Source organism: Pseudomonas sp. B6002 (assembly GCF_013385985.1).
Classification (GTDB): domain Bacteria; phylum Pseudomonadota; class Gammaproteobacteria; order Pseudomonadales; family Pseudomonadaceae; genus Aquipseudomonas.
Window position 1 is genome coordinate 526,198 of sequence record NZ_JACAOY010000006.1, and the last position, 111,741, is coordinate 637,938.

A 111,741-nucleotide genomic window follows, 5' to 3' on the forward strand; every position below is an offset into this window, starting at 1 on the left:
CGGGACAAGCCCGCTCGCCACAGCAAGCCCGCTCACTACAAGTTATGGGTCAGTTGATGCGGGGGTGCTGTTGCACCAGGTTCTGGCGCTTGGCTTCCAGCGCGGCAATCTCGGCATCGATGTCTTCGATCTTCTGCTCGATATTGTCGTGGTGTTCCTGCAGCAATTCCTTGGCTTCTTCCATGTCCGATGCCGCCGGCGCTGCACCGCGCAGGGGCTTGTTGGCGGTTTCTTTCATGGTCAGGCCGGTGATCAGGCCGACCACCGCAAACACCATCAGGTAGTAGGCCGGCATGTACAGGTCATTGGTGCTTTCCACCAGCCAGGCCACGGCCGTGGGCGTCAGGCCGGCGATCAGCACCGAGACGTTGAACGCACTGGCCAGCGCGCTGTAGCGGATGTGGGTAGGGAACATCGCCGGCAGCGTCGAGGCCATCACGCCGATGAAGAAGTTCAACACCACGGCCAGGATCAGCAAACCTGCGAAGATCAGGCCGATCTTGCCACTGGTAATCAACATGAACGCCGGAATGGACAGCACCAACAGGCCAATGCTGCCGCCGATGATGAAAGGTTTGCGACCGATTTTGTCGCTGACAAACCCAATGAACGGCTGCACGAACAGCATGCCCACCATGATCGCGATGATGATCAGCACGCCGCTGTTTTCTTTGTAGTGCAGGTTGTGCGACAGGTAGCTCGGCATGTAGGTGAGCAGCATGTAGTACGTCACGTTGGTGGCCGCGACGATCCCGATGCAGGTCAGCAGGCTGCGCCAGTGCTTGGTGGCGACTTCCTTGAAGGACACTTTGGGGCCGTGAGTCAGGCCTTGGCGGTCGCCTGTTTCGAGCTTGTCCATGTGTTGCTGGAACGCCGGGGTTTCCTCCAGCGCGTGACGCAGGTACAGGCCGATGATGCCCAGGGGCAGGGCGAGGAAGAACGGCAGGCGCCAGCCCCAGGCTTCGAACTGCTCGTCGCCCAGCACGCTGGAGATCAACACCACCACGCCCGCGCCAAGCACGAAACCGGCGATGGAGCCGAAGTCCAGCCAGCTGCCGAGGAACCCGCGCTTGCGGTCCGGGGCGTATTCGGCGACGAAGATCGACGCGCCGGTGTATTCGCCGCCCACCGAGAACCCCTGGGCCATTTTGCACAGCAGCAACAGGATCGGCGCCCAGATGCCGATGCTGTCATAGCCGGGGATCAGGCCGATGGCAAAGGTGCTCAGGGACATGATCACGATGGTGGCGGCGAGTACCTTTTGCCGCCCGTATTTGTCACCCAGGGCGCCGAAGAACAGGCCACCCAGCGGGCGGATCAGGAAGGGCACGGAGAAGGTCGCCAGTGCGGCGATCATCTGTACGCTGGGCGATGCGTCCGGGAAGAACACCTTGCCCAGTACGTAGGCGACGAAACCGTAGACGCCGAAGTCGAACCATTCCATGGCGTTACCCAGCGCGGCGGCGGTGATCGCCTTGCGCACTTTGGTATCGTCGACAATCGTGATGTCTTTCAATCCGATGGGTTTGACGCTTTTCTTACGTAATTTCATGCGGGACACTCTAAAACAGAACAGGGGAGGTGCCATCGTGGCGATGGCACCGCTCTGTCAGTTCAGATACAAGCCGACACGAAAAAATTCACCGCTAATTTGTTTTTTTGCTTTCGGGCGCAAGGTTTGCCGTGTCTGGGGTGGATGGCCTACGAAGGTTTGTAGTGAGCGGGCTTGCCCCGCGCCAGCGTCAACCCGGCCACCCAGGTTAAATTGTCAAATTGCGATCTCGGCGGCGCCGGCGCGGGGCAAGCCCGCTCACTACAGGAATATTCGTATGGCTACAGCTGTTGCACGACTGATCTACCGCCAGCCACAACCAAGTGACGTACAGCGATTGTTCGCGATCTTCGGCGATCCGCGCACCAACCAGTTCAACCCCGCTGGCCCGATGGCGAGCCTGGAAGTTGCACAACGCCTGCTCGATCACTGGCTCCAGCAGTGGGCCACCGAGGGCTATGGCTGGTGGGCGATTGCGCGTGGCGAAGCGCCGGATCACCTCATCGGCTTTGGGGGTGTGGCGCCACTCGATTACCTGACCGACCGACGTATCAACCTCGGGTACCGCTTTGCAGTGGAAGCCTGGGGGCAGGGCTACGCCACCGAGTTGGGCCGTGATGGGCTGGCGCTGGCATTCGAAACACTCGGCCTGCCCGAAGTCTTCGGCCTGGTGCGGCCAGACCACGCCGCGTCGATCCGCGTGCTGGAAAAGATCGGCATGCAGCCCTATGGCCTGCTCGACGACGTACCCGACAAGGCGCCCAGCCGGGTTTTCCACATTTGTCGTCCTACAACTGATTTTGCCTGACATTTCACATCGCCGCGTAATACCTGAATAACAGCGATCTTTCAGATTGACAGCCTGTAGGCGGCCCGATATAAAAGTCACAGTTGTACGACGACATATGACGTTATGTATGTCTTACCTAACAAAAATAAAAAAGTGATGCCATGAACTTGAACGAGCCCATCAACGCCCAGCGCGTTGGCCAAGCTGTAGGCAACTATCGCTGGACCATCTGCGCGATGTTGTTCTTCGCGACCACCGTCAACTACCTCGACCGGCAGGTGCTCAGCCTGCTGGCGCCGCAGTTGTCGACGCAATTTGGCTGGAGCAACACCGACTACGCCAACATCGCGGCGGTGTTCCAGTTTGTCTATGCCATCTCCATGCTGTTTGCCGGGCGCTTTGTCGACAAGATCGGCACCAAGGCGGCCTATATCGTGGCCATTGGTATCTGGTCCACGGGCGCCATCATGCATGCGTTCGCGGTGCCGATGGGCGAGGGCGTCGCGGCGATCAGCGGGGCCATCGGGCTGGCGGTGATTCCGGTGTCGATTGCCGGCTTCATGCTCTCCCGCGCGGTGCTGGCGATTGGCGAGGCGGGTAACTTCCCGATTGCGATCAAGGCCACCGCCGAATACTTCCCCAAGAAAGAACGCTCCCTGGCCACCGGCATTTTCAACTCCGGTGCCAACGTGGGCGCGATTCTGGCGCCCATCTGTGTGCCATTGATCGCCGGCCTGTGGGGCTGGGAAGCGGCATTTATCGTGATCGGCGCCCTGGGTTTTGTGTGGGTGGCGGTGTGGATCGGCCTTTACCAAAAGCCTGAAGAGCAAAAGCGCCTGTCGGCCGCCGAATTGGCCTACATCCGCAGCGATCAGACCGTACAGCCGTTCACCCCGGCACCGGCCGGCGCGGTCGAGAAGAAAGTCTCGTGGTTCAAGCTGCTGACCTACCGCCAGACCTGGGCGTTTGCCTTTGGCAAGTTCATGACCGACGGCGTGTGGTGGTTCTTCCTGTTCTGGCTGCCCACCTACCTGTCGGCGCAGTACGGCATGAAAGGCGCCGACATCGTGATGCCCCTGGCCGTGCTGTACAGCATGACCATGGTTGGCAGTATCGGCGGCGGCTGGTTCCCCAGCTACTTCATGGCACGTGGCGATGCCCCGTATGACGGCCGCATGAAAGCCATGCTGGTGATCGCGCTGTTCCCGCTGGTGGTGTTGCTGGCGCAGCCGTTCGGTTACCTCAGCTTCTGGGTGCCGGTATTGCTGATCGGCGTGGGCGCTTCAGCGCACCAGGCGTGGTCGTGCAACATCTTCACCACCGTGTCCGACATGTTCCCGCAAAAAACCGTGGCCTCGGTGGTGGGGATCGGCGGCATGGCCGGTGGGCTGGGCGGTGTGGTGATGACCAAGATCGGCGGTTGGGTTTTCGATTACTACAAGTCCATCAACGACATCCACACCGGCTACATGATCATGTTCGCGATCTGCGCACTGGCGTACCTGGTGGCCTGGAGCGTGATGAAAGCGCTGGTGCCACGCCACAAGGAAATCACCGACCTGTAAGGCGAGACGTCCCGCGCCGCAACGGCGCGGGATGGCTTCACAGGTCGCGGGCCCAGGTCTGGCTGACCAGGGATTTGCCGAAGGTGTCCAGCGTTTCTTCCTCGACCAACGCGAACCCGGCGTTCTGATAGAGCTTGCGGGCAGTGGCGAGGATGTCCACGGTCCACAACTGCATGCGCTGGTAACCCACCTGCTGGGCAAAACGCACACACTCATCCACCAGCCGTTGGCCGATCCCCATGCCTCGCGCACTGGCGTCCACGTAGAGCATGCGCAGCTGGGCGGTGTTGTCGTCGTGGCGAATCACAAACACCGACCCCACCACTTCACCGTCCTTCTCTGCGATCCAGCAGCGCTCGCACGTCGGATCAAACGCCCTCAAGTACTTGGCGACTGTCTCCGCCACCAGCGCTTCGAACTCCCAGTTCCAGCCATATTCACGGGCATACAGCGCGGTTTGTTGCTGCACCACTGTACCCATGTCGCCGGGTTGGGGATCGCGCAGCAGGTAGCCTGGCGCCGTGCCTTGCAGCAGGGCCTGGATGCGTTTCATGGCCTCGGTGAGTTGCCGCTGTTGTGTCTCGGGCAGGCTGTCGAGCAGGGCGATGACTTCGCTCTGGGTCTGCTGTTCCAGGGGCGCGAGCACTGCACGACCGTGATCGCTGAGGTGCAGTTGCAGTGCGCGGGCGTCGGTGGTGGAGCGGACTTTTTCGATCAGGCCTTTCTTTTCGAGGCCGCTGGTTAACCGGCTCAGGTAACCCGCGTCGAGGCTGAGCATCTGGCACAGGTCTGCACTGGTCAGGTCGCCCCGGGTCGACAGCTCGTACATCACGCGGATTTCAGTCAGGGAAAAGTCGCTTTGCAGCAGGTGTTCCTGCAGCACGCCGATCTGGTGGGTATAGAAGCGGTTGAAGCCGCGCACGATGCCGGCGCGTTCGACAAGCAGGGGGGTAGACATAGCGGGATGCTCGAATGGTTGCCTGAGGCAATTATATTGTTGCTTTAGGCAACCATGTCAAACACTTTGCTTATTGGATGCGGGTTACCCGCCAAAGGGTATTGGCCAGGTCATCGGCGATGATCAGCGCACCTTTCGGGTCTACCGTCACGCCAACCGGCCGCCCACGGGTCTTGCCGTCTTCACCGCGAAAACCGGTGGCAAAGTCAACCGGCTCACCGGACGGCTTGCCGTTGCTGAAGGGCACGAAAATCACTTTGTAGCCCACCGGGTTGTCGCGGTTCCAGCTGCCGTGCTCTCCGACGAACACGCCGTCGGCGAATTTCTCGCCCATTTGCGGGATGGAAAAGTCCACGCCCAGCGCTGCCACGTGGGAACCCAGGCTGTAATCCGGCTTGATCGCGGCGGCGACCTTGGCCGGGTTTTGTGGCTGGGCGCGCGGGTCGACGTTCTGGCCCCAGTAACTGTAGGGCCAGCCGTAGAACGCGCCTTCACGCACCGAGGTCAGGTAGTCCGGCACCAGGTCCGGGCCCAGCTCGTCGCGTTCGTTGACCACCGTCCACAGTTGTCCGGTGTCCGGTTGGATCGTCAGCGCCGTCGGGTTGCGCAGGCCAGTGGCGTAAGGCTTGTGCGCGCCGGTGGCGGCGTCGATCTGCCAGACCATTGCGCGGTCGATCTCCACCTCCATGCCACGCTCGGTGACGTTGCTGTTGGAGCCGATGCCCACATAAAGCTGGCTGCCGTCCGCGCTCACCGCCAGGGACTTGGTCCAGTGGTGGTTGATCTGCGCCGGCAGGTCAGTGACTGTCGTGGGCGGGCCTGCGGCTTTGGTCTGGCCGTCGGCGTAGTCGAAACTGACCAGGGCATCCTGGTTGGCCACGTAGAGTTTGCCGTTGGCATACGCCAGGCCATAAGGCGCGTTGAGGTTGTCGGCGAAGACGGTCCTGAGTTCGTACGTACCATCACCGTCGGCATCGCGCAGCAGGGTCAGGCGGTTGCCGCCCTTGACCTTGGTGTTGCCCTCGGCCTTGATCACGCTGGCGATCACATCCTTGGGCTTGAGCTTGGCCGCACTGCCGCCACGGCCTTCGGCGACGAGAATGTCGCCATTGGGCAACACCAGGGTCTGACGCGGGATGGCGAGGTCGGTGGCGATGGCGGTGACGCGGTAGCCTTCGGGCACGGTGGGTTTCTGCTCGCCCCAGGGCGTCGGTTGGGCAATCTTCATGCTGGGCAACAGGCTGCTTTGCTGTGCCGGCAACTTCGGGTCGGGGCCGCGAGCCTGGGTCTTGTCGCCTTCGCCGCCGCAGGCGCTCAACAACAGGGCGGCGCTCAACAGCGTCAGGGTGCTGGACGTCTTCATTTGACACCTCCCGAGCGCAAGCCGGTCCAGGTCGCTGCCAAGGCCAGCAACAAAACGATGGCCGACAGTATCAAGCCGCCCGGCATCGAGCCGTACGCGTCTTTGGCGTGCTGGAAGGCATTGACCAGCCCCAGTACCCAGGTGGCCAACAGCAGCAGGACGTAACGCGTGGGTTGCCCGGCCTTGGGCCGGGCACGAAGCAGGTTGACCAGCGCGAATAAAAACGCGAAGCCTGCGAACACCAACGCGCCGGCGATCAGCCAGGACGCGAAGTTGGCCCATTGAATCTGGTAGGTCTGGGTGTAGGCAATGTCGCTGAGCAGGGCGCCCAGAAACAACGGCACGGTGCCGGCGAGTAAGGTCGCATGCAGCGGCCCGGGTGCGTATCGGTAGGTGGGGAGGGTAGTCATGGTGATGGCGGCTCCTTGTTGTACAACGCCCCTGGACGGGGCAGCGCATAGGAAGTGAGCGCACCACGCGTGAGAAAGTTCAGCGTGAAACGTTTCGAAATAGTGTGAACCCTCTACGGTGGCCTGGGCCTAAGGCCGTATCATTGCGAACTTTTCTTCTGCCAGGCGCCTCCATGACCCATCCTCGCATCGGCTTTCCCTGCCAATACAAGCACCCCGAACGCCTGCTGTCGGCCAGTGCCTTGAAGCTGATTGAAGGGCCGTTCAACCCTCGCAGCACGACCTTGCGCTGGATAGACAGCGTCACGCCGCAAGTGGCCCGCGAAAAACTGGTCGAGGTGGTCACGCACAACCTGCAAGCCCAATTGCACCTGCTGGCTTACGTGGCCGGGTTGCCGCCGATGTTGCGCATGCTGCGCCTGAGCAGCGACCTGCTGCCGTTCTACAGCCACCCGAAAGTGGCGGATGTGTATAAAGACCCGGCGATCGAGCGGCAACTGGTCGAAGGGTTCGCCGCCATTGGCGACCTGGCGCGCGCTTCGGATATCCGCTTGTCGTTCCACCCCGGCCAATATTGCGTGCTGGGCTCGGAAAACCCCGGCGTGGTGGAAAACAGCCTGGCCGAATTCGAATACCACGCCGACATGATCCGCATGATGGGCTACGGCCGCCGGTTCCAGGACCTCAAGTGCAACGTGCACATTGCCGGCCGCCTGGGTGTGGAGGGCACCCGGGCGGTGTGGCCGCGTTTGTCCGAGGTGGCGCGCAACTGCATCACCTTCGAGAACGACGAGAAGACCTACGGCCTCGACCACTGCCTGCAAGTCGCCGACCTGGCGCCGGTGGTGCTGGACATCCACCATTGCTGGATCAATGAAAACGAGTACATCGACCCCCATTCGCCCCGGGTGGCCCAAGTGATCGACAGCTGGCGCGGCGTGCGCCCAACGATGCATTACTCCCAGCCCCAGGAGAGCCTGCAGGCACTGGGCTTTGATGCCGAGCACAAGCTGGAAATGGAGGCGCTGCTGAAGGTGGTGTCCAAGCGCGATCTATACGGCCACAGCGACCAGATGTGGAACCGCTGGACCAACGATTACGCACTGCAGTTTCTCGACCGCTTCGACATCATGCTGGAGGCCAAGGACAAGAACGTGGCGGCGCTGGCCTTCTACGAACACTGGCAGCGCCGCACCGCGTAGAACCATTTACTGCTTGCCGTTCAAGGGAATCACCAGCGACACCCACATGTTCCAGCCCTCGGGGCGGTTCTTGGCGTCGAACTCGTAATAGCCCTTGATGTTGGCGTACCACAGCCCTTCGCCCACCTTGAAGAAGTGCCCGGCCTGGGGGCCGATCCCGGCGACCCGCGACTTGAAGTCCCCCAGCACCGCGCCGCTGCCGCTGTCCCCGGTGACTTGTTCGAAGTAGTAGCCCACCAGCCCGACCAGGGTTTGCGAGGTGAGGAAGTGCGAGGCGCTCAGGTCGATATGGGCGTCAACGCCGTTCTGGTAGTCGGTGTCGTTGTTCTTCCAGTTGTAGGTCATGCCGGCGACCGCAGAAAACTCGTTGGTCTTGTCGAAATAGGTGTAGCCACCCCCGGCATCCAGGGCCGCGTGGCCCAGGCCGATGTTCACCAGGCGGTTGGGGTCGTAGGCGCCAATGGGGATATTGCCCATGGAGTAGGCCATGAAGTTGTGCACGCCGTGGTTCCACTTCAGGGTGCCGAGCAGGTAGAGGTCGCTGCCGCCCTTGAGGCTGTCATTCGTGCCACCGGAGAAGGATCGGCCACGCGGGCCGGTGATGGTCGCATCCACGCTGGCTTCGGAGCGTGCCACCGCCGCTATCGCAGAAATGGCGGCCTGGGCGCCGCCGAGCACCGGCGTGGCGAAGGTGTAGGTGGGGCTGGCGAACAGCAGATCGGCCTTGGCATCCAGCCCGACCACCGTGCGCCCGCCACGCGGCACCACGGCATTTTTGTTGTCACTGGCGTTCACGTGGTAGTAGATCAGCGGCAGGCTCCAGCCCGGGGTGACGGGGGCGGCAGCCAGTGCGCCGAACTGCCCTGGTACCCAGAAACTCAGGCCGCCATCGTCGGCGTGTGCCAGGGCGATGGGTAGCAGGGCGAGTACGCCCAATACGCTCGTCTTTGTGGTCATAGGACTTCCTATCCAAAAGGCCATGTTGTGCGTGCGGTTGGGGCTGTGCTCCCCACGGCTGCTTGAGCATAGTCCAAGGATCGAACGGCGTTGCGCCCGTGCGCGTTGGCGGGCATGCTCGCTGGCCAGATAGAAGGAGCCTCTCCATGCCCACCCTGCACCTGCTCTGCGGCAAGATCGCCTCGGGCAAATCCACCCTGGCCAAACACCTTGCCGCCGAGCACGCGGCGGTTGTGCTCAGCGAAGACCATTGGCTCACCAAACTCTACCCAGGCGAAATCCTGTCGATTGCCGACTATCTCAACCGCGCCCAACGCATTCGCGGGGTGTTGGGGCCGCTGGTGATCAACCTGTTGCAATCGGGCGTCAATGTGGTGCTGGATTTTCCCGCCAACACCCTGGCCAATCGCGAATGGCTGCTGGGCCTGGCGCAAGCGGCCCAGGCGCCGCACTGCCTGCACTACCTTGAACTGGACGACGCCACCTGCCGCGCCCGGCTGCATGCGCGCAATGCCGGCGGTGAGCACGACTTTGCCGCCACCGACGCCGAGTTTGACCTGATTACCCGTCACTTCTGCGTGCCCACTGAGGCGCAAGGGTTGGTGATCGAGGTGCATCACCCATGAGTGCCATGCACCCTGCAGGTGTCGACGCGGACGGTTTTATCCTCACTGTGGGCGATGGCCCGGTCCAGCCTGAATTCGAACCGTTGATGGCGGACGTCTGCCAGAGCCTTTCCCAGCCCGAAGTAGGGCTGCACAGCCTCTATCTTTACGGCAGCGTCGCACGGGGCGAGGCCAGCCCTGGGGTGTCCGACCTGGACCTGACGCTGGTATTGAACGAGCCACCCGACGCCCACGCGTTGGAGCTACTGGAACGCATTCGACAGACGCTGGAACAACGGCACCCGGAAGTCATCAAGATCGACTTCGATATTGGCCACCGCACCGAGGTGCTGGCACCCGAGCAGAACAACCGCTGGGGCTACTGGCTCAAGCACGGTTGCCGCTGTGTCTGGGGCGATGACCTTGCGCCGCACTTTGAACTGTTCCGACCGTCGCGGGACATTGCGCAGGCGCTCAACGGGGACTTCCAACAGATCTTGGCGGCGTATCGCGAGCGCATTGATCTGGCCAGTGACGCACCGGAGCGTCTGCGCCTGCAGCGTGAGGCGTCGCGCAAGCTGATCCGCTCGACGCAAACACTGCGCGAGCATGACGCGCCAGACTGGCCGCACACGCTGGAAGAGCACGTCGGTGGGTTCGTCCAGCAGTACCCCACGATGCGCGTTCAGGTGGCGTACTTTCTGTTCGAAGCCAGAAACCCCAGCGCCGAGCGCGACGCGTTCTTGAGTCGTCTGGATACCTTTGTAGCCTGGATGGTTTCACAACAGGGATAGATAGGTATATTGGCGTTCAACCCCGCGTTGCATACGCCAAGCCTATGGACATTCGATGATCAACTTCCGCCTGATTCGCCACCTCTGGCTGTTCCTCGCCGTTGCCGAAGAACAGAACTTCGGCCGCGCCGCCAAGCGCCTGGGCATGTCCCAACCACCGTTGAGCGAGCAGATCCAGGTGCTGGAGCAGGCGCTCAAGGTCACGCTGTTCGAGCGTTCGCGGCGTGGCGCCAAGCTCACACCGGTGGGCGCGGCGATCCTGCCCGCCGTGCGCAAATTCGCCGAACAGCTGGAGCGCCTGGAGCTGGCGGTGGAGGAGGCGGTGGCGGGGCAGTCGGGCATGTTGACCATCGGCGCGATCTCCACGGCGATGTTTGATGTGCTGCCGGGCCTGATCGATCGGCTCAAGCAGCAATATCCGCACCTCACCGTCTCTGTGCGCGAGATCGACAGCGTCGAGGCGGTGCCGGCCCTGGAAGCGGGGGACATTGACCTGGCGTTCGCCCGCCTGGACGGTGACCTGGGCCCGGCCGTGCAGTCGTTGCCCTTGCTGGAAGACCGCCTGATGGTGGCGCTGCCCAGCGATCATCCGTTGGCCGCCCGCACGCGCATCAGCCTGTCGAGCCTGGCCTCCGAGCCACTGGTGATGTTCTCGCGCAAGGTCAGCCCGGTGTACTTCGATAACCTGATCGCCACCTGCCGCGCCAGCGGGTTTTCGCCACGGGTGTTGCATGAAGTGCGTTCGGTGGCGTCGCAAATCGCGTTTGTCAGTTGCGGTCAGGGCATTGCGTTGGTGCCGGCGTCGTTGAAGAAGCTCGCACCGGACAACGTGGTGCTGCGGGCGTTGACGCAAAAACTCCATGTGGTGACCACCGCCGTGGCCTGGAACAGCGAGCGGCCCAACCCGTTGGTGGCGGAAGTGGTTGCGCAGTTTCAGGTTCATACGATTGGCGTATGAATACGTTCCGGAATCCGTTATTTACACGCCGCTCAAATCCCCTGACAGTGGCGGCTTTTCTGTTCCGGGAGCCCCTGTCATGTCGTTCGTCCACACCCACCTGCCGCTGACGGTAGACGGCGTCTCGCTGAACATTGCCGCGCTGCATCGCACCGGCGAACGTGCGCCCATCCTGTTTTTGCACGGATTCGGGTCCACCAAGGAAGACTACGCCGATATCGTCCTGCACCCGGCCTTCGACGGGCATCCCTTCATCGCTTACGACGCGCCCGGCTGTGGCGAAAGCGAATGTGCTGATCTGTCGAAGATCTGCATTCCTTTCTTGCTGGAAACGGCAGTGCAGGTGCTGGAGCATTTTGCGATCGAGCGCTTCCACCTGGTGGGCCACTCCATGGGCGGCTTGACCGCGTTGATGTTGGCGCACCGCTTCCCCGGCCGGGTGCTGAGCTTTACCGATATCGAAGGCAACATCGCCCCCGAAGACTGCTTTCTCAGCCGCCAGATCGTCGACTTTCCCGCAGACGATCCCGAGGTGTTTTTCAACGCCTTTATCGAACGCACCCGCCAGGCGCCGGCCTATGCCAGCGCCTTCTATTCGGCGAGCCTGCGCCACAAGGTGCGGGCGGGGGCGGTGCGCGGGATCTTCCAGTCGATGGTCGAGTTGTCTGACCATGGCGACCTGATGGGCAAGTTCCTCGGGCTGCCTTGCCCGAAGATGTTCATGTACGGCGAGCAAAACGCCTCGCTGTCCTACCTGCCGCACATCCAGGCCCATGGTGTGCGCCTGGCGCCGATTGCGCAGTGCGGGCATTTCCCGATGTATTCCAACCCGGTTGCGATGTGGCAGCAGATCGCGGATTTCCACCGCCACCGTGGCTGATTACGGCGGGCGCTACGACTTGAAGCGCCCCACCAATCCATTCAGCTCCGCCGACAGGTCAGCCAGCCGCCCCGAATCGTCCTGGGCCGAGTTGGCCAGGCTTTCCACCAAACGGGCTTCGTCGTAGATCTGCTGGATATGCCGATTGATCTCTTCGGCCACGCTGTGCTGTTCCTCGGCGGCGGCAGAGATCTGCAGGTTCTGGTCGCGGATCTCGTTGACCGACAGCTGGATGCCTTCAAAGCTGTCCCGTGCGTTTTCGATGGACGACACACTGGCGCGGGACAGGTCCAGGCAACTGCTCATCTTCTGGGTGACTTCCTCGGTTTTGCTGCCCAGGGTGCCGAGCAACTGCTCGATCTCGCCGGTGGAGTCGGAGGTGCGCTTGGCCAACGCACGCACCTCGTCGGCCACCACCGCAAACCCCCGGCCCTGGTCGCCGGCGCGCGCCGCTTCGATGGCGGCGTTGAGCGCCAACAGGTTGGTCTGTTCGGCGATGGCGCGGATGGTGCCGAGGATCTGGTTGATGCTGCGGCTGCCAGCTTCCAGCTCGACCATGGCCTGGGACGATTCGGTCAGGCGCCGGCCCAGGCGGTTGACGTTGTCGGTGGTCACTTCAATCTGCTGCTTGCCTTCGGCCACTCGGCGATGGCCGTTCTCGGCCGATTCCGCCGCGCCGCTGCATGAGCGCGCCACCTCGTTGGCCGTGGCCACCATTTCGTTGAACGCGGTGGACACCAGTTCCACCGCCTCACGCTGGCGCCCGGCCGCTTCGTTCATGTTGTGCGCCACTTCGCTGTTGACCTTGGACGCGTCCTGCAAGTTGGTCGACGCCGCGCCGATGTGCTGGATCAACTGGCGGATCGCCGCGAGGAACTTGTTGAACCAGCCCGCCAGCTCGGCGGTTTCGTCCTTGCCCTGCACGTGCAGTTCGTGGCGCAGATCGCCTTCGCCCTGGGCGATCGATTGCAAGCCGGTGCTCACCTGGCCGATGGGCTTGACGATCACCTTGGAAAACGCCGCCGCAATCAGCCCGAAGATCAGCACCAGCACCGCGACGATGACCGTGGTGATATAGGTCATGCGCGTGGCGGCGGCCATCACTTCGTTGTATTCGATCAGGCCCACATACCGCCAGCCCAGGCCCGGCGACGTCCAGACGTTGGCCATGTAGCGCACCCCGTCGATCACCACTTCGGTAGAGCCCTGGGGCGTTTCGGCCAGGTGCGCATAGGGCGCGCCGAGGTCTTTGAGCGGCTTGAAGTTGTGCGCGGCATTGCGCGGGTCCACCAGCACCACGCCGTCTTCGATCAGCATCACGTAACCGCTTTCGCCCAGCTTGATGCTCTTGAGCAACTCGGTGAGGTTTTTCAGCGACACGCTCACCACGAACACGCCCTTGGGTTTGCCGGCGTTATCTAGCAAGGCGCGGGCGGTACCCACCAGGGCCACGTCGTCCTTGTCGTAATAGTAAGCAGGGGTGCGCACGGTCTTGCCGGGGCTGGCCATGGCGGCCTTGTACCAGGGGCGGGTGCGCGGGTCGTACTTGGCCAGTTGTGGGTCATCCGGCCACTTGGCGTAGGTACCGTCCTCCAGGCCGATGGACAAAATGGCGGCTGACGGGTGGGTGGCACCAAACCGTGCGAACTGGTCGATGACCTGCTGTGCCTGGGCTGGCATTGGCTGGCTGGCCGCGTTGGCCGGCTGGTAATCCTTTAACGTGTTCACGGAAGTGTATACAGGATCGGCGGACATTTGATCGACGTTCTGCAGCGTGCCATCAAAGAACTGCCGGATGTTGCCATCGATCTGGCGTATTTCACGGGTGCTGCCATCAATGAATTGTTCGACCGCCTGGGTCCGTGTGTTCATGACGGAGATCACTGCGACCAGGCTGACCGGTATAAAAGCGACAGATACGAAAGCAAGTACCAGCTTATTTTTTATTTTCATCGAGACGACCATCAACGGGGAGGGCGGCCAAATCGTCGACTCCGGGCGAGGGGCGGCGATTTGCTATCACTGTCTGTTTCGGCTCGATGCAGGGAAATCTTTAGCGATATTTTGTGTACAACAACAATACGTTTTGTCCTGAATATTTTTCAGGTCGATAACCGCACGACAGGTTTGTCCGCACGCAACACATCATGCCCGCTGACCACCACAATGCCGACCAATACCAGGAGCGAGCCGAGCACAAACGTCGACTCCAGCGGCTCACTCAACAGCCATACACCGAACGCCACGCCAAACAACGGGGTGAGGAACGACAGCACGCCCAATCGCGACCCCAAGTAGCGGCCCAGCAGCCAGAACCACACGAGCAGGCTCAGGAACGAGAACACCACGGTCTGGAATGCCAGGCTGGCAAACGCGATGCCGGACAGGTGAAACCGAGTTTGCCCGGTGACCAGCGCCACCAGCCCGAGGATGATGCAAGCGCCGGCCAGTTGGTAGAACAGCGTCAGGGGGGCCGGCGCATCGGTCAGCCTGGAGCAGCGAATACTCAAGGTTGTCGCGCCCCAGGCGATGGCGCCGAGCACGCCCAGTGCATCCCCCATCCGCTGCGGCGTGACCCAGCCATCGCCCGGCTTGCCCGGCGTATAAAAGGCAATGGCGATACCGACAAAGGCGATCAGAATGCCCATCCATTGCAGACGGCTCAGGCGCTCACTGGCAAATCGAAAGTGCAGGCCGATGGCGGCGAATATAGGCGCGGTGTAGAGGAAAATCACCATGTGCGCAGCCGAGGTGTAGCCCAGTCCCACCGACACCGCGATGTATTCGACGGCGAACAAAACCCCGACCATCACGCCGCCTCGCCAGGTCTGCCAGTGGCACTGCTCGCGGTAGCGGCGCAAGGTCAACATGAGGCCCACCATCACGGCGGCAACCCCGGAACGCAGGGCGATTTGCAGCATCGGCGAGACATCCTCGGCGGCCACTTTGATCGCCACTTGCTGAAGCCCCCAGATGGCACATACGCCGATCATCATCACGGCGGCTTTTTTATCCAGCGTCTGGCGAATGTCCACGGTACGACTCCTCTGACTCAATGGCGTCAGTCTGGGGGTGTCGTAGTAGTGGGATATAGCGCAAATCCGACAAGCGATAGCGAGGAATCGTCATTCGTTTCGTGGCCCGAATCACGGCGTTGTCACTTACATCGGATCAGCGCAGGTCTTGGGTGGCACGTACAGAATCGTCCTTGATGTCCTCGGCGAACTTGCGCATCAAGCGCACCAGGTTGTCAAAGTCGCCTTCGTCCCAAGTGGAAAAGATCGACACGCCAATGCGTTCGCGCGCGGCGTCAACGCGATCGGTCATGACTTTGCCTTTTTCGGTAATCACCGACTCGCGCAGGCGGCGGTCGAGCGCGCTTGCCTGGCGCTGGATCAAGTCGAGGCTTTCCAGCTTGGTCACTTGCCGGCTGACCGTGGTGTAGTCGCGACCGACGCGGTCGGCCAGTTCGACCACGCCGATAGGGCCCAGCCGTTCTACCAGCACCAGCAGGGGAAACAGCGCGCGGTCCAGGGAAATTCCGGCCTCGCGCACCATCGCTTCATCGCGCTGGGGGCGGTTCATCACCCCCACGATCTCAACCAACGACCCATGCAAATCACGCAGCTGAGCGCTTATATGTGCGTTTTGCACGCTTTTTCTTGACACTGGTTTTCTCCGTCTTAATATGTGCATATTGCACATATAGGTGGTCATTATGAACGAGCAATGCGCGGTCGATGTTCTGATTTGTGGTGCCGGTGCGGCCGGCTTGACCTTGGCGATAGACCTGGCCAGGCGCGGCCTCCGCTTTCGCCTCATCGAGAAAAACCACCAGCCTTTCCACGGTTCCCGTGGCAAAGGCATCCAGCCCAGGTCGCAGGAACTCTTCGAAGACCTCGGCGTAATCGACCGCCTGTTCGCCATGGGTGGAGTCTATCCGACTGAGCGGCGCTACCGCGACGATGGCAGCCACATCGACGCCCATTCCATCGAACACAGCGCCGCGACCGCGGCTGAGCCTTATCAGCAACCGCTGATGGTGCCGCAATTCCTGACCGAACAGGTGCTGCGCGAGCGGTTGCTCGAACTGGGCCACTGCCCAGAGTTTGGTTGTGAGCTAACGGGGTTTGAGCAAGACGCGGACGGCGTGACGCTGCAGCTCAAGGGGCGCGCAGGCCCGCAAACACTGCGAGCACGTTGGTTGGTGGGCGCCGACGGTGGTCGCAGCTTCGTGCGCCAGGCGTTGAATATCGGCTTCCCGGGCAAGACCCTCGGCGTGCGTGCGCTGGTGGCGGACGTGCAGCTGTCCGGTCTGTCGTCGGCGTATTGGCACCGTTTCGGCGAAGGTGATCTGCAACGCCAGGTTGCCATTTGCCCGCTGGCCGGCACGCAACTGTTCCAGATTCAAGGGCCGATTGCCCTGGACGCCGAGGTGGACCTCAGTGCTGAAGGCTTGACCGCGATGGTGGCCCAGCGCACCGGGCGCGATGATATCCAGGTGCACGTGGTGTCCTGGGCCTCGGCCTACAGCATGAACGCGCGGCTGGCCGATCAGTACCGTGTGGGCCAGGTGTTTCTCGTCGGGGACGCCGCGCACATCCATCCGCCCACCGGTGGCCAGGGGCTCAACACCAGCGTGCAGGATGCCTACAACCTCGGCTGGAAACTGGCGGCGGTGGTCAACGGCGCACCTGGGGCGTTGCTCGACAGCTATGAAGAAGAACGCCGGCCGGTAGCAGCCTCGGTATTGGGCTTGTCTACCCAACTGCTCGATAACCTGCAACGCGGCGACGTGCGCCGGGGCCGGGAAGTGCATCAATTGGACATTGGTTACCCCCATTCCTCGCTGGCAGCGGGTCGGGTTGACCGCGCTGGTGCGCGTGCGCCGGATGCACGGCTGCGAGGCGCCGCAGGCCAATCGCTACGCCTGTTTGATCTCTACGCCGGCCCGCATTGGACGCTGCTGTGTGTGGCCGGCACGCCCGCCGACGTGGCGCCAAGGCCAGGGCTGCGTATCCACCACGTCGGCCCGCAAGGGGAGGTGATCGATGACCAAGGGCAGTTTCAACAGGCTTACGGGCTGGCTGTGGGAGATCGGGTGCTGGTGCGTCCGGATGGCTATATCGGTGCGATCTTTTCGTCCGATGAGGGCGCGCAGTTGGAGGACTACTTGTTGCAAGTCGGCCTTCCGGCGTGTCCTCAGTCCTGAACCGTCGCGTTGACGGCTTGAGCCGGTAGCGCCCCCGGCGTCTTGATGGTCTTGGTCACGATGTAGGTGAAGTAGCGCTCGATGGCCAAGTCTTCCAGCAGCAATTGGTCGATGAAACGCTGATACGCGTCGATGTCGGCGGCGCGAATCATCGCGATGTAGTCCACGCCGCCGCCGGTGGCGTAGCAGAACTCCACCTCCGGCGCGTCGCCCATGCGGTGTTCGAAGCGGCGCATGTCCTGGGCGGTGTGACGGGCCAGGGTGATTTCCACCAGCAACTGCTGGCTCTTGAACACCTGGTTCCAATCGATCACCGCACGATAGCCTTTGACCAGGCCCGCGTTCTCCAGCTTGCGCACACGCTCCCAGGCTGGCGTGACCGATAAGTTGATCGCCTCGGCCAGGCGGGACTTGGTGATGCGCCCATCCTCGGAAAGGATGCGCAGGATGTTCAGGTCATAACGGTCAAGCTTGTGCATCTAGGAAAAACTCCACAGGCCATAGAATGACGGCGCCCTCACGGGCATCGCCGGCAAGCCGGCTCCTACACGGGTTCCGCGTTTCGCCAGCCCCTTGTAGGCGCTGGCTTGCCAGCGATGGCCGTCAACGATAGCGCATACCTGCCAGGTGTACGCCGTGTTCAGCCGAGGATTTCCCCCGCCACCTGGTCAATCGCACCCTTGGTGATATCGACGATCAGGTCCGCCTCTTCACGCGTCAAAATCAACGGCGGAGCAAAGCCGAGGATGTCGCCGTGGGGCATGGCCCGCGCAATCATGCCGCGTTCCAGGCAGGCCGCCGAGACTTTCGGGCCGACTTTCAACCCGGCATCGAACGGCGTGCGCTGCTCGCGATCGGCCATGAACTCCACGGCGGCGAGCATGCCGTCGCCGCGTACTTCGCCCACCAGCGGGTGACCTTCGAGGGTTTCGCGCAGGCGACGGTTGAGGTACGCACCCACGTGCTCGGCATTCTCTGTAAGGTTTTCACGCTCCAGGATGTCGAGGTTGGCCAGTGCCGCCGCCGCGCAGATCGGGTGCCCCGAATACGTCCAGCCGTGGCCCATGGCGCCGTCGGTGGTGGAGGCTTTTTCGATCACGTCCCACACTTTTTCGCCAATGATCACCGCCGACAACGGTGCATACGCGCTGGTCAGTCCCTTGGCGGTGGTGATCAGGTCCGGGCGCATGCCATAGCGCTGGCTGCCCATCTTCGACCCCAGGCGGCCGAACGCACAGACCACTTCATCGGCAATCAACAGCACGTCGTATTTGTTCAGCACCGCCTGGATTGCCGCCCAGTAACCGGCCGGAGGCACCACGATGCCGCCGGTGCCCATCACCGGTTCACCGATGAAGGCCGCCACGGTGTCCGGGCCTTCGGCAAGGATCATCTTTTCCAGCTCATCGGCGCAGTAACGCACAAACGCGGTTTCATCCATGCCCGCCGGAGCCTTGCGGTACCAGTGCGGGCACACCGTGTGCTGGATGCCTTGCTCTGGCAAGTCAAAGTGCTGATGGAAGGCCGCAAGGCCCGTGAGGCTGCCGGTCATGATGCCCGAGCCGTGGTAGCCACGGTCGCGGGAGATGATTTTCTTCTTCTGCGGACGGCCCAGCACGTTGTTGTAATAGCGCACCAGCTTGATCTGGCTTTCGTTGGCGTCGGAGCCCGACAGGCCGTAGTACACCTTCTTCATGCCCTCTGGCGCCCAATCCATGATGCGACTCGACAGCTCGATAATCGCCTCCGTCGAGTGGCCGACGTAGGTGTGGTAGTAGGCCAGCTCCTTGGCCTGCTTGTAGATCGCGTCCGCCACTTCGGTACGGCCATAGCCGATGTTCACGCAATACAGCCCGGCAAACGCGTCGATGAAGTCACGCCCTTCGTGGTCACGGATGCGGATGCCTGACGCGCTCTGGATGATGCGGCCTTTCAGCGCGCCGCTGGCATGGTCGTGGGCGTGGGTGGACGGGTGCATGAAGTGCGCGCGGTCCTGTGCGAACAGGTGGTCGAGTTCGTGGTTCATAGCGAGTCTCCTTTGAATTGTCCTTGGTGGTGCAGGCAAAAGTATTTGGTTTCGACAAAGGCCTCGAAGCCCTCGTTGCCGCCTTCGCGGCCCAGGCCCGAGGCTTTCATGCCGCCGAACGGAATCGGGTGGCCGGTGAATTTCACGCCATTGACCGCCACCATGGCGTGGTCGAGGCGACGGATCAGCGGGTAGATCAGGTCCAGGCGGTTGGAACAAATGTAGGCGGCCAGGCCGTACTCGGTGTCGTTGGCCAGGGCAATCGCCTGCTCCAGGCTGTCGAAGGGCATTACCCCGGCAATCGGCGCAAAATTTTCTTCGCGATAGATGCGCATCTCGGGCGTGACATCCGCCAACACCGTCGGCTGGTAGAACAAGCCGCCCAGTGCATGGGCTTCACCGCCCACCAGGCGTTGCGCGCCCAGCTGCAAGGCGTCTTCCACCCGTGCGGCGGTCACATCGAACGCGGCCTGATGCATCAACGGGCCAACGTCCACGGCGTGTTCTTCGCCGCCTACCAGTGCAGGGCCCACGCGCAGCTCGCGCACGGCGGCGGCAAAGCGCTTGAGGAAGGAGGGGTAGATCGAGCGGTCGACGAGGATGCGGTTGGCGGCGCAGCAGTCCTGGCCGGAGGTCTGGAACTTGGCCTCGACCGCGACCTTCACCGCCAGGCCCAGGTCGGCGTCGGCACACACAATGAACGGCGCATTGCCGCCCAGTTCCAGGGCGACCTTCTTCACGTCCTGGGCGGCCGCTTGCAGCACCAGCTTGCCCACGCGGGTCGAGCCGGTGAAGCTCACCGAACGCACGCGGCTGTCTTGCACCAGGGTTTGCATGGCCATCTGCGGCTCGCCCAGCACCACGTTGAACACCCCGGCCGGGAAGCCGGCTTCCTCGGCCAGTTGCGCCAGGGCAAAGGCCGAGTAGGGCGTTTCATGGGCCGGCTTGACCACCACCGTGCAACCCGCTGCCAGGGCGGCAGCAGCTTTGCGCGTGATCATTGCCGAGGGGAAGTTCCACGGCGTCAGCAGGGCGCACACACCCACCGGTTCCTTGAGCGTGCCCAGGTGCGCACCGGGAATATGGCTGGGGATGTTCTGCCCGTACAGGCGCCGGGCTTCGTCGGCAAACCAGGGGATGAAGCTGGCGGCGTAAGCGATTTCGCCCCGGGACTCGGCCAGGGATTTGCCTTGCTCCAGGCTCAGGATGCGGGCCAGGTCTTCCTGGTGTTCCAGGATCAAACTGGCCCAGCGCTTGAGGATAGCTGCGCGGGCGTCCAGGCTCTGTTCGCGCCAGGCCGGGAAGGCGCGATGCGCGGCCTCCACGGCGGCCGTTATCTGCGCTTGTTCGAGCATCGGCACATGGCCGATCACGTCCTGGGTCGCCGGGTTGTACACGGCAAGGGTGCTTGCGCTGTCACTGTGGACCCAATGGCCGTCGACATAGCACAGCGCCTTGAACAGCAGTGGGTGTTTGTAAGTCATGGTGGTGGCTCCCAATCGTCTGAGTGCAGTCATGCTAGGGCAGGGCGGCGCAAGAAAAGGCGGGTTTGGCGGGGGTGGGGCAGTGGGTTTTTTCTGATTGCAGGTGCCATTTCCGGTGATTTCTGTGGGAGCCGGGCTTGCCCGCGATGCAGGCGCCTCGGTGCAACTGCTATACCGAGGTGATGCCATCGCGGGCAAGCCCGGCTCCCACAGGAGAACGGGTTACATGCCGGGTTATTTGGCGGCTTTGGCCGTGGCGACCCAGCCGTCGAAGGTGGCTTTGTTTTCACTCATCCAGTCATCCGCCAGCTTGCGAATGTTGCGTTCGCTGGAGCCGTCCTGGCTGATGGTTTTTTCCCAGTAGCTCCAGGTCGACTGCGGGAACGTCATCTGTTCCACCAGCGCTTTCACCGCCGGGTTGGCCGCGATGAATTGCTTGTTGCCGATGGCGTACCAGTTCCACGCGGCCATTGCCATGCGGCACGGGTCGGCGCCGCCTGCACACCCTTCCACGCCGGGGGTGAGGGCGCTGGTGGTGCTCGGCACGTTGCCGGGCAATGCATCAAACGGCGTCGGCAGCCACACCACGTCCTTGCCGGGGACCATGGTGTTGGTCATCCACGACGGCGCCCAGGCATAGAAAAACACCGGCTCGCCGCGCTTGAGGCGCGCGACGTTTTCGAACATCAGCGCTTCGTACTTTCCGCGCACCGGGTTCACTGTGGCCTTGAGGCCGAACTTGTCGAGCTGGTAATCCACCACATCGCCGCAGCCCCAACCCGGGTCGCAGCTGATCAGGTCAGCCTTGCCGTTCTTGCCGAACAGCGCGGCGATCTTCGGGTCTTTCAACTGCTCAAGGCTGGTGATGTGGTACGCGTCGGCGGTTTTCTTGTCGATCATGTAGCCGTTGTAGCCGGCGCCGGTGATGGAGCCGCCACCGACCACTTCAGTACGGTCCTTGACTTTGTCGAAGCTGGGTTGCAGCTGCGGCAGGGTCACGTCCATCGACAGGTCCAGGTCGCCCTGGGCGGCGGCCGGGAAGAACAGCGTGGTATTGACGGTACTCAGCTTGCTCCCATAGCCGAGGCGCTTGGCGGCCTCGATGGCGATCTTGGTGATGACGTAGTTGCCACCGGTACTTTCCGACTGCACGAAGCGGATGGTCTTGCCGTTGCCGGGCAGGTCTTCGGCCATGACCGAAGTGCTCCCCAGGTACAACACGGCTGCAAATCCAAGCAAGGCGTTGAATGGACGCATCATGATTTCCTCTTTGTTTTTCTCGTTATGGTTAAGGGATGGCAGTCAAAAAACGACGTTCATGATTTCTTGTTATGCGCTGACCGCCCGCAGGGTGAACAGCCGCTTGAACAGCGATTTGCGCTTGCCCGGCGTGGGCTGCGCGAGGTTCTGGGTGATGCGGTCGAGCATCATCGCCAGCAGCACAATGGCGATCCCGCCGACCGCCGCGCGGCCCACGTCCATGCGTCCCAGGCCTTGCAGCACCACCAGGCCGAGGCCTTCGGCACCGATCATGGCGACGACGACGGACATCACCATGGCGGTGAGCACCGTCTGGTTGAGGCCACCGAGGATGGTCGGCACGGCCAGGGGCAACTGGATCTCCCAGAGCAACTGCTTGCGGTCGGCACCGAACGCCAGGCCGGCTTCCACCAGTTCGGTTTCGACCATGCGGATGCCCAGGTAGGTAAAACGGATCAGCGGCGGGCACGCCGAAATCACCACCGCCACTTCACCCGACACGGTGCCCACGCCAAACAGCATCACCACCGGCACCAGGTACACGAAGGTCGGCGTGGTTTGCATGATGTCGAGGATCGGCCGCATCACCGCCCACACCCGCTCACTGCGCGCGCACCAGATTCCCACCGGGATACCCACCACCATGCAGATCACAATCGCGGTGGTGATCAACGACAGGGTGGTCATGGCTTCGTCCCACACGCCCAAGGCGGCGATCACCACCAGCGCGGCGGCACTGAAAATGGCCACGCCCAGGGTGGCGGCGCGGTAGGCGATGAGGAACATCAGCACCACCATCACCGGGAACGGAATGGCGTGGATCAGCGTGTCGCTGAAGCCCAGCAAGTGTTCCACCGGCCAGCGGATGGCCTGGAAGATCGGGCGCAGGTGGATGCCGATCCACTCCACGCCGCCGCTGATCCATTGGTCCACGGGAAAAACAGCGAGGTCTTCTGACTTAAGCATGATGTGCAACCTCCGAAACGGCAGGGCGAGGGGGCGGGACGCTGGCGATGCAATCGAGGATATGGGCGCTGTTCAAGGTGCCGACAAACAGCCCGTCGGCATCGGCGACCGCCACCGGGTGGCCCGGTTTGAGCAGGCGCGCCACTTCCACCAACTTGGCGCTGGCCGGCACGCTGACGAACTGCGGCGACAGGCGCTGCAAGGTATCACCGCCTGCGCCTACCGCCAGCAACGCGCCGGCATCCAGAACGCCTACGGCTTTGCCGGCCGCATTGAGTACAAAGGCATGGGCGCTGTCATTGCCGACCACGCGGGTGTCGCCCTGTACCAGCAGGGTGCTGGCCGGCTGCATGATCGAGCGCGCATCGAACAGTCGCGAGCGGTCCACTTCCCGGGTGAACCCGGCCACATAATCGCTGCCCGGGTCGGCGACGATTTCCTGGGGCGTGCCTTCGCGCACCACTTGGCCATCGGCCATGATCGCGATGCGCGTACCCAGCTTCAGGGCTTCCTGGAAGTCGTGGGTGATGAACAGGATGGTTTTCTTCAACGTGCGCTGCAGGCGCAGCAACTCGTCCTGCATCTCGGTGCGGATCAGCGGGTCGAGGGCGCTGAAGGCCTCGTCCATGATCAACACGTCGGCGTCGGTGGTCAGCGCCCGGGCCAACCCTACGCGCTGGCGCATGCCGCCCGACAGCTCGTGAGGGTGGTGGTCGGCCCACTTGGCCAAGCCAACCACCCCAAGCACTTCCAGGGCACGCTTGCGCCGTTCGGCAAGGGGCACGCCGCGCAGCTTGAGGCCGAACTCGGTGTTCTCGATCACGGTCTTGTTCGGCAGCAGGGCGAAGTGCTGGAACACCATGGAAATCCGCGTGCGGCGCACGTCGCGCAGCTCGTTTTCGTTGAGGGTGACCAGGTCCCGGCCGTCCAGCAGGATCTTGCCCGCCGTCGGCTCATTGAGGCGGTTGATGCACCGCGCCAGGGTGGATTTGCCCGAGCCGGACAAGCCCATGATCATGTAGATCGCGCCGCTGGGGATCGACAGCGACACGTTGTTGAGGCCGACCACCGTGGCGGTCTCCGCCAGGATCCGGTCTTTGCTGGCGCCAGCGGTCAAGAGCTGCATGGCTCGGTCGGGCGCCGAAGAGAACACCTTATACAGGTTCTCGATCTTTAGTCGTTCGCTCACCAATTGCCTCCAATTGTTGTTTTGCTATCTGCGGAAATTTCATCAAGAGAAATTTTTGGGCTACTGGCAGTCAAAGGTCCGTCGGTGGTGCAGTCGCAAGGGGCAACGCAAAAATTTCTTGTTGTTCGACAAAGCAGTTACAGCATGAGCGTGGGGCGGGTGCAAGGGGTGGGCGTCAGCCGGTAGGCGATTCCATCGGGGCCATGCCTTCCCGGGCCTTGCGCGCCACGCGGAAGGCTTCGACGCCCGCCGGAATGCCGCAATACACCGCGATTTGCACCAGGGCTGCGCGCAATTGCTCATCGGTCAAACCGTTGCGCAGGGCGCCGCAAAAGTGCACGCCAAACTCCTCCATGCGCCCCAGCGCCGCGAGCATGCCCAGGTTGAGCAGGCTGCGTTGCTTGAGGTCCAGGGCGTCGTCGGTCCAGACCATGCCCCAGCAATATTCATTCAACACGTCCTGGAACGGCCGCGAGAATTCGTCGGCCCGGCCCAGGGCCTGGTCGACGTAGGCGTCCCCCAGCACTTGGCGGCGTACGCGTTCGCCACCGGCCTGCAATGACTTATCCATGGTGGGTCTCCGAATCGGTTAAAAAGTCGCGCATCAGCGCCGCCACTTGCTGCGGTGCCTCTATCAGGATGCAGTGGCGCAGCCCCGGCAGAATCCGCAGGGTCGAACCCTGGATTTGCTCGTGCATGTACGTCGCCATGCGCGGGTTGGAGCCGAGGTCATCGGCGCCGGTGGCAATGAGTGTCGGGCAGCGGATCAGCCCCAGTTGCTCGCCGAAATCCGATTCGGCGAGCACCCGGTACGCCGCGGCGTAACACCCCGGGTCATTGGCGGCATTCAATTGCCGCAAGCGCAGCACGGCATCCGGGTTCTGTGCCTGGAACGCCTCGGTCAACCAACGCGCCAACGAGGCTTCGTAATGCGCCACAGGCTCGCCGGCTTGCAGCGCGACCAGGCGCGCTTTAACCCGCTCACGTTCTTCGGCATTGCGCCCGGCCACGGTCGACAACAGCACCAGCCGGCGTACCCGCTCAGGATGGGTCAGCACCAGCCGCTGGGCGATCAGGCCCCCCAGCGAAAACCCCGCCAGGTCGAATCGCCCAAAACCCACGTGTTCGGCCAGCGCCAGGGTTTCACCCACCAGATGGTCGATTTCATAACGCCCTGGCGTGCGCGACGACTGCCCATGGCCGCGCAGGTCGAAGGTCAGTACCGTGAAGTCGTCCTTCAAGCCCTGCACCACCTCGGCCCAGGCGTCCAGGCTGGAACCCACACCGTGGATGCACACCAGCGGCCGAGGCCCGTGCCCATCGAGTCGGTAGTTGAGCGTGACATTCGCCACGCTGAGTTGTTGTGCGTCGCCCATGGCTTACCCCGCCACCGTTTCGCGACGTTTGGCGCGTTCGCGCTCGGCGAACACCGGCATCACCTCGTCGATGAACAGGCGCAGGGTTTGCTTCTGCAATTCGAACGGCAGGTTGAAGGTCAGGCCCAGGCAATATTGATCGACGCCGGCCGCTTCATAGTCGAGCAGCTTGGCGATGATTTCGTCCGGGGTGCCGAACATCAGGTTGCGGCGGATGTTGTCCGGGTTGTAGTTCTCTTTACCGCGCACCGCCTCAAACGGCACCGGCTCGGGGAAACCGTTGTGCACAGTGCCGACGTTCTGCATCAGGTTCTCGAACGCACGGCCAAAGTCCATGCTGTGTTGCACCGGCACTTGCCAGTCTTCCGGGTTGGCGTAGACGCAGGTGCGCCGTTGCATCATGAAGCGCGGGCGCGGCACGTGGGGGTTGTCGGCCACGGCCTTGTTGAATTTCTCGCCGAGCACGGCGATTTCCGCCGCGGGCAAGGAGAGCGGGGTGGACAGAATGTTCGCGCCGATGCCCACCGCCCAGTCGAAGGTGCCCGGGTCACGTGCGGCCACCCAGATGCGCGGGTGGTCCTTTTGCAAGGGTTTGGGCACCGCAGCGGTCAGCGGGAATTTCCAGTAATGACCGTCGTGGGCGTAGTCACCGGCCCAGAGTTTCTGCACCGCCGGCACCAGTTCCTTCATGTAGCCGACGCCTTCCTGCTGTTGCAGGCCGGGGGTCATGCGGTCGAATTCGTACTGGTAGGAACCCCGGGCGATGCCGAACTCCAGGCGGCCTTTGGTCAAGTGATCGCACAGCGCCGCTTCACCGGCCAGGCGGATCGGGTGCCAATAAGCGGCCGCGATGGTCGCGGTGCCCAGGCGGATGCGCTCGGTGTGCTGGCCGAGCCAGGTCAGGGTCTGGAACGGGTTGGGTGCGATGGTGCATTCCAGGGTGTGGTGCTCGGACGTCCACAGGGTTTCAAAGCCGCCTTCGTCGGCGATCTTCGCCAGCTCCAGCAGGTTGGCCATGACGGTCTGCATCGGCACGTCCGGGGAGAAACGTTCCATGCTCAGGGATACGGCAAATTTCATGTGTGGCTCCTTGAATAATCAGCGCAGGCGAATCACGAACGGGTCCTGCATCTCGCCGGAGTAGTCGATGATCACGTTCTTGGCGCGGGAGAACTCGCGCATCACATCAAAGCCGCCGCGTCGCCCGTAGCCGCTCTGTTTGAAGCCGCCGTTGGCCGACATGTAGGCCGAACTGCGGTAGGTGTTGATCCACACCGTGCCGGCGTCGATGCGGTTGGCAAAGCGCAGGGCGCGGTCGATGTTCTGGGTCCAGATGCCCGAGGCCAGGCCGTAGGCGGTGTCGTTGGCCAGGCTGATCATCTGTTCTTCGGAACTGAACGGCATCACGCCCACCACCGGCCCGAACAGCTCGTCGCGCATGAACGGCATGTCGTTGCGGGCGTTGGCCATCACCGTCGGTTCGAAGTACCAGCCTTCGCTCAGATGCGCCGCGCTCGGGCGTTTACCACCGATGGCGGCCTGGGCGCCTTGCTGCAGGCCGCTGGCGATATAGCCTTCGATTTTTTGCAGTTGGGCCTGCAGTGCAAGCGGGCCAATGTCGGTGTTCGCTTCCATGGGGTGGCCCACGGTGATTTTTTGCGTGCGCGCCACCAGCGCTTCCACAAACTGGTCGTAGATCGAGGCTTCGACAAAACAACGCGAGCCGGCCACGCAGCTTTGCCCGGCGGCGGCGAAAATCCCCGAGACCACGCCGTTGACGGCTTTCTCGATGTCGACGTCGGCGAACACCACGTGGGGTGATTTGCCGCCCAACTCCATCTGGCACGGCACCAGGTTGTTCGCCGCGTTGCCGGCAATGCGGCGGCCGGTGTCGGTGCTGCCGGTAAACACGTACTTGGCGATGTCCGGGTGGCGGGTCAAGGCATCGCCGGTGATCGCGCCGTTGCCGGTGACCACGTTGACCACGCCGGCCGGGAAGCCCGCCAGGATGATCAATTCGGCCAGGGCCAGGGTGGAGGCGCTGGCGTGTTCCGACGGTTTGATCACCACGGTATTGCCGATCGCCAGGCACGGCGCCAGGGTGCCGGTGAGCAGCATCAGTGGCGAGTTCCACGGGGTGATCATGCCGACCACGCCCAGGGGCTCGCGGCTGCTGTAATTGAGCTGGTTGAGCTTGTTCACCGGGATCACTTCGCCTTGCAGCTTGTCGGCCATGCCGGCGAAGTAGGTGTAGGCGTCGGGCAGGGCGCTCATTTGCGCGCTCATCTCGCGCAGCAGCTTGCCGTTGTCGCGGGTTTCCAGCAGGGCCAGTTCCTCGGCGTGTTCGGCCACCAGTTGCGCCAGGCGATAGAGCAGCTTGCCCCGTGCGGTGGGCGTGATGTCGCGCCACTGCGGGTCGTGGAAGGCGCGCTTGGCCGATGCCACCGCGCGGGCGACATCGCTGGCGTCGCCCTGGGCGAACTGGTACCAGGCCTGGCCGGTGGTGGGGTCGAAGCTGTCGACATAGGTGCCGCTGGCCGGTTCGACGAAGCGGCCGTCGATAAACAGGTTGAGACGATTGCCCTCAAGGGCGCTGACCGTGGTTTTCATGCAAGTGTCCTGTGTGTGCGGATCAAAGCGGGGCGTTTTCGAGCATCGCGATGCGCCCGCTGGCGGCGGAGCCGGTGTAGATACCGAATTGCTGGTTCTCGCGTTCGCGGGCATAACGACGCACCACCGAGCGCAGTTCGTTGACCGGCATCAGGTCGATGGGCAGGTCGTCCAGCGGGAAGAAGCGCAGGGTGTCGGGCAGTTCGGCCTCCAACGCGCCAAGTTGGGCGCGATAGATCAGGAAGCCCGGGTCGGTGTCATCCACGTCGAACACCGAATACAAAAAGGTCGATTCCAGCTCCACCGGCAGGGCGCTGCTGCCGGCGTCGATAAAGCCCTTGCGCTTGCCCGCCACGGGCAGGGTCCAGCCGCCCTTGCCGTCAGCGCGGAACAGAATCGCGCCGTCGGTTTCGATCAGGTAGCCGATGATCATCTTGTGCGAGTCCAGCCAGCTGGCTGGCAGCGGGTCCTGGATATTCGCGTAACGCCCACGGCAGAAGCACAGGGGCAACTTGGGGCTGGTGCCGAAGGCGCGCACCTGGCCGATCAGCACCAGGTGGTCGCCGGCGTCGATGCGCTGGTGCACGCTGCAGTCGAACCAGGTCAGGCTGTCGGTGAGGATGGGCGCACCGGTGTGCACGGTGTCGTGGTTGACGGTGTGGAACTTGTCCGGCGACTTGGAGGCGAAGGTGCCGGAGACATCCACTTGCCCTTCATGCAGCAGGTTGACGGCAAAGTGCTCACTGGCTGCAAACGCGCCGTGGCTGGCAGCGGATTTCCCGACGCACACCAGCAACAGCGGCGGGTCGAGGGAAACCGAGGTGAACGAATTGGCGGTCATGCCCCGAGGGTTACCGTCGGCGTCATGGGTGGTGATCACGGTCACGCCGGTTACAAAGGTGCCGAAGGCCTGGCGCAAGGCGCCTGGGTCGACGGCTGCAACGTTGTCGGTACTCGGCATCGGAGTGCTCCTGTTGTTGGGGTGTCAAGCAAGCCTACGGGCGGTTTCAACCCCAGGCTTGCGACGATCACGGGTAATACCCTGGAAAGTTTTGCGCGGTTTCAGCGCAGGGCTCAGTCCTTGGGCTGCTCGGCTTCCATCTCCGCCATGTCCTGATAACGGTCGGCAATGCGTGGGTGGGCGCGAGAACCGTCCGAGGCACCAATGGCGATCAGCACTTCATCCGGCCCCGGGGCATCGGCCACCTGGAAGTTGGCGGTGAGGAAGTGCGAGCGCTTGCCGGTTTCGCTCTTGTGCACCATTGGCAAGGCGAGCAGGGCGCCCGGGGCGTTGCGGGTGTTGGTGAAGCTCAGGTAGGCGGTGCCTTCCACGGCTTCGCGGAACAGGTTGCCAAAGCGCAGGGTGTGGATCAGGCCCGAGGCGTGCTCGATCTCACCGTTGACGCCCACGGCGGCGGCCTTGCCAAAGGCTTCGACTTTGCCTCCCGGCATCAGCGCAATCAGGCGGCGGGTCATTTCGTGGCCCAGGCCGGGGGTCAGGCGCAGGATCTCGGGGCGCAGGTTTTCGACGAAGCCCTGGCCGGCCCAGGGGTTTTTCAAGATGGCGGCCACCACGATCAGCGTGATGGGTTTGCCGGCGTCCTTGCCCCCTTCGATAAAGGTTTCTTCGATGAAGGTGCAGTATTTCCTGACGCCCAGATTGTCCAGATTCATGATGAGGTGTCGCCCTTGTGGCTGTTGGTTTGACCCAAGGCTATGGGCAAAGGCAAAACCCGTCTTCCGTCGTTTCGGCGCATAAAAGCAGTGGACATTGCTACGAAGTGGAGCAAGTATCAGGCGGGCCGGGCAGGCACCTTGGCTGCCATGTTCCACCCGTTCAGGTGAGCGCCTTGAATCGAGAAATGCAGATACTGTCGCTGCGCGACGTGGCCAGCCAGATCAACTCCGGCGGCGACTTGCAGTCGATGCTGCACCAGTTGGTGTACGCCAGCTGCCGCCATACCCACTGGACCATGAGTTCGATCATGGCCATCGACATGGAGGCGGGGTTCGGCCATGTGATCGCCCGTCACGACCCCACCCTGGTGCAGCGCCCGCTGGTGGACAGTTGGGAGCTGTCCTCCAGCCCGGTGATGACCGCGTTGCAGCGCAACGAACCGGTGTTTATCCGCGACGTGCGTGATTGCGAGTACCCGGGCTATCGCCGCGAATCGGTGGAGCGCGACTACCGCACGGTGATGGTGATGCCGATGAACTGCACCGACTTTGACGGTCGGCCCATGGTGCTCAGCGTGATTTCCCGCACCTTGATGGACGTGTCCGAAGAGGACCGGGTGTTCCTCGGCATGATCATCCACCTGGGCGCCATCGCCGTGGAACGCCAGCGTCAGCTGGAAGCCGAGCGCCGCGCCGCCGAACGCATGCAGCAGGCGCTGCATGTGCACACCTCGATGCTGGAGCACGTGCTGGGTGGTGGTTCGGTGGGGTCGCTGTCGCTGATGGTCGGCAACCAATTGCCCAACCCGGTGATCGCGGTGGACTTCACCGCCAACCAGGTGGTGGCGGGGCGCTCACCGGACACCGCGCTGTTCGACGACAGCAGTTGGCAGGCGGCTGCGGCCGGCGTGCTCAGTGTGCAGATCACCAAGACCGCCCAGGACAGCCTGCGCAGTGCCCTGCGGAACACCGTCAACCTGTTTCTCGACGACGGCCAGCGCCAGTTCACCCTGCGGGCGCAGATCGAACCGCTGATGGTCGACCATGAGCTGGTGGGTGCGCTGGTGTTGTTCCCGGTGGCGGCGCCGGTCAATGAACTGGATTTGCTGATGCTCGAAAGCGCCAAGTTCGCCCTCAGCGTGCAGATGATGCGCAGCTTTATCCGCTTCCGTTTCGAGACCCGCACCCAGACCGAACTGCTGTTCGAAGTGCTCGAAGGCCGCTGGCGCGATGCCGACGACATCCAGCAACGTGCCCAGCGCCTGGGTATCCAGTTCAACCAGGCGCAGCAGATGATCATCATCGACTACGGCGCCAAGGCCCGTGAAGCCAAGAACCTGCACCACAACGTCGCGCGCATCCTGGCTCGCGCGTCGATCCCGGCCACGGTCATCAGTGTCGATAACGGCCTGGTGTGCCTGGTGCCCGCCGAAGGCGAAAAGGGCCGCGAGCGCCGAACCAAGGTCAAGCGCCAGATCGCCGAAGACCTGGCCCACTACCTGGGCGGCGAGCCGCTCCTGCTGGCCAGCGGCGTCTGCCACGCCCTCACCGATTACCCCGGCGCCTGGGAACGGTGCCGTCGCCTGATCGACATCGCCCGCTCGTTTGGCCGCAGCGGGCCGATCTCTGACCAGGACTTCGGGCCCATCCCGATCTTCGTGGCTGCGGTGGGCGGCGAAGACATCCGCACCTTCGTCAACGAGAGCGTCGGCGCCATGCTGGAGCACGACCGCAAGCACCAGACGCCGTACCTGGAAACCCTCACCGCCTACTTGCGCGAAAGCTGCCGCAGCCAGGCCTGCGCCGACGCGATGGGCGTGCACGTGACCACGCTGCGTTACCGCCTGGCGCGTATCCAGGAGTTGTTCGGTATTGATGTGGAGACGCCGGAGCGCCGGTTTGCCACGGAGCTGGCGATCCATTTGCAGCGGGTGATCGACAGTTAAGGCCGTACCACCAACCCCACACCACGGCCCCTTGGGTCCGAAGCAGTCTGCACGGTGCGGCCGTTGACCTGGATCGCCTGGATATCGCCCATCAACCAGCCCTGGTCCTTGAGCGCGTAGCCCATGCGCTGCAGTTGCTGGGCAACCTCGCCGGTCAGCGGCGCATACGCGTCATAGAAGAGCGTGTCCTTGGGCAGCAATTGGTGATGCACGCGCTGCGCGGCCACGGCTTTGTCCAGCGGCAGGTGGAAATCGTAGACGTTATTCAGCACCTGGAAGATCGAGGTGAAGATGCGCGAACCGCCTGGCGTGCCCAGCACCAGGCTGACCTTGCCGTCACGGGTAACGATGCTCGGGCTCATGGAGGAGAGCATGCGCTTGCCCGGGGCGATGGCGTTGGCATCGTTGCCGACCACGCCGAAGGCATTGGCGACGCCTGGTTTGGCGCTGAAGTCGTCCATCTCGTCATTGAGCAGGAAGCCCGCACCCTTGACCACCACGCCACTGCCGAAGTCCCAGTTCAGGGTGTAGGTGTTGCTGACGGCGTTGCCCTCGGCATCGATGATCGAGAAGTGCGTGGTCTGGTGGGACTCAAGGCCGGGGCGCACCTGCTCGGTGGGCGAGAGGGCGTCCGGGTTGATCTGGGCCGCGCGCTGCGCGATGTAGGCAGGGTCAGTCAGGCGCTGTGCGGGCACCTCGGAAAAGTCCGGGTCGCCGAGGTAGTCGGCGCGGTCGGCAAACACGCGCTTTTCGATCTCTGCCAGCAGGTGCAGGTAACGCGCAGAGTTGAGTGGCACGCCTGCAAAATCCGCTTTGCGCTGTTCCTTCATGCCCAACAATTGGGCCAAAGCGATGCCGCCGGAACTGGGCAAGGGGGCGGTGTACAGGCGATTGCCTTGCCAGTCGATGTGCATGGGCTCGCGCCACACGGCGCGGTAGTCCGCCAGGTCTTGATGGGTGATCAGCCCACCGTCACGCTGCATCTGTGCCACCAACAGGTCGGCGGTCTGGCCTCTGTAAAACTCATCTGGGCCGTTGGCGGCGATGCGTTGCAGGGTTTTGGCCAGCTCCGGCTGACGAAAGGTGGCCCCCGGTTTCATCGCGCCGAAATAGTCGCCAAAGTTGGTTTTGCCGTTGAACAGGGCAATCGCGTTCTGACGGTACTGGAACTGTTGGCCGGCCACCTTGAAGCCCTGGTTGGCGTAGCCGATGGCCGGTTTCACCAGTTCGCGCCAGGGCAGCTTGCCGAAGCGTCGATGGGCTTCCCACAACCCCATCACCGTGCCGGGCACACCGGCGGCGCGGGTGCCGATCAGGCTGAGGTTTTCGATGACTTCGCCGTTGGCGTCCAGGTACAGGGTCTTGGTCGCGGCCTTGGGGGCCGTTTCCCGGTAGTCGAGGAAGTAGGGCTTGCCGTGCATGTAGAGGGTCATGAAACCGCCCCCGCCGATGTTGCCGGCCTCGGGGTAGGTGACGGCCAGGGTAAAGGCGGTGGCAATCGCTGCGTCCACCGCATTGCCTCCGGCCTTGAGCACCTGGGCGGCGACCTGTGCGCCATATTCGTCGGGCGCCGCGACGGCGCCTCCTTCCAGTGGCGCGGCCAGGGCGTGGTTGAGTGTGAGGGCCAGGGTAAAGGTGGTTGAGGCAAGAAAGCGCATGGCGGGGTCCATTTTCTTATTGTTGGAAAAGCCGGCTCCCGCACCCGGGAGCCCGGGCGGTCAAGCGAACAGGTGTCTGTTGGCGAGCAGGTAGTCATGCAAAGTCGTGGTGGCACGGCCGGTCAGTTGCTGCACGGTGTCGGTCACCGGCACGTCCTTGTAGGCCTCGACTTCGTGACGGTAATAGGTCATGACCGGTTCGAAATAGTCGCCGAGGATTTCGCGCAAGGTGCTGTCACTGTCGACGTAGGTCACGGTCTCGCCGATCACTTCGCTGAGCAATGCGCTGATTTGGCGGTAGTCGAGGCGCTCGGTGCCGGTGATCAGGTAGTCCTGGCCCACGTGCTCTGCGGCAGGGTCGGCGATGATGCGCGCAGCGACAGCGGCGATGTCCAGTTCCGACAGGTGCAGGCGTGGTGCATCGCTCACGGACGGCATGATGAACTGGCGTTTGGTTTTTACGTCGTTGGCCACGAACCACGGCAGGTTGAACATGATCCAGCACGCCGCGTTGATGTAGGTCACCGGCAAGCGGCTGGCGTCGAGCAATGGCTTGGCCAGGGTATGCAGGTTGGCGCCGCAGCGGGTCGCGAGAAACTCCGGCGCCAGGTCTTGCGCGGTGAGCCCGGGCGGAATCGCGATAAAGCGAATCACCTGGGACGTGCCGCCCGCGCGCTTGATGGCGTTAATGATGTTGGGGGTGACTTGCAGTTCATCGGTGACAAAATCCGGGGTCACGATAAACACCTTGTCGGTGCCTTCGACGGCTTTTAGCAGGCTGGCCGGGTCATACCAGTCGGCCTGCACGGCCTGCGCCGCGGGGAAGGCTGCTTGCAGTTTGGCCACGCCTGCGGGGCGGCTGCTGGCCAGGCGCAGGCGCACGTCAGGGAAGTGGTCGGTGAGTGCGCGTGCCGTCGCGGTGCCCAGGTTGCCTGTGGCGCCGAGTATCAATACGTGGGTCATGTGCTGGCCTTTGCTCCGTGAGCGTTCTTCGAGGCGGGCCAATCTATCAGCAGTGTTTACTCATGATTAGACGGTATGATGGGAATGGACCTATAACCCAGAGGTATCAATGGTGCTCGACGGCGTGAATGACCTGATAGCCTTCCTGACCGTCGCCCGCGAGCGCAGCTTTACCAAAGCGGCTGCGCAAATGGGCGTGTCGCAGCCGGCGCTCAGCCGTACCTTGCGCAAGCTGGAGGCGCGCCTGGGCGTGCAATTGCTCACGCGCAGCACCCGCAGTGTGGCGCCCACCGATGCGGGCGAACGCTTGCTCGAAAGCCTCGGTCCGCATTTCGATGGTATCGAAGCGGGCCTGGCCGAGCTGTCGGAACTGAGTGGCAAACCGGCCGGCAGCCTGCGTATTACCTCGCTGGAGCATGCTTCTGCCACACTGCTGACGCCCGCGGTGTGTGGGTTGATGCAGGACTACCCGCAGATCAGCGTGGAAATCAGCGACGACTACGCCATGGTGGACATCGTTGCCGAGCGCTTCGACGCCGGTGTTCGTTGGGGGGAATCAGTGGCCAAGGACATGATCAGCGTGCGTATCGGCCCGGACTTTCCTATGGCCGTGGTGGGCTCGCCGGCCTACTTCGAGCGCCGTCCCAAGCCCCTGACGCCCCATGACCTGGTGGCGCATACCGGGATCAACTTGCGCTTGCCGACCTCGGGTGGGTTGTGGAGTTGGCCGTTCAGGAAAGGCAAACGTGAACTCAAGGTACGCCCCGAAGGGCAGGTGGTGGGCAACAGCGTGGCGCTGATCCTGGATTTCGCCCTGGGCGGTATCGGCCTGGCGCATCTGCCTGAGGACGTCGTCGCCGAATCCGTCGCCGAGGGCAAGCTGGTGCGGGTGTTGGAGGACTGGTGCACGACGGTCACCGGCTATCACTTGTATTATCCCAGCCGCCGACAGCTGAAGCCGGCCTTTCGTTTGCTGCTCGAGCGCTTGCGTGACCAAGCTGCGCAAACAGGGATGGCCCATACTGAGCGCGTCAACGCTGCCCGGAAGCCTCGCCCATGAACTCGCCAGCCGAACACCTGATCCTCGCGCCGTTTACCGATGAGTTGCCCGCACCGATCTACTTCCGTGCGGCACGCATGCCCGCGTTGGCGGCGTACCCGTGGCATCGCCATCCGTGGGGTGAGTTCGTGTATTCGTTCAGTGGCGTCATGGAGCTCAAGCTCGACGGCGTGCATTTCATCGCGCCGCCGCAATATGGCGTGTGGCTGCCACCGAACGTGGAGCACAACGCGATGAATCATCAGGAGGCCTGCCACTGCTCACTCTACATCGCGCCGGCCTTGTGCGGGCGCCTGCCCCAGGAGGCCTGCGCGCTGACCATCACCCCACTGATCCGCGAATTGCTCGAAGAGCTGCACGCGGCACCGCCCGGGCCGGTGCAGACGGACGAGGAGGGCCGGTTGTTGACGGTGTTGCTCGACCGTTTGAACCGTACCTCGCGGGTGGGCAGCTACCTGCCAGGGTCCACCGACCCGGTGCTGGCGCCGATTCTCGAGGCCCTGGAGCAGAACCCTGCGGACGGTCGTTCGCTGGCGCAATGGGCGCAGCTGGTCAATGCCACCGAGCGCACGCTGTTGCGGCGTTGCCAGCGGGATTTGGGCATGTCGTTGGCGCAGTGGAAGCAGCGGTTGAAGGTCACGGCGTCGCTGGTCAGGCTCAAGGCGGGCGACTCGGTAGAGACGGTGGCTTTCGATCTGGGCTACAGCAGCTCATCGGCGTTCATCAGTATGTTCCGCAAGCTCACCGGGGAAACGCCGGATGAGTATCGGCGTAAGCGGTTGAGCTGAAGGCTCAACCTTCGATCGCTTTTAAAGCCGCCTTCAGACCGGTCATTGCGCTCGTCAGTGGCGGCGGGCCTGCGACGACACGGCTTGCGGCTTCACCCATTGACGCCTGCCCCAGCGCAACGACTGACGCCCCATCAACGTAGGCGCGGTCGGCCGCTTTTGCGATAGCCGACAGGTAACCTTCGTTATCACCCGCTTTGAACAATGCCCATGCCCCGGGGACGAGCCTTACGTCGATAGCCGCATTCGTTTGCAGTGCTGCTGTGTGGAACACATTTGAGGTGGGTTCAAGGGTCGTGCTAACGGCGCATAGCACCACGACTTTTCCCGCTGTTTGAACCGCAGCGGTTGCCAAGGCCTCGTCCGTGCGCAAAATCGGCACTCGTACGCTTGTGGGTACGTCATCAACGGCAGGGCCCAGCGTCGAGCAGGTCAGCAGCACGACGTCAGCGTTTTCAGAGAGCACCACCAGCGCAGCAACGGTTGACCGGCTGATGCCCTCGGTCAAGCCGCCGGCCAATTCGGCGGCGGTTAACAAGTCGGCACGTACTTCGTGGCGCAGGCTATCGGGCGCAACGCCCAGCGCTTCGGCGGCTGCGGCAAAGACGGCGATGTTACTGGTGGCGGTATGCAGACACGCTATGCGCATAGGAACGGGACCCTTCAGGTAATACGGGCGAGGTGGTCACGGTTGATCAGGCCGTCCTTGGCCAAGGTATGTAGCGTGTTCACCAGCGCGCCGCGCTCGGCCTTGGAGGTGACCGGGTCGACTACTGCGTACTGGCGGTTAATCCACTCATTCACTTGGCGTAGCCAATAGGCCTGAACCACCGGTTCTGATTCCATTCGCTTGAGCAGGTAGGCCGCTTGCTGCCAGGTCGGGAACAGCTGAAGGATTGCTTCGCGCCGAGGCGTCGGCAAGGGGTGCCAGTCACTATCAAGTAGTGCGCTCAACTCGACGCTGATGCTGGCCCAAGGGCACGTGTTGAGTTGAGCAATCGACAGGTTGAATACCTTGGACGAAGGATCTTCAAGCGCCGCAAACAGGGCGGACAGCGAGCTACCGCGCAGCAGGCGGATAGCGGCTTGTCGTACCGTGGCGTAGGGAGAGCCTAGCGCGTTCGTGCGCCAACTCTCGGGCATCTCGGCATCCAGCTCAAAGGCCAGCCCCATCAGGCCCAGCCAGTCGCGCTTTGTGTCCGGCATTTGTTCAGACAAACGTAGATTCAACACCTCAAGGGCGTCGATACCGTGGCGAGGAGCTGCCCAACGCGCGAGGCTGCGAATCGCAGGGGAGGCGTCCAGCAGCGCACGACGCAGTAACGGTTGCGGGTCGGCAAGCACAGGCAGCAACGCGTTCAGCACACAGACACGAACTTTGGCACCCGGTCGGGACAGCGCCTCCAACAACAGCGGCGACGCTATTTCAGCGGGTAACGTCTTGCAGGCAGATACGGCCTGCAATCGAACCGTCAATTCCCTATGGGCGAGAGCGGCCCTCAAGAGCGTCTCGGGTTCAGCGGTTTTCTCAAGAAGCAGCGCAAACAGATAACGCGCTGCCTTGCCCTGCCGCGAAAGAAAATGTGCGTAGACCTGAGCGTAGACATCAGGTGATTGCAGGACCCGACGAATTGCGCTGAGGGACGGGCCGTGATCAACCCGTTGGCGAGCGGCCAAGGCCATGATCGGTTCCAGCACGTACAGCAGAGCGGTGACCTGTGCCGAACACAGGTAGCGTTCCAGCCCGGCTGCGGCAAGGTCCCTGATCTGTGGAACCCAATCATTCAGTCGCTCAGTCAATGCCGCCAACGCTTGGGGAGAAGATTGAGTGCACAGCTCCCGTACTGCGACCTCTCGAATAAAGCCGTTGTGATGGCGGCTGAGTTCTACCCAATTCCCCATTTTCTCGGCGTTCGCGAGCACCTCCGATGCTTCGTTAAGCCGCTGACTTGCCCAGAAAGATGAAGGCGCTTCGCGGTTCTTGAGCCTTGTCAGCCAGTCCTGAGGAGTACTCACGCTCAATCCTTTGTCGGTGGAGTGTGTCGATACTTTACCTGATGATCGAATCGGCTACACGGGGCCTCTCGGGCTCAAATAGGGATAGTATGGCGTCGATACTTTTACCCTTAAGGACGACCATGCCCCTGATCACGGAACGTGTAGCACTGGCCCGCAACGGCGCCAACGATAAAGTCATCTGCCGCATGGACTCCGGCTGGGCGGTGATGGGGGATGTGCAGTTCCTGCCGGGTTACTGCCTGCTGCTGCCAGACCCGGTGGTGGCCAGCCTGAATGACCTGGATCCTGAAGCCCGTGCCGTCTACCTGCTCGACATGGCCCGCCTGGGCGACGCGGTGCTGCAAGCCACCGGCGCGCTGCGCATGAACTACGAGATTTTGGGCAATTCCGAACCGGAGTTGCACTGCCACCTCTTCCCTCGTTACGCCGATGAGCCGGATGACAAACGCAAGATGCCCGTGTGGTTCTACGACTGGAAAACCGCCACGCCCTACGCAGAAGAACAGCACGGTGAGTTGCGCGAGAAGATCGCGCAGTTGTTGAATATAACGGGGTCAGAGGGAGCCGACGCGTGATGCAAAGGAATAAATTGGTACCCGAATTGATGGTGACGAACTTGGGTAAAAGCCTGGACTTCTGGGTGTCTTGCCTGGGTTTTACGGTGGCTTACCAGCGACTGGAAGATTGCTTTGCCTACCTCGACCTGGACGGTGCTCAGGTGATGCTCGAACAGGTCGACCCCCTCGCCAATCAATGGCAGACCGGTGAGTTGCAACGCCCATTCGGGCGCGGTTTCAACCTGCAGATTGATGTGACGACGGTAGAACCGGTGCTTCAACGCTTGGCGCAGGCAGCGTATCCGCTGTTCAAAGCGTGCGCAGATGTCTGGTACCGCGCGGGTGAGGTAGAGGTCGGGCAGCGCGAGTTTTTGGTGCAGGACCCGGATGGGTACCTGGTGCGGTTGGTGGAGCGGCTGGGTGAACGGCCGGCATCCACCTAGCACGCCACGCGATTCTTGCTTTTCACCTTGCTTCACTGGCGCCAGGCGCTGGCTTGAATCGACCGGGGCGGCAGGGCTCAAGAAGGCTGGACGGTGTGCCGTCGACGATCTCTTCGCAGGCCAGGCGCCCGACGGCGGCGGCCAACGTCACACCGGGGTGCATGGCACACACGTATACGCCGCCGACGGTTGGCAAGTAGCCGATGACCGGCAGGCCATCCACCGCGACCGGCCGAAGCCCCACGCAGGCCGTTTGCAGGTCCAGCGGGCCGATACCGTCGAACGCCTTGTGGATCACCTCGCCGAGCTGCTGAGCGAGCACAGACGGCGCGTCCTGCAGCGCATCGCCCAAGTAGTCCTGCGCCGCCCACACCGCACCGTCCGGCGTTTGTCGCACCTCCATCTCCGTGTTGGAAACCAGCGTACGCACCACGCCAGGATGTGCCGTGTAGCGAATGAAGATAGAAGGGGAAGCCTCGACCGGAAGTGGCATGCCGAGCAGGCCTGTCAGCGTTTTGAGGCCGGTGCCAGCGGCGATGACGACGACATCGGCCTCCAGCCTGCCCGTCGTGGTGTCCACGGCCACTACCTGACCGTGCCGGGTTGTGAAACCGAGCACTTGCGCGTGCGTGCGCACCTCAGCCCCCTGGGCCTTGGCGCCTGCGATCAGTGTATGGGTCGCTTGCGCGGGGTCGAGCGCGCCTTCTTCGGCTTTGTACAACGCCTGTTCAGGGGGATTTTTCAGGTGCGGCTCAAGCTCAAGAACACGTGAGCGTGCCACGCGAAAGGCGAGAGACTGGTGGCTTGAAGCGGGCAGCGCCTCGTCCGTGTCCGCGCCATAACACAGGGAACCGGCCCACTGTATCTTGAGGTCAGGCAGTTGTGCTTCGAGCCGGTGAAACTCACTGATGGCTGTGCTGCGCAACGCCGCGATCGGGTCCGGCGCGCGACGTGTGGTGTTGATCCAGCCGAACGAGGTGCCCGTCACACCGGACGCGATGTCTTGCGCTTCGACGACGGTGACTTTCGCGCCTTTCACCGCGAGGTGATACGCCAGGGAAGCGCCGACGATGCCGGCACCGATCACGACAATGTGTTTGCCTTCGGGGTGAGTCATCAGAGCGTCCTTGTTCAATGAGCGCCGAGGATTTCAGGGGTCCCGATGACCCTGGCGTAATCCATCGCCAGGTTGCTCAGCGACAGCGCATGCACATCTTCCGCAGGCCACACCCGCCCAGACAAGTCAGTTTGATCAAACGTATAGCAAGCATCCGCCGCCACCGTCACCTCAAAGCCCAGGTTGCCGCCTGAACGTGCCGTCGACTCCACCGAGTTGTTGGTGATGACGCCCACGATCACCAACTTCTGGATCGAGCGCGTGCGCAACCAGCGCTCCAGGCCGGTGGCGGCGAAGGCGTCCGGGACGTTTTTTTCAACGACGTGCTCGTGGGCGAGGGGCTGCAGCGCCGGCTGGAATTCGCAGCCGGGCTGGCCGGGCCAGAACACCGAGCCTGGGGTGCGCGAGATATGGCGAATGTGCACGATCGGGCGCTGGGCCTGCCGCCAAGCAGCCAGCAAGGCCTGCATGTGTTGTTCGGCGTCGGGGTTATTGCGGCGACCGAGGCCAGGACGGTTCATGCCTTGTTGCATGTCGATGATCAGCAATGCGGTGTTTGCGTCTAACGGTGCCATGGCCTGTCCTTGTGCGTGCGAGCTGCAAAACATATCAGCCATTGCGGGAGCCTACACAGTGATTTGTTCGAAACCCTCGCCCGTTTGCCTTTACACTGCGGCCCCGAATTTCAGCAAGGATGCTTTGGATGCGCGCGTTACTGCTCGGTATGTGGGTGTTGATGGCCGGTACCGCCCAGGTGTTGGCCGAACCCCGTTCGTTTTCGGTCATTGACCCCAGCGGTCACTACTTGGTTGAAGTGTTGTTTGCGGAGCTACCGCCAGAGCGCGAACAACTGGCACCGGCACTCATCACCGTGCGCGACAAAGCCAGCCTGGACTTCTTGCAGCAATTGCAGACCCCGGCCGGCAGGGTGCCGCTGGATCGCAACGGCAAAACCGAGGATTGGCACTTAGTCGGCGAGTACGGCCTGTTGTACTTCGGCGACTTCAACTTCGACGGTCGCCAGGACGTCGCCATCAACAACGGCAGGGGCCCGGATGGCGAGTTGCAGCCCAATTACGATGTTTACCTGCAAGATCCTTCGGCACCGCACTGGGTACTCAATCGCCCGTTGACCGACCTCGCCAATGAAACCAGCGGCGGGATGTTCACAGTCAATCCCAAGGACGGCATTATCCATTCGCAAACCGACCGTGGCTGTTGCTGGACGCGCTCCAGCCAATGGCAGATGCGCGACGGCCAGTTGCTCCGGCTCGGTTTCTACACCCAGGAAGAGGTCCCGCCCACCGAGTTCGGTGAAAATTCCAGCATGCCGCGCGGCTACATGCTGCGAACCACCGGGGAGTGGAAAGACGGCCAATGGCAAGAAACCCCACGGCTCGAAGGCCCGGTCAACGAAGATGCGCGCAGGCTGGTCGGCACGCTGGATGGCAAGATCCCCGTCGAACTCTGGTATCAGGACCAGGGCGCGGTGGTGATCGGGCAATTGCGCTACACGAAGAGTGGCAACGGCCAGTCGATCCTGTTGATTGGTTCGCGTGAAGACTATGCCGATGAACCCTTCCTGAACCTGCACGAATACACCGATGAAGGGCGTCAGACCGGCATCTGGCGGATCTCCAAGGATTACGGCGGTACCTGGGTCAGCGGCCCCAAGGGAGACGCGCGGGAGTTGGCGATTCAGTTGCACGACGAGTATCAGGAGCCGGAGTACGACAAGTTCGACGAGGTCGCGCGTGACCAACGCAACGGCCATTACCAGATGCGCCAGGACTTCCTCGACCGTGACGGCGACCTCGACATCACTGTCCTGCCCGAGCGCAACGCCGAAGGCCGGGAAGTGGCTCAGATTACGCTGACGCTGAAAGACGCCGGCACGCAAAACGTCATCGTCACCACGCAGTACACCCAGGCGATGGAAACCGAAAACCTGATCATCGTGCCCGAACCTTTGGCGCCCCAGCGTAACGGCCCTTATCACATTCAACTGGTGAAAAATTTCGCGGTGATCGAGCACAACTCGGCGCCGGACAACCCGGCTTATTTCACCGGGATGTACCGCAAACAGCCTGCGCAGTAGAGGAGGACTTCATGCTTGCACACATTCGACCGGCCCAACTCGATGACGCGCCTTTCCTGCCGGACGTGGAACACTCTGCTGCCCAAGTATTCCGCGAGATCGAAGGCCTGGCATGGCTGGCAGACACCGTCACCTTGAGCCTGGAGCGTCACCAACAGCTGATCGCATTATCGACATGCTGGGTGGTCGTCGATGCACAGGGCGCGCCGCAAGGTTTCCTGAGTGCAGAACGCCAGGGTGAAGCGTTGCATATCGTTGAAGTGTCGGTCGCCCAGGCGGTGCAAGGTCAAGGATGGGGGCGCAAGCTGGTTGAAGTCGCGATGGAGCATGCGCGATCAAACGCGCTGGACGCGGTGACGCTGACGACATTCAAGCACGTGCCGTGGAACGCGCCGTTTTACCGCCGTCTGGGGTTTGAGCCGACAGCCGATCCGCACCTGGCAGAGATGCTGACGGCCGAATATGCCCACGGTTTTGAGCAGGGCAGCCGCTGCGCCATGGTATGGCGGCTGCCCTGATGCCTGTCAGCGCAGCTTTTCAAGCATCTGGTAGTACCACATCCCCGCCGCCAACATAGGGTTGCCGAACACATCCCCCAGCGGCACCTTGATGTGCTTGCACCCGGCAAAGGTGTCGAACTTGGCCAGGGTGCCGGTCAAGGCCTCGGCCATGATTTCACCCATGATATGGCTGGTGGCGATGCCATGCCCCGAGTAGCCCTGGCAGTACCAGACGTTGTCCGACAGCTTGCCCAATTGCGGGATGCGGTTCATCACGATGCCCATGGCGCAGCTCCACTGGAACTCGATGTCCACGCCTTTGAGGGCCGGGAAGGTGCGCTCGATGCACGGCCGCAGTTCGGCGGCGATGTCCCGTGAGTCGCGCCCCGAATAGTTGGCGCCACCGCCGAAGAGCAATCGCCCGTCGCCGGTGAGCCGGTAGTAGTCGAGTACGAAGCGACAATCGTAGACCGCGAGGTCATAGGGGTTGAGGGTGCGTGCCAGCGCGCCCAACGGCGCGGTGGTGACGATGCCGCCCATGGCCGGAAAGATCTTGCCCTTGAGTTGGCCGGGTTCGAGCTTGTGATAGACGTCGCCGGCCAGCAGCACCTGGCGCGCATCGATACGACCTTGGGCGGTAATCACGGCAGGGCGATCGCCGTGCACGATCTGCAGTACCTCGGAATTCTCGAAAATCAACGCCCCCAGGCTGTGGGCCGCACGGGCTTCGCCCAGGCACAGGTTGAGCGGGTGCAGGTGCAGGTTGCGGGTGTTTTTCAGCGCGCCCAGGTACAGCTCGCTGTCCAGGTGTTCGCGCACGCCGGCCCGGTCGAGCAGGCTGACGTGGTCGCCCATGCCTCGCCGCTGGGCTTCGTCATGAAACGCGCGCAGTTCGTGCAGGTGCGAGGGCTTCATGGCGGCGTGCAGGTGGCCGTGCTTGAGGTCGCAGGCAATCGCATATTTGTTCACGCGTTGCTCGATGATTTGATGGCCGCGCCAGCGCAGGTGCCAGATGAAATCGTCCACTTCATCGCCGAGGCGTCTGCGCATCTGTTGACGCATGGCCTCGTCGCCCGACAGGCTGCCGGTGACTTGCCCGCCGTTGCGCCCGCTGGCGCCCCAGCCGATGCGATGGGTTTCGACAATCGCGACCTTGAGCCCGCGCTCGGCCAATTCGACGGCGCTGGCCACGCCAGTGAAACCACCGCCGATGATCACCACGTCGACACTGACCTGGCCTTGCAAGGTCGGATACTGGATGGGGTCATTGAGGCTGGCGGTGTAATAGGAAGCGCTGCGCTCGGCACTACGTAGGGCTGCGGTCATGGGGTGATCCTTCTGATAAATGAATGCCGCTGGGGCCGGTTCGACTTGATCAGAGAGGGGCGTCGGGCGGACGTGCATGGCGGCAATGCCACAGCGCCCAGAAGGCCAGGATGATATGGAACAACGGGTTTTCGCAGGGACGCGCCTGCGCCTTCGGCAGCGAAGCGGGCAGGTGGCAACGGAGGAGGCGCAAGAGCGAAATCATGGTCGCCGATGCTCCCAAAGCGCGCAGGCACGTTCAATCAGGGTTTGTGAACCTTCAGGTATGGGTTTGTTAAACAATCCCCGTGACCCAACTGAAATCCGTGACCGCATCTGGCATGTAGTTGGCCTCCAGGCGCGCTTTATTGTGTGTTGAGCGCAGTCAGGTAGGCGCTGAACATGTCGGCCATGCCGCCGGCGTAAACCGCAATGGCTTCGGGTGTGCGCGGGGTCGAGGAGAAGTCCTTGCCCGCGCAACTGAGGGTCGACTGGATCAAATCGTGGGCCAGATGGCGGGTCGCGTCTGATGCGTCGGGGAGCAGCTCCAGCATGAAATCGCGGAATATCTGACGTCCCGCCTCGCGAACTTCCAACGCTTCGGGGGCGTTGCGATACAGCGGCGCCGCGTCGTCCAGTGCGCCGCGCATCAGCGCTTCCTCGCACTCCGAATGAATGAAGGCCTGTACCAGGGTGCGCAAGCGCTGCAACGGCGCGACCTGCCGGTCTTCCAGAATCTGGCGCAGCATGCGGGTGGTCTGCTGCCACTCATCGCTCTGCAAGCGGAACAGAATCGCGGCCTTGTTGGGGAAATACTGATACACCGACCCCACACTCACACCGGCCTTCTCGGCGACCCGCGCCGTGGTGAAACGGGTGGCACCTTCCTTGGCCAAAACCTGAATAGCCGCCTCCAGGATCGCCGCCACCAACTCGGTGGAACGGGCCTGCTGCGGCTGTTTGCGCGAGGAAATACGCGCGGTTTGGCGGGTGGTCATGGGCGGCTCCAAGGCGTGGGGGAACGCGAATAGCGAATGCGACGAATCACTCGCATACTTTTAATGCGACGAATTAGTCGCATCTTAGTCCAGACCTCACGGAAATCAATGATGAATACCCTGACGACTGCGCCACTGGCGCCCCTGATTGAACGTCTCTACGCCCAGGCAGAGGCCGCCACCAGCCCGGACCTGGCCAACGTGCCCGATGCGGAACGCAACCGCCTGATGCACAGCAAAACCGAATACCTGGCGCTTTACACCTTGCTCAAGGACTTGTGGCTGCCGGTCTCGCGGGACACCGGCACGCTGCTCTACATGCTTGCGCGCAGTACCCAGGTGCGGGCCATTGTGGAGTTCGGTACCTCGTTCGGCTTGTCTACGCTGTTCCTGGCCGCCGCCCTGCGTGACAACGGTGGCGGCGTATTGATCGGCAGCGAATTCGAGCCGTCGAAGATCGCCTTGGCGCGTGAGCATTTCACCGAAGGCGGTGTGAGCGACCTGATCGAAATCCGCGAAGGCGATGCGCTGGTGACCCTGGCCTCCGGCCTGCCGCCGTCGGTGGACTTGCTGCTGCTCGACGGCGCCAAGGCGCTGTACGGCGACGTGCTTGGCCTGGTGGAAAAACACCTGCGCCCGGGCGCCCTGGTGGTGGCCGACAACACCAACTATTGCCCGGAATACCTGGCGCACGTGCGCTCGCCGCACAACGGTTACCTGTCGGTGCCGTTTGCCGATGACATCGAGCTGTCCATTCGTTTGGGTTAATTGAGGAGTCACCCTATGCACGTATTTGTCACAGGTGCCACCGGCTGGGTCGGTTCCGAAGTGGTCAAGGACCTGATCGGGGCCGGCCATCTGGTTTCCGGACTGGCCCGCAGCGATGACAAGGCCAAAACCCTTGCGGCAACCGGCGCGAAGGTACTGCGCGCGTCCCTGGATGACCTGGATGCAATTCGCCGCGCGGCCTGGACCGCGGACGCGGTGATCCATACCGCGTTCAATCATGACTTTTCGCGGTTTGTCGAAAACTGCGAGCAGGACCGCCGGGTGATCGAGGCCCTGGACAGTGTCTTGAGAGGTTCGGACACGCCGCTGCTGGTCACCTCGGGGTTGTCCGGGCTGACCCGTGGCGCCACCGAGTCGGACCTGCCCAACGGTGCGTCGCCGCGCAAATCCGAATTCGCCGCCAGGGCCTTGGCCGAGCGCGGTGTGCGCGCCGCCACCGTGCGCTTGGCGCCGTCGGTGCATGGGCTGGGCGACCATGGTTTTTTGCCGATCCTGATTCGCCTGGCGCGGGAGACGGGCGTGTCGGCCTATCTCGATGAGGGGCTCAACTGCTGGTCTGGCGTGTATCGCACCGATGCGGCGCGGGTCTATCGCCTGGCGCTGGAGGAGGGCGTGATCCAGGCCGCGTATCACGCGGTGGCGGACGAGGCGGTGCCGTTCAAAGCCATTGCCGAGGTCATCGGGCGTCGCCTGGGCGTGCCGGTGGCGTCGCGGCCGCGTGAACATTTTGGCTGGTTTGCCAACATGGCCGGCGCCGAGATGGCGGTGTCCAGCACGCAGACCCGGGATCGCCTGGGGTGGGCGCCGACAGGTCCGGACCTGCTGAGCGACTTGGATCAAGCGGGCTATTTCAGTCTCTGACAGGAGCGTTCCCATGACACAACACGGTACGTCTTCGGTGCTGTTGAAACTGCTGCCGATCACCCTGGCGGTGTTCGTCGCGTTCCTGATTATCGGTATGCAGTTGCCCGTGCTGCCGTTGCACCTGAACCACACCCTGGGCATGAGCACCTTGGTGGTGGGCGTGGTGGTCGGTGCGCAGTTTGCCGCTGCGCTGCTGTCGCGGGCCTGGGCCGGCAACTTTGCCGATATGCGCGGGGCCAAGCGCGCAATGCTGATCGGCATGCTGGTGGCGGCCAGCTCAGGGCTGTTGTACCTGGCGTCGCTGGGGTTCGTGGAAACCCCGGCGCTGTCGGTGTGGGTCTTGCTGGCCGGGCGTGTGGTGCTGGCCCTGGGTGAAAGCCTGATCATCACCGGTTCCATGGGGTGGGGCATGGGCCTGGTGGGGCCGCAGAACGCCGGCAAGGTCATGGCCTGGATCGGCATCGCCATCTACGCGGCGTTTGCGCTGGGGGCGCCTTTGGGCGTGGCGCTCAACGCCCAATGGGGCTTCAGTGGCGTGTGTGTGGCTACGCTGATCCTGCCGCTGTTTGCGCTGACCATCGTCGCCGGGGCCAAGGGCGTTGCGCCCACCAGCCAGCGGCGCACGTCGTTCTACACTGTGCTGGGTGCGGTCTGGCTACCCGGGTTGGGGCTGGCGTTTTCGAGTATCGGGTTTGGTGTGATCACCGCCTTTATCGCGCTGTTGTTTGCCGCCAAGGACTGGGGCAATGCCTCATTCGCCTTCACCGCCTTTGGCTTGGCGTTCATCGGTGCGCGGCTGTTTTTCGGGCACTTGCCGGACAAAGTGGGCGGCGCCAAGGTGGCGCTGGTCTGCGTGCTGATCGAAGCGGTTGGGCAATTGCTGATCTGGGGCGCTGGCTCGCCGGTGATGGCGTACGCGGGGGCGGCCTTGACCGGCTTCGGTTATTCGTTGGCCTTCCCCGGGTTTGGTGTGGAAGCGATCAAGCGAGCGCCACCGCAAACCCGTGGTCTGGCCATGGGCGCCTACGTGGCGTTCCTGGACATCGCACTGGGCATCAGCAGCCCATTGGCCGGTGCCCTGGCGGGGTCGGCGGGTGTGGCGTCGGTTTACCTCGCCGGTGCCGTGGCGGTAATACTGGCGGTGGCGGTCGCAGGGGCGCTGCTGGCCAGGAAACCCGCGCTCAGCGCTTGCTGAACGCCAGGCGCGCCGCGAACAGCACAAAGATCATTCCCGTGGTGCGGTCCATCCAGCGAATGACACTTTCACGGCGCAGGAAGCCGGACAGTGGCCGCGTGGCGCCAATCAATACCAGCGACCACACAAGGCCCAGCACCACGTGGATGCTGACCAGGCCGAAGGTCCAGACGATCAGCGAATGGCCCTGGGGGATGAACTGCGGCAGGAACGACACGTAGAAGATCCCGACCTTGGGGTTCAGCACGTTGCCCAACATGCCCTTGAGGAACCAGTTGCTGCTCGGCTGGCCGTTAGTCTCAACCGACGATAGCGAACGGCGTGGGCGCAACAACATGTTCAAGCCCAGCCAGGCCAGGTAGGCCGCGCCGCAGTATTTCAATACGTTGAAGGCCAGCTCCGACACGGCGATCAACGCGCCCAGGCCAAAGGCAACCGCCGCGCCCCAGAGCAGGCAGCCGGCATTGATCCCCAGGGTGGCCTGCAGCGCCTGGCGCTTGCCTTCCACCGTGGCGGTGCGCAACACCAGGGCGGTGTCGAGCCCCGGGGTGAGGGTCAGCAGAGTGGCGGCGAAGGTGAAGGCGAGGAGGTTATCGGCAATGGACATGGAACGCTGGCCTCAAGGGGGATAGGGCACACGTTAACCGATCGGCAGTCAACGCGGAAAACCCCGGGACTTCCCGGCAAAAAACTTCATAATAGCGGCCATTTTGTTTAGCCCGTTATTCTGGTGTGCCCGCATGGAAATTAAGGTCAACTTTCTCGACAACCTACGACTTGAAGCCAAGTTCGACGATTTCACGGTGATTGCCGACCAGCCGATCCGCTACAAAGGCGACGGTTCGGCCCCGGGCCCGTTCGATTATTTCCTCGCGTCGTCGGCGTTGTGTGCGGCGTACTTTGTGAAGTTGTACTGCCAGACGCGCAACATCCCCACCGAGAATATCCGCCTGTCGCAGAACAACATTGTCGATCCGGAAAACCGCTACAACCAGATCTTCAAGATCCAGGTCGAGCTGCCGGCCGACATCTCCGACAAGGACCGCCAGGGCATCCTGCGTTCCATCGACCGTTGCACCGTGAAGAAAGTCGTGCAGGCCGGCCCCGAGTTCGTGATCGAGGAAGTGGAAAACCTCGACGCCGATGCCCAGGCCTTGCTGATGCCCAACTCGACTTCCGACGGCGGCACCTACATCGCCGGCAAGGACCTGCCGCTGGAGCAGACCATCGCCAACATGTCCGGCATTCTGGCGGGCCTGGGCATGAAGATCGAAATCGCCTCGTGGCGCAATATCGTGCCTAACGTGTGGTCGCTGCACATTCGCGACGCGCATTCGCCGATGTGTTTCACCAACGGCAAGGGCGCCACCAAGGAAGGCGCACTGGCGTCGGCCCTGGGCGAGTTTATTGAGCGGCTCAACTGCAACTTCTTCTACAACGACCAGTTCTGGGGCGAGGAACTGGCCAACGCGCCGTTCGTGCATTACCCGGATGAGCGCTGGTTCCAGCCGGGCCCCAACGACGAGCTGCCAAGCGAAATTCTCGATGCCTACTGCCGCAAGGTCTACGACCGCGAGGGCGAATTGCGTGGCTCGCACCTGTTCGATACCAATTCGGGCAATGAGGAGCGCGGCATTGTCTCGCTGCCGTTCGTGCGCCAATCCGATGGTGAGGTGGTGTACTTCCCGTCCAACCTGATCGAAAACCTCTACCTCAGCAACGGCATGAGCGCGGGCAACACCCTGGCTGAAGCCCAGGTGCAGTGCCTGTCGGAGATCTTCGAGCGGGCGGTGAAGCGCGAAATCATCGAAGGTGAATTTGCCTTGCCCGACGTGCCCGCCGAGGTGTTGGCCAAGTACCCTAGCATCCTGGCCGGCATCCAGGGCCTGGAAGCGCAAGGGTTCCCGGTGCTGGTCAAGGACGCGTCCCTGGGCGGTGAATTCCCGGTGATGTGCGTCACCTTGATGAACCCGCGTACCGGCGGCGTGTTTGCCTCGTTTGGCGCGCACCCGAGCCTGGAAGTGGCGCTGGAGCGCAGCCTCACTGAACTGCTGCAAGGCCGCAGCTTTGAAGGCCTGAACGACTTGCCGGCGCCGACCTTCGAAGCCCAGGCGGTGACTGAGCCGAACAACTTCGTCGAGCATTTCATCGACTCCAGCGGTGTGGTGTCGTGGCGCTTCTTCAGTGCTCAGTCGGACTACGAATTTGTCGAGTGGGACTTCACCGGCCAAGGCGAAGACTCCAACGTGCAGGAAGCCGCGACCTTGTTCGGCATCCTCGAAGGCATGGGCAAGGAGTCGTACATGGCCGTGTACGAACACCTCGGCGCCACCGCCTGCCGCATCCTGGTGCCGGATTACTCGGAAATCTACCCGGTGGACGACCTGATCTGGGACAACACCAACAAGGCGCTGTTTTTCCGGGCCGACATCCTCAACCTGCACAGCCTCGACGAGGAAGAACTGCACGCGTTGGTCGAGCGCCTGATCGAAAGCGAGCTGGACGACTACACCGACATCACCACCCTGATCGGCATCGAATTTGACGACAACACCGCGTGGGGGCAGTTGACCATCCTGGAGTTGAAGCTGCTGATCTTCCTGGCCCTGAAGCAATACGAAGAGGCCAAGGAGTGTGTGGAGATGTTCCTGCAGTACAACGACAACACCGCAGAACGTGGCCTGTTTTACCAGGCGATGAACGCCGTGCTGGAGATGGAACTGGACGACGACCTGGAACTGGCTGACTACGAAGCCAACTTCCGCCGCATGTTTGGTAACGAGCGGATGGACGCGGTGATTGGCTCGGTCACCGGCGACGTGCGCTTCTACGGCCTGACGCCGACCAGCCTGAAGCTCGAAGGCCTGGACCGCCATCAGCGTCTGATCGAGAGCTACAAGAAGCTGCACGCCGCACGGGCCAACATCACCTCGGCCTGACGCAAGGTCAACTGTGGGAGCTGCCTCGCTTGCGCGAGGTTGCGAAGGCGGTGGTTCAGGCGACATCACTGTTGACTGTGCCGCCGCTATCGCAGGCAAGCCAGCTCCCACCTTCGACCGAGTACACCCGCTGCCCTGTAGGAGCCGGCTTGCCGGCGATAGCAATCCATCAGCCGGCAGAGTTGCAAGCTGACACATCGCCATCGCTGGCAAGCCAGCGCCTACAGTGGATCTTCGTCGTTGCACAGACCCCTGTGGGAGTTGTCGAGCTTTAGCGAGGCTGCGAAGGCGGTGGTTCAGGTGACATCACTGTTGACTGTGCCGCCGCTTTCGCAGGCAAGCCAGCTCCCACATTCGACCGCATTTCAAAGGATGGACTCGGCCCCCCGTAGGAGCCGGCTTGCCGGCGATAGCAATCCATCAGCCGGCAGAGTTGCAAGCTGACCCACCGCCATCGCTGGCAAGCCAGCGCCTACAGTGGATCTTCGTCGTTGCACAGACCCCTGTGGGAGCTGCCTCGCTTGCGCGAGGCTGCGAAGGCGGTGGTTCAGGTGACATCACTGTTGACTGTGCCGCCGCTATCGCAGGCAAGCCAGCTCCCACCTTCGACCGAGTACACCCGCTGCCCTGTAGGAGCCGGCTTGCCGGCGATAGCAATCCATCAGCCGGCAGAGTTGCAAGCTGACACATCGCCATCGCTGGCAAGCCAGCGCCTACAGTGGATCTTCGTCGTTGCACAGACCCCTGTGGGAGTTGTCGAGCTTTAGCGAGGCTGCGAAGGCGGTGGTTCAGGTGACATCACTGTTGACTGTGCCGCCGCTTTCGCAGGCAAGCCAGCTCCCACATTCGGCCGCATTTCAAAGGATGGACTCGGTCCCCTGTAGGAGCCGGCTTGCCGGCGATAGCAATCCATCAGCCAGCAGAGTTGCAAGCTGACCCACCGCCATCGCTGGCAAGCCAGCGCCTGCAGTTCACCACGGTTGGCTATTCGCCCAGACGCTTGAGGTGGACGTTGGCCACCAGGTAGTCGAGGAACACCCGTACCCGCAACGGCATCTGGGCGCCTTGGCCGAGGAATACGGCGTGCACGGGGTCGATGTCGCCTGGGTTGAAGGCTTGCAGTACCGGTACCAGGGCGCCGGCGGCAATGTCGTCCACTACCTGGAATTCATCCAGGCGCGCCAGGCCGATGCCGGCCAGTGCCATCTGGCGCAAGGCTTCGCCGTCGCTGGCGGTGAGGTTGCCTTCCGGCGAGACCAACCACTGTGCGCCATCCACCAGAAACGGCCAGCCTTTCAAGGTGCGGGTGTAGCCGAAATCCAGGCGGTTATGGGCGCTCAAGTCTTGCGGCGTACCTGGCAAACCGTGGCGCTGCACGTAAGCCGGGGCGGCGACGACCACCATGCGGGTAGTCCCAAGCTTGCGGGCGACCAGCCGCGAATTCTCCAGCGGGCCGTGGCGAATCGCGACGTCGGTGCGCTCTTCAACCAGGTTCACAACCTGATCGGTCAGCACCACATCCAGGGTGATCCCCGGGTAGCGCAGCAAAAAACCAGCAAGCAGCGGCAACAACACCCCTTGGGCAAACGGCACGCTGGCACTCACGCGCAGCGCGCCCCTTGGTTCACCTTTGCCAGCCGTGTTGCGCTCGGCGTCCTCCACGTCCGCCAGGATTCTTACGCATTGCTCATAGAACCCATGCCCTTCGGGCGTCGGCGTCAGTCTTCGGGTAGAGCGGTTCAGCAAGCGCGCTTGCAGGCGTGTTTCCAGGCGGGTCAACAGTTTGCTGACGGCCGAAGGGGTGATGCGAAAGTCTCGTGCTGCTGCCGAGAAATTGCCGAGTTCGATGACCCGCACAAACACTTCCATTTCGGCCAGTCGATTGATATCCCAGCGTGCCATTGTGAATTCACGTCATATAAGCCATTCGTGACAGCAGTCTATATCACAGATAAAGCCCTGGGCATCATTTGCCTCAACCCGTGCACACGGCATGGAAGGAGGAACACATGGCTGTACATTCAAATACCGCGCTGGTGGTCGGCGCCAACGGCATCATCGGGCAAGCAGTCGCTGCCGAGCTCAAGCGTGAAGGCTGGCAGGTTCGCGCGCTGGATCGGCGACCGGTGGCCGGCGTCGAAACGTTGCAAGCCGACCTGACAGACGCCGAGGCTGTGGCCACTGTGCTCGCCGCTGCCCGCGACACCACTCACGTGTTTTATGCCGCGTTCAGCCCCGACGCGGACCTGGCGGTGGAGGCCCAGCGCAACGCGCAGATGCTGGCCAACGTCTTGGACGGGCTGGAACACGTGCAATCGGCGCTGCAACGGGTGGTGATCTACCAAGGCTTCAAGATCTACGGTTCGCACCTGGGCGCCAACGTCCGCACGCCAGCGTTGGAAGACGACGCGGGGCACATGCCACCCAACCTGTACCTGGCCCAGGAAGCCCAGTTACGCGTGCGCGCCGAGCGCAGCCCGTGGGATTACGTGGCGTTGCGCCCCGATCTGGTGGTGGGCGACATCCACGGCAACCCGATGAATATTGCGCTGGTGATCGGCGTGTTTGCGGCGTTGTCTCGCGAGCTGGGCATTCCCTTGCGCTTCCCGGGTACCGACAAAGCCTACGGGCAACTCCTGCAGTTCACCGATGCGGGCCTGCTGGCGCGCGCCAGCGTCTGGGCGGCATTGGAGGAAAAGGCCGCCGGCGAAGCGTTCAACATTGCCAATGGCGACCTCTACCGCTGGGAGCGCCTATGGCAGGACGTCGCCAATCACCTGGGCCTGGAAACCGCCCATCCGATCCCTCTGACGCTGACTCGCCATATGCCCGACAAGGCCGCGCTGTGGCGTGAACTCGCCGAGCGGCACACCTTGATTCAGCCGGACTTGGACAAACTGGTGGGTTGGGCCTTTGGTGACTTCATCTTCCGCACCGAGACCGACATCATTTCCGATACCAACAAGCTCTATCGGTTTGGCTTTACCGAGCGGGTCGACTCGAAACAGTCGCTGTTTGATGCGCTGGACAGCTTGAAGCACCAACGCGTAATTCCATAAACCGTGAAACGGCTGCTGGCGGGCGCACAACCCGCCAGCAGCTGTTTAGGTCAGATCAGGGCCAACGCCTGGGCCAGGTCTGCCCGCAGGTCTTCCACGTCCTCAACCCCCACCGACAACCGCACCAACCCGTCACCAATGCCCAACTGCGCCCGCGTGGCGGCCGGGATGCTGGCGTGGGTCATGATGGCCGGGTGTTCGATCAGGCTTTCCACGCCGCCAAGGCTTTCGGCCAGGGCGAAGATCTTGACGTTTTCCAGGAAGCGCGTGGCGCCCGCCAGGTCGCTGTTGAGGTCCACCGAAATCATCCCGCCGAACCCACGCATTTGTCGACGGGCCAGCTCATGCTGCGGGTGCGAGGCCAGGCCGGGGTAGTAGACGCGCGACACTTGCGGCTGTTTCTCCAGCCAGGTCGCCAGGTCGAGGGCGTTGCTGCAATGACGTTCCATACGCAGTGCCAATGTCTTCACGCCGCGCAAGGTAAGAAACGCATCAAACGGCCCGGCGATGGCGCCCACCGAGTTCTGCAGGAAGCCCAGGCGTTCGGCCAGCTCCGGGTTGTGGCCAACGATGGCAATCCCGCCGATGACGTCCGAGTGGCCATTCAGGTACTTGGTGGTGGAATGCACCACGATGTCGAAGCCCAGCTCCAGCGGGCGCTGGATCCAGGGGCTGGCGAAGGTGTTGTCGGCCACACAGATGATGCCGCGCGCCTTGCAGATGCGTGCGATGGCGCTCAGGTCGGTGAGGCTCAGCAGCGGGTTGCTCGGGGTCTCGACCCAGACCATGCGCGTGTCGTCTTGCAAGCTCGCTTCGAATGCCGACAGGTCGCTCAAGTCGACAAAGCTGAAGCGGTGCCCGGCACTGCGCTGGCGCACTTTGTCGAACAGGCGGAAGGTGCCGCCATACAAGTCGTTGCCGGAGACGATATGCGCGCCGGCGTCGAGCAATTCCAGCACGGTGGAAATCGCCGCCAGGCCGGACGCAAAGGCAAACGCCTGGCTGCCGCCTTCCAGGTCGGCCACGCAGCGTTCCAGGGCAAAGCGCGTCGGGTTGTGGGAGCGGCCGTAGTCAAAGCCCTTGTGCACGCCGGGGCTGTCTTGCAGGTAGGTGGAGTTGGCGTAGATCGGCGGCATCAACGCGCCCGTGGTCGGGTCGGGGGATTGCCCGGCATGGATCACACGGGTGGCAAACGCGCTTTTATCGGACTGACTCATGCAAGGGATCTCCGTAGGTGGTTGAGCAGATCGACGCGGGTGATCAGGCCATGGAAGCCCGACGCGTCGGCAATGATGGCGACTAGGCCGCGATCCAGTTCTGCCTGCAATTCAGCCAGGCTGGCGCTGGGGGCCAGGGTTTGCAAGGTGTCGGTCATGGCACTGGCGACGATCATCGAGAAGTCTGCCGCGTCATGGTGCAGGCCCAGCAGGATGTCGGATTCGTCGATCACACCCACCAGCTCCTGACCATTCACCAACACTGGCAATTGCGAAACGTCGGCCAGGCGCATGCGCTGGAAGGCGGTGAGCAGGGTGTCGTCGGGGCTCACGCTGATCACGCGGCCGTCTTCGAAACGGCGGGCGATCAGGTCGCGTAAATCGCCGTAGTGCTTGTATTGCAGCAGGCCCGCGTCTTTCATCCACTGGTCGTTGTAGACCTTCGACAGGTAGCGCGTACCGGTGTCGCACACGAACGTGACTACACGCTTGGGCTCGGTCTGTTCGCGGCAATAACGCAAGGCGGCGGCGAGCAGGGTGCCGGTGGACGAACCGCCGAGGATGCCTTCGGCACGCAGCAGTTGGCGGGCATGATCGAAACTTTCTTCATCGCTGATGGAGTAGGCGTGGCGCACGCTGGAGAGGTCGGCGATCGACGGAATGAAGTCCTCGCCGATGCCTTCCACGGCCCAGGAACCGGGGGTTTCCATCTTGCCGCTGCGGCTGTATTCGGCCATCACCGAGCCCACGGGGTCGGCCAGCACCATTTCCAGCTCAGGCTGCACACGCTTGAAAAAACGGGTCAGGCCGGTGAGGGTGCCGGCCGAACCGACGCCCACCACAATGGCGTCCACGTCATGCTGGGTCTGGGCCCAGATCTCTGGGGCAGTGCTGGTTTCATGGGCCAGCGGGTTGGCGGGGTTGTTGAACTGGTCGGCGAAGAATGAACCCGGAATGTCCTTGGCCAGGCGGGCGGCCACGTCCTGATAATACTCGGGATGGCCCTTGCCCACGTCGGAGCGGGTGATATGCACCTCAGCGCCCATGGCCTTGAGGTGCAGCACCTTTTCGGTGGACATCTTGTCGGGCACCACCAGCACCACCCGGTAGCCCTTGGCCCGGCCGACCAATGCCAGGCCCAGGCCGGTGTTGCCAGCGGTGGCCTCGATGATGGTGCCTCCGGGGCGCAGGCGGCCATCGCGCTCTGCGGCGTCGATCATGGCCAGGCCGATGCGGTCCTTGATGGAGCCCCCGGGGTTCTGGGATTCGAGCTTGAGGAACAGCGTGCAGGGGCCGGTATCGAACCGGCTGACCCGAACCAGCGGCGTGTTGCCGATCAGTTCGAGGACGGCGGGGCGGGAAAGCGTGGGCATGTCGTCACCTGGGTACGGGAAGGGCGTAGGGAGGGGGACAGCAAATTAAAACGCATGGCTTGGAACATAGGCCGCTATCGGTCGGGTCGCAACCGGGCGGTCCGATGAATGTCTTTTTTTGGCGCATGGGCGATGCAGCTGTGCGCCATCAGTGGGCAGGGGTTAACCAGCGTAGGACTGGCGAAGCCCCGTAAACAGTGGGTGTGGCTGTATGGCCCGGGCTTTGCTAAAGGAAATCCAAACTTGGATACAAGATGGAATTTCCTATGCACAACGTTTTTGGCTGGACCCTTGGCGAATGGCAGTCGGCTTACCGCAGTGGCGCAATCAAGCCAGAGATTTTGCTGGACCTGGTCGACGCCTACCCGGCCGAAGACAATGCCTGGATCGCCCGCGCCGGTTCATCGCAACTGCAGGCGCAATTGGACGAACTCGGCGAACGCTTGGCGGCCGTGGGCGGCGACATGGCCCAGTTGCCACTGTATGGCGTGCCGTTTGCCATCAAGGACAACATCGATGCGGCGGGATGGGATACCACGGCGGCCTGTCCTGAGTTTGCCTACGCACCTGGGTCAGACGCGTTTGTCGTCTCCAAGCTACGAGCGGCGGGCGCGATCCTGGTGGGCAAGACCAATCTCGACCAGTTCGCTACCGGCCTGGTGGGCACGCGTTCGCCTTATGGTGCGGTGGGCAACAGCTTCGACCCGGCTTACGTCAGCGGCGGTTCCAGCTCCGGCTCGGCCTCGGTGGTGGCCCGTGGGCTGGTGCCGTTTGCCTTGGGCACCGATACCGCAGGCTCGGGCCGTGTACCGGCGGGGTTCAACAATATTGTGGGTTTGAAGCCGACCAAGGGGCGGCTGTCCAACACCGGCCTGGTGCCCGCCTGCCGCACGGTGGATTGCATTTCGGTGTTCGCCTTGACCGTGGCCGATGCCGAGCGCGTGGCGCAGGTGGCAGCTGGCTACGACGCCAGCGACGCCTACTCGCGGGTCAACCCCAACACGGCGCCGGTGGCGGTGGGGGCGCAGATCAAGTTGGCGATCCCGGCTGAGCTGGAGTTCTTCGGCGATAGCCAGAATCAAGCGGTGTTTGAGCAGGCTGTCGAGCGATTCAAGGCGTTGGGTGCAGTGATTACCCCGGTGGACTTCACACCGTTCAAGGCCCTGGCCGATCAGCTGTATTACGGGCCGTGGGTGGCCGAACGCACGGTGGCGTTGGAAGGCATGCTTGAGCGTCAGCCCGAGGCGATCAACACCCTGGTGCGCGGTATCGTTGAAAACGGCCGTCAATACACGGCGTGTGATGCTTACAAAGCCGAATACCTGCGCGCCGAATTGAGCCGGCGTATCAACGACAGCCTGGCGGGTTTTGATGCCTTGCTGGTTCCCACGTCACCGACCCTTCGCACCCTGGCGGAAATGGCCGAGGAGCCGGTGTGCTACAACTCGCAATTTGGCTACTACACCAACTTCACCAACCTGGCAGACCTCTCGGCCCTCGCGCTTCCCGCCGGGTTGCGTGTCGATGGTTTGCCCAGTGGCATTACCCTATTGGCACCCGCCTGGCATGACACGGCTCTGGCTGATCTGGGCAAGCGCTGGCAGGCCAATCTCGACCTCAGCCTGGGCGCGACCGGGCGTTCTCTGCCCGCACCCGGCGTACCCGTGCAGGCGCCGGGGGCTGTGCGAGTGGCCGTGGTGGGCGCGCACCTGACGGGCATGCCGCTGAACTTCCAGCTGACCAAGCGCAATGCGGTGCTGGTGGAGCAAACCCACACGGCTGACAGCTATCGCCTGTATGCATTGCCGGGCACCGTGCCGCCCAAGCCGGGGTTGGCCAAGGCCGAGAGTGGGCGTTCGATCATCGTGGAACTGTGGGACATGCCTCTCGCACGCTTCGGTGAGTTCGTCGCAGAAATCCCCGCGCCCCTGGGGATCGGCAACGTGGTGCTGGCGGACGGGCGTAGCGTCAAAGGCTTTATCTGTGAACCCTGGGCGTTGGCCGAAGCGCTGGATATCACCGAGTTCGGCGGCTGGCGTGCGTTTATTGCGAGCCGGGGGTGAGCATGCCGCGTCCTGACAATCTCGCCGAGCAGGTGTACACGCAACTCAAGGCGGATATTTTCGACTTCCGCCTGCTGCCGGGGGATCGCTTCAGCGAAGGCGATGTGGCAGGTCGCATGGACGTCAGCCGAACGCCGGTGCGCCAGGCGCTGTATCGCCTGGAGAAGGAAGGCTATGTGGAGGTATATTTCCGCAGCGGCTGGCAGGTCAAGCCGTTCGACTTTGCCTATTTTGAAGAGCTGTATGACGTGCGTATCGTGCTGGAACTGGCGGCTGTCAGCCGGTTATGCGGGATGGAGGCATCCGATAATCCGGTGTTGAACGCGCTGAAGGGTATCTGGCTGGTGGCGGAAGATGAACGGTTGCAAGACCCTCAGGAGGTGTCTGCGCTGGATGAGCGTTTTCATTGCGCTTTGGTGGAAGCCACCGGCAACCGTGAAATGGCGCGCATGCACTACGCGATTACCGAGCAGATCCGCATCATTCGCCGGCTCGACTTTACCCAGGTCGAGCGCATTGCCGCGACCTACCAGGAGCATACACAGATCCTGGAGGCCATCTTGCAACGGCGCAGTGACGTGGCCCAGGCACTGCTCACGCGACATATCGAGTTGAGCAAACAGGCCGTGCGCGAGATCACGTTGCACCGATTGCAGATGGCACGGCAAGCGGGCCCCAGGCCCGTGTAGGAGCCGGCTTGCCGCCGATGCAGGCGCCTCGGTATTTCTTCAGGTACACCGCGTGGAGGCCATCGCCGGCAAGCCAGCTCCCACAGTGGATCTTCGTCGTTGCACCGACCCCTGTGGGAGCTGTCGAGCTTCAGCGAGGCTGCGAAGGCGGCGGTTCAGGCGACATCATTGTTGGTTGTGCAGCCGCCATCGCCGGCAAGCCAGCTCCTACAGTGGATCTTCGTCGTTGCACCGACCCCTGTGGGAGCTGTCGAGCTTTAGCGAGGCTGCGAAGGCGGCGTTTCAGGCGACATCATTGTTGGTTGTGCAGCCGCCATCGCTGACAAGCCAGCTCCTACAGTGGATCTTCGTCGTTGCACCGACCCCTGTGGGAGCTGTCGAGCTTTAGCGAGGCTGCGAAGGCGGCGGTTCAGGCGACATCATTGTTGGCTGTGCAGCCTTCATCGCAGGCAAGCCAGCTCCTACAGGTTATGTGTTTGGGTTGAGGACCGTGTGCAACCGGGCTTTCACGGCATCGCTGGCGGGCTGCATCGGGGCGCGTAACTCGCTGTTGATCAAGCCTTCCATGGCCAACGCGGCTTTCACTGGCGCGGGGTTGGGCTCCATGAACATTGTGTTGATCAACGGCAACAACTGAAAAAACGTCGCCCGGGCCTCGGCCAGTTGGTTGTCCCGTACCTGCTGCCACAGCGCCACAAACTGCTCGGTGTTTACATGGGCCGAGGCGGCAATCGCGCCGCTGGCGCCCAGGCACAAGGCGTTGAAGATCTGGATGTCTTCCCCGCACAGCACATCCACCTGGCCACTGGCCAACAGCGCCAGGGTGTTGCCCAGGTTGCCGCCACAATCCTTGATCGCGACGATGCGTTCATGGGCGACGATGTTCAGCAGTGTCGCCTGCTCAAAGGTCGCGCCGGTACGGTAGGGGATGTCATACAGGATGATCGGCACGCTGGACGCGTCGGCCACGCTGCGAAAGAACGCTTCCAGGCCCGCCTGGGACGGGCGGATGTAGCTGGGTGCCGGTACCAGCAAACCGGCCACCGGGCGTTTGAGGATCTGTGCCTGGAATTGCAGCAGCTCAATCTGGTTGTAGCCCGCCAGGCCCATGACCACGCGGTGTGCCGGCACCAATTGCAGCACGGCATCGAGCACGGCCAGTTGTTCCTGGCGGCTCAGCGCAGCTGCTTCGCCGGTGGTGGTGCAGACCATGATCCCGGCCACGTGTTTTTCCAGCAGGTGGCTGACCAGCCGGCGCAAGCCGACAAAGTCGATGGCACCGTCATGGAACGGCGTGACCACGGGAACCCAGATACCTTGAAACGCTGACATGCACTTTCTCCTGATGATTGACCGCTTGAGTCATCGTCAGAAGGGCAGAGGGAATTGTGCAAAGGGGGAGGGAGTCCGTCGCGCTCAATGTCCTGTCAGCTCATCTGACGGGACAGCGCGCCCCGGTCACATGAGCGACTGTTTCTTCGATTTGAGGGCGTGCGCGACGCAACCTTGCGCCTTGGCAATCAAGCCAATGACGGAAAAGTTAACGAACGACGTAGCAGACATAAATTGTCACACCCTGGATAAGGCCCCCATCTTCAGGGGAGTCTGGCGAATGTGTCAAGCCCGCCGCAGGTGTTCTCGCACAAATTGCGCGACCTGGGCGGCCAGCTCCAAGTCCTCCGGCGCGCCCATGAAACCGCCATGGGGCATCGCTTCGAACACGTGCAATTGCGCAGGCACCTGGGCCTTGAGCAGGGCGCGGTGCATGCGCACAGTGTTGGACAGGAACAGGTCCCGGGTGCCGCTTTGCAGGAAGGTGGGCGGGAAGCCTTTCGTAAAGTCACCAAACAAAGGGGACAGGTACGGGTGGGTCAAATCCGCGCCATTGGCGTACAGCAGGTTGGCACTCATCAACGGGTTGGGCAGCACCACATCGACCGTGCGGTTGACTTGGAAGCTGTCGCCCGACTCGGTCAGGTCCACTTCCGGCGACAACAGCACCAGCGCGGCTGGCAGTGGCAAGCCTTCATCGCGGGCTCGCAGCACCATGGCTGCCGCGAGGTTGCCGCCCGCCGAGCGACCGCCAATCACGATGTGCTGCGGCGCGTGCCGGGTGAGCACATGGCGATAGGTGGCCAGGCAGTCATCCAGCGCGGCCGGGTAGGGATGATCGGGTGGCATGCGGTAGTCCACGCCGTAGCAGACCAGGTCGTGCTGGTCGGCCTGCCGGGCGGCGGCCAGGCGGCAGTTCTCACCGCCGCCGAACACCAGCGCGCCGCCATGCAGGTCGATGTAGGCCAAGTCAGCCACGCCGGTGGCCGGTGTCGCCACGTGGACGGTGGCGCTGCCCACGGTGATCGTCGCCAGGCTGGTCCGCAGCGATGCTTCCTGGCCCGCGTTGGCGGCGGCATAATGCTGGGCCACGGCGCCTTGCAGGCGGCGCCAGCCATCGTGGTCGTCGGATGAGGGCATGGCGTGCAGTGCATTCAGCGGCACACCGTCCTCACCCACCAGGCGCTTGAGCAGCGCCTGGGCCTCGGGGCTGATCGAGTGGGGGACGGGTAAGGTCCGTGGGTCGATCTTGACGCCGTCATTCATGGTCACTTACTCGAAGGTGTCGATACGCGAATCGGAGTAGTAGAACGGGTTCTTGTCGGTACTCGACTCAAAGAAGTAGGCGTAGTCGGTCAGGAAGTACCAATGGCTGACGCGCTTGTACTCGTCATTGTCGTAGGTGCACGACAAGGCTTTGGCCGTGCCCAGCAGCTTTGGGTTGAGTTCGCTGGCTTGCAGCTCGCGCTCTACCACGCAGCGGGTGAGGTTGGGTTTGCCGTAGCTGCCGACGATGTTGTTGAGGGTGGAGCGGGTGAACTGGTAAATCACGGTTTCGCCCACCGGCAGGGTTTTCCAGTTACCGGTGAAGCTCAGTTGGGTCACGGTCGAGCTTTCGGCCATGCTGCCGCCGCCATAGTTGGATTTGGTCACCAGTTCAACCAGGTTGCGCCAGCTCACCGATTGCGACTCATAGCCCTTGCCGCGGTTGGCCACGCTCAGTTGGCCGCTGGGCCCGTCCTGGCTGATGAAGTATTGGCTCGACAACTCACTGGTGGTGCCTTTGTAGGTCGAGGTGCCGACCATGTGCACGTATTTGAAACTGCGGGTGGGCTTGTCCAGGTTCAACTGGGTGATCGCTGCCAGCACTTGCGGCTGTACCGACGTGAGGGCGATGGTCACCGGGGCTTTCAGGCGCGGCTTGAAGGCCGGCAATGCCGCGATTTTTTCCGGGCTGGTGCAGACTTTATTGAACAGCAGTTCATAGTCGGCGTTGCTGCCGGCGATCTTCTGGGGCGTCGGGAAACTGTCGACACGGCCATCGCTGACGCGATTGTCCGCATCCATGTCGTAGCCGGCCAGCTCCTTGTAGGTGCCGGCGGCGCACGACACGGCGAAGTGCTCGCGTTTTTGCGCGTAAGGCGCGTTGTAGGGCAAGTCATTCAGCACGGACGGGTTGTCGAAGGCGGCCCAGAAACGGGTTTCACCATTGACGTTCTTGATGCTGTTGGCGTCGATCAGTACCCAGTTCTCGCGTTCGTTGGTCTGCACCAGGCGCCAGTCGGGTTTCGGCGTGTCGGCACAGGCGCGCACGAACGTCGGGTTGCTTGCCAGGGTGGCGCGCAGGTCGGCAGACAACTTGCGTGCACCGCTGTAGCGGCCGGCGGCGGTCGGGTACACGCGCTGGGCACCGTCGAGGTACAGCAAATACAACTGTGGTGAGGAACACGCTGCCTCGAACTGCATGGTGCGGCGTACACCGGCGGTGGACTCCGGCATGAGCAATTCGAAGCTGAGGTTGTCGCCTTCGCGCACGATGCTGTTTTCCACCAGCGGCTGGGTCAGCGTGCTGGCGAACATGCGGTCAACCGTGGATTTTTGGGTGGCACAACCGGCCAGTGTGGCGATGCCACCGAGCAACAACAGGGAAGAAATAACGCGCACAGAAGCCTCATTGAGTCCATTCAGGGATGTAAGGATGACGGCAGGCAGCCCGTAATCTTGAGGCGCCAAGCCTAACGGCCACGGGTTTTTCTGTATAGCCGGTTCGAAGCCGCAGCCAGTTATGCCTGGGTCGAAGCCTTAACGACCGGCCACCGCCGCTTCAATCGCGGCAATGTCGATCTTGGTCATGGTCATCATCGCGTCGAAGGCGCGCTTGGCAGTGGCCGGGTTGGGGTGGGTGACAGCGGCGGTCAACACCCGGGGGGTGATTTGCCACGACAGGCCCCATTTGTCCTTGCACCAGCCGCACGCGCTCGCCTGGCCGCCGTTGTCGACGATGGCATTCCACAGGCGGTCGGTCTCAGCTTGATCATCGGTGGCTACCTGAAACGAAAACGCCTCCGTGTGAGAGAACGCTGGGCCGCCATTGAGGCCCAGGCAAGGCAGGCCCATCACGCTGAATTCGACGGTCAGCACATCGCCCTGTTTGCCGGATGGAAAGTCACCGGGGGCATGGTGCACGGCGTGCACCGCGCTGTCCGGGAAGGTCTTGGCGTAGAAGGTGGCGGCTTCGAGGGCGGTGCCGTTGTACCAGAGGCACAGGGTGTTTTTGTGGTTCATTGTCTGGCTCCATGGGCGGATGGGTCCATGGAGTCTAGACAATGGCGGTGCTTGCGGGCGCTACATGATGGTGTAGTCCCTGACCACGCCATTGTTGAGGTGGATATTGAGACGACGGTTCTGTTGCTCAGGGGCGATGTTGTCAATGGCGGTGCGCCGCGTGTCTATCGCGTTGTCGTAGGTGTTGCCGGGGATATGGTTGGATACCAGCCCGAGCAAGTGCCGCATGGAAGCGTTGGCGGTGGTGGAAGGCGAGTAGTCCCAGGTTTCGGTGCCGTCGGATGCAATCGACTGGTTCTGCGGTTCGCCGTACATCGCCTTGAGCTGTTGGGCGGTGGTCTTGCCCGACACGATATGGGTGCGCACGTAGGTGGTGTCGAACAACGAAATGTCCGGCCCTGACTTGCCCTGGATACCGGGTATGGACAGGCCGTTGAGGCTGCTGAGACCGTTGTTGCCGCCGGCACAGCCCGAGAGCAAAACCGCGGCGACCAGTGGGGTGATGGCGTTACGAATGAGTGCACGACGGGCCATGATTTCCTCCGTTGATTCAGGGCTCTGAAACTGAGGCCAATCATAAAACGGCGAAAAAAACGCGGAAAAAATCTTCCTGTCCCAGCGTCTCAATTACTTGCCTGGCTGTCTCACGCGGGTGTCATCTGGCCCAGGATGGATCGCAGCGAAAAGCCATCATGTCGGCTCACCTGGCCCTGTTTTAGGTGCACGCCCGCCACGTCCCGGGCCTCTCGGGGGGAATAGCCGAAAGCCTGTTTGAACGCCCGGCTGAAGTGCGCATCGCTCTTGAACCCGAACTGGAACGCCAGGCCAGAGACCCGATGCCGCGTGCCGCTGTCGCTTTGGATCATCACCCGTGCCCGGTTCAACCGGCGCTTCTGGATATACGCTGCCACGCCGGTTTCCTGGCTGAACAAGCGGTACAGGTGCGCCCGCGAAATGCCCAACTGTTTGCACAGGAAAGTGGGAGACAACTCGGGACTGCGCAGGTGCTGTTCAATCAGGCGGCGAGCACGGTTGAGCAGGGTGTGGTCGATCTCCTGCGCGGCCATGTGCAGGTTCGCCAGCGACGGTGCGATGGCAGCCGAGACCAAGCCCAGGGTGGCCTCTTTCGCGTGGGGGATTTCCCCTGGCACCAGGCGTGGCAGGCGATGTTGCAAGGCGCGCATGTGGTCGGCCAGCAGTTCGCTCAAGCCGCCTTGCAGCACCTGCCCGTGCAGGTCTTTATGGCCCAGGCTCTGCGCCAGCAGGTCGCGGGGGATGGTAAGAATCACCGTGTCGCCGGCGGTGATCAGGCAGTCCAGTTCGCGGGCCAGGTCGAGGATGTAAATCTGCGAATTGCCGGCGGCCAGGGACGTGCGGCCCGCCGTGCCGTTGATCGAATGAGACAAGCCCAGGCACAGGTAGTAATGGTCGAGATGGTCACGGCGGATCATCTGGGCCGAGCGCTTGACCCGGTAGGGCACCGGGGCGCCGGTGCCATCCCAGGCACCACAGCCCATCAGCAATGCGCCCAGGTAGCCGGTGGCCAGGCGGTAATTGAAGGCCGTGGAGTCCGGCTCGCTGATGGTGATGTCGAAGATCGCGTTCACTTCCTCCCGCCACACCTCGAAGCGTTGGCGTGGCGGGTAGGGTTGGGTGGTAAAGGTGAACAGCGGGTTCTCCATGGCTGGCGCCCTCCATCAAAGCTGTTGTGCTATCGCCGCCTTATCGATCACGGACCAGACGTGCGCAAATTTCCCATCGATGACTTCGTAGAATACGTTTTCATCGAAGGTCACTGTCTTGCCGTTGATCGGCAGGTCGAAAAATTCACCCCTGGGGCTGACCTTGAAATTCAACCGGCTGGCCACCGTGGGCGGGTCGGCCACCAGCAATTGAATGCGAAACACCAGGTCGGGGATCTCGCGAAAGTCACGCTCAAGCATGGCGCGGTAGCCGCCAAGGCAGACGGCGGTGCCGTTGTAGGTCACCTGCGAGTGCACGAAGTCGCCCAGGTGCGCCCAGTCCTGGCGGTTGAGGCAATCGATGTAGCCTTGGTAAAGGGCGGCGAGTTGATTGCGGGTCATGGGGCGCTCCTCTGTGATTTAAAAGCGTTCGTCCAGGATGGTCGAATTTTCTTGTAGCATCCAACGTCGTTTTACATTCCTGGAGTGCACATGCGGATTTACATCACAGGCGCTTCCTGCTCGGGCGTGACGACGTTGGGACGCGCCCTCGCAACGTTGCTCGGCTTGCGACAGGTTGATGTCGATGACTTTTACTGGATGCCCACGGACCCGCCCTATACCACGAAACGTGCGCCTGAAGATCGCGTGAGCTTGATTCAGCAAACACGCGGGGACGATGACTGGGCGCTGACGGGCTCGTGCAATATGTGGGGTGATGCGTTGATCGCCGAGGCCGACCTGATCGTGTTTGTGGACACGCCAACGTCGGTGCGCCTCGAGCGGCTGGCTGCGCGTGAGCAGGCACGTTTTGGGGCGCGCATCGCACCCGGTGGCGACATGCACGGGATACACGTGGCCTTTCGCGAATGGGCTTCGCAGTATGACGATCCCCACTTTTCCGGGCGCAATAGAGCGCGGCACGAAGCGTGGATTACAGAACAGACCGTGCCTGTCCTGCGAATTGACGGGGAGGGCACTGTTGAAGGGATGGCGGCGCAGGTGGTGCATGCTGTGGAGCGTCGGGTTCTGTAGTGAACGAGCTTGCTCGCGCCGGGCGCGCCCCAATCCCAAACCTCGCAATCCTGACGCGAACAAGGTCAAGTTATGTGCGCAAGAACAACCCATACCTCACTTCCGCAAGGGTTACACCGCCCCTTATCAGGTTACGCTCGCTACCCGGTTCCTCAACGCATCCAACGCTGCGATAGAACCGAATTGCCCGTTCATTCAGCGCCAACACCCACAATGTCACTCGCGTAAAACCTTGCTGGCGTAACTGCTGCACGCCGATGTTCCATAGCGCCCGCCCGACACCCGTTTCCCAGTACCCGGCCAGGACATAGATGGCCATGACTTCACCCGTATTGACCTCGGCGTCGTCATCGCGACTGACTCCGACGGATACCCAGCCAACCACCTGCTGGTCCCGCTCCGCCACCCATACGCCGGATTCGTCCGATTCAATCGAGCGGGCCCAGAACGATTCACGCCGAGCCAGGGTGGTATCCAGCGCGCTCAGGTAGTCGGCCGGCATCAGGTCACGGTAGGCCTCTTGCCAACTGCGGATATGCACCTGGGCAATGGCGTTTGCATCAGAAGGTAGTGCCTTGCGAATCATTGAAATGCTCCTTGCCTGGCTGCGGTGAGTCCGTGCTGTTGCCCTTCAAGCATGGGCGCAAATCATGACAGTTGAAGGCTTGAGCGCAATCGTACACACCATGAGGAGCGCTAAAGATTCAGTGAAATCAATTCATTATCTATGGAGCAAGGGCTCGACCTAAAATAGCCTCAATGATTGAGACTATTAATATTGCTGAGCAAGACCAGAAGCTATCAGTCGATAGGTTCAGGTGTTGTTTCGGGTGTATGGGTGTGAAATTAAAATGAATACAGACTTTACATTTGCTATCAAGCGCATTCAATTTGACGAACATTATCACCCCTCCGAAAACACGCGCATTACCACCAACTTTGCCAATCTGGCGCGTGGGAAGAGTCGCCAGGAAAACCTGCGTAACACCTTGCGGATGATTGATAACCGCTTCAATGCCCTGGCGCATTGGGATAATCCAAAGGGTGATCGTTACGCGGTCGAACTTGAAATTATCTCTGTTGAAATGGACGTTGATGCTGGCAGCACCGGCAACGCCATTCCACTGATTGAAATATTGAAAACCAATATTGTTGATCGCAAAACGGACGAACGTATAGAAGGGATTGTAGGGAACAACTTTTCTTCTTACGTACGCGATTATGACTTCAGCGTGCTATTGCTGGGGCATAACAAGGATCGCGCAGGTTTCAGCACCCCCGATAATTTCGGCGACCTGCACGCCAAACTGTTCAAGCATTTCGTGAACTCAAGCGCCTACAAGGCCAACTTTAACAAGCTGCCCGTCATTTGCCTGAGCGTTTCGAGCAGCAAGACCTACCTGCGCACGGAAAACCAGCACCCCGTGCTGGGTGTGGAATACCAGCAGGATGAGTACTCGCTGACAGATGAGTACTTCCAGAAAATGGGCTTGAAGGTTCGCTATTTCATGCCGCCCAACAGTGTTGCGCCGTTGGCGTTCTACTTTTCGGGTGACTTGCTGGGGGATTACACGAACCTCGAGCTGATCAGCACCATCAGCACTATGGACACCTTCCAGAAGATTTATCGCCCCGAGATTTACAACGCGAATTCGGCCGCCGGTAAATCCTATCAGCCAAGCTTGAGCCATCAGGATTACTCGCTGACACTGATTGTTTACGACCGAGAAGAACGCAGCCGCCTGGCGATTGAGCAGGGTAAGTTTGTTGAGGAAAACTTCATCAAACCCTACCAGGCTGTGCTTGAGCAGTGGTCCGCTAACTGCGCGCTTTGATTAATTAAACGTACAAGGTTGTTCATGATGAAAAAGTTGTTACCTACTTCAACCGCTGGCAGCTTGCCTAAACCGTCCTGGCTGGCGGAGCCTGAAAAACTCTGGTCGCCCTGGAAGTTGCAAGATGATGAGTTGGTTGAAGGCAAACAAGATGCCCTGCGTTTGGCGCTGCAAGAGCAACAACAGGCGGGCATTGATATCGTCAGTGACGGCGAGCAAACTCGCCAGCACTTTGTAACGACGTTTATTGAACACCTCAGTGGCGTGGATTTCGAGAAGCGCGAGGTCGTCAGGATTCGTGATCGCTACGACGCCAGCGTTCCGACCGTGGTCGGCGCCGTTGCACGTCAAAAGCCGGTGTTTGTTGAAGATGCCAAGTTCTTGCGCCAGCAAACAGACCAGCCGATCAAATGGGCACTGCCTGGCCCGATGACCATGATCGACACGCTGTACGACAACCACTACAAGAGCCGTGAAAAACTGGCGTGGGAATTTGCCAAGATCCTCAACCAGGAAGCCCTGGAACTGGAAGCGGCCGGTGTCGACATCATCCAGTTTGATGAGCCCGCGTTTAACGTGTTCTTTGATGAGGTAAACGATTGGGGCGTTGCCACGTTGGAGCGTGCGATTGAAGGCCTTAAATGCGAAACCGCCGTGCATATCTGCTACGGCTACGGCATCAAGGCCAATACCGATTGGAAGAAAACGCTGGGGTCGGAATGGCGCCAATATGAAGAGGCGTTCCCCAAGCTGCAAAAATCCAGCATCGATATCATTTCGCTCGAATGCCACAACTCCCACGTGCCCATGGAGTTGATCGAGCTGATTCGCGGTAAGAAAGTGATGGTCGGTGCCATTGATGTGGCCAACCATGCCATTGAAACACCTGAGGAAGTCGCCAATACCCTGCGCAAAGCGCTGCAGTTTGTGGACGCCGACAAGCTTTACCCGTGCACGAACTGCGGCATGGCCCCTCTGCCTCGACATGTGGCAAGAGGCAAGCTGAATGCCCTGAGCGCCGGTGCAGAAATCGTTCGCAGAGAGCTGTTGAACCAGGGCTGAGCGAACGCCGGAGGAGGGCGGTGGAGTTAACCCTCACCAGCCTTCTTCCGGCCTCACTTTGCCCGTTCGACGCCACCGACTATTCAAGGCTTTCTATGTCACGTCTCCCTACGGCTATCGAGCCACTGCACTTTCGCGAAGCGCTTGGGCACTACGCCTCCGGTATCACGGTGATCACCTCCCGCCTTGATGACGAGCCCATTGGCTTCACCTGCCAGTCGTTCTACAGCGTGTCGATGAGCCCGCCACTGGTGTCATTCAGCGTCATGTCCAGTTCGGCGAGCTATCCCAGGATTCGTCAGGCCGGTCGTTTCGCAGTCAACATCCTCTCGGGCGAACAGGTGGGTATTTCCAATCAATTCGCTCGGCGAGGCACGGACAAATGGCACGACGTGGAATGGCATACGTCGCCGCTGGGCAATCCGATCATCGCCGGCAGCCTGCACTGGCTCGATTGTGAAATTCACGCCGAGCACGCGGCGGGTGATCACCTGATCGTGATTGGTGAAGTTAAAGCGTTGAACCTGCAAGCGCCTGGGGCGCAGCCGTTGCTGTATTTCAAAGGACAGTATCGCAACATCGCCGCGCATAACGCTGTCTGAGCGCGGACCACAGCTTTATCAGTCATCCCGTTGCAGTACCATTGGCCGAAACACGGACTATGCAAAGGTCGTCTTATGGCAAGAAGTGCAAGGCTTCAAAAGAAACTTCATGCCCGGCATCTGATTGAGGTCGCCACGGAGGTGGTGGGTGATGGCCATCTGGTCAAAAAATTGTGGACGCTTAACCACGCAGACACGCTTGCGTTGAATTCGAACACCTTCAGGTCGGATCCTGTTCAGCGTTACCGTCTGGAATACGTGGTAACGCGAGGTCCTGTTCCTGGGCATTGGCTGCACAAGCCCTTCGACCCGGAAGAATTAACGCTGTTTTTTGCGGCGAAAGACTATGCCGGCGTCTGCCATGGTTGGACCTTTTTCGACGATTGACGGCGGCAGAACTGGCGCTTTGAACCGTTACGTGTTTAGGGGGCGGTGTTTATCGTGGTGTGGCGGTCTGCTGTGGTGAAGGGTTGGGTAGTGTTTGCAGGCATTGTAAGGCCCAGTATTTCACGGCAGGTGGCACACCTTCGTCGTCAATCACGGTGTGCAACAGCTCAATCATCCTGAGCCGGTGCTGTTTGCTTTTCTTAATGGCCAGCTCCCACACCTGGTCTGGATATCTCAGCGTGGGCCGCTCCGGACTATTGCATTCGATGGTTTTTCCGGACTGTGTCCAGAGCAAGTTTGCGACATAGGCGGGAACGTAGCAGCTGTTGTTGTTCACTGTCTGGATCTTTGAGAAGACCTGCACCAGCCACGGCGCGGCCATGCGTAGCCGGTTGCGGGGCTTGATAGATGGCTCGAACAGGTCGCTTTCTGCAAGTTCTGGCGGATCGGCTCGCGTCGTTACGCCAACATGAGCCGACCACATGCTTTGGGCTTCACGTAGCGCGTCTTGCGAAATGGTCAGGCTTTTCTCAAAGAGCGCTTCAAACCAGCGCTCCGCCTCGGCAAAGCCCCTCTCGTGGTCGACCAACTCGTATGCAGCTTCTTCCCAGCCGCCACTGGGCTCTGCTTCAAACCAGAGCCCATTTCGAGAAAAGTTTGCCGACGAGACCAGCGCTGCATGCTCAAACAGGGAAACCTTTGCATGAAGGTTGGGGAGGTGGCGAATCTCTGTGTTCGGCCGCTCAAGAAGCGCCTGGATAACCGTTGGATTGGTGCCGCCAGTCGAGAGGTTGCATAGGATCCTGTACTGCCTGTCGTTTCGAATCAGGCCTTCGGCGCCGTCGCCCCAAAAGGCAACTGCCAGTTTGATAGGGCGCTCGGGGCTCTGTGCCTCGCTCAAGCGCGTGAGTGCTTGGTGTATGGCGCTGGCATTTGCGATGAACATACTCACTCCATGAGTCGGTCAATTGCGGTTGCTTAGGGGCGGACGGGTTTAGCCGCAAGCCTAGACGATCCAGAGCGATTGGACGTGCCGTGGATTTTAATAAAAGCCTGCAGTGACGGAGTTCTTCGGCACGGCCACTTGAACGGGCATAATCGCGGTCTGCCTGCCCTCCGGGAATCCTGCACCCCATGCAACCGCTCGAATTCACCGTTGCCTTCGAAAACCACACGCTGCACGCCGATACCCTGACAGGCGAACGCAACCCTCACCTGTTTTGCATCCACGGCGGCGGCGCGCGTTGCCGCTCGGTATTCGCCGAGGTGCGACACACGCTGCACGGGCAGGGCATTGGCTCTACGGCCCTGGACTGCATCGGCCATGGACAAACCGGTGGTGTGTTCGCCGACTCATCCCTTCACCGGCGTGACCAGCAGGCGCTGTCCGTAGTTCGACACAGTGGGGTGCAGCCCAGCGCCTTGATCGGCATCAGCATGGGCGCCTATAACGCGGTGCGGTTGAGCGAAACCCTGGGCGCCCAGACGTTGATTCTGGTGGTGCCGGGCATCTACACCCCCGAGGCTTACACGGTGCCGTTTGGCCCTTTGTTTTCGGCAATCATCCGCCAGCACCGCAGTTGGGCCGATAGCGATGCGTGGGACATTCTCAGCCGGTTCAAGGGCCGGCTGCTGGTGATCGCCGGGGAGCAGGACGACGTCATCCCGCTGGAAATCCCCGAGCGGCTGTTGGGTGCAGCGACCCACGCCCAGGACAAGGAATTGCTGGTCATTCCCGACGCTGGCCATAACGGGCTGATGCCACTCATTCAACAGCAGTCGCAATGGCTCGCAGCAATCACCACACGTGTGGCGTCAAGCGCTTGAGTGTCTGCGGGTTCAAGCCCTGCGCGCCATCAACAACACTGTTGCCGCCGCCGACAACAACCCCGCGCAGCAACGGTTGAAAATCCGCTTGCCACGGGGTTCGGCGAACCAGCGACGCATGTGCAGACCCATGTAGGCGTAGGCGCTGATGGCGATCCATTCCAGCGCCAGGAACATCGCGCCCAACAGGGCGAATTGCGGGGTGATCGGCTGGCCCGGCACCACGAACTGAGGAAGAAACGCGGTGAAGATCAGGATGGCCTTGGGGTTGCCCGCTGCCACCAGAAACTCCTGACGCGCCAACGCCCACAATCCCACCTTGGCCGTAGCCGATTCCGCCTCTGTCTGGGGATTGGCGCGCCACAGCTGAAAGGCCAAATAAAACAGATACGCCGCGCCCAGAATCTTGATCCCGTAGAACAACAGCTCCGAGGTTTGCAGCACTACCGCCAAACCCGCAGAAGCCAGCGCGATCATCCCGGCGAAGGCCAGCAGGCGCCCGATACCCGCCAGGCAAGAAGTGCGGTAGCCGTAGCGGGTGGAGTTGCTGACGGACAGCAGGTTGTTCGGGCCGGGCGCCATGTTCAGGGCGAAGCAGGCGGGGAGGAAGAGGGAGAGGGTGGCGAGGTCCATGGCGGCTCCGTGTTCGCGGGGGACGGGGAGCGTTGAGGATAAGGGGGGTGGGGCGCTTGGACAATGGGGGCAGTGGAGCGCTTTTATTGCGGCTCCAGTTCTGACCATAAATCACTGCGCCCAATGCCGTTCATGAACGTTCCGTAGTCTTCAAATTGACCGACATTCACCTCCTCTTCACTAAACCACGTCGCTTCACATTCGTTGCATACCCACAACAAGATCTGTGCGGCGTGGACACGCATTGCCAGGACGCAACTTTGACTACATCTTTTGCACTCAATCTGCGTGTCAGTCATTGCCAGTGGGCAGTGAAGAAGAGCAGCGTTTGAAGCGGCCGCTGTGTACCAGGTGCTCAGTCTTGCTTATACGCCTGGGTGTTGATCAGTTTGCCTGAGGTATCAAATAAAAATGCCACCGTGATAGTGCTTTGGACTTTATAAAGATAGACGTATCGACCATCCGGGTTTTTGTTCTCATGAAATGGCGAACCCAAGCAGCTTCGGATCTGCTGTGAAGTGGCTTCGCCTGCCTTGTAATCGCCGATTTTTTGAGGGCAATCTGCAGGCGGCGCAGAACTTTGCTGATTCATTTTCTTTATTTCAAAATCAGCGCTGCCCGTACCCTTTTCTTTGAAGGTTATCAAGAACGAAGAACGGGCACCTTGCGACTCGACAACCCACATTTCCCGCCAAGCTCTGGCACCAGGGCTGCCAACAGGTTGCTGGATCACGAACTTCAGTATTTTTGTTTCTGCAGTAAACGCGGGTGCGCCGAGTATGTTCTGCAGGCCAGCGGTGGTGTCAGACGCCAACTTTTCATTGGTCAGTGTCCCTTCTCTGGCAACGTTTGGCTTGATGCTGGAGACTGGCTGCAACTGGGAAGAGGTTTCGCAGCCGGATAACACGAAGGCAAAAACAATGGCGGCAAGTTTTAAACGCATCTAATCACTCCTTGATTGAGACCGGCTGACCATCTGGGCTCGTAGCCTCGCTGGTAATATCCATGTGCTATCACTGTATCCAACCCCGGCGTCTTGTCAAATACGGCCGGTCATTAATGTTCGGCCATAGCGCGAGAAGACGCTGAGGGGCTTCGCGGTAGACATGACCGCCTCAAATCGAACGCTGATTGACCCGCGCCATCAGTTGCTCCGCCGTCTCCTTTCGCTCCGAGTAACGATCCACCAAAAAATCCTGTTGGTCTCGCAGCAGCAAGGTGAACTTCACCAGTTCCTCCATCACGTCGACGACGCGGTCGTAGTACGGCGACGGTTTCATCCGTCCGGCCTCATCGAACTCCATGTAGGCCTTGGGCACCGAGGATTGGTTAGGGATGGTGAACATGCGCATCCAGCGTCCCAGCACGCGCAGTTGGTTGACCACGTTGAAGGACTGGGAGCCGCCGCACACTTGCATCACCGCCAGGGTCTTGCCCTGGGTCGGGCGGACGGCGCCCAGCTCCAGAGGGATCCAGTCGATCTGCGCCTTGAACACGGCCGACATCGCGCCGTGGCGTTCCGGCGAGCACCAGACTTGTCCTTCGGACCACAACACCAATTCGCGCAACGCTTGCACCTTAGGATGTTCCACCGGGGCATCGTCTGGCAGGGGCAAGCCACTGGGGTTGAAAATACGCACCTCGGCGCCAAAGCACTCCAGCAGGCGCGCGGCTTCTTCAACCAGGAGGCGGCTGAAGGAACGCTCGCGAGTCGATCCGTATAACAACAGGATGCGTGGTTTGTGGCCTGATGCTGGCAAATCTGGGACCAGGCCAGGGTCGAGGTTAGGCGGGTGTTCTGACATGAATCCTCCTGAGATTAGAGCGTGCCGATTCGATCGAGCTCAGACTTGAGCTGGTCGCGGTTGAGCTGGGCAAAAGGCAGTTCGAGGAAGGCTTTGCAGCGTTGTTCGATGGTCGCCAGTGTCGAGCGGAACGCGGCCTCGATCTGCGCGTCGTCGCCGTGCACGTCGGACGGGTCTTCCAGCCCCCAATGGGATTTCAACGCTGGGCCGAAGTACACCGGGCAAGCTTCGCCCGCGGCCTTGTCGCAGACGGTAACGACGATGTCTGGCGGGTTGTCCTCAAAGGCGTCATTGCCTTTGCTGTGCAAGCCGTCGATGGAGATGCCGGCCTGCTGCAAGGTCGTCAGGCTGCGGGGCAACACCTGGCCCTTGGGGAACCTGCCGGCGCTAACCGCTTCAAAGCCAGCGGGGGCCAGGTGGTTGAACACAGCTTCGGACAGGATGCTGCGGCAGCTGTTGGCCGTGCACATGAACAGGACTCGCATGGGGTGCTCCTTTCGCTGAGGCGGCTATCAAAGGCTCAGGCGCAGGGCCAGGGCCGAGAGGGTGATCAACAGAACCGGAAGGGTCAGCAGGGCGCCGACTTTGAAGTAATAACCCCAGGTGATGCGCATGCCTTTGTGCGCCAGCACGTGCAGCCAAAGCAGTGTGGCCAGGCTGCCAATGGGGGTGATTTTCGGGCCGAGGTCGCAGCCGATGATGTTGGCGTAGATCATCGCCTCGCGAACAATGCCCTCCGCGCTGCTGGCCTGAATCGACAGCGCGCCGATCAACACGCTTGGCATGTTGTTCATCACCGACGACAGCAACGCCGACAGCAGGCCGGTGCCAAGGGTTGCGGCCCACAGGCCTCGGCCGGCCAGGTGGTCGAGGACTTGGGCGAGCCAATCGGTCAGGCCAGCGTTCTTCAGGCCGTACACCACCAGGTACATGCCCAGCGAGAACACCACGATCTGCCACGGGGCTTCGCGCAGCACCCGCCGCGTCGAGATCTTGTGGCCCTTGGCGGCGACCGCGAACAGCAAGGCCGCGCAAGCTGCCGCGACGGCGCTGATGGGAATGCCCAGCGGTTCGAGTGCGAACAGGCCGACCAGCAGCATCAACAGCGTCCAGCCACCGACGATGAAGGTGGCGCGGTCACGAATGGCAGTTTTTGGTTCTTGCAACGCATCCAGCGCATAGCGAGGCGGCACGTCGCGGCGGAAATACACAAGCAGCACCAGCAGGGTGGCAGCGACGCTGACCAGGCTCACCGGCACCATCACCGAGGCGTACGCGTTGAAACCGAGCCCGAAGTAGTCGGCAGAGACGATGTTCACCAGGTTGGACACCACCAGCGGCAGGCTGGCGGTGTCGGCGATAAACCCGGCGGCCATGACAAACGCCAGGGTCGCGGCGGGGGAAAAGCGCAGCGCCAGCAGCATCGACATCACGATGGGCGTGAGGATCAGCGCCGCGCCATCATTGGCAAACACGGCGGACACGGCAGCGCCCAACAGGACGCAGAAGGCGAACAACCGATAACCGCTGCCCTTTGCCCTGCGCGCCACATGCAGCGCGGCCCATTCGAAGAAACCGGCTTCATCCAGCAACAGGCTGATGATGATCACCGCGATAAAGGTGGCGGTCGCATTCCACACGATGGCCCATACCGTCGGAATGTCCTGCAGCGACACCGCGCCCACTGCCAGCGCGATCAGCGCACCGAGCGTGGCGCTCCAGCCAACGCCGAGGCCCTTGGGTTGCCAGATGACGAGCACGAGGGTGAAGACAAAAACAGCCACGGCGACAAACATTAAATACTCACTCGATCAGGGGGTCAGCAGCAGGCCGCTTCGCGCACGGGCCGGCCATCCATGTTTTGCAGGCGCGAGGCGTTGCCCTTGAGCCAGCCAGCGTTGGCCTTGGACGTCACGTGCAGAACCTCGTGAACCCACTCGGGCAGGTCCGGATTGAGGCGGTAATAGACCCACTGGCCCTGGCGGCGATCCAGCAATAACCCGCTGCTGCGCAGTTGGGCGAGGTGGCGGCTGATTTTCGGTTGGCTGTCGTCGAGCGCACACATCAGCTCGCAAACGCACAGCTCACCTTGATCGGCAATCAGCAGGGTGGCCCGCACGCGGGTCTCGTCGGACAGGCTCTTGAAGACTTCGGGGGGTGTGATCATGGGAGGCTCGGTAAATATGGATAACCGAATATACGGATATCCATATATCTAAATCAAGCACGAATTTCGCCGAGCGCCTGCGCTTTGATCGGTGAGGGGCTTGAGCAAAAAACTCAGGGCCTTGAATCCCTTGCGTCAATCGAGAAAACTCCACCGCACAATGTGAGGAGCCCGCAATGCAAGGAACAGCGTTTCAAATCGTGCGAATCGACCAGATCCACGAAATAGTTTCGCCTACCGTAGACGCACTTCTGCTGCCGTTGGGTTTCGAAGTTCAAGGCCCATTGTCCTGGGTGCGCAGTGCTGATGCCCCCATCCGGCAGATCTTTCGCCTGGCGCAGTGGAAGGGCGGTGCGCTCGCGCCTTCATGGGGGTTGTCCCTGGATTTTGTCCCGCACCTGTCCGGCAATGACTTCAAGTGGCACAGAACTGTGAAGTCGGCGCGACCTGACCTGACGTTTGATGTGCGTGATCGGGCGCTTGATATTTCCTATAGCTACGGGCCCGAAACCATTGCGAAGTGCGCACCCGATATCCTCAGGGCAGTTATTCCAACCGCAGAATCCTTCTGGAACTCGGCGCGTTCGATAGCCGACCTGCCCAGTGCTTTTGAGCGGGTCAGGCAGCATCTGTCGACAGGGGGATTGGGTTTCTACAACTACACGCAACACCCGCTTGCCTACGCTTTTGTGCTGGCCAGGAACGGCAAGCCCGATGCTGCTGAACAAGAGTTTCAGCGCTACTCACCGCGTCTTTCAGCGGCGGCGCAAAAGAAGCTTCGCACGTTGTTCGTTGATGCAGGCGGCTACCCAGGGTCGGGCGACTAACCGGTTGGATCACCCACGGTGAAGTGCCGCTTGAATAGCCTTCACCATCACGTTCGCGACTTCAATTTCGATATCGCCGAAATCTGCCGAGAATCCACGGGTCAGTTTTGGGAAACCGCCAACTCACCCTTATCCTCCTTTGCCCGCGTCGCCCGCACCGCCATCACCAGCGCCAACATCGGCGCCAGGGTAAACACTGCGAACAACCAGCGCGCCGCATTGGCGACACCGTCGTCACCGGTGGCATCGTTGATACCCGCCATGTTGGAGATCACACCGGCCAATGCCGCGCCCAGCGCCATGGCAAACAGTTGCAGCGTGGTGATCGATGACGCGGCGGTGTCCTGGTCCTGAGCCGACGCGACTTGCAGGATGCGTGTCAGCAAGTGCGGCCAGCCCAGGCCGATACCGAATCCCACCAAAAACAACCCGAGGCAGATCGGTGCCAGGAGCGCCCAATCACCTCCGCTCGCCGTGGGTGTGGTGAGCGCCAATATCACCAACCCGGCCACGATCAGCAGCGGCCCTGCAAGGATGGCGCGATGGGCGCCGCGCCCGGTCCAGCCCGAGCTCAAGATCTCCGACACCGTCCAGCCCGCCGCCATCAACGCCGCCATATAGCCGGCTATAAGTGGTGATTGGCCATGCAGGTGCTGCAGGAAATACGGCATGAAAATCTCGCTGCTCATGCCGATCACCAGCAGGCAGGTGGTGGCGTAGAGCGCGCAGAGCGGGGTGCTGAACTTCAGCGCATCCCGTGGCAGCAATCGCACCGAGGCGCGGGACTCCTGGCGAATCAACAGCAGCACCAGCACCGCACAGGTCGCGATACCCAGCAGGTTCCAACTGGGCAGTGGCGAGACGCTGCCCGCGCACACCGCCAACACCGCTGCGGCCAGCAGTACCAGTTGAGCCACCGGCAGGCGTGTGGCGGCGGTCGCGGCAGCGTCCCGGGGTGGCAGCGCCCGGCTGGTGAGCACGATGTAGGCCAGGCTTACCGGCACCATCGCGCCAAACGCGTAGCGCCAGGCGTCCATTTCGGCAAACACGCCGCCCACGGCCGGGCCCACCAGGGTTGCCACGCCCCACATGCCTGACACCAGCGCCATTGCCCGAGGCCACAGCCGCTCTTCGAACACCAGTTGAATCATCGAGTAGCACAGGGCAAGCAAGACACCACCGCCCAGGCCCTGGATCGATCGTCCCGCCAGCATCACCGGCATGCTGGGTGCCAAGGCGCAGATCATCACACCCGCCATGAACACCAGGGTCGCAACCGCATAGGCCAGGCGCGGCCCGCTGCGTAGCAGCAGCTTGGAGGTGAGGGCCGAGCCCAGGATCGAGGCCACCACATACAGCGTGGTGCTCCAGGCATACAGCTCCAGCCCGCCGATTTCGGCCACCACCGACGGCAAAATGGTGGTGGCGATATAGGTGTTGGTAGCGTACAGCGCAATGCCCCCCGAGAGGGCAAGGGAGCGGGCGGCGTTCCTGCCACGGAGCAATTCGCCCCAACTGCTGTTCTGGGTGTCCATCCACAATTCCTTGTCATACGGGCGCCGGTAGGCCCCGATGGTTTGCATGAGCGTCAGGCTTGGGTTAATTTGCCAAGCAATTGCTTTGAATATTGCGGTGGGGCTAAATATTTTGTCAAGAAATGACTTGGAAAACTCTTCGGCGTCTCCGGCTGATCGCATCTTGCACCTGCTCAAGACCCGTGGCCCGCAGCTGGCCGCCGATGCGGGCGTATTCCTCGGCACCAGCGGTGAGGCTGCGCGCCAGCAACTGGTGAAACTGGCGGCCAGCGGCCTGGTACAGGCCACTTCTGAGGTGCGCGGGGTAGGGCGCCCGACGCAGGTGTGGCAACTTACGGCCCAGGGGCATGCACGCTTTCCGGACACCCACTCGGACCTGACCCTGCAACTGCTGCAGACCGTGCGCGAAACCTTCGGCGAGGCCGCCATCGATCGCCTGATCGACGTGCGCGAGCGCCAGACTCAAGCCTTGTATGAGCAAGAAATGGAAGGGTTGGCGGACCTGAAGGCACGGGTCGAACGGCTGGCCACGCTGCGAACCCGTGAAGGCTATATGGCCGAATGGAGCGAACAACCCGACGGCGCCTTGATCCTGGTGGAAAACCACTGCCCGATCTGTGCGGCCGCCACGGCGTGCCAGGGCTTTTGTCGGGCGGAATTGCAGGTGTTCGAGCAGGTGCTGCAAGCCAAAGTGGAGCGGGTGGAACACATCCAACTGGGGGCGAGGCGATGTGCGTATCGGGTGATGCCCGCCTGACGTTTATCCCCGTCCTCTGTAGGAGCCGGCTTGCCGGCGATGGCATCGACGGGGTGCTACTGATGCACCGCGTTGCATGCATCGCCGGCAAGCCAGCGCCTACAGGGGAGCGCGCTTATTGGTGAAAGCGCCGCCCCAACGCATCCAGCCGCACCGCAATCACCGGCAACTGCTCACTGCTCCTGGCCAACATCTCCACATCGTCCGCCGTGCTCTGCGCAATGCCTTGCACTGCCTGCAAGCGCCCCACAATCTCCAGGTTCGCTGACGTCTGCTCCCGCGTCGTACTCACGATCCGCCCATTCAACGCATCGATATGCGCAATGTCATTGCCCACGGCTTGCAGCATGTCCACCGCGACCTGGCTGTCTTCCACGCACCGTTCCACCCCCTGGCGGCTGTCGTGCATGGCTTCCACGGCTTGGCGGCTGCCGTGTTGCAAGCCTTCGATGATGGTCTTGATTTCCTGGGTGGAGACGGCGGTGCGTTGGGCCAGGCTGCGCACTTCGTCGGCGACCACGGCAAAACCGCGGCCTTGTTCACCGGCGCGGGCGGCTTCGATGGCGGCGTTGAGGGCGAGGAGGTTGGTCTGGTTGGCGATGCTGTTGATCACTTCGAGCACCGTGCCGATCTGTTCGGCCTGTACCGCCAGGCCTTGCACGGTTTCGTGGGTGCCGTTGAGGCGGGAGGCCAATTGAGTGATTTCGTGTTGCGCGCGACCGACACTTTGCTGGCCGCGCACGATTTGCTGGCTGGCCTTGCCCGCGTGTTCGACGGCTTGTTCGACGTGCACGGCGATGTGGCCCATGGCGTCCTCCATGCGCTGCATCGAACCGGTCATCTGGGTGATTTCTGCCAGTTGGTGCCGCGCACCTTTTTCCAGGGTGCCGCTGGCGCTGGCCAGTTCCTGGCCCAGTTGGCCGAGGCCGTGGGAGTCGCGGGTGACGCCATCGATCAGGTGGGTGATCTGCTGCAGGAAGTGGTCGAAACGCTTGGCCAGTGACACATGCACCTTGCCTTCGCCCTGGCTGGTCTGGGAGGTGAATTGAGAGGTGACGGCCAGCATTTTTTCGAGCATTTCCTGACTCTCGACCGCTTCGGCCTAGCTGTGCACGGCGAGGTAGAGCAGGGCGACGGTCTCCATCACCACGTAGAACGCATGCACGAACACCATCCCCCAGCCGCCGTGATGGTCCATCACAAACACCGGGAAACCCTGATGCTGCAAGGCATGGAACACCACGTGGTGCACGGCGATGGTGAGCGCAGCCACCAGGATCGGCAGCCAGTCGCGGTAAAACGTGAGCACCGCCAGCAAGGCGAAGATGCCGAAGTGGGATTCGATCACGCCCTGGGCCTGGTTGATGTGCAGGGCGGCCATGACCATCAGGCCTGCGCCGAGTGCGCAGCGCATCACGCGGGTGCCTGAAAGGGCACGGTAAAGCGCGGTCAGTACAACAGCGGTACCGCCGCCGATGATCACCGCTTGCAGCAAGGTGTCGTGCCAGAACGCCAGGCCCACGGAGAACAAAAACATCAGCCAGATCAACGCCAGCATGATGCGGTCGGCCTTGCGGTAATGCTCGAGAAAACGCGTACGGACAGGCATGCAGGCTTACTCCATGTAATCGTAAGAGGATCTGGCGTGCGCGGAGCGAGTGTTCGGATTCAATACTGCAAGTCAGTTATCGGCCTGGTCGAGTAGGACTTTAAACGGACCAGGCGCTGTTCGAAGCCTTAGCGCCCCGCAATCGCCACCCGACTCGTCGCCTTCACTTCCTTCAACGCCAGGCTCGACTGGATCGACGCAATCCCCAGCTGCCTGCGCAGCACGTTCTCGACAAATTCGCTGTAGCTGTCGAGGTCCTCGGCGAGTACCTGCAGCAGGTAATCCGCATCGCCGGTGATCTTGTGGCACGCCAGCACCTGGGGCAGCTCGCGCATTACGGCCTCGAACGCGTCCGGCGCTTGGTCGGCGTGGATGGCGAAGCGCACGTGCACGAAGGCCAGGATGTTCAGGCCGAGCAGCTTGCGATCGAGGTTGGCCTGGTAGTCCTTGATCACGCCTTCTTCTTCCAGGCGCTTGCGGCGACGCCAGCATGGCGTGAGGCTCAGTGACAGGCGCTCGCTGAGTTGGGCATTGGAAATACTGGCGTCTTCCTGCAGCAGGGCGAGGATGGCGAGATCGGTGTCATCAAGAGCGACCTGCTTGGTTTTAATTTTCATTTATTGGCGCTATCAGGGTAAAAAGTTCCGAATAAGCTAACAGTGGTGGAATTAAAAGCAAAGAAAGCCCCGCGCCGCCAGAACAAAATAGACCCTGTCTTTTACTGGCGGAACCTCAGCAATGTTGACTGTTTTTAGTGATGACCACCGTTTGCACCATGGCACCGAATTGAAAGATGGCGTGCTCAAACCTTCGTTCGAACAACCAAGCCGGGCAGACACGGTGCGTGACCGGGTACAACGGGTAGGGCTGGGCGAGATCATCGTGCCGCGCACCTTCGACCGTGCCTGTTACGTCAATGCCCACAGCGAACGCTACGTGACCTTCCTCGAAACCGCCTGGGCCGAATGGACTGCCATCGGCCGCAGCCACGACGCGCTGCCGCTGGTGTGGCCGGTGCGTGACCTGGCCAACCAGCAGGTGCCGGAGTTCATCGATGGCAAGCTGGGCTTCTTCGCCATGGACGCCGGCTCGCCGATCACCCGCACCACTTGGAATGCGGTCAGAACCAGCGCGGATATCGCACTGACTGGCCTGGCACTGATCGACGAAGGCCAGCACAGCGCCTTCGCCCTCTGCCGGCCGCCGGGGCACCATGCGGCGCGCGAATACATGGGCGGTTATTGCTACCTCAACAACGCCGCGATTGCCGCGCAACAAGCCATCACCCAGGGCGCCCAGCGCGTGGCGGTGCTGGACGTGGACTTCCACCATGGCAATGGCACGCAGAACATTTTCTATGACCGCCCCGACGTGATGTTCATCTCGTTGCACGGTGAGCCGAGCGTGTCCTATCCGTACTTTTCCGGCCATGCCCACGAGCGCGGTGCCGGGGCGGGAGAGGGCTTCAACCTCAATTACCCGTTGCCGAAAAACACCGATTGGGCCAGCTACCAAATCGCCTTGCTTGACGCCTGTCGGCAACTGAAACACTTCGCCCCCGAGGTGCTGGTGGTTTCCCTGGGTGTCGACACCTTCAAGGACGACCCCATCAGCCACTTCCTGCTCGACAGCCCGGACTTCATTGCCATGGGTGAACTCATCGCCGGTGTCGGCGTGCCAACGCTGTTCGTGATGGAGGGCGGCTACATGGTCGATGAGATCGGCATCAATGCCGTCAACGTGCTGCATGGCTTCGAAAACAAGAGCGCCTGAGCGCCACCGTTCAATCCTTTTTTCTGCCAAAACTCAAAAACATAACAAGAGGTTTTGTGATGAAAACAACCACGCCCGGGCTTGCCGAACAGCCTGCGTTGCAACGCACCCTGAGTAACCGCCACATCCAGCTGATGGCCATGGGCGGTGCGATCGGCACCGGCCTGTTCATGGGCTCGGGCAAGATCATTGCGCTGTCCGGCACCTCGATCCTGCTGATCTACATGATCATCGGGCTGTTCGTGTATTTCGTGATGCGCGCCATGGGCGAGTTGCTGCTCTCCAACCTCAATTTCAAGAGTTTTGCCGACTTCGCCGGAGCGTACCTGGGGCCGCGCGCGGCGTTTTTCCTGGGCTGGTCGTACTGGTTGAGCTGGAGCGTGGCGGTGGTGGGGGATGCGGTGGTGGTCGGCGGGTTCTTCCAGTACTGGTTCCCGCACGTGCCTGCGTGGATGCCGGCCGTGGGCATGCTGCTGACGCTGTTCGCGCTGAACGTGCTCACGGTCAAGCTGTTTGGCGAAGTAGAGTTCTGGTTCGCGATCATCAAGATCATCGCCGTGGTCACGTTGATAAGTGTGAGTGCGGTGCTGATTGCCAGCTCCTTTGTGTCGCCCACCGGTGTGACTGCCTCGCTGGGGCATTTGCTCGATCAACAGGCGGCGTTCCCCAATGGGCTGTTCGGCTTTTTTGCCGGGTTCCAGATGGCGATCTTTTCTTTCGCTGGCACCGAATTGATCGGCACCGCAGCGGCCGAAACCCGCGCACCGGAAAAGACCTTGCCCAAGGCGATCAACTCGATTCCGCTGCGCATCATCCTGTTCTATGTGCTGGCCCTGGCGTGCATCATTGCGGTCACCTCGTGGCAGCAGGTGTCGCCAAGCAAGAGCCCATTCGTGGAATTGTTTTTGGTGGCGGGGTTTCCGGCGGCGGCGGGCATCGTGAACTTTGTGGTGCTGACCTCGGCGGCGTCGTCGGCCAACAGTGGTGTGTTCTCTGCCAGCCGCATGCTGTTCGGCCTGGCGGACCTTGGGGATGCGCCGGGGATCTTCCGACGCCTGTCCACCCGCAGCGTGCCGTTTATCAGCCTGGCGTTTACCACGCTGTTGATGTTGCTGGGGCTGGTGTTGCTGTTCGTGGTGCCGGAGGTGATGACCGCGTTTACGATCGTGTCGACGGTCTCGGCGATCCTGGTGATTTTTACCTGGTCGACTATTCTCGCCTCCTACATTGCCTACCGTAAAAAACGCCCGGACCTGCACGCCAAATCCCTCTACAAAATGCCCGGTGGTGTGCCGATGGCGTGGTTCTCCCTGGGGTTCCTGGCGTTCGTTCTGTGCCTGCTGGCGTTACGCCCGGACACTCGATTGGCACTGTGCGTGATGCCCGCGTGGTTTATCTGGCTGGGGATCGCCTACCAACTGTCGCACTTTCGCCAGCGTTTTAACCGGCGAGTGGCAGAGAGCAGGGCGCTATAGTTGTTTTTACACAGCGCTACGTTTAATCATGCGCGGCATTTCCTAACCTATAAGTCAAGAAAAGGACGTTCCCCATGAAAGTCAGTGCACGCAACGTATTCAAAGGCCAGGTCAGCCAGGTTCAAGACGGCGCGGTCAACGCCGAAGTTGTCCTGACCCTGCCCGGTGGTGAGCAACTGGTGGCAGTCGTAACCATGGAAAGCGTGCGCAACCTGGGCATCGCCGTCGGCAAAGAAGCCGTGGCGCTGATCAAGGCGCCGTGGGTGATGCTGATGACCGAGTCCAGCGACATTCGGCTGTCGGCACGTAATTGCCTGGAAGGCAAAGTGCTGAGCGTCAACGATGGCGCGGTCAACGCTGAAGTGGTGATCGAGCTGGCCGGTGGATCCAAGGTGTATTCCATCGTCACCCGCGACGCGGTGGCCGAGCTGGGCTTGGCACCGGGCGTGAGTGCGACGGCCGTGATTAAAGCGTCGCACATCATCCTGGGCGTACCGGCCTGATGAAAAACGCGGCGGTCCGGTGACACCCGGACCTCCGCACTTAGGGCGCCAGTTTGGTGAACACGTAGTCCCGATCTTTCACCAAGGCCTGGTGGCAGGCAAAGCACGTCTCGTGCTGGGCCTGGTCCACCGGCTTGCCATTGATGAACCGCCCGAAGCCCCAGCCGCCGGTGGCGGCGTACTTCTTCGAATCCTTGACCATGAACTGCACCGTGGTGGCCGCGCCCGGAATGGAGGCTGTCTTGAAGTCCGGTGACTGTTCGTGTTTCCACGCCAACTTGGCCAGTACCGTGCCATCGGGGAAAGGCAACTTGCCTTCCCGGTAGGCCTTGAGCGCAGCACTGTTGCCCAGCACCACGCGCAGCTCGTTCAACGGGTCGGCTTCCTGGGCGGGCGCCACCAGTTCCCATTGGCGGTAGCCGTCGGGAATGGTCACGCCGTAGATCGGCGAGGCGTTGTCGTCGGCGAACACCCAATGGCTGGCCGAGCCGACCAGCGCGATGAAGGCCATGCACAGGCGCTTCATCACAGGTGATCCGCTTCGATCACCGCCTTGGCAAACGCCTCGGGCGCCTCCTGCGGCAGGTTATGACCGATGCCACCGCTGATCAGGCGGAACTGATATTTGCCGGTGAAACGCTTGGCGTAGTCCTCTGGTGCCGGATGGGGCGCGCCGTTGGCATCGCCTTCCAATGTGATGGTGGGTACACCAATGGACGGCGACTGCGCGAGTTTCTGCTCCAGCGCCTCGTATTGGCTTTCGCCCTGGACCAGGCCCAGGCGCCAGCGGTAGTTGAAGACGGTGATGGCCACGTGATCCGGATTTTGCAGGCCTTTGGCGCTGCGGTCGAAAGTGGCGTCGTCGAATTTCCACTGGGGTGAGGCGATCTGCCAGATCAGCTTGGCGAAGTCATGGGTGTTTTTCTGGTAGCCCGCTGCGCCGCGCTCGGTGGCGAAGTAGAACTGGTACCACCATTGCAATTCGGCTTTTGGCGGCAAGGGGTTCTTGCCGGCGGCCTGGTTGCCGATCAGGTAGCCGCTGACCGATACCAGTGCTTTGACCCGCTCCGGCCACAGTGCCGAAACGATATCCGCTGAGCGCGCGCCCCAGTCATAACCACCCAGCACGGCTTGCTTGATCTTCAACGCATCCATGAAATCGATCACGTCCTGCGCCAGCGCGGCGGGCTCGCCGTTGCGCAGGGTTTTATCAGACAGGAAGCGCGTGTCGCCATAACCCCGGGCATAAGGCACCAGCACGCGGTAACCCTTGGCGGCGAGCAGTGGGGCTACGTTGGCGTAGCTGTCGATGTCGTAGGGCCAGCCGTGCAACAGGATGACCACCGGGCCTGTGGCCGGGCCGACTTCGGCATAGGCCACATCCAACTGGCCGGCCTTGACGTGTTTAAGCGTGCTGAAGGCCGATTGGCTGACGGGCGCCGGAATGTTGATTTCGGGCATCTCGGCATGGGCTACGCCCAGGGCCCCGAACTGCAACAGCGCAAAGGCCAGAAAGAGTGGGCGTTTGGAGCGAGGGGTCAACTGAGTGTGCATGGCGAGCCTCCTGCGGCTTGATGTGTGCCTGGTGCTCAGTTGAACGCTGCGCTGTATCTGGCCTGTTTCAGAAAAGCCGCTGAATTAAAGGCGGTGTATCACAGCGGGCTCTGTACACACTGCGATACAAACCTAGAACGCCATTCTCAGTCCCACGGTACCTTCGCGCCCGTTGAGGGCGTTGCTGTCCAGGTTGCGGTTGTAGCCAACTTCACCATAGAGGCTGACGCCTTCGGCCACGTTCAGGGTGGCGCCGAGCTTGAGGTCCAGGGTGGTGGACTGCTGTTCGGTGTCGATGTCGGTGACGTCGTTGAACCGCACCGTATGGGTCCCGGCGCTGGCGTGCCAGACATTGACACGTGCGTAGGGCTGCACAGGCAAGCCGCTGACTTGGTAGTTGCCTCGCAGCCTGGCGCCCAAGCGGGTGACCAGGTTTGTGTCCGAGTGGAAGGTGACCTCGGAGAAACCGTCGTTCTGGTTATCCAGGCGCGTACGGTCAACGATGACTTGGGCCTGGGGCTCCAGCTCCCAGTGGCTGCTGACCGGGAATGGCCATCCCGCTTCGGCTGAAGCCAACAGGTTGCTCCCCCCGGTTTTCATCTTCACGCCCCGGTCGGACGTGTTGTTACCGTTGAAGCGGGTGCCCATCAACACCAGGTCCAAATAGGCGCGGTTGGCGCCGACCAACGTCCAGTACGCCCCCAGACTGTCGCCGCGCAAGGTGGCGTTGCCCGCGTCCTTATCCTGAAAGCCTCCGTTGAATCCTTTAACGTCGCCACTCAGGCGGCTGTGCCCGATAAACACACCCGCACGTTGGGTTTGGCCGGTGCTGGAGGTGGCGACGTACAGGTCACTGCCCACTTGGAAGCCGGTGATCGAACTGTCCAGCGTCGGGCTGACTGTGCCGGTAAAGCTCTGGCGAGTGCTGCGACCGTACATCCGGCCCCAGCTCGCCGGGGAAGCATCAGTGTGTTGTTGCTGGCTCTGTTCACCCATGCGCTCGTGATAAGTACCGAGCATGCCCTGCACGATTTGCTGGGTAGCAGGAAATAACGCCGCGTAGACGGAAACCTCGGGACGGTAGAGTGGGATAGGGGTTATGCCCGGGTTGGTCGGCAGGAGCGGAGTGCCCGGCGCGGGTAACGGCACGACAATCACGGGGTCGGCTGGTGTGACGGGGATGGTCGAGCGCAGGTAGTAGTTTTCTGCCGTGCCGGGCGTAACCCCGCCCTTGAACAGGTAATAGTCAAACGCGCCGGCCGACACCGGCGCGGCGAGTGAGAACGCCCCGGCGCTGCCCGTGGCGCCATTGATGGCCTGCACGACCTGGATGCCATCCTGCAAGGTCGTCGCACCTGTACCGCCCAAATTGGTGATGCGGATGCCGGTGTTGCCCTGGATCGTGCCCAGGCCGATCACCAGTTTGTCGCTGGCTGAGCCGTCGGTGCCCAACACGGTTTGCAGCGCAAGCGTGCCGCCCGTGCCGTTGTAGTTGCCATTGACGGTCAGTGTGTCGGCAGCCGTTGAGCTGCCAGTGGTCATGTCGATCATGCCGCCATTGTTCAACTGCGCCAGTTGCCCGCTGGTAAATGCGCTGATCGCACCGGTATCGACGAGCAGTTTGCTGCTGCCATTGAGGGTCATGGTGCCGGTTCCGGTATCGACATCGCCGAGAACAAATGCGCCGCCAAGTTTGAAGGTGGCGTTGTTGTCCAGCGTGACAAGTTCCCAATTGGTATAGCGCCCGGGCGTGTCAGCCTGGGTGTTGTCAAACGTCAGGGTATCGGCGCCTGTGCCGCCGTCGATCAGGGGCGTGGAAGACAACATGGATTGGTTGAGGTTTTGCAGCAGGGCGGTGTCGTTGTCCGGGCCCATCAGAATGAACCCATTGACGCTGCCGCCGCCGATCCAACTGAAGTGGTCGGTGCCCGTGCTGGCGAGTATTTGCCCGTTGATCGTGCCGCCCGTGAGGGTGATCAAGTCTGTACCGCCGCTGGTGCTGACGTTGCCACCGATGTAGCTGGTGCCCGAAATCAGAATCGTGTCGTTGCCAAAGCCGGTTACCAGGTTGCCGATGATGGTCCCGCCACTCATGTCGAACAGGTTGTTATCCAGTTTCATGTCCACCCGGCCGATGCTGCCGCCGGTCATCTTTGCGTCATCACCGTCCTCGAACGCCCCGGTAATGGTGCCGCCGCTCATGAAAAACTTGTCGTGCCCATCGCCCTGGGCCACCGATGCAACAGTGCCCCCGCTGATGGAGAAACTGTCGACGCCATCCCCTTGAATGATCGCACCAGCTTTGCCTCCACTGATCTGCGCCACGTCAGCGCCTGCACCCTGCGTCACCGTGCCCGTCACGGTACCCAGGTTCAACCGGAAAATATTGGCGCCATCGCCCATGTCCACCGAGCCATTGATCGTGGCCCCGGCTGCATCCAACTGGAACAGGTCGTTACCCGCGCCCAGCGTCACATTGCCATTGATTGCCGCATTGCCACTGGGGAACAGCACTTCATTGTCACCGGTAGGCGCGTTGATGCCAGGGTCGGTGCCGCTGGTACAAGTGAACACTTGGCCGGTGGGGCCCGGGGTGACGACGCAGGCGGCTTGGGAAAACACGGGGAATATGGCCAAAATTGTCAAAACGACCGGGATCAGGTCCTGTCTGGAGTGTGAGCTCATGATCGTGTCCTCATGGCGCAGGGTGGTTCCAGCAACCGCGTCAGCAGGTGCTGGCCAGACCATGACAACAAAAACGCGCGATACAGATCAGGGAGTGCGAGTTACCTGTTCGAAAACACCGGCCAATGCAAAGGGTTGGCATGGCTTTCTCGACTGCACCTCAAGAGGTGCAGCCGTTTTTTGGACGCTAGCTGCACTTTGCTTGCGGCGCTACTGTGAAAAGTAACAGGTATAGACGAGCATGCGCCTAGCCGAACACGATCTCATAAGGCTCGCGCATGCGCTCCAGCAGCACCTGCGCCAGCATCGGCGGCAGGCCGATTTGCGGGTCGCCCGCCAACTGGCTGGCATAGGCATGGGCCGCGTGCAGCTTGCGGGCGACGCTCCAGGTATCGAGTCGCACCTTGCGCGCGCGTTGCCAGGGAATCACCGAGCCTTCCCGTGCGGGCCAGTGCCAGGCCCAGATCGGCAGTTCATACAGGCGGGCGCCCATCAGGCTGCAGGCTTTGGCGCTCGCACGACCGACGGCGTCATGGTCGTCGTTGCCATCGTTGCGCCAGGTGCTGAACACCACGTCACCCGGCTGCAGGTAGCGCGCAATGAATTGGCTCATCGGTTGCTCGCGGGCCGCCAGGGCGTCGTCGCGGAATCCACCCCGTATCCACTTCAGGCTGTGCAGTGGCATGCCCAGGCGGCGCAATGCCTCGACACTTTCCTGGGGACGGACCACGCTCAGGCGACTGGCGGGCCATATCTGGGAACCCGGGTGGCTGGCGCTGCCGTCAGTGATGGAGATTAATAGCAGTGGGTGTTCAAGCGTGCTGAGCAATTGCAACAGCCCTCCACACGCCAGCACTTCGTCGCCTGGATGGGGCGCGATGACCACCACCCGTGCACCCGGGGGCACCAGCGAGGAGGGAGAAATGGCTGGGATTTGCGCCAGCTGCGGGGCGCTGTTCCAGACTTGCGCGGCGCCGCGACGGCCCTCGCTTGAGGAGGCAGGCTTCATCGGTGTTACATCCTTGTCGATTGATGCTGGGTCGTGCCCCGTTGACGGGACGACTCTCTTTATTCACCGCAGACTCCGCTGCAATGATCGCTTGGCATTCCAACCCTGGAGTGCCAGCAAGGCGGTTTGAGCATAGACAAGGATCGGGCGCTTTTACATCTGGAAACTTGGATTTTTTACGTAGCCTGCATCAGGCTGACCAAGTAGTCGCCAAACCCGCCCCTGGCTCGGCAATCCAGGCGCGCACTGGTGATCACCTGCGGCGTGTGGCTCCAGGCGATTGATGCACCGCTGCGTTCCAGGTCGCGCACCAGTTGCACATCCTCATGACACGCCAAGGGTTCGAACCCTCCCGCTTGTACATAGGCGCCGGCGCTCACACCCAGGTTGGCGCCGTGAATATGCCGGTGACCGTCACTCGCGGTGTAGGCCTGCTGATAACGGATCTGCGCGGCCTCGTCGAACCCTTCGCTCCACGCATCCACGGTCACGGTCCCGCACACTGCGTCGGTACCGAGCGCCAGCTGCGCCACCAGCCAATCGGGGGCCACGCGACTGTCGGCATCCGTGCAGGAGATCCAGCGTGCGCCCAGGTTCAACAAATGCCGCGCACCCACACCGCGTACATGTCCCACGTTGCGCGCCTGCACTTCGAGGCGACGCACCTGGAAGTCCAGGGCAATGGCCGCGCTGGCATCGCTGCAACTGTCGAGCACCACCAAAATCTCCACGGGTTCACCCAACAATCCGGGATGGCTCGCGGCAACCCGTGCAGCCTTCAAGCATTCGGCCAACAGCGCCTCTTCGTTATGCACGGGAATCAGAATGCCGATCATCGCAGGCCCTCATGGCGCGCTACCGAGGTGCCGTCACGGCTCCACAGGTCAAGCAAGAAGTCACTTTCGTGATGCTGTACGACACGGTGCATGCCGAGTCGTTGCTGGAGCAGGGCATGCACCTGTTCGGCGGTTTGTGGGCAGCCCTCGATCACCGGGCGCCAATGACAGGCGAGCAGTTGTCCATCGTCGGTCAAGGAGGCAAGAGCCTGGTCGATCAGGCGATTCAAGTCTTCGACGTCCAAGTAATAACCCAGCTCGCTCAACACGATCAGGTCGAACGGGCCAGCCGGCCATTGTTCGGGTAGCCGGCTTTGCTGTACATGGGCGTGGGGAAAGCCCAGCAAACGGGTCTTGGCCAGGGCGACGGCGGCGCTGGCGGTATCGCAGCACAACAGACGATCGCAACGCGCGGCCAACTCAGCGCTCAACTCGCCGTTGGCGCAGCCGGGCTCGAACACCGAGGCGTAACGCGGGCGTGTCAGCACCGCCAGGGTCAGGGCGCGCTTGCGTCGTTCGTACCAACGCTGGCGAAATGCCCAGGGATCATCGTTGCCGGCGAACAGTTGATCGAAATAGGGCGTTGCCACACTCATACAAACACCACTTCAAAAGGTTGCAACAAGCGCTCCACCACATAGGGCGCGAGTACCGGTGCCAGGCCGATCTGCGGGTCGCCTTCCAGTTGGCTGGCGAACGCGTGAATCGCATGGCGCTTGCGTGCAACGGCTTCGCAGGTCAGCGGGATTTTGCGCGCACGGTGCCAGGGCACTTGGCTGTCTTCAGGGGTAGCCCAATGCCAGGTCCAGACGGGCAACTCGTACAAGGTCGCACCGACCGCCGACGTGGCTTTGGCACTGGCCCGGCCGACCGCTTCATGGTCGCTGTGTCCGTCCTCGCGCCAAGTGCTGAACACCACGTCGCCGGGCTTGAGGTAGCGCTGGATAAACGCGGCCAGCTCTTCCTCGCGCACGGCGACCTTGCTGTCGGTAAAGCCCGCACGCAGCCATTTCAAGCTGTGCAGCGGCAAGCCCAGGCGGTGCAGGGCCTGAGCGGACTCCTGCGGGCGCACCACGCTCAACCGCTCCACCGGCCACCGTGTGGAGCCGGGGTGGCTGGCGCTGCCATCCGTCACGGAAATCAGTTGGATGGGCCGACCCAGTGCGGCCAGCCCCTGTAACAATCCACCGCAGCCGAGCACTTCATCGTCCGGGTGCGGGGCGATGATCACCGCGCGTCGGCCCTCGGGCACCAACTGCGCGACGCTGACCAGCGGCAGTTCGGCCAACTGGGTCGAGGCCTGCCAGTGATGCAACGGCGTGCCTTGCCCCACGATCGGATTGGGTTTCACAGTTGCCACCTCCCTGTGGAATCACCGGCGACCAGTTCGCCGAGGGCGGCGAGGTCGCGTTCGGCATGACTTTGGCGTACATACACCGGCAGGTCCGCCATCAACTGGGCGAAGTGCGGGTCCTTGCAATAAGGGCCAGCACCCACCGCACGCCCGACGTGGTGTATCACTTGTTCCACCGTGTCCTCGATGCACGCACGGGTTTGTTGCGCCAGTTGCCGCGCGTCGGCCTTGGGCTCGCGGTCAACCTGTTCGGCGCTGGCACGCAGCACACACGCAGCACCGTTCAACGCGCTGTCGACGGCGCCCAGGTGGGCGAGGGCGTGGGGTTCGGGACGTTTGCTGCACTGCATGCGCAAGGCTTCGCCCAGGCGTTGGGCCGCGCCGTACCAGCACGCGGCGATACCGATGCCACCCTGCCAGAACCCCGGACGTGCCAGGTAATCGCCCGGGCCGCCGATGGCAATGCCTCGGGCGCCAGCAAAGAGGATTTCGACACTGCCGGTGGCTGCCATGCCCACGGCGTCCCAGCCCTCGTCGGTAACGGTAATGCCGGGCTGGCGCATTTCCACCGCGACCAACTGCTGGCGGTCCTCGTCGTCCCAGGCGGTCAACAGCCCATGGCTGACCACCGCCGCGCCGGAACACCAAGCCTTACGTCCGTCGACGATCAAACGATGCCCGTCCTGCCGCACGCGCACCTTGGCCGTCGGTGGCTCGGCGGCCCACATGCCCCAGAGGCTGCCTTCGGGGGGCAGCGAGCCATGTAGTTCGGCAATGATCGCCAAGGCGTCGGTGTGCCCTTCGAACAACTTGCACAGACGCAGGTCGTGCCCGGCCACCTGGGCCAGGCGGCTGAACCGTTCCAATGTCTGGCCACTGCCGGGTAGCGGCAGTTGGTCCAGGCCTTCTTCCTGAAGCGCCCTCAGGGTGTTGCCCAAGGCTTGCGTGTCCGCATAGCCCCGGTAGCCCTGAAGGAATCCATGCAATGCCATGTCACACCTCATCCTCGTATTGCAGCTCAAACAGTAGCAATGAACGGCCGGTGACGGCGTACTCGTGGTCAAACTCGAAACGTTCCTGGCCACGCACCGACGTCTGGTTGGTATCGACCATGCACGTCCAGAACCCACCTTCGGGCACCGGTGGCAGGCGGAAATTGACCATGTCGTGGTGTGCGTTCACCACCAGCAGTAACGTGGCATCGGCGCCCGGACGGCGGATCCCGGTTTCCTGGGCGCGGCCATCCATCAACATGCCCAGGCAGCGGCCGTGGCTGTCCTGCCATTGCTCAGTGGTCATTTCATCGCCGCTGGGCGCCAGCCAGGTTACGTCCTTGACGCCGATGTCTTCGTTGTAGTCGCCGACCAGGAAGCGGCCGCGGCGCAGGATCGGGTAGGCCAGGCGCAACTTGATCAGGCGCTTGACGAACTTGAGCAGCGCCTTGCCGTCGTCATCCAGGTCCCAGTTGACCCAACCGATTTCGCTGTCCTGGCAATAGGCGTTGTTGTTGCCGTGCTGAGTGCGCGCGAACTCATCCCCGGCCACAATCATCGGCGTGCCCTGGGCCAGCAGCAACGTGGCGAAGAAGTTGCGCATCTGGCGCAGGCGCAGCGCGTTGATCTCGGGGTCGTCGGTCGGGCCTTCGACGCCGTGGTTCCAGGACAGGTTGTTATTGCTGCCGTCCTGGTTGTTCTCGTCGTTGGCTTCGTTGTGCTTGTCGTTGTACGACACCAGGTCGTGTAAAGTGAAACCGTCGTGGGCCGTGATGAAGTTCACCGAACTGTAAGGCCTGCGCCCCCGGTGGTTGAACATCTCGCCGGAGGCGGTCATACGCCCGGCAAAATCAGCCAGCTGGCCGTCGTCGCCCTTCCAGAAGGCGCGCACGGTGTCGCGGAAGCGGTCGTTCCATTCCACCCAGCCCGGCGGAAAGTTGCCCACCTGGTAGCCACCGGGGCCGCAGTCCCAGGGTTCGGCAATGAGCTTGAGCTGGCGCAACACTGGGTCCTGACGGCAGGCGACCAGGAAGCTGTGGCGCTCATCGAAACCCTCGCGGTAGCGTCCAAGGATGGTCGCCAGGTCGAAGCGGAAGCCGTCGACGTGCATCTCGTTGGCCCAATAGCGCAGCGAGTCGGTGACCATCTGCAGCACACACGGGTGGCTCAGGTCCAGGGTGTTGCCGGTGCCGGAATCGTTGATATAGAAGCGCTTGTCGTCAGGCATCAGCCGGTAGTACGAGGCGTTGTCGATACCGCGCATGGACAGGGTAGGGCCGCGCTCGTTGCCCTCGGCGGTGTGGTTGTAGACCACGTCGAGAATCACCTCCAGCTTCTGCTCATGCAGGTGCGCGACCATCTCCTTGAACTCGGCGATTTTGCCACTGGCCAGGTAGCGCGGGTCGGGGGCGAAGAACGCGATGCTGTTGTAACCCCAGTAGTTGGTCATGCCTTTTTGCAGCAGATGCTGGTCGTTGACGAACGCATGCACCGGCAGCAATTCAACGGACGACACGCCCAACTGGCGGATGTGCTTGAGCACGTCGTCTTCCATCAAGCCGGCGCAAGTGCCCCGCACCGATTCGCCCACCGAAGGGTGGCGCATGCTGATGCCGCGCAAATGGGTTTCGTAGATGATCGTGCGGTCCCATGGCACGCGCACCGGCTGGTCGTTGCCCCAGGTGTGCGCCGGGTCGATGACCTTGCACTTGGGCACGAAGGGCGCGCTGTCGCGTTCGTCAAAACTCAGGTCGTCGTCCGGATGGCCGATGGTGTAGCCAAACAGGGTTTCGGACCACTTGAGCGCGCCCACCAATTGCTTGGCATAGGGGTCGATCAGCAATTTATGGTGGTTGAAACGATGACCGTTGGCCGGGTCATAGGGGCCGTACACGCGGTAGCCGTAAATCAGCCCGGGGTGGGCGTCGGGCAGGTAGCCGTGGAAGGTCTCGTCGGTGTATTCGGGCAGTTCGATGCGCTCCAGTTCAACTTCGCCGGAATCATCGAACAGGCACAGCTCGACCTTGGTGGCGTTGGCCGAGAACAGGGCGAAGTTGACGCCCAGGCCGTCCCAGGTGGCGCCGAGGGGGAAGGGCAAACCTTCACGAATCCGCGACGGCTCGTGGTCAGGCGTCGGTTGGCTGTTATCGGGTTTGCTCATGGTTGAATTGCTCCTGCAAGGTGTGTTTTTTCAGGCCGAACGCTGCCGTGACGACCGTGCGCCAGACAACCCTGTTCAATACGATGAGGTCCTGTAGGAGCCGGCTTGCCGGCGATGGCGTTTCGGAGATCGCCATCGCCGGCAAGCCGGCTCCTACAAGGGGGCGTGATTAGCCAGCGGGCTTTGGCGGCGCCTTGGGCTTTTTCGGCGCGGCCGGTTTGGCAGCCGCAGGCTTGGCTTTAGGCGGCGGCTTGGGGGCTGTCTTGGGTTTAGCCGCAGGTTTGGGTTTGCTCGGCGTCAGCGCTTCGGCTTCTGCCAGTTTGCGCGCCATCTCCCAGTGACGTGCGTCCTCCCCATGAGGTTTGCCCTCGGACTCCCAGATCTGATGCGCCAACTCGCGTATGCGTTTGTCTTCAGTACTCATCACAATGCTCCTCACAGAAAATGTTCAGCTTTCTTGATCATCAGGATTGATAAAGACATTGACCGGGAAATCCCCCAGGGCAGTGCTGATCAGCAGCTCCTTGTCTGGTGTGACTGCGCCAGTATGAAAAAGTCCCTTCCAGTTTTGTGTGGCAGTGGCGAACGGTAATTTCACCCGTGTATCGCCCCAAACCTGCGCATTGATGTGGGGCCGCACACCGTTTTCAAGCAAGCGATGGGGCCAGCGCGGCACCACCACCAACAGGTGTTTGCCTTGATGCTCACGGCAAAACGCGACGACGTGATCGGCGTGTTTGCCCACCACCTCCAGTGGCAAATAACGCCCGCTGCGAAACAGTTCAGGGTGGGCCTTGCGCACGGCCAGTCCCCCGGCGATCAACGCCTGTTTGATACGCCCGTCCTGCCAGTTCGACAACTGTTCGCCGATGTCCGGTGGGCTGTCCAGCGCACGTTGCCGTGCGTCGAAATCCACCGGGCGACGGTTGTCGGGGTCGACCAGGCTGAAGTCCCAGAACTCGGCGCCCTGGTACAGGTCCGGCACCCCTGGCACCGTGAGACGAAGCAAGGTTTGCGCCAGCCCGTTGAGCGCACCGGCCGGGGCGATGGCGTGGGCAGCAGCGGCGATGGCGGCGCGCAGGGCCTGGCCTTCGTCATCCAGCAGCAGGCGCGACAGAAACGTCTCGACGCCTCTTTCGTAGGCCTCGTTGGGGGCGCTCCAACTGCTCTGCAACTTGGCTTCGCGCAGGGCTTTCTGTTGCCACTGCCACAGGCGCTGATGGTAAGCCTTGAGGTCTGGGTTCGATGCCAGAGGCCAACTGCCCAGCAGCACTTGATAGAGGATCAGCTCGTCACCCGCCGAAGGGCTGTCGGCAGATTCGCGCAACGGCGCTGCCAGGGTGCGCCACTGTTCCACCTGCTTGACGTACCACGGCGCGCATTCGCTGATCACGGCCAGGCGCGCTCGGCTGTCTTCGCCCCGTTTGTGGTCATGGGTGGCAGTGGCCAGCAGGTTGTCGGGAAAGGTCTGCAGGCGTTGTGCGTTAACGGCGTGGAAGTCGGCCAGCGGTGCGCTGAACTGTTCGGTGCTGAAGCCTACGTCATTGCGCGACAGCAGTACGGCTGAGCGATAGAACGCGGTGTCTTCCACCGCCTTGGCGGCAGCGGGCGAGGTCAGTTGCTGGAAGCGCACGCAGGCGTGTTTGAGGATCTTGCGTTCACGGCCTACCGGACGGTTGCGCCAGGGCTGGCCGCCGAGCGATTGCTCCAGGTGGTCAAGCACCGGCCAGTCGCCTTCGCTCAGCGTGCTGCGCGCGCCTTCCAGGGCGTGCTGGAATACCTTGTCGTCATCGGCGCTGCGCCCCCGGGCACTGATGTACGTGCGGTAGACGGGGAAGTGCACGATCAGCTCCTGCAACGCACGGCGGATCGCGCCCAGGGTCAGGTCGCGCGTCATGACATCGTCACGGGCCACTTGCAGCAGGGCCTGGGCCACGCTTTCAAAGTCGCCGCCGAGGGAGCCGTTGAGGATTTGCTGACGGGCCAACCGCGCTTCTTCGATAAAGGCCGAGGGGCGTTCGCTGTGGCGTGTCCATAACTCGGCCAGCGGCTCAAAGCCTTGCGGGTCGTGTTGCAGCAATGACAGCTGGTTCATGAATTCGTAGCCGGTGGTGCCGTCCACCTGCCAATCGGTGCGCAGGGTTTCGCCTTCACCGAGGATTTTTTCCACGAAGATCGGCAGGTGCCGTTCGGGTGAAAGCGTGTCGACGCGACGGCGCAATTTGCGGCAGTAACCCCGTGGGTCGGCGAGGCCGTCGATATGGTCGATGCGCAGGCCGTCCACCAGGCCTTCGCTGATCAGTTCGAAGATCTTGCCGTGGGTGGCTTCGAACACCGCGCTGCGCTCGACCCGCAGGCCGCCCAGCTCATTGACGTCGAAGAAGCGCCGCCAGTTGATGTCGTCCGCGGCGGTGCGCCAGCTGGCGAGGCGATAGGTCTGTTGTTCGAGCAAGGCGTGCAGGCGGTCGAAGTCGAAGGTGCCCAGTTGCTGCTCGATGGCGTGCAGCACGTCGTCCTCAGTCGCGCGCTCGGCCAGTGCCTGCTTGAGCCACGCCGCCTCGTGGTAGGCATCGTCCTGATAGGCGAGGGCGGCGAAGCGTTCGGCCAGGGGGTTGAGCAACGGGTCGCTGCCCAGAATCATCGCGTAATCCCGAGGGCAGATGGGAAAGCGATGTTCGTAGTGTGCTGCGTAGAAACTGCCGTGGGCGGCGTCGAACGCCAGGGTCAAGGTGCCGGTTTGCAGGGCTTCGCCGTAGTCGCTGCCCAGAAACGGCATCAGTAGCTGACCCTTGAGCAGCGGGTCGGGCGAGTGCCACTGGATATCGAAGAACTCGCAATAGGGGCTCAGGCGCCCCCATTCCAGCAGGTCGAGCCACCACGGGTTGTCGGCGCCGCCCACGGCCATGTGGTTGGACACGATGTCGAGGATCAACCCCATCTCGTGCTCACGCAGCGCCGCGACCAGGCGGCGCAAGGCCGGTTCGCCGCCCAGCTCCGGGTTGACGGTGGTGGGGTCGACCACGTCGTAGCCGTGCATGGAGCCGGCACGGGCACTGAGCAACGGCGAGGCGTACAGGTGGCTGATGCCGAGTCTGGCGAAGTACGGCACCAGCGGCACCGCGTCGTCCAGGGTAAAGCCTTTATGAAATTGCAGGCGTTGGGTGGCGCGCAGCGGCAGGGCCTTCATCGGTCACGCTCGTGGGCCTGGTTACGCGCCACCGCCAGCAGTTCCAGGCGGCGGGCGGCGCTGTCATTGTCGAGCAAGCTGGCGGCTTCACCCGGCAGGCGGCGGCGCCAGTTGGGGTGGGTGTCGAGGGTGCCGGGCAGGTTGGCCTGCTCCTCGATGCCGAGCGCGTCTTCCAACGGCAGCAATACCAACGGCGCACGGGTGTGGCCCAGGTAGCGCACGCTGGCATCGATCATGTGGTCGGTGTCATTGCGGATTTCATCGACGAAGTTCTGCGGGTCCTGGCTCAAGGCCTGGCGCAGCGCCTGGCGTTCGCGCAGGCGGTGTTCGCTCCATTGCTCCACCGTGGGCGCGTCGATCAAACCGAGCTGGATGTTCCATTCGATGTCGCGGCTGTGCCACCAACCATTGAGGGTGGGCAAGTCGTGGGTGCTGGTGGTGGCCAGAGCGTCGTCCGGCCAGTCGAGGATCGGCTTGAACTGGCCGTCATGGTTCTGTTCGAACAGCAGCACGCGCATGCCGAGAATCGAGCGGCCGCTGAGTTTTTCGCGCAGGCCATCGGGCACGGTGCCCAGGTCTTCGCCGAGGACGATGGCCTGGTGGCGGTGGGACTCCAGGGCCAGCAGGCGCAGCAGGTCATCCACCGGGTAATACAGGTACGCGCCTTCCCGGGGCGAGGCGCCCATGGGAATCACCCAGAGGCGTTGCAGGCCCATCACATGGTCGATGCGCAGGCCGCCCGCGTGGGCGAAGTTGGCCCGCAGCATTTCGATAAAGGCACGGAAACCGTTGCGTTTGAGGCCCTCCGGGGAAAACGCGGAGATGCCCCAGCCTTGGCCGGATCGGTTGAGAATGTCCGGCGGCGCGCCGACGGTCAGGTCGGCCAGCAGCTCATCCTGGCGGCTCCAGGCTTGGCTGCCACCGCCGTCGGCGCCCACGGCCAGGTCGGCGATCAGGCCCACGCCCATGCCGCTGCCGCGGGCGGCTTGTTGCGCACGTTCCAGGCTGCGGGCGATCAACCATTGGCTGAAGGCGAAATAGCCGATTTCATCATGGTGGTCTTCGGCGAATTGAGCCAGCGCCGCGCTCTGCGGGTTACGCCAAGCGTCTGGCCAGTGGCGCCAGTCCAGGTCTTCACCGGCGGCCGCACGCTGGGCTTGCACAGCTTCGAAGCGGCAGTGATTTTCCAGGGCCTCGCCACCGGCTTGGCGAAAGCTCAGGAAGTCGGCATGCTGCGGATGCTCGCCGTGGCGGAAGTCTTCATACAACGTGCGCAGCAAGCGTTGCTTGGCCTTCGCGGCGGCAGGCCAGTCGATCAGGGTGTGCTGTTCCAGGGTGTGCAGCTCATCGGCGAGGCCGGCGGCCTCGATGGCGTTGCGCACCTCGCGCTCGCCCAGGATGCAGCCCGGTGACGCGTAAAGACTGTTGAGAAACAGGCGGCTGGACGGTGAGTACGGGCTGTAGCGGTTCGGGTCGGCGCTGAACATCGCGTGCATCGGGCTGATCGCCAGCGCATCGGCACCGCGCTCGGCGGCCGAGCGCGCCAGGTGCTCCAGGGCCAGGGTATCGCCGAAGCCGCCATCGCCGAGGCGGCGCAATGCATACAATTGGGCGCTCAGGCCCCAGGCCCGGGCGGGGCGGCTGTCTACCGCTTCGGCCACGCTGTAGCAATGGACGGGGGCCACGGCCAGGGTGAAGACCTGATCGCTGATGTGCACTTGGTGGTACCCGAGCGCAATGACGCCTGGTAGAACGGCGTTGCCATCCAGGCGCAGTTCAAGGGTTTCGCCATCTTCGAGATTGACCCGGCACAGGGTGTCGGGTTCGAAGTAGCGCGCCAGGTCCAGCCCTTCGCCACTGTCGATGGTCATCAAGGGCGGCAGGTGTTTGTTCTGTTGCACCTGTTCCAGTTCGAGCAGGCTGGCGTCGATCTCGGCATCGGTATCGGCCGGGTGGCCGAGGCCTTTGAGGACCGCACGCAGGGCGTCGGGCTTCACGTGTTGCGGGCGGCCGTTTGCGTCGATCCAATCGACGGCCAGGCCCGCGCGGCTGGCGAGAATTTCCAGGTTCGCTTCGCTCAAGGGTGCTCTCCAACAGGGAATAGGGCTACGCGCGCACTGAACGGCGCCAGCAGGGCCGGGTCATGGGGGCGCGTTTCGAATAGCAGGTGGGACGGCGCAGGGTGAGTCACGGGCGCTGCGCTCAGATTGAGGTCGATCTGCAACAGGCTGCCGTTGCCCAGGCGCCAGCGCGCAGTGACGGCGCCATCGGCCAGCACCTGTGCGCCCAATGCAACGCTGCCGGGCAAATGCGGCACGAGGTGCTGGTGGCGCAGGTGCAGCAGGTGGCGATAGAGCGCCGTGTGGTCGTTGTCGGTGAAGCTGGGGGCGGAGTGCTCAAAGGTCGACGCGGCGTTTGGATCGGGAATGCGTTCGCGCCGTTCGGGGTCGTGGAAGGCGGCGAAGTCGGCGAATTCATTACGCCGGCCTTCGCGCACGGCCTCGGCCAGTTCGCCATGGTGATCGGTGAAAAACAGGAACGGCTCGGTGGCGTTGGTTTCATCGCCCATGAACATCATCGGGATCATCGGCGACAGCAGCAGTAACGCAGTGGCGGCCTTCAGTGCCTCGGGCGAACAGAGTTGGTGCAGCCGTTCGCCGAGGGCGCGATTGCCGATCTGGTCATGGTTCTGCAAAAACAGCACGAAGGCGCTGGGCGGCAGGTGCCCGCTGGGTTCGCCACGTGGATGGCCGTGGCGGGTCGCTTGACCCTGGTAGATAAAACCTTCGCCCAGGCAGCGTGCGAGCTTGGCGGTGGTGTCCGCGGCAAAGTCGCTGTAATAGGCGTCGGTTTCGCCGGTCAGCAGCACGTGCAAGGCATTGTGGCCGTCGTCATTCCACTGGGCATCGAACTCGTGTTCCAGCAGGCTCGCTTGGTTGAATTCGTTTTCCAGCACCAGCCACACATGGCGGCCGATATCGGCTTGCTGGCGCACCCGTTGCGCCAGCTCCTTGAGAAACCCCGGGTTGTCGATGGCATGCACCGCATCCAGGCGCAGGCCGTCGAAGCGGTACTCGAGCAGCCACATCAACGCGTTATCGAGGAAGAAGTCGCGCACTTCGCGGCGGTCAAAATCAATGCCCGCGCCCCAGGGGGTGTGCACGTCTTCCTGGAAGAAACCCTTGGCGTACTGGCCGAGGTAATTGCCGTCCGGGCCGAAGTGGTTGTAGACCACGTCGAGGATCACCGCCAGGCCGTGTTCGTGGGCGCTGTCGATCAGGTGCTTGAGTTGTTCGGGGGTGCCGTAGGCGGCGTGGGGCGCGTAGGGCAGTACCCCGTCGTAGCCCCAGTTGCGTTCGCCGGGAAACTGCGCCAGCGGCATCAACTCGATGGCGGTGACGCCCAGCTCGGCCAGGCGCGGCAGGTGTTTTTCCACGCCGGCATAGCCGCCCAGCGCGCCAACGTGTAGTTCGTAAATGACCGCCTCGTGCCACGGGCGGCCTTGCCATTGGCTATGTCGCCATGGATAGGCGAGCGGGTCGACGACTTGGCTCCAACCATGGACGTCCGTGGCCTGGGCCCTGGACGCCGGATCGGGTACATCGGTTTCGCCGTCGATGTTGTAGCGGTAGCGCGTGCCCGCCGCGCAACGTATTTCCGTTTCGAACCAGCCCTCTGCCTGGGGCAGCATGGCGACGGACTTGCCGTCTTCCAATTCAACGCTGACGTAAAATGCGTCTGGCGCCCACAAGGCAAAACGCGTGTGTTGCGCGTCCAGCATGATTGCGCCGTGGGGCCAGGTTTCCAGAGTCCGTGACGGCATCTATGAAGCCCTCCCTTGATTATTTAGCCGATTTCCCCAAGGCCTTGGCCACCAGTTGTTCGTACAGTTCGGCGTAGGGTTCGACCGCCTGGCACCAGTTGAAGGGTTGGGTCATGGCGCGGCAACGCATGGCGTTGAGCAGCCCGGTATTGGCAAATACATTGAAGGCACGGCTCAGCGCTTCTTCGTAGCTCTCTACCGTGGATTCATTGAACAGGAACCCGGTGACGCCATTCTCGATGGTGTCGGCCAGCCCCCCGGTATTGCGGGCTACCGGCAGTGAGCCGAAGCGCTGTGCATACATCTGGCTCAGGCCGCAGGGCTCATAGCGCGAAGGCATCAGCAGGAAGTCGCTGCCGGCGAACATGCGGCGGGCGTCGGTTTCGTTGAAGCCGATGCGCACGCCCACCTGGCCAGGAAAACGCAGGGCCAGTTCACGCATGGCTTGTTCTTCTTCCGGTTCGCCACGGCCGATAATCGCGATCTGGCCGCCATGTTCGACGATAAAGCTGGCAACGGCTTCGGTGAGGTCCAGGCCTTTCTGGTACACCAGGCGCGAGACCACGGCGAACAGTGGGCCGGTGGAGTCGTCCAGCTCGAACAACTCGCGCACGTGGGCGGCGTTGACGGCCTTGCCTTCCCAATCACCGATATTGAAGTTGTGGGTCAGGTGCGTGTCGGTCGAGGTTTCCCAGCTTTCATCGATGCCGTTGGGGATACCACTGAGCAAACCTTGTTGAGTCTTGCTGGCGAGGAAACCATCGAGGCCGCAACCGAATTCCGGGGTGGTGATTTCCTGGGCGTAGGTGGCGCTCACCGTGGTGATGTGGCTGGAGTACGCCATGCCGGCCTTGAGGAACGACATCTTGCCGTAGAACTCCATGCCTTCTTGTTGCAGGGCATGGGGTGGAATGCCCAGCTCCGGCGTCGAGGCCAGGCTGACCACGCCTTGGTAGGCCAGGTTATGAATGGTGAACAAGGTCGGGGTGCGTGACCCACGCCAGTGCATGTAGGCCGGGGCGAGGCCCGCTGGCCAGTCATGGGCGTGCACCAGGTCGGGGCACCAATGAATCTGTGCCAGGTTGGCGGCCATGTCAGCGGCGGCCAGGCCCAGGCGGGCGAAGCGGATGTGGTTGTCCGGCCAGTCGCGGCCGTTGTTGGCGCCGTAGGGGGTGCCTTCGCGCTCATAGAGTTCGGGGCAGATCAGCACGTAGATGACCAGGCCGTCCTTGAGGTCCATGCGCCCGATCTTGCACGGCGGCAGCGCGGCATGGCCGCCCAGTTCGCCGACGATGTGGATCGGGTTGTCGCTTTCCATCACCTGCGGGTAACCCGGGATCAGCACCCGCACATCGTGCAGGTGGGCCATGGCGCGGGGCAGGGCGGCGGACACGTCACCCAGGCCACCGGTCTTCACCAGGTCGGCAAACTCGGAGGTTACAAACAGGACTTTCTTGCGATTAGGGTTCTGACTCACGATCGGCCGCACAGTGGTGGGCAGGTCGGCCAGCGAAGGCCCCCCTACCGGCTGACTGACACGCTCTCCCTGAATATCTACAGCGGCACTGATCATAGTTCTCTCCTACATGTCTGTCGGCTAATGGCCCGCTGCCATTAGCTCCGATGACCGCATCCTGCGGTCAGGCGCACAAGCACTGTACAAACTGGCAAGGCGTATGCCAGTTGCACACTCAGCTGAAAAAGATTGGATGGACGGGCATTTGCGACAGAGCGCGTGTGCTCGCCTTACCTTAAAACTGGACCTACGGCAGGTTTGGAAAGTTTCGATTTTTTGCGGGGTTTTTGTTTTCGAACGGACCCATCGGTCATCAGTCTAGGACAGATCCTAGAGCGTGTAGGGTTTGTGAGAAGATTTTGTAGGACAAAAAACTTGTAACCATATGCAGCTTTTGAAACATGATCCTTGTAGTGAGCGGGCTTGCCCCGCGCGGCGGTGTGTCAACCAAGCTTGAGGTGGCTGGTATGCCGCCGCGCGGGGCAAGCCCGCTCACTACAGGTACTTTTTCAGCCGAGGGGGCGGATGGGCGCGCCGTTGGCCCAGGCCTGGATGTCTTCGATCATCTGTTGGTAGAACTGGCGGTAGTTTTGCTCGCTTACGTAGCCGACGTGGGGAGTGGCCAGCACGTTCGGCAGGCGGCGGAACGGGTGATCCACCGGCAGTGGCTCCTCGGCGTACACATCCAGTGCAGCGCCGGCGAGCCCGCCACTTTCCAGTGCCTGCACCAGCGCCTGCTCATCCACAATGGGGCCGCGAGCGGTGTTCACCAGGCGCGCGGTGGGTTTCATCCAGCTCAACGCTTGGGCATCTACCAGCCCGCGGCTGCGCTCGCTGAGCACCAGGTGCACGGTGAGGATGTCGGCCTGTTCGAACAGTTCTCTCTTGCTGACCCAGGTCACGCCCGATTCGGCGGCGCGCTCGGGCGTGAGGTTTTCGCTCCAGGCAATCACGCGCATGCCGAACACCTGGGCAAACTGCGCGACTTTCTGGCCGATGCTGCCCAACCCCAGGATGCCCAGGGTCTTGCCATACAGGTCGCCGCCCAGGCCAACCTGCCAGTGGCCGGCACGCAGGGAGTTGGCTTCGGCCAGCAGGTTGCGGGTGGACGCCATGATCAGTGCCCAGGTCAATTCTGGTGCGGCCTGTTTATAGCTGTCGGTGCCACACACCTGGATCCCCAGGGCCTTGGCGGCGGCGATGTCGATGGCCGCGTTGCGCATGCCACCGGTCACCAGCAGCTTCAACTTCGGCAGGCCCTGCAACAGCGCCTTGTCGAAGGTGGAGCGCTCGCGCATCACGCAAATCACCTCGAACCCCTGCAAACGGTCGATCATCGTGGCGGTATCGGCGGGGTAGTCGTGCAGGAAATGCACCTGGCCGACGGTATCAAGCACCGACCAATCCACCACGCCACTGGCCACATTCTGCCAATCATCAATGACTGCGATCTGTACCGACATTCACGAGTGCCTCGAAAAAGGTTGGATTAAAGGGCGTTCAAACCCTGCAACAGCGCTTTATGAAACTGGGCCGGTTCCTCCATCTGCGGCGCATGCCCCAGGCCCGGGAACTCCACCAGGGTAGCGTGGGGGATCAGCTGTGCAGCCTGCTTGCCCAGCACGTCGTAGTGACCGAGCTTGGCCTTGACCGCTGGCGGTGCGATATCACTGCCGATGGCGGTGGTGTCGGACGTGCCGATCAGCAGCAGGGTGGGCATCTGCAAGTCCTTGAACTCGTAGTACACCGGCTGGGTGAAGATCATGTCGTAAATCAAGGCCGAGTTCCATGCGACCAGCGTATGCCCCGGGCCTTTATTCAGGCCGGCGAGCATGTCGACCCAGCGGTCGTACTCGGGCTTCCAGCGGCCCACGTAGTAGGTGTTGAGTTCGTATTGGCGGATGCCCTCGGCGCTTAACTTGAGCTCGCGCTCGTACCACTGGTCGACGCTGCGATAGGGCACGCCGAGAGCCTTCCAGTCTTCCAGGCCGATGGGGTTGACCAGCGCCAATTGTTCGGTCTGCGCCGGGTAGAGCAGGGCGTAGCGGGTGGCGAGCATGCCGCCGGTGGAGTGGCCGACAAGGGTGGCTTTGTGAATGCCGAGTTTTTCCAGCAGTTGGTGGGTGTTGGTGGCCAGTTGCTGGAAGCTGTATTGATAGTGCTCGGGCTTGCTGGAGGTGCAGAAGCCGATCTGGTCCGGCGCGATCACGCGGTAACCGGCATCGCTCAAGGCTTTGATTGAGTCTTGCCAGGTGGCGCCGCAGAAGTTCTTGCCGTGCATCAGCACCACACTGCGGCCGTTGGCTTTGCCCTTGGCGGGGACGTCCATATACCCCATCTGCAGGGATTTGCCCTGGGATTGGAACTGGAAGTGCTCAACCGGATACGGGTATTGGAAGCCTTGCAGCTCGGGGCCGTAGGTGGCGGCGAAGGCGGGGGCGGCACTGGCGGTCAGCAGGCCGGCAATGCAGAAAGCGCGGATCAGAGGCATCGGCTGGGCTCCTAGAGAAGGTGCTCGGATGCTGTTGGGAGGCGATTAAGTGGGGATTAACACCCACTGCAGGGTCAAGGCAGCGAGCACGCCGTAACGTACGCCTTTGGCGAGGGTAACCAGCAGCAAGAAACGCCACAGTGGCTCACGCATTACCCCGGCCACCAGGGTCAGTGGGTCCCCGATGATCGGTACCCAGCTGAGCAGCAAGGTCCAATGCCCCCAGCGCTCGTAATGGTGGCGGGCCTTGCCCAATTGCTTGTCGCTCACCGGAAACCAGCGTCGGCCCTTGAAGTGCTCCACCCAACGCCCGAGCCACCAGTTCACCAGCGAGCCCAGCACGTTGCCCAGGGTCGCAACCCCCAGCAATAGCCACAGGCTGTAATGGCCGCTGAGCAGCAGGCCCACGAGCACGGCTTCCGATTGCAGGGGCAATAATGTCGCGGCGCCAAACGCCGCGAAAAACAACCCCAGGTAACCCGCGATCATTGCGCCGGGTAGTCAGCCACCACCACGTCGTTGCCTTCACGGGTCAGGCCGATGACTTGGAAGGCCTCGCTGCGGCCTGGGACTTCCATGCCGGGCGAACCCATGGGCATGCCTGGGGCGGCGATGCCCAGCAGGTCATTGCGTGTGCGCAGGGCCAGGACCTGTTCGGCAGGCACGTGGCCTTCGACGAACTTGCCGTCGATCACGGCGGTATGGCACGAGCCCAGGCGCGGGGCCACGCCCAGGCGTTGTTTGACGGCGCTCATGTCGGCTTCGACATGGTCATTGACCTTGAAGCCGTTGCTTTCCAGGTGGCTGATCCATTTTTTGCAGCAGCCGCAGTTGGCGTCGCGGTGGACGTCGATGGGAATGAGGTCGGCGGCTTGGGCCAGGGTGGTGGTGAACAGGGCTGAGAGCAGAACCAGGCGCAATGGGGTTTTCATAGGATCTCGCGTGCAGGAGGTGGCCGTTGGGATGGCGGGGATCATGACGACGTCATCGCAGGCAAGCCAGCTCCCACAGGTCAGCGGGAGGCGGAGTAATGTTTCTAAATTATACGAAGGCGCCGTTTTCCAGGCGGTGCTTGAGCTGGTCGAGGGCAATGCCCGACAACTCGATCATGCGCTCATGCAGGGTGGCCAGTTGCAGCTCGGTCTCGTAGGTCAGCACACGCTTGAACAGGGTGCCACCGCGATGGGGCTGCAGGAAATAATGGATGGAACCGTCCACGGCCAGGGAGGTGAACACGGTCTTGAACTCGCCGGGGCGCCGAGCGATCTGCACGCGGTAGCTCATGGGGACGCGTACGCCCAGCAGGTCGATGATTTCGGTAAACCGCGCGCCCGCAGGGAGCGAGCCGGTGGTGCCGGTGTCGGCACTCAGGGACGTGGGGTGCCACTCGTGCCAGCGGTCGGGCTGGGTCACGTAGTCATAAACGGCATCGATGGGGGCCTGGATAAAGCGTTCCTGACTGATCCGCTCCAAGCGGACCGATTGCTCGGCAGCGCGCATGGCACACCTCCTGTGTGACGACTAGGAAATGTCAGAATAGTCCTACTCCCGCGCTTTGCACGGGAGCCTCCAGGCAATTGATCAACGGACTTTGAAGCGGCTCATCAGGGCAATCACCCGGCCATTGGCGTCCAGCAGGCTCTGGGTGTTGGTTTCGGTGGCATGGCCGCTGTGCACCAGCTCTTCGACCATTTGTCGGATCTGCACCATGCTGCGGTTGATCTCCTCGGTCACCGCGCTCTGTTGCTCGGCGGCCGTGGCGATCTGGGTGCTGAGGTTGTTGATGTGGCTGACCGAGCCGGCCATCTCATCCAGGCCGGTGTTCACCCGCGCCGTCGCATCCGCCGCCGACTGGCAACTGGCCTGGGTGTTTTCCATGGCGGCCACCGACGAACTTACGCCGGTGGTCAAGCGCGCCAGCATTTCGTTGATCTGCGACGTGCTGGCCTGGGTGCGTGCCGCCAGGGCGCGTACTTCGTCGGCCACCACCGCAAACCCACGGCCTTGTTCGCCGGCGCGTGCTGCCTCGATGGCGGCGTTGAGCGCCAACAGGTTGGTCTGGCCGGCAATCGCGCCGATCACGCCGAGGGTTTCGGTGATACGTGCAGCGTCCTGGCGCATGTTTTCCACGGTGTGGGTGGCGCTGGAGACTTCGCCGATCAACGCGCTGACGCTGGTGGAGGCTTCACCCACCACCACGCGGGAGCGGTCGGCGTGCTCGTTGGCGCGCTGGGTGAAGGCGGCGGTTTCGGCGGCATTTTGCGCCACGGTCTCGGCGGTGGAGCTCATTTCGGTGATGGCGGTGACGGTCTGGTCGGTTTCCGAGGCGTGGCGCACCAGGATCCGGTTGGTCTGCGCCGAGACCTGTTGCAGCTGCTCGAGGCCCGACGACATGGCGCCAGTGGCCTGGGTCACTTCGCCGATCATGTTTTGCAGGTAGACGATAAAGCGGTTGACTGAATGGCCGATGGCGCCCAACTCGTCTTCCGCACGGATGGTGATACGCCGTGTCAGGTCCGCATCACCGGCCGACAGCGCGTCAATGTTGGTCTTCAGCGACTTCATGCGCTGCACCAGTTGACGAATCGCGTACACCGCGAGGAGCACCAGCAGCAACACCATCGGAATTTGCAGCAGGGCTAGGGTGCCGAGGACATCGTCGCGCTGGGCGGTGATCAACGAGGTGGGCAGGGCAGTGGCAAGGAACCACGGGGTGCCTTCGATCGGGCGCAGGTAGAAGGTGCTGGCCACGCCGCCGTTGTCGAACTCACTGCGTTGCAGCCCCTGGTCACGGTGGGCCAGGGCTTTGCTGACCTGCGCGGCAAACGCCGAACTGCCGGCCAGTTCGCTGATGTTTTTCAACACCACCGGGCCATTGATGCGCGAGCTGTTGCTGATGATCTTGCCGTCGCCTTCGACGATGAGCATCTGGCCGCCGATGTCTTTTTCCTTGCTGGCCACCAGTTCATTGAAGAAACCCAGGGTCACGTCGATGGTGGCCACACCGTAGGCCGCACCGTCGCGCTGGATCGCCATGGCGCAGTTGGTGCGCGGCTCCTGGCTGGCGTCATCCTTGTAGGCCGCAGCCCAGGCACACTGGCCGCGTGGCGAGGCGAGGCCGCCTTTGTACCAGCTCTGGTCGTAGTAGTTGGGGGCGGCGTCGCTGTTCCAGAAGGTGTTCACCGTCAGCTTGCCCGAGGCATCGCGGTGCCAGAACGTGCTGTGCTTGTTGCGCCCCGGGGTGCGCTGGTTCGGCAACGGCCAGATCCCGCCACCGAAGACTTTCAGCTCGCCATACTGGTCCACCAGGCCCGGCAGGACCTTGTCGATGGCATCGCTGTCGAGCAGGGGAATGGTCTGGGTGATGCTGCGTTGCTGGGCTTGAACCTTGTTCAATTCGCCCTTGATCTGTTCGGCCACCTCGGCGATGCGGTTGAGCACCACCTGTTCTTCGGTGTGGCGCAGCGTGGGCGCGACCAACTGGCCGATACCCACTACGGTCAACACGAATAACACCAGGACGAACAGCACCAGAAACAGGGTATAGCGGGCTTGGATGGAGCGCAGTGGGGGCATGGGGTCGTCCTTACGAAGCGTTTATGACCGACTTGGCTTTGTTAGAGCTTCGTAGGGCTATCGGCTTGGCAGGACGGAGCTTTAGGTACGATCGTGCAAGAAAATGCGGGCGCCGTTGGCCGGCGCCCCACGGGTCAGATATCCAGCATCGCCATGACCGCTTCGGGGTAGCGCAGGCCGGCGGTAGCGTTGGCGGGGAAGATCGTTTCGAGCGCCGCCAACTCAGCCGGGTTGAGGCGGATGGACACGGCGGCCACGTTTTCTTCCAGGTATTTGCGTTGCTTGGTCCCGGGGATCGGAAGGATGAATTCGCCCTGGGCCAGCACCCACGCCAACGCGAGTTGCCCGGCTGTCACGCCTTTATCGGCGGCCAGTGCCTGCACCTGTTTCACCAGCAGCAGGTTCTTTGCAAAGTTCTCGCCCTGGAAGCGCGGGCTGAGGCGGCGGTAGTCATCGGCGGCAAAGTCGTCCGGGCTTTTCAGGGCGCCGGTCAGGAAGCCCCGGCCAAGTGGGCTGTAGGGCACAAAGGCGATGCCCAGGCGTTGGCAGGCGGCGAGGCAGCCGTTTTCCTGCTGGTCGCGGCTCCACAGCGAGAACTCGCTTTGCAGGGCGCTGATGGGGTGCACTTTATGCGCTCGCTCCAGAGTGGCGGCGGACGCTTCGCTCAGGCCCAGGTAGCGCACTTTGCCTTGTTTCACCAGGTCGGCCATGGCGCCGACGGTTTCTTCGATGGCTACTTCCGGGTCGATACGGTGCTGGTAATAAAGGTCGAGCGTCTCGATGCCAAGGCGGCGCAGGGTGCCGTCGATTGCAGTGCGGATGTACTCGGGTCGGCCATTCACGCCGCGCAGTGCCGGGTTGGCCGGGTCGCGCACGATGCCGAACTTGCTGGCCAGGAACACCTGGTCACGCTTTCCGGCGATGGCCTGGCCGATCAGTTGCTCGTTGGTGT

105 protein-coding genes and 1 pseudogene (1 of these 106 only partly in view) are annotated in these 111,741 nt (G+C 62.2%); 33 read left to right on the forward strand and 73 right to left on the reverse strand.

Features of this window, described 5'->3' with window-relative positions; genetic code table 11:
- Nucleotides 1-49: 49 nt before the first annotated feature.
- Nucleotides 50-1,552, reverse strand: a complete 1,503-nt coding sequence (gene proP / locus HX792_RS09625) for a glycine betaine/L-proline transporter ProP (RefSeq protein WP_176995850.1) — start codon at nt 1,550-1,552, stop codon at nt 50-52.
- A 277-nt stretch (nt 1,553-1,829) separates the two neighbouring features.
- On the opposite strand from proP, the gene HX792_RS09630 reads away from it, so the two are divergent.
- Nucleotides 1,830-2,360: a GNAT family N-acetyltransferase gene (locus HX792_RS09630; RefSeq protein ID WP_176995851.1), complete on the forward strand. Its 531-nt coding sequence runs from the start codon at nt 1,830-1,832 to the stop codon at nt 2,358-2,360.
- A 143-nt stretch (nt 2,361-2,503) separates the two neighbouring features.
- Nucleotides 2,504-3,907, forward strand: a complete 1,404-nt coding sequence (locus tag HX792_RS09635) for an MFS transporter (protein WP_176995852.1) — start codon at nt 2,504-2,506, stop codon at nt 3,905-3,907.
- Between the two features lie 37 nt (nt 3,908-3,944).
- On the opposite strand, the gene HX792_RS09640 is transcribed toward HX792_RS09635, so the two are convergent.
- The 3 genes from HX792_RS09640 to HX792_RS09650 all read right to left on the reverse strand — a co-directional run bounded on the left by HX792_RS09640 (nt 3,945) and on the right by HX792_RS09650 (nt 6,638).
- Nucleotides 3,945-4,865, reverse strand: coding sequence for a helix-turn-helix domain-containing GNAT family N-acetyltransferase (locus tag HX792_RS09640; protein WP_176995853.1), 921 nt, complete (start codon nt 4,863-4,865; stop codon nt 3,945-3,947).
- A 70-nt stretch (nt 4,866-4,935) separates the two neighbouring features.
- Nucleotides 4,936-6,228: a sorbosone dehydrogenase family protein gene (locus tag HX792_RS09645; protein WP_176995854.1), complete on the reverse strand. Its 1,293-nt coding sequence runs from the start codon at nt 6,226-6,228 to the stop codon at nt 4,936-4,938.
- Nucleotides 6,225-6,638: a DUF2231 domain-containing protein gene (locus HX792_RS09650; protein ID WP_218172601.1), complete on the reverse strand. Its 414-nt coding sequence runs from the start codon at nt 6,636-6,638 to the stop codon at nt 6,225-6,227. Before HX792_RS09650 ends, HX792_RS09645 begins: the two co-directional genes overlap by 4 nt.
- Before the next feature lie 173 nt (nt 6,639-6,811).
- Here HX792_RS09650 and HX792_RS09655 point away from each other — a divergent pair, with 173 nt between their 5' ends.
- Entirely contained in the window at nt 6,812-7,840 is a 1,029-nt protein-coding gene (locus tag HX792_RS09655; RefSeq protein ID WP_176995855.1) for a UV damage endonuclease UvsE, read from the forward strand.
- Nucleotides 7,841-7,846: 6 nt separating this feature from the next.
- On the opposite strand, the gene HX792_RS09660 is transcribed toward HX792_RS09655, so the two are convergent.
- Nucleotides 7,847-8,797, reverse strand: a complete 951-nt coding sequence (locus HX792_RS09660) for a transporter (protein ID WP_176995856.1) — start codon at nt 8,795-8,797, stop codon at nt 7,847-7,849.
- 146 nt (nt 8,798-8,943) lie between these two features.
- Here HX792_RS09660 and HX792_RS09665 point away from each other — a divergent pair, with 146 nt between their 5' ends.
- The 4 genes from HX792_RS09665 to HX792_RS09680 all read left to right on the forward strand — a co-directional run bounded on the left by HX792_RS09665 (nt 8,944) and on the right by HX792_RS09680 (nt 12,034).
- Nucleotides 8,944-9,423, forward strand: coding sequence for an ATP-binding protein (locus HX792_RS09665; protein ID WP_176995857.1), 480 nt, complete (start codon nt 8,944-8,946; stop codon nt 9,421-9,423).
- The gene (locus tag HX792_RS09670) at nt 9,420-10,196 is read left to right on the forward strand and encodes a nucleotidyltransferase domain-containing protein (protein WP_176995858.1); all 777 of its coding nucleotides are present in this window, start codon (nt 9,420-9,422) and stop codon (nt 10,194-10,196) included. Before HX792_RS09665 ends, HX792_RS09670 begins: the two co-directional genes overlap by 4 nt.
- 55 nt (nt 10,197-10,251) lie before the next feature.
- Nucleotides 10,252-11,154, forward strand: coding sequence for a LysR family transcriptional regulator (locus HX792_RS09675; RefSeq protein ID WP_176995859.1), 903 nt, complete (start codon nt 10,252-10,254; stop codon nt 11,152-11,154).
- A 79-nt stretch (nt 11,155-11,233) separates the two neighbouring features.
- Complete coding sequence (locus HX792_RS09680; protein WP_176995860.1) at nt 11,234-12,034, forward strand: alpha/beta fold hydrolase; 801 nt, start codon at nt 11,234-11,236, stop codon at nt 12,032-12,034.
- Nucleotides 12,035-12,046: 12 nt separating this feature from the next.
- Here the strand turns inward: HX792_RS09680 and HX792_RS30585 are convergent, their stop codons facing one another.
- From HX792_RS30585 to HX792_RS09695, 4 genes and pseudogenes are all read right to left on the reverse strand, one after another.
- Nucleotides 12,047-12,814 (reverse strand): methyl-accepting chemotaxis protein, encoded by a 768-nt coding sequence (locus HX792_RS30585; protein ID WP_371319343.1) that lies wholly within the window; start codon nt 12,812-12,814, stop codon nt 12,047-12,049.
- 87 nt (nt 12,815-12,901) lie between these two features.
- A pseudogene (locus HX792_RS30590) lies at nt 12,902-13,999 on the reverse strand (cache domain-containing protein); the annotation flags it as partial.
- Between the two features lie 137 nt (nt 14,000-14,136).
- Complete coding sequence (locus tag HX792_RS09690; RefSeq protein WP_176995862.1) at nt 14,137-15,069, reverse strand: DMT family transporter; 933 nt, start codon at nt 15,067-15,069, stop codon at nt 14,137-14,139.
- Between the two features lie 136 nt (nt 15,070-15,205).
- On the reverse strand, nt 15,206-15,619 hold the full coding sequence (locus tag HX792_RS09695; protein ID WP_218172602.1) for a MarR family winged helix-turn-helix transcriptional regulator: 414 nt from the start codon (nt 15,617-15,619) through the stop codon (nt 15,206-15,208).
- A gap of 133 nt (nt 15,620-15,752) precedes the next feature.
- Between HX792_RS09695 and HX792_RS09700 the strand changes: the two genes are divergently transcribed.
- Nucleotides 15,753-17,246 (forward strand): FAD-dependent oxidoreductase, encoded by a 1,494-nt coding sequence (locus tag HX792_RS09700; protein WP_176995863.1) that lies wholly within the window; start codon nt 15,753-15,755, stop codon nt 17,244-17,246.
- Here the strand turns inward: HX792_RS09700 and HX792_RS09705 are convergent.
- The 12 genes from HX792_RS09705 to HX792_RS09760 form a co-directional block, all read right to left on the reverse strand.
- Nucleotides 17,237-17,725, reverse strand: coding sequence for an Lrp/AsnC family transcriptional regulator (locus HX792_RS09705; RefSeq protein WP_176995864.1), 489 nt, complete (start codon nt 17,723-17,725; stop codon nt 17,237-17,239). The two genes, HX792_RS09700 and HX792_RS09705, sit on opposite strands and share 10 nt — an antisense overlap.
- A gap of 161 nt (nt 17,726-17,886) precedes the next feature.
- Complete coding sequence (locus tag HX792_RS09710; RefSeq protein ID WP_176995865.1) at nt 17,887-19,272, reverse strand: aspartate aminotransferase family protein; 1,386 nt, start codon at nt 19,270-19,272, stop codon at nt 17,887-17,889.
- Complete coding sequence (locus HX792_RS09715; RefSeq protein ID WP_176995866.1) at nt 19,269-20,756, reverse strand: NAD-dependent succinate-semialdehyde dehydrogenase; 1,488 nt, start codon at nt 20,754-20,756, stop codon at nt 19,269-19,271. Before HX792_RS09715 ends, HX792_RS09710 begins: the two co-directional genes overlap by 4 nt.
- Nucleotides 20,757-20,990: 234 nt before the next feature.
- Entirely contained in the window at nt 20,991-22,016 is a 1,026-nt protein-coding gene (gene proX / locus HX792_RS09720; RefSeq protein ID WP_176995867.1) for a glycine betaine/L-proline ABC transporter substrate-binding protein ProX, read from the reverse strand.
- A 69-nt stretch (nt 22,017-22,085) separates the two neighbouring features.
- Nucleotides 22,086-22,982 carry a proline/glycine betaine ABC transporter permease gene (locus tag HX792_RS09725; RefSeq protein WP_176995868.1) on the reverse strand — a complete coding sequence of 299 codons (897 nt, stop codon included), beginning with the start codon at nt 22,980-22,982 and terminating at the stop codon, nt 22,086-22,088.
- The gene (locus HX792_RS09730) at nt 22,975-24,171 is read right to left on the reverse strand and encodes a glycine betaine/L-proline ABC transporter ATP-binding protein (protein WP_176995869.1); all 1,197 of its coding nucleotides are present in this window, start codon (nt 24,169-24,171) and stop codon (nt 22,975-22,977) included. The genes HX792_RS09725 and HX792_RS09730 overlap by 8 nt, the downstream gene beginning before the upstream one ends.
- 175 nt (nt 24,172-24,346) lie before the next feature.
- On the reverse strand, nt 24,347-24,742 hold the full coding sequence (locus tag HX792_RS09735; RefSeq protein ID WP_176995870.1) for a carboxymuconolactone decarboxylase family protein: 396 nt from the start codon (nt 24,740-24,742) through the stop codon (nt 24,347-24,349).
- Nucleotides 24,735-25,547, reverse strand: a complete 813-nt coding sequence (locus HX792_RS09740; protein ID WP_176995871.1) for an alpha/beta fold hydrolase — start codon at nt 25,545-25,547, stop codon at nt 24,735-24,737. Before HX792_RS09740 ends, HX792_RS09735 begins: the two co-directional genes overlap by 8 nt.
- Nucleotides 25,548-25,550: 3 nt before the next feature.
- Nucleotides 25,551-26,627: an LLM class flavin-dependent oxidoreductase gene (locus HX792_RS09745; RefSeq protein ID WP_176995872.1), complete on the reverse strand. Its 1,077-nt coding sequence runs from the start codon at nt 26,625-26,627 to the stop codon at nt 25,551-25,553.
- A gap of 18 nt (nt 26,628-26,645) precedes the next feature.
- On the reverse strand, nt 26,646-28,157 hold the full coding sequence (locus HX792_RS09750) for an aldehyde dehydrogenase (RefSeq protein WP_176995873.1): 1,512 nt from the start codon (nt 28,155-28,157) through the stop codon (nt 26,646-26,648).
- Between the two features lie 22 nt (nt 28,158-28,179).
- Nucleotides 28,180-29,118 (reverse strand): flavin reductase family protein, encoded by a 939-nt coding sequence (locus tag HX792_RS09755; protein ID WP_176995874.1) that lies wholly within the window; start codon nt 29,116-29,118, stop codon nt 28,180-28,182.
- 113 nt (nt 29,119-29,231) lie between these two features.
- Nucleotides 29,232-29,831: an amino acid synthesis family protein gene (locus tag HX792_RS09760; RefSeq protein WP_176995875.1), complete on the reverse strand. Its 600-nt coding sequence runs from the start codon at nt 29,829-29,831 to the stop codon at nt 29,232-29,234.
- Between the two features lie 188 nt (nt 29,832-30,019).
- Between HX792_RS09760 and HX792_RS09765 the strand changes: the two genes are divergently transcribed.
- Nucleotides 30,020-31,780: a helix-turn-helix domain-containing protein gene (locus HX792_RS09765; RefSeq protein WP_176995876.1), complete on the forward strand. Its 1,761-nt coding sequence runs from the start codon at nt 30,020-30,022 to the stop codon at nt 31,778-31,780.
- Here the strand turns inward: HX792_RS09765 and ggt are convergent.
- Nucleotides 31,777-33,438 carry a gamma-glutamyltransferase gene (ggt, locus tag HX792_RS09770; RefSeq protein ID WP_176995877.1) on the reverse strand — a complete coding sequence of 554 codons (1,662 nt, stop codon included), beginning with the start codon at nt 33,436-33,438 and terminating at the stop codon, nt 31,777-31,779. The genes HX792_RS09765 and ggt overlap by 4 nt on opposite strands.
- 60 nt (nt 33,439-33,498) lie before the next feature.
- Nucleotides 33,499-34,401 (reverse strand): NmrA family NAD(P)-binding protein, encoded by a 903-nt coding sequence (locus tag HX792_RS09775; RefSeq protein ID WP_176995878.1) that lies wholly within the window; start codon nt 34,399-34,401, stop codon nt 33,499-33,501.
- Between the two features lie 109 nt (nt 34,402-34,510).
- Here HX792_RS09775 and HX792_RS09780 point away from each other — a divergent pair, with 109 nt between their 5' ends.
- Nucleotides 34,511-35,461 carry a LysR family transcriptional regulator gene (locus HX792_RS09780; RefSeq protein ID WP_176995879.1) on the forward strand — a complete coding sequence of 317 codons (951 nt, stop codon included), beginning with the start codon at nt 34,511-34,513 and terminating at the stop codon, nt 35,459-35,461.
- Nucleotides 35,458-36,249, forward strand: a complete 792-nt coding sequence (locus tag HX792_RS09785) for a helix-turn-helix domain-containing protein (RefSeq protein WP_176995880.1) — start codon at nt 35,458-35,460, stop codon at nt 36,247-36,249. The genes HX792_RS09780 and HX792_RS09785 overlap by 4 nt, the downstream gene beginning before the upstream one ends.
- Nucleotides 36,250-36,253: 4 nt before the next feature.
- Here HX792_RS09785 and HX792_RS09790 read toward each other — a convergent pair whose 3' ends face one another.
- The gene (locus HX792_RS09790; protein ID WP_176995881.1) at nt 36,254-36,898 is read right to left on the reverse strand and encodes an aspartate/glutamate racemase family protein; all 645 of its coding nucleotides are present in this window, start codon (nt 36,896-36,898) and stop codon (nt 36,254-36,256) included.
- 14 nt (nt 36,899-36,912) lie between these two features.
- Complete coding sequence (locus tag HX792_RS09795) at nt 36,913-38,265, reverse strand: PBS lyase (RefSeq protein WP_176995882.1); 1,353 nt, start codon at nt 38,263-38,265, stop codon at nt 36,913-36,915.
- Between the two features lie 122 nt (nt 38,266-38,387).
- Between HX792_RS09795 and HX792_RS09800 the strand changes: the two genes are divergently transcribed.
- Entirely contained in the window at nt 38,388-38,843 is a 456-nt protein-coding gene (locus HX792_RS09800) for an HIT family protein (RefSeq protein ID WP_176995883.1), read from the forward strand.
- Nucleotides 38,840-39,268: a VOC family protein gene (locus tag HX792_RS09805; protein WP_176995884.1), complete on the forward strand. Its 429-nt coding sequence runs from the start codon at nt 38,840-38,842 to the stop codon at nt 39,266-39,268. The genes HX792_RS09800 and HX792_RS09805 overlap by 4 nt, the downstream gene beginning before the upstream one ends.
- 22 nt (nt 39,269-39,290) lie before the next feature.
- Here HX792_RS09805 and HX792_RS09810 read toward each other — a convergent pair whose 3' ends face one another.
- Nucleotides 39,291-40,385 carry an FAD-binding oxidoreductase gene (locus tag HX792_RS09810; protein ID WP_176995885.1) on the reverse strand — a complete coding sequence of 365 codons (1,095 nt, stop codon included), beginning with the start codon at nt 40,383-40,385 and terminating at the stop codon, nt 39,291-39,293.
- Nucleotides 40,386-40,399: 14 nt separating this feature from the next.
- Nucleotides 40,400-40,960 (reverse strand): cysteine hydrolase family protein, encoded by a 561-nt coding sequence (locus HX792_RS09815; protein WP_176995886.1) that lies wholly within the window; start codon nt 40,958-40,960, stop codon nt 40,400-40,402.
- Nucleotides 40,961-41,088: 128 nt separating this feature from the next.
- Between HX792_RS09815 and HX792_RS09820 the strand changes: the two genes are divergently transcribed.
- Both HX792_RS09820 and HX792_RS09825 read left to right on the forward strand, forming a co-directional pair.
- On the forward strand, nt 41,089-42,483 hold the full coding sequence (locus HX792_RS09820; protein ID WP_176995887.1) for a hypothetical protein: 1,395 nt from the start codon (nt 41,089-41,091) through the stop codon (nt 42,481-42,483).
- Nucleotides 42,484-42,494: 11 nt separating this feature from the next.
- On the forward strand, nt 42,495-43,001 hold the full coding sequence (locus tag HX792_RS09825; RefSeq protein WP_176995888.1) for a GNAT family N-acetyltransferase: 507 nt from the start codon (nt 42,495-42,497) through the stop codon (nt 42,999-43,001).
- 6 nt (nt 43,002-43,007) lie between these two features.
- Here the strand turns inward: HX792_RS09825 and HX792_RS09830 are convergent, their stop codons facing one another.
- Both HX792_RS09830 and HX792_RS09835 read right to left on the reverse strand, forming a co-directional pair.
- Nucleotides 43,008-44,309 (reverse strand): FAD-binding oxidoreductase, encoded by a 1,302-nt coding sequence (locus HX792_RS09830; RefSeq protein ID WP_176995889.1) that lies wholly within the window; start codon nt 44,307-44,309, stop codon nt 43,008-43,010.
- 344 nt (nt 44,310-44,653) lie between these two features.
- Nucleotides 44,654-45,286: a TetR family transcriptional regulator gene (locus tag HX792_RS09835; protein ID WP_176995890.1), complete on the reverse strand. Its 633-nt coding sequence runs from the start codon at nt 45,284-45,286 to the stop codon at nt 44,654-44,656.
- 111 nt (nt 45,287-45,397) lie between these two features.
- Here HX792_RS09835 and HX792_RS09840 point away from each other — a divergent pair, with 111 nt between their 5' ends.
- Genes HX792_RS09840 through HX792_RS09850 form a run of 3 tightly spaced genes read left to right on the forward strand, consistent with a single transcriptional unit; the run spans nt 45,398 to nt 48,134 of the window.
- Complete coding sequence (locus HX792_RS09840; protein ID WP_176995891.1) at nt 45,398-46,054, forward strand: O-methyltransferase; 657 nt, start codon at nt 45,398-45,400, stop codon at nt 46,052-46,054.
- A gap of 15 nt (nt 46,055-46,069) precedes the next feature.
- A complete protein-coding gene (locus HX792_RS09845) occupies nt 46,070-46,936 on the forward strand; it encodes an SDR family oxidoreductase (protein WP_176995892.1) in 867 nt (288 codons plus the stop codon).
- Nucleotides 46,937-46,949: 13 nt separating this feature from the next.
- Nucleotides 46,950-48,134, forward strand: coding sequence for an arabinose transporter (locus HX792_RS09850; RefSeq protein WP_176995893.1), 1,185 nt, complete (start codon nt 46,950-46,952; stop codon nt 48,132-48,134).
- On the opposite strand, the gene HX792_RS09855 is transcribed toward HX792_RS09850, so the two are convergent.
- Nucleotides 48,121-48,741, reverse strand: a complete 621-nt coding sequence (locus HX792_RS09855) for a LysE family translocator (protein ID WP_176995894.1) — start codon at nt 48,739-48,741, stop codon at nt 48,121-48,123. The two genes, HX792_RS09850 and HX792_RS09855, sit on opposite strands and share 14 nt — an antisense overlap.
- Before the next feature lie 133 nt (nt 48,742-48,874).
- On the opposite strand from HX792_RS09855, the gene HX792_RS09860 reads away from it, so the two are divergent.
- Complete coding sequence (locus tag HX792_RS09860) at nt 48,875-51,073, forward strand: OsmC domain/YcaO domain-containing protein (protein WP_176995895.1); 2,199 nt, start codon at nt 48,875-48,877, stop codon at nt 51,071-51,073.
- Between the two features lie 984 nt (nt 51,074-52,057).
- Here the strand turns inward: HX792_RS09860 and HX792_RS09865 are convergent.
- Nucleotides 52,058-52,975, reverse strand: coding sequence for a LysR family transcriptional regulator (locus HX792_RS09865; protein WP_176995896.1), 918 nt, complete (start codon nt 52,973-52,975; stop codon nt 52,058-52,060).
- 107 nt (nt 52,976-53,082) lie between these two features.
- On the opposite strand from HX792_RS09865, the gene HX792_RS09870 reads away from it, so the two are divergent.
- A complete protein-coding gene (locus HX792_RS09870) occupies nt 53,083-54,132 on the forward strand; it encodes an SDR family oxidoreductase (RefSeq protein WP_176995897.1) in 1,050 nt (349 codons plus the stop codon).
- Between the two features lie 50 nt (nt 54,133-54,182).
- Here the strand turns inward: HX792_RS09870 and HX792_RS09875 are convergent, their stop codons facing one another.
- Both HX792_RS09875 and HX792_RS09880 read right to left on the reverse strand, forming a co-directional pair.
- Nucleotides 54,183-55,349, reverse strand: coding sequence for a cystathionine gamma-synthase (locus HX792_RS09875; protein WP_176995898.1), 1,167 nt, complete (start codon nt 55,347-55,349; stop codon nt 54,183-54,185).
- Nucleotides 55,346-56,722, reverse strand: coding sequence for a cystathionine beta-synthase (locus HX792_RS09880; RefSeq protein ID WP_176995899.1), 1,377 nt, complete (start codon nt 56,720-56,722; stop codon nt 55,346-55,348). Before HX792_RS09880 ends, HX792_RS09875 begins: the two co-directional genes overlap by 4 nt.
- 266 nt (nt 56,723-56,988) lie before the next feature.
- Here HX792_RS09880 and atzF point away from each other — a divergent pair, with 266 nt between their 5' ends.
- The gene (gene atzF, locus HX792_RS09885) at nt 56,989-58,785 is read left to right on the forward strand and encodes an allophanate hydrolase (protein WP_176995900.1); all 1,797 of its coding nucleotides are present in this window, start codon (nt 56,989-56,991) and stop codon (nt 58,783-58,785) included.
- 2 nt (nt 58,786-58,787) lie between these two features.
- The gene (locus tag HX792_RS09890; RefSeq protein ID WP_176995901.1) at nt 58,788-59,474 is read left to right on the forward strand and encodes a GntR family transcriptional regulator; all 687 of its coding nucleotides are present in this window, start codon (nt 58,788-58,790) and stop codon (nt 59,472-59,474) included.
- Nucleotides 59,475-59,942: 468 nt separating this feature from the next.
- On the opposite strand, the gene dapA is transcribed toward HX792_RS09890, so the two are convergent.
- From dapA to HX792_RS09925, 7 genes are all read right to left on the reverse strand, one after another.
- Complete coding sequence (dapA, locus tag HX792_RS09895) at nt 59,943-60,806, reverse strand: 4-hydroxy-tetrahydrodipicolinate synthase (RefSeq protein ID WP_176995902.1); 864 nt, start codon at nt 60,804-60,806, stop codon at nt 59,943-59,945.
- 285 nt (nt 60,807-61,091) lie between these two features.
- Entirely contained in the window at nt 61,092-62,072 is a 981-nt protein-coding gene (locus HX792_RS09900) for an alpha/beta hydrolase (protein WP_176995903.1), read from the reverse strand.
- A 6-nt stretch (nt 62,073-62,078) separates the two neighbouring features.
- On the reverse strand, nt 62,079-63,470 hold the full coding sequence (locus tag HX792_RS09905) for a hypothetical protein (RefSeq protein ID WP_176995904.1): 1,392 nt from the start codon (nt 63,468-63,470) through the stop codon (nt 62,079-62,081).
- A 138-nt stretch (nt 63,471-63,608) separates the two neighbouring features.
- Nucleotides 63,609-64,091, reverse strand: a complete 483-nt coding sequence (locus HX792_RS09910) for a VOC family protein (RefSeq protein WP_176995905.1) — start codon at nt 64,089-64,091, stop codon at nt 63,609-63,611.
- A 60-nt stretch (nt 64,092-64,151) separates the two neighbouring features.
- Entirely contained in the window at nt 64,152-64,625 is a 474-nt protein-coding gene (locus HX792_RS09915) for a hypothetical protein (RefSeq protein WP_176995906.1), read from the reverse strand.
- A 110-nt stretch (nt 64,626-64,735) separates the two neighbouring features.
- Entirely contained in the window at nt 64,736-65,773 is a 1,038-nt protein-coding gene (locus tag HX792_RS09920) for a helix-turn-helix domain-containing protein (RefSeq protein ID WP_176995907.1), read from the reverse strand.
- A gap of 15 nt (nt 65,774-65,788) precedes the next feature.
- A complete protein-coding gene (locus tag HX792_RS09925) occupies nt 65,789-66,175 on the reverse strand; it encodes an ester cyclase (RefSeq protein ID WP_176995908.1) in 387 nt (128 codons plus the stop codon).
- 90 nt (nt 66,176-66,265) lie between these two features.
- On the opposite strand from HX792_RS09925, the gene HX792_RS09930 reads away from it, so the two are divergent.
- The gene (locus tag HX792_RS09930; protein ID WP_176995909.1) at nt 66,266-66,808 is read left to right on the forward strand and encodes an AAA family ATPase; all 543 of its coding nucleotides are present in this window, start codon (nt 66,266-66,268) and stop codon (nt 66,806-66,808) included.
- A 70-nt stretch (nt 66,809-66,878) separates the two neighbouring features.
- Here HX792_RS09930 and HX792_RS09935 read toward each other — a convergent pair whose 3' ends face one another.
- Entirely contained in the window at nt 66,879-67,394 is a 516-nt protein-coding gene (locus HX792_RS09935; RefSeq protein WP_176995910.1) for a GNAT family N-acetyltransferase, read from the reverse strand.
- Nucleotides 67,395-67,659: 265 nt separating this feature from the next.
- Between HX792_RS09935 and HX792_RS09940 the strand changes: the two genes are divergently transcribed.
- The 4 genes from HX792_RS09940 (at nt 67,660) to HX792_RS09955 (ending at nt 70,694) form a co-directional block, all read left to right on the forward strand.
- On the forward strand, nt 67,660-68,643 hold the full coding sequence (locus HX792_RS09940; protein ID WP_176995911.1) for a DUF1852 domain-containing protein: 984 nt from the start codon (nt 67,660-67,662) through the stop codon (nt 68,641-68,643).
- Between the two features lie 27 nt (nt 68,644-68,670).
- Nucleotides 68,671-69,705, forward strand: a complete 1,035-nt coding sequence (locus HX792_RS09945) for a methionine synthase (protein ID WP_176995912.1) — start codon at nt 68,671-68,673, stop codon at nt 69,703-69,705.
- A 95-nt stretch (nt 69,706-69,800) separates the two neighbouring features.
- The gene (locus HX792_RS09950) at nt 69,801-70,307 is read left to right on the forward strand and encodes a flavin reductase family protein (RefSeq protein ID WP_176995913.1); all 507 of its coding nucleotides are present in this window, start codon (nt 69,801-69,803) and stop codon (nt 70,305-70,307) included.
- 75 nt (nt 70,308-70,382) lie between these two features.
- The gene (locus tag HX792_RS09955) at nt 70,383-70,694 is read left to right on the forward strand and encodes a hypothetical protein (RefSeq protein WP_176995914.1); all 312 of its coding nucleotides are present in this window, start codon (nt 70,383-70,385) and stop codon (nt 70,692-70,694) included.
- Nucleotides 70,695-70,743: 49 nt separating this feature from the next.
- On the opposite strand, the gene HX792_RS09960 is transcribed toward HX792_RS09955, so the two are convergent.
- The gene (locus HX792_RS09960) at nt 70,744-71,640 is read right to left on the reverse strand and encodes a phospholipase D family protein (RefSeq protein WP_176995915.1); all 897 of its coding nucleotides are present in this window, start codon (nt 71,638-71,640) and stop codon (nt 70,744-70,746) included.
- Nucleotides 71,641-71,828: 188 nt separating this feature from the next.
- Between HX792_RS09960 and HX792_RS09965 the strand changes: the two genes are divergently transcribed.
- Nucleotides 71,829-72,521: an alpha/beta fold hydrolase gene (locus HX792_RS09965; RefSeq protein WP_176995916.1), complete on the forward strand. Its 693-nt coding sequence runs from the start codon at nt 71,829-71,831 to the stop codon at nt 72,519-72,521.
- 12 nt (nt 72,522-72,533) lie between these two features.
- On the opposite strand, the gene HX792_RS09970 is transcribed toward HX792_RS09965, so the two are convergent.
- From HX792_RS09970 to HX792_RS09995, 6 genes are all read right to left on the reverse strand, one after another.
- Complete coding sequence (locus HX792_RS09970; RefSeq protein ID WP_176995917.1) at nt 72,534-73,154, reverse strand: LysE family translocator; 621 nt, start codon at nt 73,152-73,154, stop codon at nt 72,534-72,536.
- Nucleotides 73,155-73,509: 355 nt separating this feature from the next.
- Entirely contained in the window at nt 73,510-74,097 is a 588-nt protein-coding gene (locus HX792_RS09975; protein WP_176995918.1) for a hypothetical protein, read from the reverse strand.
- A gap of 172 nt (nt 74,098-74,269) precedes the next feature.
- Nucleotides 74,270-74,959 carry an arsenical resistance protein ArsH gene (arsH, locus tag HX792_RS09980; RefSeq protein ID WP_176995919.1) on the reverse strand — a complete coding sequence of 230 codons (690 nt, stop codon included), beginning with the start codon at nt 74,957-74,959 and terminating at the stop codon, nt 74,270-74,272.
- Between the two features lie 14 nt (nt 74,960-74,973).
- Nucleotides 74,974-75,444 (reverse strand): arsenate reductase ArsC, encoded by a 471-nt coding sequence (locus HX792_RS09985; protein ID WP_176995920.1) that lies wholly within the window; start codon nt 75,442-75,444, stop codon nt 74,974-74,976.
- 27 nt (nt 75,445-75,471) lie between these two features.
- The gene (locus tag HX792_RS09990) at nt 75,472-76,755 is read right to left on the reverse strand and encodes an arsenic transporter (RefSeq protein ID WP_176995921.1); all 1,284 of its coding nucleotides are present in this window, start codon (nt 76,753-76,755) and stop codon (nt 75,472-75,474) included.
- A 23-nt stretch (nt 76,756-76,778) separates the two neighbouring features.
- A complete protein-coding gene (locus HX792_RS09995; RefSeq protein ID WP_176995922.1) occupies nt 76,779-77,126 on the reverse strand; it encodes a metalloregulator ArsR/SmtB family transcription factor in 348 nt (115 codons plus the stop codon).
- Between the two features lie 176 nt (nt 77,127-77,302).
- Here HX792_RS09995 and HX792_RS10000 point away from each other — a divergent pair, with 176 nt between their 5' ends.
- Nucleotides 77,303-77,953 (forward strand): hypothetical protein, encoded by a 651-nt coding sequence (locus tag HX792_RS10000; protein ID WP_176995923.1) that lies wholly within the window; start codon nt 77,303-77,305, stop codon nt 77,951-77,953.
- Nucleotides 77,954-78,054: 101 nt separating this feature from the next.
- Here HX792_RS10000 and HX792_RS10005 read toward each other — a convergent pair whose 3' ends face one another.
- On the reverse strand, nt 78,055-79,488 hold the full coding sequence (locus tag HX792_RS10005; RefSeq protein WP_176995924.1) for an MFS transporter: 1,434 nt from the start codon (nt 79,486-79,488) through the stop codon (nt 78,055-78,057).
- A 127-nt stretch (nt 79,489-79,615) separates the two neighbouring features.
- Here HX792_RS10005 and HX792_RS10010 point away from each other — a divergent pair, with 127 nt between their 5' ends.
- On the forward strand, nt 79,616-80,245 hold the full coding sequence (locus tag HX792_RS10010) for a metalloregulator ArsR/SmtB family transcription factor (protein WP_218172604.1): 630 nt from the start codon (nt 79,616-79,618) through the stop codon (nt 80,243-80,245).
- Between the two features lie 115 nt (nt 80,246-80,360).
- Here HX792_RS10010 and HX792_RS30595 read toward each other — a convergent pair whose 3' ends face one another.
- From HX792_RS30595 to HX792_RS10020, 3 genes are all read right to left on the reverse strand, one after another.
- On the reverse strand, nt 80,361-81,323 hold the full coding sequence (locus HX792_RS30595; protein WP_371319338.1) for a methyl-accepting chemotaxis protein: 963 nt from the start codon (nt 81,321-81,323) through the stop codon (nt 80,361-80,363).
- Nucleotides 81,324-81,347: 24 nt separating this feature from the next.
- Nucleotides 81,348-81,854 carry a hypothetical protein gene (locus HX792_RS30600; RefSeq protein WP_256349827.1) on the reverse strand — a complete coding sequence of 169 codons (507 nt, stop codon included), beginning with the start codon at nt 81,852-81,854 and terminating at the stop codon, nt 81,348-81,350.
- 128 nt (nt 81,855-81,982) lie between these two features.
- Nucleotides 81,983-82,471 carry an Lrp/AsnC family transcriptional regulator gene (locus HX792_RS10020; RefSeq protein ID WP_176995926.1) on the reverse strand — a complete coding sequence of 163 codons (489 nt, stop codon included), beginning with the start codon at nt 82,469-82,471 and terminating at the stop codon, nt 81,983-81,985.
- Nucleotides 82,472-82,592: 121 nt separating this feature from the next.
- On the opposite strand from HX792_RS10020, the gene HX792_RS10025 reads away from it, so the two are divergent.
- From HX792_RS10025 to HX792_RS10035, 3 genes are all read left to right on the forward strand, one after another.
- Nucleotides 82,593-83,627: a histone deacetylase family protein gene (locus tag HX792_RS10025; RefSeq protein ID WP_176995927.1), complete on the forward strand. Its 1,035-nt coding sequence runs from the start codon at nt 82,593-82,595 to the stop codon at nt 83,625-83,627.
- Between the two features lie 59 nt (nt 83,628-83,686).
- Entirely contained in the window at nt 83,687-85,102 is a 1,416-nt protein-coding gene (locus HX792_RS10030) for an amino acid permease (protein ID WP_176995928.1), read from the forward strand.
- Between the two features lie 74 nt (nt 85,103-85,176).
- Nucleotides 85,177-85,605 (forward strand): molybdopterin-binding protein, encoded by a 429-nt coding sequence (locus HX792_RS10035; RefSeq protein ID WP_155585186.1) that lies wholly within the window; start codon nt 85,177-85,179, stop codon nt 85,603-85,605.
- Between the two features lie 40 nt (nt 85,606-85,645).
- Here the strand turns inward: HX792_RS10035 and HX792_RS10040 are convergent, their stop codons facing one another.
- The 21 genes from HX792_RS10040 to HX792_RS10140 all read right to left on the reverse strand — a co-directional run.
- A complete protein-coding gene (locus HX792_RS10040) occupies nt 85,646-86,131 on the reverse strand; it encodes a cytochrome P460 family protein (protein WP_176995929.1) in 486 nt (161 codons plus the stop codon).
- Nucleotides 86,131-87,159: an alpha/beta fold hydrolase gene (locus HX792_RS10045; protein ID WP_176995930.1), complete on the reverse strand. Its 1,029-nt coding sequence runs from the start codon at nt 87,157-87,159 to the stop codon at nt 86,131-86,133. Before HX792_RS10045 ends, HX792_RS10040 begins: the two co-directional genes overlap by 1 nt.
- Nucleotides 87,160-87,291: 132 nt before the next feature.
- On the reverse strand, nt 87,292-89,844 hold the full coding sequence (locus tag HX792_RS10050) for an autotransporter outer membrane beta-barrel domain-containing protein (protein WP_176995931.1): 2,553 nt from the start codon (nt 89,842-89,844) through the stop codon (nt 87,292-87,294).
- 247 nt (nt 89,845-90,091) lie between these two features.
- Nucleotides 90,092-90,853 carry a PIG-L deacetylase family protein gene (locus HX792_RS10055; RefSeq protein WP_176995932.1) on the reverse strand — a complete coding sequence of 254 codons (762 nt, stop codon included), beginning with the start codon at nt 90,851-90,853 and terminating at the stop codon, nt 90,092-90,094.
- Between the two features lie 176 nt (nt 90,854-91,029).
- Complete coding sequence (locus tag HX792_RS10060) at nt 91,030-91,689, reverse strand: glycosyltransferase family 2 protein (RefSeq protein ID WP_176995933.1); 660 nt, start codon at nt 91,687-91,689, stop codon at nt 91,030-91,032.
- Nucleotides 91,686-92,285 (reverse strand): SAM-dependent methyltransferase, encoded by a 600-nt coding sequence (locus tag HX792_RS10065; RefSeq protein ID WP_176995934.1) that lies wholly within the window; start codon nt 92,283-92,285, stop codon nt 91,686-91,688. Before HX792_RS10065 ends, HX792_RS10060 begins: the two co-directional genes overlap by 4 nt.
- Nucleotides 92,282-93,040 (reverse strand): PIG-L family deacetylase, encoded by a 759-nt coding sequence (locus tag HX792_RS10070; protein ID WP_176995935.1) that lies wholly within the window; start codon nt 93,038-93,040, stop codon nt 92,282-92,284. The genes HX792_RS10065 and HX792_RS10070 overlap by 4 nt, the downstream gene beginning before the upstream one ends.
- The gene (locus tag HX792_RS10075; protein ID WP_176995936.1) at nt 93,037-94,035 is read right to left on the reverse strand and encodes an acyl-CoA dehydrogenase family protein; all 999 of its coding nucleotides are present in this window, start codon (nt 94,033-94,035) and stop codon (nt 93,037-93,039) included. The genes HX792_RS10070 and HX792_RS10075 overlap by 4 nt, the downstream gene beginning before the upstream one ends.
- A 1-nt stretch (nt 94,036) precedes the next feature.
- Nucleotides 94,037-96,196, reverse strand: a complete 2,160-nt coding sequence (glgX, locus tag HX792_RS10080; protein WP_176995937.1) for a glycogen debranching protein GlgX — start codon at nt 96,194-96,196, stop codon at nt 94,037-94,039.
- Between the two features lie 169 nt (nt 96,197-96,365).
- Complete coding sequence (locus tag HX792_RS10085; protein ID WP_176995938.1) at nt 96,366-96,620, reverse strand: DUF2934 domain-containing protein; 255 nt, start codon at nt 96,618-96,620, stop codon at nt 96,366-96,368.
- A gap of 24 nt (nt 96,621-96,644) precedes the next feature.
- Nucleotides 96,645-99,383 carry a malto-oligosyltrehalose synthase gene (locus HX792_RS10090; protein WP_176995939.1) on the reverse strand — a complete coding sequence of 913 codons (2,739 nt, stop codon included), beginning with the start codon at nt 99,381-99,383 and terminating at the stop codon, nt 96,645-96,647.
- Nucleotides 99,380-101,464 carry a 4-alpha-glucanotransferase gene (gene malQ / locus HX792_RS10095; RefSeq protein WP_176995940.1) on the reverse strand — a complete coding sequence of 695 codons (2,085 nt, stop codon included), beginning with the start codon at nt 101,462-101,464 and terminating at the stop codon, nt 99,380-99,382. Before malQ ends, HX792_RS10090 begins: the two co-directional genes overlap by 4 nt.
- Nucleotides 101,461-103,206: a malto-oligosyltrehalose trehalohydrolase gene (gene treZ, locus HX792_RS10100; RefSeq protein WP_176995941.1), complete on the reverse strand. Its 1,746-nt coding sequence runs from the start codon at nt 103,204-103,206 to the stop codon at nt 101,461-101,463. Before treZ ends, malQ begins: the two co-directional genes overlap by 4 nt.
- A gap of 19 nt (nt 103,207-103,225) precedes the next feature.
- Nucleotides 103,226-104,779, reverse strand: coding sequence for a glycogen synthase GlgA (gene glgA / locus HX792_RS10105; RefSeq protein WP_176995942.1), 1,554 nt, complete (start codon nt 104,777-104,779; stop codon nt 103,226-103,228).
- Nucleotides 104,780-105,231: 452 nt separating this feature from the next.
- Nucleotides 105,232-106,185: a D-2-hydroxyacid dehydrogenase family protein gene (locus HX792_RS10110; RefSeq protein WP_176995943.1), complete on the reverse strand. Its 954-nt coding sequence runs from the start codon at nt 106,183-106,185 to the stop codon at nt 105,232-105,234.
- Between the two features lie 26 nt (nt 106,186-106,211).
- Entirely contained in the window at nt 106,212-107,213 is a 1,002-nt protein-coding gene (locus tag HX792_RS10115) for an alpha/beta fold hydrolase (RefSeq protein ID WP_176995944.1), read from the reverse strand.
- A 45-nt stretch (nt 107,214-107,258) separates the two neighbouring features.
- Complete coding sequence (locus HX792_RS10120; RefSeq protein ID WP_176995945.1) at nt 107,259-107,702, reverse strand: YqaA family protein; 444 nt, start codon at nt 107,700-107,702, stop codon at nt 107,259-107,261.
- Nucleotides 107,699-108,145, reverse strand: coding sequence for a DUF411 domain-containing protein (locus HX792_RS10125; RefSeq protein ID WP_176995946.1), 447 nt, complete (start codon nt 108,143-108,145; stop codon nt 107,699-107,701). Before HX792_RS10125 ends, HX792_RS10120 begins: the two co-directional genes overlap by 4 nt.
- Before the next feature lie 109 nt (nt 108,146-108,254).
- Nucleotides 108,255-108,713 (reverse strand): SRPBCC family protein, encoded by a 459-nt coding sequence (locus HX792_RS10130; RefSeq protein ID WP_176995947.1) that lies wholly within the window; start codon nt 108,711-108,713, stop codon nt 108,255-108,257.
- Between the two features lie 81 nt (nt 108,714-108,794).
- The gene (locus HX792_RS10135; RefSeq protein ID WP_176995948.1) at nt 108,795-110,789 is read right to left on the reverse strand and encodes a methyl-accepting chemotaxis protein; all 1,995 of its coding nucleotides are present in this window, start codon (nt 110,787-110,789) and stop codon (nt 108,795-108,797) included.
- A 134-nt stretch (nt 110,790-110,923) separates the two neighbouring features.
- On the reverse strand, nt 110,924-111,741 hold the 3' portion of the coding sequence (locus tag HX792_RS10140) for an aldo/keto reductase (RefSeq protein ID WP_176995949.1). Its footprint extends 178 nt past the window's final position; the window shows 818 of its 996 coding nt (coding positions 179-996); its start codon lies beyond the right edge, outside the window; its stop codon occupies nt 110,924-110,926.

Excerpts from the sequence above, each read along its gene's own strand:
- proP (WP_176995850.1), bottom strand. The coding sequence starts at position 1,552 with ATGAAATTACGTAAGAAAAGCGTCAAACCCATCGGATTGAAAGACATC.
- HX792_RS09630 (WP_176995851.1), top strand. The coding sequence starts at position 1,830 with ATGGCTACAGCTGTTGCACGACTGATCTACCGCCAGCCACAACCAAGT.
- HX792_RS09635 (WP_176995852.1), top strand. The coding sequence starts at position 2,504 with ATGAACTTGAACGAGCCCATCAACGCCCAGCGCGTTGGCCAAGCTGTA.
- HX792_RS09640 (WP_176995853.1), bottom strand. The coding sequence starts at position 4,865 with ATGTCTACCCCCCTGCTTGTCGAACGCGCCGGCATCGTGCGCGGCTTC.
- HX792_RS09645 (WP_176995854.1), bottom strand. The coding sequence starts at position 6,228 with ATGAAGACGTCCAGCACCCTGACGCTGTTGAGCGCCGCCCTGTTGTTG.
- HX792_RS09650 (WP_218172601.1), bottom strand. The coding sequence starts at position 6,638 with ATGACTACCCTCCCCACCTACCGATACGCACCCGGGCCGCTGCATGCG.
- HX792_RS09655 (WP_176995855.1), top strand. The coding sequence starts at position 6,812 with ATGACCCATCCTCGCATCGGCTTTCCCTGCCAATACAAGCACCCCGAA.
- HX792_RS09660 (WP_176995856.1), bottom strand. The coding sequence starts at position 8,797 with ATGACCACAAAGACGAGCGTATTGGGCGTACTCGCCCTGCTACCCATC.
- HX792_RS09665 (WP_176995857.1), top strand. The coding sequence starts at position 8,944 with ATGCCCACCCTGCACCTGCTCTGCGGCAAGATCGCCTCGGGCAAATCC.
- HX792_RS09670 (WP_176995858.1), top strand. The coding sequence starts at position 9,420 with ATGAGTGCCATGCACCCTGCAGGTGTCGACGCGGACGGTTTTATCCTC.
- HX792_RS09675 (WP_176995859.1), top strand. The coding sequence starts at position 10,252 with ATGATCAACTTCCGCCTGATTCGCCACCTCTGGCTGTTCCTCGCCGTT.
- HX792_RS09680 (WP_176995860.1), top strand. The coding sequence starts at position 11,234 with ATGTCGTTCGTCCACACCCACCTGCCGCTGACGGTAGACGGCGTCTCG.
- HX792_RS30585 (WP_371319343.1), bottom strand. The coding sequence starts at position 12,814 with ATGAACGAAGCGGCCGGGCGCCAGCGTGAGGCGGTGGAACTGGTGTCC.
- HX792_RS09695 (WP_218172602.1), bottom strand. The coding sequence starts at position 15,619 with ATGAACCGCCCCCAGCGCGATGAAGCGATGGTGCGCGAGGCCGGAATT.
- HX792_RS09700 (WP_176995863.1), top strand. The coding sequence starts at position 15,753 with ATGAACGAGCAATGCGCGGTCGATGTTCTGATTTGTGGTGCCGGTGCG.
- HX792_RS09705 (WP_176995864.1), bottom strand. The coding sequence starts at position 17,725 with ATGCACAAGCTTGACCGTTATGACCTGAACATCCTGCGCATCCTTTCC.
- HX792_RS09710 (WP_176995865.1), bottom strand. The coding sequence starts at position 19,272 with ATGAACCACGAACTCGACCACCTGTTCGCACAGGACCGCGCGCACTTC.
- HX792_RS09715 (WP_176995866.1), bottom strand. The coding sequence starts at position 20,756 with ATGACTTACAAACACCCACTGCTGTTCAAGGCGCTGTGCTATGTCGAC.
- proX (WP_176995867.1), bottom strand. The coding sequence starts at position 22,016 with ATGATGCGTCCATTCAACGCCTTGCTTGGATTTGCAGCCGTGTTGTAC.
- HX792_RS09725 (WP_176995868.1), bottom strand. The coding sequence starts at position 22,982 with ATGCTTAAGTCAGAAGACCTCGCTGTTTTTCCCGTGGACCAATGGATC.
- HX792_RS09735 (WP_176995870.1), bottom strand. The coding sequence starts at position 24,742 with ATGGATAAGTCATTGCAGGCCGGTGGCGAACGCGTACGCCGCCAAGTG.
- HX792_RS09740 (WP_176995871.1), bottom strand. The coding sequence starts at position 25,547 with ATGGGCGACGCACAACAACTCAGCGTGGCGAATGTCACGCTCAACTAC.
- HX792_RS09745 (WP_176995872.1), bottom strand. The coding sequence starts at position 26,627 with ATGAAATTTGCCGTATCCCTGAGCATGGAACGTTTCTCCCCGGACGTG.
- HX792_RS09750 (WP_176995873.1), bottom strand. The coding sequence starts at position 28,157 with ATGAAAACCACGGTCAGCGCCCTTGAGGGCAATCGTCTCAACCTGTTT.
- HX792_RS09755 (WP_176995874.1), bottom strand. The coding sequence starts at position 29,118 with ATGCCGAGTACCGACAACGTTGCAGCCGTCGACCCAGGCGCCTTGCGC.
- HX792_RS09760 (WP_176995875.1), bottom strand. The coding sequence starts at position 29,831 with ATGAATCTGGACAATCTGGGCGTCAGGAAATACTGCACCTTCATCGAA.
- HX792_RS09765 (WP_176995876.1), top strand. The coding sequence starts at position 30,020 with ATGCAGATACTGTCGCTGCGCGACGTGGCCAGCCAGATCAACTCCGGC.
- ggt (WP_176995877.1), bottom strand. The coding sequence starts at position 33,438 with ATGCGCTTTCTTGCCTCAACCACCTTTACCCTGGCCCTCACACTCAAC.
- HX792_RS09775 (WP_176995878.1), bottom strand. The coding sequence starts at position 34,401 with ATGACCCACGTATTGATACTCGGCGCCACAGGCAACCTGGGCACCGCG.
- HX792_RS09780 (WP_176995879.1), top strand. The coding sequence starts at position 34,511 with ATGGTGCTCGACGGCGTGAATGACCTGATAGCCTTCCTGACCGTCGCC.
- HX792_RS09785 (WP_176995880.1), top strand. The coding sequence starts at position 35,458 with ATGAACTCGCCAGCCGAACACCTGATCCTCGCGCCGTTTACCGATGAG.
- HX792_RS09790 (WP_176995881.1), bottom strand. The coding sequence starts at position 36,898 with ATGCGCATAGCGTGTCTGCATACCGCCACCAGTAACATCGCCGTCTTT.
- HX792_RS09800 (WP_176995883.1), top strand. The coding sequence starts at position 38,388 with ATGCCCCTGATCACGGAACGTGTAGCACTGGCCCGCAACGGCGCCAAC.
- HX792_RS09810 (WP_176995885.1), bottom strand. The coding sequence starts at position 40,385 with ATGACTCACCCCGAAGGCAAACACATTGTCGTGATCGGTGCCGGCATC.
- HX792_RS09815 (WP_176995886.1), bottom strand. The coding sequence starts at position 40,960 with ATGGCACCGTTAGACGCAAACACCGCATTGCTGATCATCGACATGCAA.
- HX792_RS09820 (WP_176995887.1), top strand. The coding sequence starts at position 41,089 with ATGCGCGCGTTACTGCTCGGTATGTGGGTGTTGATGGCCGGTACCGCC.
- HX792_RS09825 (WP_176995888.1), top strand. The coding sequence starts at position 42,495 with ATGCTTGCACACATTCGACCGGCCCAACTCGATGACGCGCCTTTCCTG.
- HX792_RS09830 (WP_176995889.1), bottom strand. The coding sequence starts at position 44,309 with ATGACCGCAGCCCTACGTAGTGCCGAGCGCAGCGCTTCCTATTACACC.
- HX792_RS09835 (WP_176995890.1), bottom strand. The coding sequence starts at position 45,286 with ATGACCACCCGCCAAACCGCGCGTATTTCCTCGCGCAAACAGCCGCAG.
- HX792_RS09840 (WP_176995891.1), top strand. The coding sequence starts at position 45,398 with ATGAATACCCTGACGACTGCGCCACTGGCGCCCCTGATTGAACGTCTC.
- HX792_RS09845 (WP_176995892.1), top strand. The coding sequence starts at position 46,070 with ATGCACGTATTTGTCACAGGTGCCACCGGCTGGGTCGGTTCCGAAGTG.
- HX792_RS09850 (WP_176995893.1), top strand. The coding sequence starts at position 46,950 with ATGACACAACACGGTACGTCTTCGGTGCTGTTGAAACTGCTGCCGATC.
- HX792_RS09855 (WP_176995894.1), bottom strand. The coding sequence starts at position 48,741 with ATGTCCATTGCCGATAACCTCCTCGCCTTCACCTTCGCCGCCACTCTG.
- HX792_RS09860 (WP_176995895.1), top strand. The coding sequence starts at position 48,875 with ATGGAAATTAAGGTCAACTTTCTCGACAACCTACGACTTGAAGCCAAG.
- HX792_RS09865 (WP_176995896.1), bottom strand. The coding sequence starts at position 52,975 with ATGGCACGCTGGGATATCAATCGACTGGCCGAAATGGAAGTGTTTGTG.
- HX792_RS09870 (WP_176995897.1), top strand. The coding sequence starts at position 53,083 with ATGGCTGTACATTCAAATACCGCGCTGGTGGTCGGCGCCAACGGCATC.
- HX792_RS09875 (WP_176995898.1), bottom strand. The coding sequence starts at position 55,349 with ATGAGTCAGTCCGATAAAAGCGCGTTTGCCACCCGTGTGATCCATGCC.
- HX792_RS09880 (WP_176995899.1), bottom strand. The coding sequence starts at position 56,722 with ATGCCCACGCTTTCCCGCCCCGCCGTCCTCGAACTGATCGGCAACACG.
- atzF (WP_176995900.1), top strand. The coding sequence starts at position 56,989 with ATGCACAACGTTTTTGGCTGGACCCTTGGCGAATGGCAGTCGGCTTAC.
- HX792_RS09890 (WP_176995901.1), top strand. The coding sequence starts at position 58,788 with ATGCCGCGTCCTGACAATCTCGCCGAGCAGGTGTACACGCAACTCAAG.
- dapA (WP_176995902.1), bottom strand. The coding sequence starts at position 60,806 with ATGTCAGCGTTTCAAGGTATCTGGGTTCCCGTGGTCACGCCGTTCCAT.
- HX792_RS09900 (WP_176995903.1), bottom strand. The coding sequence starts at position 62,072 with ATGAATGACGGCGTCAAGATCGACCCACGGACCTTACCCGTCCCCCAC.
- HX792_RS09910 (WP_176995905.1), bottom strand. The coding sequence starts at position 64,091 with ATGAACCACAAAAACACCCTGTGCCTCTGGTACAACGGCACCGCCCTC.
- HX792_RS09915 (WP_176995906.1), bottom strand. The coding sequence starts at position 64,625 with ATGGCCCGTCGTGCACTCATTCGTAACGCCATCACCCCACTGGTCGCC.
- HX792_RS09920 (WP_176995907.1), bottom strand. The coding sequence starts at position 65,773 with ATGGAGAACCCGCTGTTCACCTTTACCACCCAACCCTACCCGCCACGC.
- HX792_RS09925 (WP_176995908.1), bottom strand. The coding sequence starts at position 66,175 with ATGACCCGCAATCAACTCGCCGCCCTTTACCAAGGCTACATCGATTGC.
- HX792_RS09930 (WP_176995909.1), top strand. The coding sequence starts at position 66,266 with ATGCGGATTTACATCACAGGCGCTTCCTGCTCGGGCGTGACGACGTTG.
- HX792_RS09935 (WP_176995910.1), bottom strand. The coding sequence starts at position 67,394 with ATGATTCGCAAGGCACTACCTTCTGATGCAAACGCCATTGCCCAGGTG.
- HX792_RS09940 (WP_176995911.1), top strand. The coding sequence starts at position 67,660 with ATGAATACAGACTTTACATTTGCTATCAAGCGCATTCAATTTGACGAA.
- HX792_RS09945 (WP_176995912.1), top strand. The coding sequence starts at position 68,671 with ATGAAAAAGTTGTTACCTACTTCAACCGCTGGCAGCTTGCCTAAACCG.
- HX792_RS09950 (WP_176995913.1), top strand. The coding sequence starts at position 69,801 with ATGTCACGTCTCCCTACGGCTATCGAGCCACTGCACTTTCGCGAAGCG.
- HX792_RS09955 (WP_176995914.1), top strand. The coding sequence starts at position 70,383 with ATGGCAAGAAGTGCAAGGCTTCAAAAGAAACTTCATGCCCGGCATCTG.
- HX792_RS09960 (WP_176995915.1), bottom strand. The coding sequence starts at position 71,640 with ATGTTCATCGCAAATGCCAGCGCCATACACCAAGCACTCACGCGCTTG.
- HX792_RS09965 (WP_176995916.1), top strand. The coding sequence starts at position 71,829 with ATGCAACCGCTCGAATTCACCGTTGCCTTCGAAAACCACACGCTGCAC.
- HX792_RS09970 (WP_176995917.1), bottom strand. The coding sequence starts at position 73,154 with ATGGACCTCGCCACCCTCTCCCTCTTCCTCCCCGCCTGCTTCGCCCTG.
- HX792_RS09975 (WP_176995918.1), bottom strand. The coding sequence starts at position 74,097 with ATGCGTTTAAAACTTGCCGCCATTGTTTTTGCCTTCGTGTTATCCGGC.
- arsH (WP_176995919.1), bottom strand. The coding sequence starts at position 74,959 with ATGTCAGAACACCCGCCTAACCTCGACCCTGGCCTGGTCCCAGATTTG.
- HX792_RS09985 (WP_176995920.1), bottom strand. The coding sequence starts at position 75,444 with ATGCGAGTCCTGTTCATGTGCACGGCCAACAGCTGCCGCAGCATCCTG.
- HX792_RS09990 (WP_176995921.1), bottom strand. The coding sequence starts at position 76,755 with ATGTTTGTCGCCGTGGCTGTTTTTGTCTTCACCCTCGTGCTCGTCATC.
- HX792_RS09995 (WP_176995922.1), bottom strand. The coding sequence starts at position 77,126 with ATGATCACACCCCCCGAAGTCTTCAAGAGCCTGTCCGACGAGACCCGC.
- HX792_RS10000 (WP_176995923.1), top strand. The coding sequence starts at position 77,303 with ATGCAAGGAACAGCGTTTCAAATCGTGCGAATCGACCAGATCCACGAA.
- HX792_RS10005 (WP_176995924.1), bottom strand. The coding sequence starts at position 79,488 with ATGGACACCCAGAACAGCAGTTGGGGCGAATTGCTCCGTGGCAGGAAC.
- HX792_RS30595 (WP_371319338.1), bottom strand. The coding sequence starts at position 81,323 with ATGCTCGAAAAAATGCTGGCCGTCACCTCTCAATTCACCTCCCAGACC.
- HX792_RS30600 (WP_256349827.1), bottom strand. The coding sequence starts at position 81,854 with ATGCCTGTCCGTACGCGTTTTCTCGAGCATTACCGCAAGGCCGACCGC.
- HX792_RS10020 (WP_176995926.1), bottom strand. The coding sequence starts at position 82,471 with ATGAAAATTAAAACCAAGCAGGTCGCTCTTGATGACACCGATCTCGCC.
- HX792_RS10025 (WP_176995927.1), top strand. The coding sequence starts at position 82,593 with ATGTTGACTGTTTTTAGTGATGACCACCGTTTGCACCATGGCACCGAA.
- HX792_RS10030 (WP_176995928.1), top strand. The coding sequence starts at position 83,687 with ATGAAAACAACCACGCCCGGGCTTGCCGAACAGCCTGCGTTGCAACGC.
- HX792_RS10035 (WP_155585186.1), top strand. The coding sequence starts at position 85,177 with ATGAAAGTCAGTGCACGCAACGTATTCAAAGGCCAGGTCAGCCAGGTT.
- HX792_RS10040 (WP_176995929.1), bottom strand. The coding sequence starts at position 86,131 with ATGAAGCGCCTGTGCATGGCCTTCATCGCGCTGGTCGGCTCGGCCAGC.
- HX792_RS10045 (WP_176995930.1), bottom strand. The coding sequence starts at position 87,159 with ATGCACACTCAGTTGACCCCTCGCTCCAAACGCCCACTCTTTCTGGCC.
- HX792_RS10050 (WP_176995931.1), bottom strand. The coding sequence starts at position 89,844 with ATGAGCTCACACTCCAGACAGGACCTGATCCCGGTCGTTTTGACAATT.
- HX792_RS10055 (WP_176995932.1), bottom strand. The coding sequence starts at position 90,853 with ATGAAGCCTGCCTCCTCAAGCGAGGGCCGTCGCGGCGCCGCGCAAGTC.
- HX792_RS10060 (WP_176995933.1), bottom strand. The coding sequence starts at position 91,689 with ATGATCGGCATTCTGATTCCCGTGCATAACGAAGAGGCGCTGTTGGCC.
- HX792_RS10065 (WP_176995934.1), bottom strand. The coding sequence starts at position 92,285 with ATGAGTGTGGCAACGCCCTATTTCGATCAACTGTTCGCCGGCAACGAT.
- HX792_RS10075 (WP_176995936.1), bottom strand. The coding sequence starts at position 94,035 with ATGGCATTGCATGGATTCCTTCAGGGCTACCGGGGCTATGCGGACACG.
- glgX (WP_176995937.1), bottom strand. The coding sequence starts at position 96,196 with ATGAGCAAACCCGATAACAGCCAACCGACGCCTGACCACGAGCCGTCG.
- HX792_RS10085 (WP_176995938.1), bottom strand. The coding sequence starts at position 96,620 with ATGAGTACTGAAGACAAACGCATACGCGAGTTGGCGCATCAGATCTGG.
- HX792_RS10090 (WP_176995939.1), bottom strand. The coding sequence starts at position 99,383 with ATGAAGGCCCTGCCGCTGCGCGCCACCCAACGCCTGCAATTTCATAAA.
- treZ (WP_176995941.1), bottom strand. The coding sequence starts at position 103,206 with ATGCCGTCACGGACTCTGGAAACCTGGCCCCACGGCGCAATCATGCTG.
- glgA (WP_176995942.1), bottom strand. The coding sequence starts at position 104,779 with ATGATCAGTGCCGCTGTAGATATTCAGGGAGAGCGTGTCAGTCAGCCG.
- HX792_RS10110 (WP_176995943.1), bottom strand. The coding sequence starts at position 106,185 with ATGTCGGTACAGATCGCAGTCATTGATGATTGGCAGAATGTGGCCAGT.
- HX792_RS10115 (WP_176995944.1), bottom strand. The coding sequence starts at position 107,213 with ATGCCTCTGATCCGCGCTTTCTGCATTGCCGGCCTGCTGACCGCCAGT.
- HX792_RS10120 (WP_176995945.1), bottom strand. The coding sequence starts at position 107,702 with ATGATCGCGGGTTACCTGGGGTTGTTTTTCGCGGCGTTTGGCGCCGCG.
- HX792_RS10125 (WP_176995946.1), bottom strand. The coding sequence starts at position 108,145 with ATGAAAACCCCATTGCGCCTGGTTCTGCTCTCAGCCCTGTTCACCACC.
- HX792_RS10130 (WP_176995947.1), bottom strand. The coding sequence starts at position 108,713 with ATGCGCGCTGCCGAGCAATCGGTCCGCTTGGAGCGGATCAGTCAGGAA.
- HX792_RS10135 (WP_176995948.1), bottom strand. The coding sequence starts at position 110,789 with ATGCCCCCACTGCGCTCCATCCAAGCCCGCTATACCCTGTTTCTGGTG.